This window comes from Clostridium sp. LS3, assembly GCF_055330225.1.
Genome location: NZ_CM143921.1, coordinates 2,943,742 through 3,059,084, shown reverse-complemented (window position 1 = coordinate 3,059,084; position 115,343 = coordinate 2,943,742). Strand labels below are relative to the sequence as shown.

Here is a 115,343-nt window from a genome sequence, read left to right as displayed (position 1 = left end):
TCTAGAAAAAGTAAGAGCTGTAGCAGATTATATGGATGAAGAAGATGCAAGTTTTAGCGTAGCGTGGGTGCCTAAGTATGTAAATAATACAAATCATATATATAACGACGTTTCTCAAGATGAATCTATGATAAATTCAAACTTTATATTTACTCTTGATTATTTATTAAATAAGGGAGGAAATATAGGTTTACATGGATACACTCATCAATATGGGGATAGTAATAGTATTTCAGGATCTGAGTTTGGAGATAAAGGTTATAATAAAGAAAGTGAAATAAGATCACGAGTAGAAAGTGCACTGAAAATTGCAAATAAGCTTAATATTCCTATTAGTTATTGGGAAACACCTCACTATAGAACTAATGTTGAACAACAAAAAATATTTGAAGAATATTTTAAAATAATTTATGAGCCTTCTATAAAAGTGTACAACAAAAAAATAATTACTAGTAAAACAAATGGAGTTACAAAGTATATCCCAACTCCTTTAAGTTATATAGATGATGATAAAGCAAGCACTATGATTGATAGAATAAAAAACAAAAAAAATAATGAAGAATTAAGCTTCTTTTATCATTTAACTATAGAATTAAAAGATATAGATATACATTTAGATAAAAATGGACGTGTTATATGTAATTATAATGAAGATTCTATTTTAAAACAATTAGTTAAGTATATTAATGATTCAGAATACATGTTTGAAGATATTAATAATTTATAGAAATTAAAAGAGTGCGGAATTTTCCACACTCTTTTAATTTAAACTAAATACACTATATTATAGTAATTAATTAGAACTCATAAATCTATCTTTAGCAAAGAAAGATAAAGAGTACACTCCTGATATACCTACTAAAGAATAAATGATTCTGCTAAAAACAGTCATTGTTCCAAATAGTGTGTCAACTAAATTAAATTGGAAAAATCCAATTAATCCCCAGTTTACAGCACCAATTATAACTAATATTAGTGCTATTGAATCTAAAACTTTCATAAAAAACACTCCTTTTGAAATAGGTTTACAATATATAGTCTTACCTAAAGAAATGTTTTTATGTATTTTATTTTAAATAGTTATGTTTCTATCAATAGGTTGCTCTAGAGATATAATAGTATCTGTTCTTTGAATGCCACCAATTGAATTTATTTTATTAAGCAATATGTTTTGAAGATCAGAAATATTTCTACAAACTACTTTAGCAAAAATTGAATAGTTTCCTGTTGTTAGATGTAGTTCAACAACTTCCTTTATTCTAGACAATTCATCAAAAACAGAATCAAAAGATGATGTTTTGTCTACATATATTCCAACAAAACAACATACATCATAACCTAACTTAGGCAAATTTAAAAGTATTCTAGTTCCTTTTATTATTCCTAGCTCTTCCATTTTCTTCATTCTTACATGTATTGTGCCGCCACTTACATGACAAATTCTTGCTATTTCTAAGTAAGGAGTTCGGCAATCTTTTATTAGTAAATCTAATATTTGTAGATCTAATTCGTCTAATTGATAGGCTGGATTTAAACTCATAAAATCACCTCTTATTAACATTTTATAATTTCTTTTTATATTCTATCAAATAATTAATTAAAATAGAAGGGATTTATAATAAATTTAATAAATAAAATAAAAAAAATTAGTATTTTAGCAATAATAAATAACAGAATATAGAAAGTATATACTATTAAGAGTGATTAGTGTAATTTATTGCAAACATTTAAATCGTATAGCTCTTGAAAATAGATAACATTTATTTTAATATAGTAATAGAAGGTTTTAAAGGAGGAATAATACCGTGGGCATATTTTTGAGTATAGTATATTTTGCAGTACTTATTGGATTAATGATAGTGCTATTTACCTTAGGAAGGAAGTATGTATTTTCTAAAGTGAGAATAAATAAATGGATTCCTTTAGCGATATCACTAGTTTTATTTGCATTACAGTTTTTTATTAAGACAGCTAATATTAATATGTGGTTAAATATTTTACTTACTTTAGTAATAGTTTGGTTCTTTTTATGGTTTATGGATATTCAAACTACAGGTGGACCAAAGAAAAAAGAAAAGAAAATAGAAATTAGACCTAAGGCTAAACCAAACAGAGCAAAACATATGCAAAATCAAAATAAATAATTTTGATATGTTGAAGTTAAATATGGCATGCAATTTATGAGAGACATAATATTGTATGCCATATTTATTTTATACTTTTCTTACTTTAAGTTTGCATTGATTTGGAGTGGGGCGACGGAATAAGTAAACTTATATATGTCAACTTTTTTTATGGAGACATATTTGCTGTACTATCATTTATGAATATTGGTGAGCTAAAACCGATTTTATCATTTTCTTCAATAATTTTAATTATATACCATGTCTCATTATTTTCTCTTTTATGTTCATACATATATTTAATACTACTTAAATTAATGTTTTCTATAGTTCTAATAACATATCCTTTATTAGTTATTATTTGAATTTCTTTTATCTTATATTTGATATCCTCTGTAAAAATCATAAATCTAAGTTTATTAGAAGATATAGATATTTCTTCTCCCATAAAATAATCATTAATAGTAAAATAAAGTTTTAAATACCTAGACTCAGTAGAGTAAGTTCTCCTTTCTCTAAAGGCATCTATAATTTCTGATGAAGATAATTCATTACCTATATAGACAGTTAAATTTTCAGAGTCACCAAAATTTATTTTATGATTATCTTGACCATTTATAGCACCTAATTTCCAGCCATCATCTAAAAGGCTAAAGTAATATTTTTCATGTCTTGTATATTTACTAGCAGGATTTCCATTACCAACTTCAATAGAAGTTATTAATTTATTTAGTATAGGACTATAAGGTAAAGCTTTAATATTTTTATGAGGATGATTAATAGCAATAAAAGCATCAGGATTGTTTAACATCCATAATGTAAGCAAATTTAAATCTTTAACTACTCCTGTAAAAAAGGTAGAAGAATTTACTATATTTAAATCACCATAAAGATAAGTTTTACATTCAAATCCAACTAAAGGTAAAAATTCATCATATTTCTTTTTAGTCTTAGAAGCATAAACTTTAGTTCCTTGAAATTTAGAATATTTATCATCTTTAATAGATATTTCATCTGATAAGAAGGAATTATGATCTGTTATAAACATAAAATTTAATCCAGCTTTGTACCCATACTCATAGGCTTCACTAGGAGAGCCTCTTCCAGTAGAAAAGCTAGTATGACAATGTGGAATTCCATAATAAAACTTTAAATTATCTTGATCAAAAGCTTTTAAACTCGTATGTTTTTTTCTTCCCAAAATAAGCTCCTCAAAAATTATTACTTATTCTATATATAGTATTGAATAGTTATAAATAATGACAATAATATTCTCTAATGATAAAATAACTTTATAAAGTAAATTTGCTAGGACTAAGAGGAGGAAACTTAAAATGATAAAAGATTTTAATGGTAAAAAACCTTTAATAGATAAAACTTGCTATATATCAGAGAGTGTTGATATAATAGGAGAAGTTGTTATTGAGAAAAATGCAAATATATGGTTCGGAGCTAGATTAAGAGGAGACATGAATAGAATATATGTAGGAGAAAATACTAATATACAAGAGAATTCTGTTGTTCATGTTGATTTTCACTGTGAAACAAATATAGGAAAAAATGTAACCATAGGTCATGGAGCTATAATTCATGGCTGTACAATTTCTGAAAATGTTTTAGTTGGAATGGGATCAATAATATTAAATGGAGCAAAAATAAGTAGAAATACTATAATAGGAGCAGGTTCATTGATACCTCAAGGTAAAGAGTTTGAAGAAGGAGTTCTTATTCTTGGAAGTCCTGCAAAGGTTATAAGAAAATTAACAGATGAAGAAATTGAAAGTATACAAAAGTCGGTAAATAACTATGTAGAGTTAAGTAAAACATACTTATAAATTTAGGAGGAAAAATGATTAATATAGGACAATATAATGTTTTAGAAGTTAAGAGAGAAAAGGAGTTCGGATTTTACTTAGGTGATGAAGATAAGATTGATGTTCTTTTACCTAAGTCAGCTACAGAAAATAAAAATATACAAATAGGAGATAAGGTAGAAGTATTTGTATATAGAGATTCAAAAGATAGACCAATAGCAACATTTAAAAAGCCTTTAGTAATAGTTGGAGATGTTGCCTATTTAAAGGTAGTATTTCAAACAGAATTTGGTGCTTTCGTTGATTTTGGATTAGATAGAGATATTTTTGTTCCTATAAAAGAGCAAAGATTTAAATTACAAGTAGGAAGTAAGTATTTATTTTATGTTTACTTAGATAAAACAGGAAGATTAGCAGCAACTACAGAGGTAGAGGCGTACTTACAAAATGCAATGGAAGAAGAAAAAGAGTTTAAGGTTGGTGATGAAGTTGTAGCACAGGTTTATTCAAAGACACCAGCAGGAACTATTTACTTAGCAATAGACTCTAAATATAAAGGGTTAATACTTCCAAATGAATATTATACAGATGTTTATCCTGGAACAGAAATGAAATTAAGAGTTAAAAGAATATATGAGGATGGGGTTATAGGATTAACTCCAAGAAAAACAAGGTTAAGTGAAAGAGATCAAATACAAGAGGATATTCTTAAATATATGACTAAGAATGGTGGATTTATGCCTTTTAATGATAAGTCAAAGCCAGAAGATATTAAAGCTACATTTAATACAAGTAAAAATTATTTTAAAATGGCTTTAGGTGGACTTATGAAAAGTGGCAAAATAGTTCAAGAAGAAGAGGGAACTAGATTAAAATAAATACTAAACCAAAATAAATAGTTAAATAAATAAAGAAATTAAAATGAGACTTAAGTAAGTCTCATTTTTTTTGCATATAATTAGAAGTTGAGAGAAAAATAGATACAAAAGGTTTTTTAGTTGAGATATTACATAATAACTATTGAACAAAGCACAATATAAAAGTATTAAATTAAGGATGATATTTATGAAAAATATACTAAATAGAATAAATTACTCTATCCTAGCAGTAGGTCTATTTTTATTAATAAGTTTAGTTACCTTATTCCTATCGCCTGTAATAGGTATGGCAGATAACGGGGATTATTACAGAATTATAAGTCAAAATGATTTATATCATTTATCAAAGGATAATGAAGATATATTCTTTGGATATTTTAATAAAAATTATGGAATATATAAGTATAATAATGAAGCAGAAATAACTCTTATATCTACACAATCTCAATTTATTAAATTAGCACTATTTATAGATAAATTAGTAACAAAAGATTATATTTTCGATATAAGAATACTTGCGCTAATATACGTAATAATACAAGCAGCAGCTATATATTTAATGACTAAGGTATTGGTAGAAGGAGTAGGAAATAACATATATAAATTGATAATTGTAGGTTTAATTACTATTATATTTTCAGATACTGCTTATATAGCTTATTATAACTCTTTTTATGGAGAGGCTGTTAATATATGCTGTTTTTTATATAGTGCAAGCTTGCTTTTATATATGTGTAAATTTAATAAGTTTAATGTAGTGAACCTAGTATTATTTGGACTATCTACATTTTTGTTTTTCGGATCAAAGCAACAATTGGCTCCTATAGGGCTATTAGGAATAATAATGCTAGTAAGAATTTGTTTTTTTAAGAAAGATATAAAGATTAGAACAGTCTCAATATTAATAATGGCAGTATTTTTAATAAGCTCTATATATTTTTATAAATCTATACAAGGAGATTTTGATCATATAAACAGATATCATGCTATGACTAGAGGAGTATTATTAAATGAGCCAAACCCAGAAGAAATTTTAGAGAAATTTGGCATATATAATCAGTATTCTCTTTTGCAAAATGAAATATTCTTTGAAAAAATTCCAATGATAAATCCTGATGATGAAAAGCTTAAGAATGAGTTTTATAGCAAGTATTCAGTATTTACCATACTTACATACTATATAAAAAATCCTAAAAAATTAACTGAAATGACAGATTTAGCGTTTGAAAATTCTTACTCTGTAAGACCTAAAGTTATGGGAAACTATGAAAAGATAGAGGGTAAGCCCTTTGGAAAGCAATCAAATTTCTTCGTGCTTTGGAGTAGCTTTAAGGAAAATATACTACCAAAAGGATTAATAATGTCAGTTGTATATATATTAGTATATTTAATCTTCGCATATAAAAGATATAGAGATTCTATTATGAATAATGATAGAAACATTTTAATTCTTGAAGAAAGTTTAATATATGTATTTCTAGTAGGATTATCCCAAATATTTATATCTATAATAGGTGCAGGAGATGCAGATTTAGCAAAACATGTATTCCTTTATAACTTAAGTTTTGATTTGATGGTTTTATTTACAATAAGTAGTTTCTTAAAAGATAAAAGTAAAAAGGAGAGGTCTTAGTGGTGAAAGAAGATAGCCAAAGAAAAAAAGTAGATATTTATATAAATTTACTAATATCATATTTTTTAGTACTTTCTATAATAATGACATTTATAAATTTTAAAGATAATTTTGAAAATTATATTATGTTAACAATTCTTATGATAATTGCTTTAGTAAGCTACTATTTTAATGTAACTATAGCATTAGTATTAACATTAGCAATAGATTTCATATATGGAACTTATAGTTTATATAAAAATATATCAACTGGTTACACAATAAATAATACTGTATACATTTGGCTTATATTAATTCCAGTTACTTCATTAATTGTTTCACTAGTTTCAAAAAATATATTATTACTTCAAAATGAAGTGAAGAACTTAGAGGTCCTCAATGAAGAACTTGTAATGATAGATCCACTTACTGGAGATAGAAATATCAAGGCTTTTGATAATGAAATGCCAATCTACATAAGTATGAGTAAGAGATATGGAATACCTATTACAATTATGATTGTGAAATTTAAATATAGTGATAGATTAAAAACTATAGTTGGGAAAAATTATTTCAATAAAATATTAGTAAAATCCTCAGAGGTGTTAAGTAAGTCTTTAAGAGTTGAAGACAGAAAATATATTTTAAATGATAATACATTTGTTTACATATTAATTTCTGATAATAAAGGAGCAAAAGTAATAGAGAAGAGATTAAAAAAGAATATATCTAATATAGAAATGAAAAATAGCAAGTTTAAGAAAAATGTAAATATAGAAATTCAAGTTGGATTTTATACATATGATGGAGAAGTAGATGAACCTTTAGAGTTATTAAAAAATGCTGAGAAGGAATTAGAATATGATTTATAAGAGAAATAATATAAAAATATTAATTATATTTTTAGTGATATTTAATATATTTTTCACTAGGGATCATATATGCGCTAAAGAAAATGAAAAAATATACTTAATGCTAGACGAGGTTTATCCATTTGATGATTTAAATCTATTAGTAGAGAAAATAGATTATTTATATGATAAGGGTTATCCTTTTATAATATCTGCTATGCCTGTATTTAATAATACAAATTCAAATGCAATGAGAAGATATGCAGAAGCTTTACGATATGCCCAAGCAAAGGATGGAGCAATAATATTACATTTTCCATATATATATCAAAAGGATAGTGTCAATGCAGGTATAGATGATATATTGAGTAAAATGACAAAAGCTAATAAAAATTTTTTAGATTATTTAGTATATCCAAGTGCAATAGATGTACCAGAGGACTTGCTATATTATAATGAAGCATACAAATATTTAAACACTTCCAATACTATATTTTTAGATACTAAGAAAGAAATAAAAAAAATAGATGTAGATAGCTTTGAGAATATAGATAAAATAGATAACATTATAGAAAAAATACCTATAGAAGATTTTTACTATAAGAATAGTTACTTTAATAATAAAGCAATTACTCTAAAAGGAGATATGGATATAGGAGAATTTAAAAATAATATACAAATGTTAAATAATAAAGACGTTTACTTTGATAATTTTAAATATGTAAATACTTATATTCATTTAGGAGAGAATATTTTAGAGGGACATAATGGCAGTATTAGTTTAAATAATTCTAATGTAACTCCACAAAAATTTATATCAATAGAAGAATTTGAAAATATGGTGGGCAATAAGATAGAAACTAAACCTATAGAAAATAATAGGATAAATTTATCATATGCAAATAAGTGGATTATTTTATTAACTATATTAGTTAGTTTTATATTTATAATTATAGTAATTAGAAATAGTAACTTAGATAGAAAGAAATTCTTAAAATAGGGAGTATAGGTATGAATATATTTGATTATGTAATTTTATATTCTCTTATAGTTATTTGGTTAATAATTTTAATTAATGTGATTCTTGTTATAGGAGGATACTTTTATTATTTAGATATTATGAATACAAAGCTAGATGAAAGTTTAGATGAATACCCATTTGTTTCAGTACTAGTTCCTGCGCATAATGAAGGAAAAGTAATAGAAAAGACTGCAAGATCTTTATTAGAGATTGAGTATCCAAAGAATAGGTATGAAGTAATAATAATAAATGATAATTCAAGTGATAATTCAGCAGAAATATTAGCTAGAGTAAAAAAAGAATATAGTGATAGAAATTTCATAATTATTAATACTGATAAAAATACTGGTGGCAAAGGTAAGTCAACGGCATTAAATATTGGATTTTCAAAAAGTAAAGGAGAAATATTAGCAGTGTATGATGCTGATAACACTCCAGAAAAAGAAGCTTTAAAATATTTGACTCAGACACTAATAAAGGATGATAATCTTGGAGCAGTTATAGGTAAATTTAGATGTAGAAATAAAAATGTAAATATACTTACAAGCTTTATTAATATAGAAACCTTAACATTTCAATGGATGGCACAAGCAGGTAGGTGGAAACTGTTTAAGTTATGTACTATACCAGGAACAAACTTTGTAATAAGAAGAAGTATATTAGAAGAAATAAATGGCTGGGATACAAAGGCAATAACTGAGGATACAGAGCTCAGCTTTAGAATATATAGGATGGGATATAAAATAAAATTTATGCCATCAGCAGTAACATGGGAACAGGAACCACAAACATTAAATGTCTGGTTTAAGCAAAGATCAAGATGGGCTAAGGGAAATACTTATGTGGTAATTAAAAATTTTAAGTATTTATTTGATAAAACAGCAGGAGCCACTAGATTTGATATATTTTATTATATTCTTATTTATTTTTTCTTTTTATCTGCAACTATTGTGTCAGATGCAATATTTGTATTAGGGGCTATTGGACTGGTTCATATAAATATACTAGGTTATAATACGATTCTTTGGATAATGGCTTATTCAGTATTTGTTTTATCTATATTAGTTGCCATATCAACAGAAAAAGGAGAATTAACTATAAAAAATACTTTTGTAGTAATGCTTATGTATTTTACTTATTGTAAGTTATGGGGAATAGTAGCAGCCCTGGGGTTTTATAATTACTTAAAAGATGTGATATTTAAAAGAGAAGCTAAGTGGTATAAAACAGAGAGGTTTTAAAGGAGGAAAACAAATGAAAAACTATAGGGTTAGTTTGAGAAAGGCAATACATATACTAATATTATCCTTTTTGTTAGTATCGATTTTTAATTTAATAACTTTTGCAGCACCTAAGAACTATAGTGTAGGAAAAAAATCATATGTAAAGAAAGAAACTATCAATAATGATGTTATATTTAAAGGAGTTTTTACAAGTCATAGCATTTATTTTAATATAGAAAAATGGTGGAGCGTAGAAAAGATAGAAGCAGTAATTAATTTATCCATAAATCAATTAGTAGACTTAACTAAGGATTCATATATAACTTTTAATATAAATGGAGTACCATTTTATTCTTACAAAATAGTATATAATCCAAATGAAGAAATTCAAAGTTTAAGAGTTAATATTCCGAAAGACAACTTAAAGGAAGGAATTAATGAATTTAAAATTGACGGATATTCTAGAATAACAGATAAACCATGTACTGATGATATTAATAATGCTAATTGGTTAGTAATAAAAAAGCAATCTCAAATAAATATAGCTTATAAGGAAAAACTTGTAGATAATAGTATAATGAATTTCCCATATCCATTTTTAAAATCAAATCAAAATGATTCGCAAATAACTCAAATAGTTATACCAGATGATTATAGTGATAATCATTTAGAAAAAGCTTTGTTAATTTCAACTTATTTAGGAAAAGAAGATAAAAGTAATCTTTACAAAGGAGAATTATTAAAGTATTCAGATCTAAAAAAACAAAATAATGAAAATAATATTATTTTTATTGGGAGTAAGGGATCACTTCCAACTGAAATAAATAATCTATTTAAAAATATTAATAATATAGACCTATCAAATTCAGCATTAATAAAATTAGGGGATTCTCCTTACAAAGGAAATGCTGAAAACTCAAAATTAATGTTAATAATATCAGATAAAGAAGATTATTATTTAAAGGCTATAAAATTTTTAATGAACAAAGAAATTACTACTCAAATAAGTAGTGATACATTTATTATAGATGATAGTATTAAAGAAGAAACACAAGTAAAAGATCTAGAAAATAGGATAACATTTGAAAGTTTAGGATTTACTCATATACAATTTAAAGGACCTTTTAGAAGGACAGGAACAATTTCATATTTTTTACCTAAAAATAAAGCTATTGCAAGTGGAGCAAAAATAAAATTAAATTTTAGATATTCAGAAAACCTAGATTTTAATCGTTCTTTAGTTACCATTTACATAAATGATATACCAATAGGTAGTAAAAAGTTAGAAAAGGAAAATGTAGCTTCAGATGAATTAGAAGTTCAAATACCTACAGATGTTATTAATAGCAATTATATAGAAGTAAGGATAGCTTTTGATTTAGAAACTATTGGATCTTACTGTGAAATAAGGCAAGAAGAAATGCCATGGGCATTAGTAAATGGAAGCTCATATATTAATTTAGAAACTAAAGATTTAACAGGATATTTCTTTAATAAGTATCCTTCACCTTTTATAATAGATGGTAAATTTAATGAACTGCTTTTTTCAGTTCCTGATAGCTTAAGCTCTAATGAACTTATAGCTGTAGGTAGAGTTTTTGCTTTAATAGGTAAGGACATAAGATATAACAATGGAATTTTTGAAGTTTCAAGATATTCTGCTTTAAATGGAAGAGAAAAAAATAAAAATTTAATAGTTTATGGAACTCCAGATTCAAATAAGCTAGTTAAGGATTTAAATGAAAAACTATGGTTTAAATATGAAGATAATTATAAATTTTTTATTGGAAATGAGAAATTATATTTAACCGAACCATTTAAATCTAAAATAGCATCTTTTCAATTAGATTCATCACCTTATAATAATCAAAAGGCAATGCTAGTAGTAACATCTCCTAATAAAGATGTGTTATTAGATTCTTTAGCTTATTTAGGTGACTCTAGTAAAATAGATAAGCTAATAGGAGACTCAGCAATAATAGATGAGTACGGAGATTTAAGAACATTTAAATTTAAGAAGGATGAAGAGAAGCCAGTATATGAAAAAGTAAAAAAATTAGATACTGCTGGAAGGGGCTTACTTGGAATTATAGTCCTAATAATTATATTCTTTACTGCTTCAACAATTATGTACTTTATAAAAAATAAAGAAAAAAAGAATAAGTAGTTTCATAAAGAACATATTTATAAAAAAACTATTATAAGATAAAATACGATAAATAATTTATATAATTATCGTATTTTATCATTGACTTTAACACTTTATTGTGATAAAGTGTTAATATAAGGAAGCGGATTCGGATATAAATATTAAAGGGGGATTTAATAATGAGTTTATTAAAAAAAATATTATCAAGTTCTTTAGTTGTATTAATGGCATTTGGATTAATTTCATGTGAAGGAAAGAAAATAAAAAATTCTATAGATAAAGATGAATTAATTTTGGGGTTTGATGATACTTTTGTTCCAATGGGATTTAAAGATGAAAATGGAGAATACACAGGTTTTGATATAGAACTAGCAAAAGAAGTTGGAGAAAAATTAGGTAAAACAATAAAATTCCAACCTATAGATTGGAGCATGAAAGAAACTGAACTTAATAACGGAAATATAGATTTTATATGGAATGGATATAGTGTAACAGAAGAAAGAAAAGAAAATGTTGAATTTTCAAAAGTATATTTAAATAACAGACAGGTTATTATAACATTAGCTAATTCAAAGATTAACTCAAAAGCAGATTTAAAGGGTGCAACAGTAGGTGCACAAAATCAATCAAGTGCTGTTGATGCAATAGAGGCAGATAAAGATATAGTTAAAAGTTTTAAAGATAGCAAGGTAGTTACATTTGAAACTAATAATGAAGCCTTAATGGATTTAGAAGCAGGTAGATTGGATGCTGTTGTAGCAGATGAAATTTTAATTAAATACTATATAAATCAAAGAGGAGCTGAAAAATATAAAATATTAAATGATGATTTTGGAAAAGAAACTTATGCCGTTGGTATGAGAAAAGATGATAAAGAATTAGTAGACGCATTTAATAAAGCTTTAGATGAAATAATTAAGGAAGGCAAAGCAGGAGAAATATCTAAAAAGTGGTTTGGAGAAGATATAATAGCTAAATAATATTTAAAATGAAATTCTAAAAACTTACTCATATGTAATTACGGAACTATCATATCAACAAAAATGTCTAACAGAGCCTAAGATTAAAGACGTTAATTAAGAAAGAGGTGCTTATTTTGAATTTATTAAATGAAGTCATAGCTCTTATGCCACAAGTATTAGAAGGGTTTAAAGTTACTATAGAAATATTTATAATGACTCTTATACTATCTATTCCACTAGGAGTAATAATAGCTCTAGGTAGAATTTCTAGAATAAAAATTTTAAAATCAATAACAGGAGCATATGTATTAATATTAAGAGGAACACCTTTATTACTACAAATTTTATTTATATTCTTTGGATTACCTTTATTAAATATAAGTATTCCAAGATTCCCAGCAGCAATTTTGGCAATGGTTTTAAATTATGGTGCTTATTTTGGTGAAATATTTAGAGCAGGAATACTTTCTATAGATAAGGGACAATTCGAAGGTGCTGAAGTACTAGGATTAAGTAAAAAAGATACTTTTTTTAGAATCATAATGCCGCAAGCATTAAAAAGAATATTCCCTCCTGTAGCGAATGAAGTTGTTACTTTAGTAAAAGATACAGCATTAGTATATGTAGTTGGGTTGGACGAGCTTTTAAAAGTTGCTAAGATAGCATCTAATAGATTATCTTCCATAATGCCTTTTGTAGTTGTAGGAATTGTTTATCTAATATTTAATGGTTTCTTAACTAAAGCATTAGAAGCTATGGAAAGAAAATTTAATTACTATCAGTAAGAATAATATATAATAGGAGGTGTTTTTATGCTTAAAATTCAGAGCTTGAAAAAAACTTTTGGGAAAACAGAAGTTTTAAAGGGAGTAGATTTAGAAATTAAAAGTGGTGAAGTAGTAGTTATAGTTGGATCTTCAGGAGAGGGAAAAACTACACTACTAAGATGTATAAATGGCTTAGAGTTTTGTGATGAGGGTACAATAGAAATTGATAATAAATTTTTATGTAAAGATGGAAATTATAAAGAGAAGGCAGAATTTAATGAAGCAAGAAGAGAAATAGGATTAGTATTTCAAAATTTTAATTTATTTCCACATATGAGTGTTATAGAAAACTTAATTGAAGCTCCTAAAAGAGTTTTAGGACAATCAGAAGAAACAGCAAATAAAAATGCTTCGAAAATTTTAGAATTTTTAGGATTAAGTGATAAATTAAATAATTATCCTTATGAATTATCAGGAGGTCAAAAACAAAGAGTAGCAATAGGAAGGGCATTAGCATTAAATCCTAAGTTAATGTGTTTTGATGAACCTACATCAGCTTTAGACCCAGGATTAACAGGAGAAGTTGCTAATTTAATAAGAGATCTTGCTAAAGATGGCATGAGCATGCTTATAATAACTCACGATATGGCATTTGCAGAGAAGGTTGCGGATAAAATATATTCAATGAAAAATGGCGTTTTAAGTGAAGGAAACATTTTTTAGAATTGAGATTATAATTAATCATTATAGATAGAAATTAAGTTTAAAATTAGCATGAAACTTTTGATGATAAAGTAAAATAGGGTACATCTAAAGAAGATGACCCTATTTTAATTTTATAGTTAAGCATTCACTATTAATAATTATCTATGAATTTTTTTATCATTCATTCTAAAAAAGATTTTTACTATTTCATTTATTGCAAATGGAATTAAAGATATTAATATTACAATTCCCCAATCTTTAAAGGTTAAGGAGTATACTTTAAAGATATTAGCTGTAAATGGCACTGTAATTATTGTGAATTGTAATAAGATACCAAATAATAAGGAGGCTACTAACCATTTATTTTTAAACACTCCAACTTGGAATAATGACTTAGATTCATTTCTTACAGAGAAGGAATAAAATAATTGAGAAACACTAAGTACAACAAACGCCATAGTCTGTGCATGTCTTAAAGAATCAGGATATAGGTATTCACCTAATACAAAAGCAAATAGCGTTGTTGCCCCTATTAAAACTCCATTTATAATTAGCAATTTACCCATTCTTCCTGAAAATAAGCTTTCTTTTTCGTTTCTCGGTGGAATATCCATAACTCCCTTATCTCCAGGGTCTACTCCTAGTGAAAGGGCAGGGAAACTATCAGTAATTAAATTAACCCAAAGAATGTGTATTGGTAAAAGTGGTGATTCCCAATTAAGTAGTATAGCAAAGAATAAAGCAACTACTTCACCTAAGTTACAACTTAGCAAGAATAAAATAGACTTCTTTATATTATTAAAGATATTTCTTCCTTCTTCTACAGCTTTTACTATTGTGGTAAAGTTATCATCTGTTAAAACCATATCAGCAGCACCTTTTGCAACATCGGTTCCTGTAATGCCCATTGCAACTCCTATATCAGCACTTTTTAATGATGGAGCATCGTTAACGCCATCTCCAGTCATAGAAACAATGTTTCCATGAGCTTTAAATGCTTTTACAATTTTAACTTTATGCTCAGGTGATACACGTGCAAAAACTTTATAGTTATTAACTATCTTAGTGAATTCTTCATCTGAATAAGTATCTATTTCACTACCTGACATAGCTTCTGAAATATCATTAGCTATTCCAAGCTCCTTAGCAATAGCAACAGCAGTATTTTTATGATCACCAGTTATCATTATAGTTCTAATTCCAGCATTTTTACTAACTTGAATAGATCCCTTAACTTCTTCTCTTGGAGGGTCTATCATTCCCATAAGACCTACAAAAATTAAGTCCTTCTCTAGATCATCTATTGCAACATGTTCATTTTCTATAGTTTTATATCCTAAAGCTAAAACTCTTAATGCATCATCAGACATTGAATTTGAAGCCTTAAGAATTTTATCTTTTTCTTCTTTTGTGAACTCTTTAATTTCTCCATTTAATAATATTTTATTTGATATTTTTAAAATGCTATCTATGGCTCCCTTGGTGAAAACATTAAAGCCTTTATCATAAGTATTTACAGTGGTCATAAGTTTCCTATCAGAATCAAATGGAATTTCATTGACTCTCTTGTGGATATTGTTTAGCTCATCTTTAAATATATTAACTTTGTTTCCAACATCAATTAACGCAACTTCTGTAGGATCACCTGTTTGAATTCCATCTTTTGAAGTGGAGTCATTACATAAAACCATACCATCAACTAAAAGTTTACTTTCATTATTATTAATGTCGATATCATCTAAGTTTTTAATTTCATAGTTAACGTAATATTTTTTAACAGTCATTTTGTTTATAGTAAGAGTACCAGTTTTATCAGAACAAATAATAGTTACAGAACCTAATGTTTCGACTGATGGAAGCTTTCTAATTATAGCATTTTCTTTTATCATTCTTTGAACTCCAAGAGCGAGAACGATAGCTACTATTGCAGGTAATCCCTCAGGAATAGCGGCAACTGCTAAGCTAATAGAAGTCATGAACATTTCAATAAAATCTCTGCCTTGAAACATAGAAACTATAAACATAATTATGGAGATACCAACAGCTAAAAATCCTAAATTTTTACCAAGTTGAGCTAATTTTTTTTGAAGAGGAGTTACATTTTCATCTTCGTTATCTAACATTTTAGCTATTTTACCAATTTGAGTATCCATACCTGTAGCTACAACTATGCCAGTTCCTCTACCATAAGTGGCGAGAGTAGACATAAATGCCATATTGTGCTGATCACCAATTGGAACATCTTTTTCTTCTTTTATAACTTGAGAATTTTTTTCAGAAGGAACGGATTCTCCTGTAAAGGCAGATTCCTCAATTTTCAAATTTGCAGACTCTATTAATCTTAAGTCGGCAGGGATATATCTTCCTGCATCTATTATAGCTATATCTCCAACAACAACCTCTTCTGATGGGATTTCTATAATTTCACCATTTCTTTTTACTAAAGCCTTAGGGGTAGACATATTTTTAAGAGCTTCTAAGGCTTTTTCTGCTTTGGATTCCTGAATAACTCCAATTATAGCATTAATGAATATTACGATTAATATTATTATTGCATCACTAATTTCCCCTACTATAGCAGAAATTATTGCTGCAATTAATAAAATATAGATCATAACATCATTAATTTGAGCCAGAAAAAGTTGAAAAGTAGACTTTTTCTTTTTTCCTTGGAGTTTGTTTGGACCATTTTTTTCTAATCTTGTTTTTACTTCTTCTGAAGAAAGACCATTAATCATATTAGATGATAATTCTTTTATTATTTCTTCAGAACTTTTATTAAACCACATTTAAATACCTCCAAACCTTCTAAAATTTGTAAAATTAAATTCCTTATATAAGTATAGCATAATTATTTTCATTAATATTAATACATGGAAAAAAAAGTGATAAAAAAGTGATTGTTAATGATATAATATTCTGTAGAGAAAGGGTGAAGAATATGGAAATAAGTAGAGTAAATAGAAAAAGTCCTATTAAACAAGATAGAAGAGTAGTTGCAGAAAAAAAAGATTTTTCACAAAGTTTTAATCAAGCTAGGGAAAGAAAGTCAGAAGAGCAATTAAAGCAAATGATTGAAGAAATACATAAAAAAGGTAATAGACTAGTAATTACTAAAACATATGGGGATGTTATAGCATATAAAAAGTTAATAAAAGAATATCTAGAGTCTATTTTAAGATTTATGTATGATACTAAAAAAGATATTAGCTTTTGGCAAACTCAATATTTTATAACAGTAGATACAATAGATGGAAAGCTTGAAGATTTAACTAAATCTTTTTTAACTGGAGAAGTAGATAACTTAAACATGGCAGCATCAATAGATGAGATTCAAGGATTAATAGTTGATATATATAGATAATATAAATAATAAAACTATAAATGATAAATCTCTTAAGCATAATATATTTAGTAATAGACAGATAATTTCAAAAATTTAAAGATTACTTGAAAATTATTATCAATAAGGCTATTATATAAATAATACATAGCAATAAAAGGAGGTATTTATGGTAAAAAGATTTATTAGTTATTATAAACCATATAAAAAGTTATTTTTCTTAGATATGTTTGCAGCACTTATAGCAGCAGCATGTGATCTTGTTTATCCTATGATGACAAGAACTTTAGTAAATGATAGTATTCCAAATAGAAATATAAGAATGCTAGTTGTTTTTGGTGTTACTTTATTAGTTATATATATAATAAAAGCAGCTTGTGGTTACTTTATGCAATATTATGGACATGTTATGGGTGTACATATGCAAGGTGATATGAGGAAGGATATGTTTTTACATCTTCAAAAATTGCCTAATACTTATTTTGATAATAACAAAACAGGAGATTTAATGAGTAGGATGATAAATGACCTTATGGAAGTGTCAGAGCTTGCTCATCATGGTCCAGAGGATTTATTTATTTCACTTGTAATGTTAATTGGATCATTTACAGTATTATGTACAATAAATATACCATTAACACTTATAATATTTGCATTTATACCATTTATAGTTTTATTTACATGGAAGCAAAAAAATAAAATGCTAAGTGCTTTTATGGAGACTAGGGTAGAAACATCATCAGTAAATGCTAATTTAGAAAACTCTCTTTCAGGAATAAGGATAACGAAGGCTTTTGTATCACATGATCATGAAATTGATAAGTTCCAAAATGGAAACAACAGATTTAAAAATGCTAGAGCAAGAGCATATAAGGTTATGGCAGAATATTTTGCAGGAGTAGGTTTTGGAATAGACATACTAGATTATGTGGTATTAATAGCAGGTGGTATATTTACATACTTTAATATTATAAACTTAGGGGATTTCTTTGCATATCTTTTATATATAAAATTATTTACTCAACCAATTAAAAAGCTAGTTAATTTTATGGAACAATATCAAAATGGAATGACTGGTTTTAAAAGATTTGTATCAATAGTAGATGAGAATGTTGAAAAGGATGGAAGTTTAGAACTTAAGGATGTTAAGGGAAGTATAAAATTTGAAAATGTACATTTTAGTTATGATGAAAAGAATATTTTAGAAGGCATAGATTTAGAAATAGAGAAGGGCAAGATGTTAGCTTTAGTTGGGCCATCAGGTGGTGGAAAAACAACGTTTTGTAATTTGATTCCTAGATTTTATGATGTAACAGAAGGAAATATTTCTATAGATGGATTAAGTATTTATGATGCTACTTTAGAGTCTTTAAGAAAAAATATAGGAATAGTTCAACAAGATGTATTTTTATTCACAGGTACAATAAAAGATAATATATTATATGGAAAACATGATGCAACTGATGAAGAGATTATAATAGCAGCTAAAAGAGCAAATATACATGAATTTATTATGAATTTACCAGAAGGATATGATACTTATATAGGAGAAAGAGGCGTTAAATTATCAGGAGGACAAAAGCAAAGAATATCAATAGCAAGAGTATTCTTAAAAAATCCACCTATTTTAATATTAGATGAAGCTACATCTGCATTAGATAATACAACAGAATATATGATACAAAAATCTTTAGAAGAGCTTTGCAATGGAAGAACTACTATAGTAGTGGCACATAGATTATCTACAATTAAAAATGCAGATGAAATTTTAGTATTGACAGATCAGGGAATTGAAGAAAAGGGAAGTCATGAAATACTTCTTGAAAAAGGTGGTATTTATAAGGAACTTTATGAATCTCAATTTGCACATTTAAAAAAATAATAAAATATATTAATTGGGGGAAAATAAAAGGGTAAAAGCACCCCTATAACCTATTGACTAAAAATGATAAATTGTGTAAAATTAATTGGAATAATACCCCATATGGGTATGATAGGAGGATAATTTATATGGTTCAACATATATCTGAAGTAGATTTTAATGAAGTGGTATTAAAATATGAAGGAGTTGTTTTAGTTGATTTTTGGGCAACTTGGTGTGGTCCTTGTAAAATGATAGCTCCTGTACTAGAAGAAGTAGCTAATGAAGTAAATAATGCTAAATTTGTAAAAGTGGATGTGGATCAAAATCCTAATTTAGCAAATAAGTATCAAATATCTAGTATCCCAACTTTAATGGTATTTAAAAATGGTGCTCCTGTAGACACTTTGGTTGGGTTTATGCCAAAGGACTCTTTAAAAGCTGCAGTTATTAAGCATCTGTAATTATAAAGAGGTAGAAAAGTGAGCGAAAGATATGATATTGCAATAGTGGGCAGTGGCCCAGCTGGTTTGTCAGCAGCTTTAAATGCAAAAATAAGAAATAAAAAGTTTATTATTTTTGGTTATAGTAATTTAACTAATAAGCTAGTTAAAGCCCCAAAAATTAATAACTATTTAGGCTTTTATGGAATGACTGGGGAACGCATTAAAGAAATCTTTCAAGAACATTTAAATGCTATGGATATTGAGATAACAGAAGAAAGAATTAATAGTATTTATGCAATGGGAGAGTATTTTGCCTTAATGGCTAATGATAAAACCTATGAAGCAAAATCAGTTATTATAGCAACGGGAATAGAATATACAAGGCCTATTGAAGGTGAAGAAAAGTACTTAGGTAAAGGTGTAGGGTACTGTGCAACTTGCGATGCACCTTTATATAAAGGAAAAGTAGTAACAATAATAGGACACAATAAAGAGGCTGAAGAAGAGGCAAACTATGTTTCAGAATTAGCAGGCGAATTATATTATATTCCTATGTATAAGAATAATTATAAATTAAAAAACAATATAAAAATAATTGAAGATAAGCCTAAAGAAGTTGCTGGAGAGTTAAAGGTTAATAGATTAATTTTAAATAATACAGAGTTAGAAACTGATGCTGTATTTATATTAAAAGATTCCATATCTCCAGGGCAATTAGTACCAGGTTTAAAAATAGAAGATAATCACATTGCTGTTGATAGACTTATGAGAACTAATATACCAGGCTGCTTTGCAGCGGGAGATTGCGTAGGTAAGCCATATCAATATATAAAGTCAGCAGGTGAAGGGAATATTGCAGCACTTAGTGCAGTTAAATATTTAGATTCAATCTCTAAAAACAAATAAAGTTAAATTGAGTGTATAGTACTTAAAAAGTGCTATACACTTTTTTTATGTGGAGGAAAGTATAAAAGTTTGAAAATGTGATTATATAAGTTTTTAGTAATTTAATGTAGAAATGTAGATTTATTTTATACTTTCCATACCTTTAGTTTGTATGTGGACATATATGATTAGACTTTTTATAATATGTACAAATTATTAAGTTTAAAGAAATTTAGACAAATAATAAATATTGTCTAAATACATTTTAATTTTAAGAAACTATAATATTAATTAGAAAGACAAACAATCTAGAAGGAAAGTTGAGGGATCATTTTATGAGTAAAAAAACAAAAAAAACTAACATAAATCCCCTATTAGCAGTAGGTGCAATTGCAGGGGCAGCTGCAGTAGCAACAGTAGCAGCTAAAAGATTAAAAAATAATGAAGAAAAAAAATCAGCATTTGTAACTTTTACAGAAAATTTTGATGATAATAAGGAAAGACAAGTATACTTTGTTGGTGGAGGATTAGCATCATTAGCAGGAGCTGCATACTTAGTTAGAGATTGTAATTTTAAAGGCGAAAATATTCATATTATTGAGGGTATGCATATTTTAGGTGGAAGTAATGATGGTGCAGGTGATCCTGTAAATGGTTTTGTATGTCGTGGTGGTAGAATGTTAAATGAAGAAACATATGAGAACTTTTGGGAATTACTTAGAAGTGTACCATCATTAGAGATGCCTAGTATGAGTGTTACTGAAGAAATACTAAATTTTGATCATTTACACCCAACACATGCACAAGCTCGTTTAATTGATAAATTTGGTGTTATACAAGATGTAGAGGGTATGGGATTTAATAATGCTGACCGTATGGCACTTGGTAAATTAATGATTACTAAAGAAGGAAAATTAGATGATTTAACAATTGAAGATTGGTTTAAAGATACACCACATTTCTTTACAACAAATTTCTGGTATATGTGGCAAACAACATTTGCTTTCCAAAAATGGTCTAGTTTATTTGAATTCAAACGTTATATGGAACGTATGATATTTGAATTCTCACGCATAGAAACATTAGAAGGTGTTACTCGTACTCAATATAATCAATACGAATCAGTTATAGTTCCATTAAAAGCATATTTAGATGGATTTGGTGTTGACTTTAGCATAAATGCAACAGTAACTGATTTAGATTTTAAACCAGGTGAAGGAATAACAGTAACAGCTATTCATATAGAAGATGAAGACGGAGAAAAAGTAATTGAACTTAAAGATGGAGATATATGTATTATGACTAATGCTTGCATGACAGATAGTGCAACACTAGGAGATCTTAATACTGCACCTGAGTATAATCCGGACAAACCAATATCAGGGGAACTTTGGTCAAAGGTTGCTAAAAAGAAACCAGGTCTTGGAGATCCTGAGCCATTTTTTGGACATCCAGATGAAACTAATTGGGAAAGTTTTACTGTAACATGTAAGGGAAATAAATTATTAAAACTTATAGAACAATTTTCAGGAAATATACCAGGAAGTGGAGCTTTAATGACATTTAAGGATTCAAATTGGTTAATGAGTATAGTTGTTGCAGCTCAACCTCACTTTAAAAATCAGCCAATGGATACAACTATATTCTGGGGATATGGACTTTATACAGATAAAATTGGAGACTATGTAAAGAAACCAATGAGAGAATGTACTGGTGAAGAATTATTAATTGAACTTTTACATCACCTACATTTCGAAGAGCAAATAGATGAAATTATGGATACAGTAGTAAATGTAATCCCATGTATGATGCCATATATTGATGCTCAATTCCAACCACGTAAAATGGCTGATAGACCACAAGTAGTTCCACAAGGGTCAACTAACTTTTCAATGATAAGTCAATTTGTTGAAATACCAGAAGACATGGTATTTACTGAAGAGTACTCAGTACGTGCAGCTAGAATTGCAGTTTACACATTATTAAATGTGAAGGATAAGAATGTTATTCCAGTAACTCCTTACAAGAAGGATCCAAAAGTATTATTAAAGGCAGTTAAAAAATCTTATAGTTAGAATATTTTTATAAAGATATTAAATTAACTTATAAATAGAAAACAGAAACTTTAAATCCAAAACCACCCTATTAAGTAGATATATAATATTCTTAATAGGGTGATTTTTTATGATAAGAAAAATAAAAATAGTTGAATATAGGCTTAAAGAAATTGCTGAAGAATTAAAGATTAATAGGTTAATTAAAAAAATAAAGAGTTAGAAAGGAATACTGAAACAAGGATTACAGTTTATAAATTATTAAGTGTAAAAGATAAAAAAGTAATTTCAGTAATTCTATAAAAGAAAGATTTAAAAGGTCTATTAAAGTTCCTAAAAAATCTTTATGAAATGCTTTACATTAAAGCTGCTTTAAGGTTTATAATGTTAAAGTAAATTTATAAAATTTTAAAGGAGGAAATTTATATGAAAAAAAGAATTTTATCATTATGCTTAGTAGGAATATTATCATTTGTATCAGTAGGATGTGCTCAAAATAAATCTGAAGGAACTAAGGAAAGAAAACCAGTTGAAATTTATTTAACAAGACATGGTAAAACTATGTTAAATACAACAGATAGAATGCAAGGATGGTGTGATGCTCCACTTACAGAACCAGGTATAGAAGTAGCTGAGTACTTAGGAAAAGGACTTGATGCAGAGGGAATTAAATTCGATGCTGCTTATTCTAGTGATAGTGGACGTGCTATAGAAACTGCTAATATAGTCTTAGATAAAAGTGGACAGCCAGATTTAAAAGTAAATCAAAGTAAAGATTTAAGAGAAGTATCTTTTGGAATTTATGAAGGGGAAAAAACTGAAACTGCATGGGCAGAAGTAGCAAAAGCTAACAATATGACTTTTGAGGAATTTATGGATACTCTCGATATGTCAAGAAATTTAGATATGAATGCAAAAATGCCAGAAAATGATATGGCTGAGAGTTCTGAAGAACTTGTAAATAGAGCAAAACCTGCAATGGATAAAATTGCAAAGGAAACAGAGGATAATGGTGGAGGAAAGGTATTAATTGTATCACATGGTATTACAATAATGAGTTTCTTAGAGCAAATAGCACCAGGAAGTACAGAGGAGCTTATTTCAGGATTAAAAAATGCTAGTGTATGTAAAGTTGTTTATCAAGATGGAAAATACACATTAGAATCAGTAAATGATATGAGCTATGTAGAAAAAGGAAAAAATCAAAAATAGTACTACAAGTTTAGAGTATGTTATAAAACTAGGACTTGATTATAAGTCTTAGTTTTTTTATGCTGTGAAGATTGTTGTAAGATATATAGAAATAATACAGTGGCAGAAGGATAGTCCTTTTGCCACTGTATTTTAGTAATGTAGGTACTTTGTTTTAAACAAAAGTACCTACACTACTATAATATAAATCAAATAATCTCAATCCAAGCCTGAAAATAATCATAAGGGTAATCAGAAGCTAAGTATTGAGCTAAAATTATTCCAGGTTTAGAATTAATTGAATGAATATAATCAAGATGCTTATCTAGAGTTAATTTATCAATAATATCATCTTTAACTGGTAAAAGACAGGTTATGTAAGTATGTGGATTATTGTCATTTTCCCATAGAGCTTTTTTAGAGGTATCAGAACTATTTACTGAAATTGTACCATAATAATTTATACTACACTTGGTAAAGTCTGTTACAAAGGACAAAACATGTTGATTTTGAATGTACTCAAGTACGTTTTCTGTTTCACTTAAACGTAAGTGTACTATTTTATTAAATTTTGGAGTGGAAATTGAATAAGGCCGTTCTTGCAATTCCCTAAATAGTTGAATTTTTTCTAAAGAATAATTTATTTTATTTAAAGTTTTATTTAAATCTTCTATTTTATTTTGAATTTCAGTTTGCGATTCTTTTAATAATTCTTCGTTATCATCAATACCCATCTGCAATATATCTTTTAATCTTTTTATAGGTAGATTTAAGCTTCTATAGAACTTTATATCACAAATTTCAAGTAAATTATCTGTACTATATTCACGATAATCGTTTTCATCATTTCTTATAGAAGATATTAAGCCTTCACTTTCCCAGTATCTTAATGTTGATTTCGGAATACTAAAAAGTTTTGAAATTTTATCAATAGTATATGTTTTACTCATTTTTATCACCATACATTATTTTAACTTTTATGCTTTATATAGTCAATTGAGCTAATAAAAATTAGATATAAAAAATTCAAAAGAAATGCTTTACATTAAAGTGGCTTTAAGGTTTATAATTTAATCAAATAAAGGAGGGAATTATTATGTTTTCAAAATTTCAAAGATTTCTAGAAAAGTTTGTTGGGCCTATTGCCCAAAAGATGTCAGAAAATAAGGTTGTTCAGGCATTGACTAATGGTATGATGTCAGTATTACCAGTATCATTAGGTGTTGCTTTTATAGCTATTGTAGGAAATTTGCCAATAGGTCCATGGCAAACATTATTAGAAAACTTAGGGTTAACGCAAGTAATCCAAGATTTACTTAATATTACTAATGGATTATATGCTATATATATTGTATGCACAATAGCATATGAAACGGCTAAAATTGAAGGTGAAAATCCTATTACTTCTTTAATTTTAAGTTTAGCTTTTTTCTTAGTTTTAGCACCACAAAGTCAAATAGAATTAGCTCCAGGGGAGTATGCAGCATTTCTTAAAACTTCATCTATTGGAAGTGAAGGGATTTTTGTTGCAATGATTGTGGCAATATGTGTTACACGACTATATAGCTATTTAATGAAGAAAAATATAAAAATCAAGCTTCCAGATTCAGTACCACCAATGGTAACAGATTCATTAAGTCCAACTTTTGTTGCTATGATTATTTTTGTACTAGCATTTGCGGTTAAAGCAATATTTATATTTACACCATATGGAAATGCTATGGATTTTGTAAATGCTGTAATTACAAATCCAATTACTAATGTAGGTGTAACTCCATTGTCTATAGTACTAATATTTACTTTTGCTAATATACTATGGTTTTTTGGTGTTCATCCAAGTGCTATAATAAATATTTTTTATGCAGTTGCAGCACCAGTTTTAGTTGCAAATGTAGGAGCATTTTTAGCAGGAGAACCTTTACCATATTTAGAGATGTTATTTATGCTTAGTATACTTATGATTGGAGGTACTGGTAATACATTAGGACTTGCAATTAGTATGTTATTTGCAAAATCAGAGCGTTTTAAATCTATGAGAAAATTAACATTTATACCAAGTATATTTAATATAAATGAACCATTAATTTTTGGTATTCCAATTGTTTTAAACCCAATATTCTTTTTACCTTTAATATTATCAACTGCTTTAGGTGGAGGTATTATTCATATATTTTATAAAATAGGATTTTTAAACTTTTATAATCCAACTATTGAATTACCATGGGTAACACCACCAATTATTGTTGAATGGGTAGAAGGAGGATTCCGTTTTGCTTTTGTTATGGTTATAGTAATAGCAGCTTTAACATTATTATATTTACCATTTTTCAAAATGGCTGATGAAAAGGCTCTTCAAGAAGAGAGAATGCAAGCTCAAGAAGTAGGTGGGCAAGCTCAAGAAATAAGTGGGGAGGCCTAACCAGATGACTTTTCCAAAGAATTTTTTATGGGGAGGAGCTATTTCTGCCAATCAGTGTGAAGGAGCTTATAACGTTGATGGAAAAGGTTTAAGTAGCGCTGATATTGCAACAGTATGTAATCCCGAACATAAAAGAGAATATACAAAAGGAGTAATAGAGGGAAAATATTATCCATCTCATGAAGCTATAGATTTTTATAATAGATATAAAGAAGATATAGCAATGTTTGCAGAAATGGGTTTTAAATGTTTTAGATTTTCAATAAACTGGCCACGTATTTTCCCTAATGGAGATGAACTTGAACCAAATGAAGAAGGGTTAAAATTTTATGATTCTTTACTAGATGAATTAGATAAGTATGGAATAGAACCGATAGTAACAATTTCTCATTATGAGGTTCCTTATAATTTGGTTGAGAAATACCAATCATGGAAAAATAGAAAAATGATAGATTTCTACGTTAATTTTTGTGATACATTATTCAGAAGATATAAAGATAGAGTTAAATATTGGATGACATTCAATGAAATAAACGTAATAGGATACAAATCATTTTTTTCAACAGGAATTAATACAAACAACACTGAGTTAATAATGCAAATGGCTCATCATCAATTTGTAGCTAGTGCTAAGGCAGTATCATTAGCACATAGCATATCTAGTGATATGAAAGTTGGAATGATGCTTATGTATGGACCATCATATCCTCGTACATGTAATCCATTAGATATCATGGAAGCGATAAAAGATGATGATGAAACCTATCATTATTCTGATGTACAAGTTAGAGGCAAGTATTCTAATAAATCAAAAAAATTATTTAAAAGCAATGATATTAAAATAGTAATGGAGCCAGAAGATGAAGATATTCTAATGAAAGGGAAAGTAGATTTCATAGGCTTTAGCTATTATATGTCTTGGACATCTGGGATAGATGTTGAAGAAGTGAACGGAAATATGACTGAAGGTGGAGAAAATCCTTATTTAGAAAAGAGTCAATGGGGATGGCAAATAGATCCTGTTGGATTACGTATAAGTTTAAATAAGTTATATGAACGTTATGAAAAGCCTTTATTCATAGTTGAAAATGGATTAGGTGCAAAAGATGTTCTTACTGAAGATGGTAAAGTACATGACGAATATAGAATAGAATATTTGAGAAGACATATCCAAGAAATGGGACGTGCTATTGATGAAGATGGTGTTGACTTAATAGGATATACTCCTTGGGGATGTATTGACTTAATAAGTGCAAGTACAGGGGAAATGTCTAAGAGATATGGTATGATTTATGTAGATAAAGATGATAAAGGGAATGGAACATTAAAACGATATAAAAAAGATAGTTTTTATTGGTATAAAAAAGTCATTGAAAGTAATGGAAAAATTTTATAATTTAGAAATTTAATTTAATAATAATTAATAAAAAATTTTGATATTATAAGTATAATTGAGGGGAATTAAAAATGTTTAAGAAAAGAAAGATTACGAATATATTAGCTGGTTTAACAATTTGCATTCTTGGTAGTGTGATAACAGGATGCGGCTCAGGAAATAAAAGTACACTTGATACTTCAAATGTAACACTTATAACTAAGGTTAGTCCATATGGTGAAGTCGGATATGCTATGGTTTGTGATTTTGGAGATACAGTTGATTCAAAATATTTAGATCCTAAAAATTTTAGTGTAGAAACAACTGTTGACAATAAAACTGAAACTAGAAATATTACAAGAGTATATACCAATAGTGAAATAGCTATATCAGATGAGTCAAAGGATGGAAAATATGTTGTAATTGAGTTAAATCCAGAAGATGCTAATGCGACAACACTTGGATTTAATGAAGAGGCATTTTTAAATTATAGAAATGAAATTAACTATACAGTAACTTTAAAATCTAATATAAAAACAAAAAATGGCAGTGAATTTAAGGCTACATCTGATAAAGTTAAATATTCCAATATAGTTACTCCTGTTGCAGATGATTTTAAAAAGTTAACGTATAAGGATGCATCTGGAAATACTATTAATTATGGATTATTCGAGCCAAAGAAAGAAGACGGAAAGAAATATCCATTAATATTATTTTTACATGGTTCAGGTGAAAGAGGTAGTGACAATCTTATGCATTTAATTGGAAATCAAGGTGCAACAGCTTGGGCAGAACCTGAACAACAAGCAAAAAATCCAGCATATGTATTAGCCCCACAAGCACTTGCTAAAGAAGAGTTAACAATGTATTGGGTAGAAGAGCCAAATTATACAACAGTATTAAACTTATTAAAAGAAACTATTGATAAGAATGATGTAGATAAAAATAGAATTTATGTTGTTGGAATGTCTAATGGTGGTATTGGAACTTGGAATATAATTGAAAAGAACCCAGACTTATTTGCTGCTGCAGTTCCTATTTGTGGTATTGGAGATGTTAGTAAAATGAATCTTGGGGATGAGTATAAGCCAGTAAGTGATTTTACTAATTTTGAAAAGATAAAGAATATGCCAATTTGGATTTACCATGCAGTTGATGATCCATTAGTCGATGTAAGATATAGTAGAGATGCTAAAAAAGTAATAGAAGAATTAGGTGGTACTAAAGTTAAGTATACAGAATATCCAGAAGGTACTGTATTGCCAATGGGACATTTTTCTTGGGTTCCTGCACTGCAAGATCAAGAAATGATAAATTGGTTATTTAGTCAAACAAAATAGAATTTACCTTTAGATTTTGAATTTTTAGACGAAAAATAGCATTTAGTAAACAATGAATAGATTAAATATAGTAAGGTAATGGAGAGGAGTTTTAAATATGAAAAAGATACTTTTAGTTTGTAACGCAGGTATGTCAACAAGCTTACTAGTAAATAAAATGAAAGAAGCTGTTGCAAAGGAAAGTGAAGAATATCAAATAAATGCACATCCGATTTCTGAAGTTAAAGAGAAGGGAGCAGATTGCGATATTATTTTACTTGGACCACAAGTTAGATTCCAATTAAATAAGGTTAAAGAGATGTTACCAGATAAAAAGATAATGGTAATTGATATGGCAGCTTATGGAACTATGAATGGAGCAAAGGTTGTTGCAGATGCAAAGAAAGAAATGGGGATATAGATAGTATGCAAAGCACAGAATTAATAAGCTTCCAAATTATTTCTGCTGTAGGAACAGCAAGAAGTATGTATATAGAAGCTATACAAGAGGCGAAAAAAGGAAACTTTCAAAAAGCACAAGAGTTAATAGATGAAGGTGAAAAAATATTCAATGAAGGACATCACTGTCATGGTGAGTTAATTCAACAAGAAGCTGCAGGAAATAAAACAGAATTTGAACTGTTATTAATGCATGCTGAGGACCAATTAATGGTTGCAGATGCTTTTAAAACAATTTCTGAAGAGTTTATAGAAGTTCACAAGGCTTTAAAAGGACAATAGATTATTGAAATCAGAAGCTAAAACAATATAGTATTTCATACAGTTAAAAATTTAAATATAAGAGCAACGAGACTCTATATAAGTATAATTTCTATTTATTAAATATTACTGGAAATTTCAATTTCCAGTAATATTTTTATTTAAGCAAGATAATGTATATTTTTTAAGGATAAATCATCGATTTTCTAAATAAGGCTGATACATCATAAATGCATGATTTTCAGATATATACTCATCTTTAAGTTCAGTCCCTTCTAGATTAAAAACTTTTCTATATATAATATTATTTCTAATATAATGCCCAAAAAAGCCAGGTGTTATAGAATGATCTTTTTCATAAATTTCATATTTATAATTGCAAATTTCAGTAGAGCGCCATTCACCTACAAGATTATCTTTAGTAAGATACAGTTTTAGCTGATAAGGCTTATTTGTAGTGTTTTTAATTTCTAAGTCTAAATAGTTAAAGTGGCAAGTGGCACCAGAGCCAAAAGGTTGAGTTCTATTAATATCAGGGAAAACATCATGACTATGTCTATATCTTTCAGTAACAGTTAAAGGTGTATGAAGAGTGATCCAATAAAGTAAGTTAGATAATTGGCAAAGGCCTCCACCAACACCAGGTTTAAAATCTCCATTTGAGCAAAGAATTACACCATCCTTATAACCTTTTCTATAAGTGGGCTTTCCAATAAGTTTCCAGTAAGAAAAATACTCTCCAGGCATAATAACAACGCCATCAATTTTTCTTAATGCAAGCTTCAAGTTCTCAATCTTATTATATTGCAAATACATATCTACATTCTTTAGCTTTCTATAAAGAGGAGTGCTATGTTTAAAAATTATATGATTAAAATGTTCTTTATAAATATTTTTACTATAAGAATTTTTAGAAAACCACCAGTATAAATACTTTCTCATCTTATAGTAAGTTTCTCCTAAGAACAATCTTAATCTACTACGATTAACAGGCTTTCTCTCAACATAGGACATAAATTTCCCTCCTAAAATATAATAAAATATGGTTGTGAAATAATAGAAAATATAAACAAGTAGTCATGTTAAATAATTTAAATCTTCATTTTGTAATCCATAGAAATAAAAATGGAAGTAATTCAGTATACTGAATTACTTCCATTTTTATTTTGTTTTTTATATATTTATTCCTTAATTATTTAGTTTCTTCACCCATTAGTTCACTTATAAGTTCTTTTACAGAAATTATTTTGTCTATTCTATGAGCATTTCCTCCACAGAAAATTAATCCATTATCTAAGTCACCTTTAACAGAATTAATTAAAGCAGAAGTTATGCAATATGGTGTATCAGCAGGATTACAAGGAATTAAACAGTTATAACATTTAGTTATCTTCAGTTTACCAAGGCTAAGTTTATCTAAAAATTTATTTTTAATAGCTCTTCCTGGCATTCCAACTGGACTTACAGTTATTTTAATATCTTCCTTCTTGCAGTTTACATATGCTTCCTTAAAATTAGGATGAGCATCACATTCATGAGTTGCTACAAATCTAGTTGCCATTTGAACTCCACTAGCTCCAAGACTTAAGTATTTAAGCATATCTTCATGAGTGAATACACCACCAGCAACTACAATAGGTATATTTGTGTTAAACTCATTTTCAAATATTTTAACTTCTTTCATTATATTTAAAACATTATTATCGAAGTTTTTAATTTCATCTTGTAGATTGTTAGCTTTAAATCCAAGATGACCTCCAGCCATTGGACCTTCAACGATTATTGCATCAGCAGTTCTATTAAAATGCTTTTTCCAATATCCTAAAATTACTCTTACAGCTTTTGAAGAAGAAACAATAGGAGCTATTTTTATAGAGCTTTCTTTTGTGATTTCAGGTAGATTTAGTGGAAGTCCAGCACCAGATATAATTAAGTCTGCTCCAGCTTCAATTGCTGTTTTAACATGCTCAACGTAATTGTTCATGGCAACCATTAGGTTTACACCTATTATTCCATTTGCGCTTATCTCTTTAGCTCTTTTTATATGTTTTGATAAACCCCTAAGGTTAGCTTTTAATGTATTAGTTTCAAAATCATCTTCCATATAACCTGCATGAGCACCGGAGATAACACCGATGGCACCATTCTTTGCAACATTACCAGCAAGATTTGATAGAGATACTCCAACTCCCATTCCCCCTTGAATTACAGGGACTTTAGCTATTAAATTACCAATGATTAATGGTTTAATATTCATAATTTTACTCCTTTAAATTTACTAAATAATACTTTGATAATCAAAGTATTATTTAATAGTATAATCTAGAAATTTAAAAAATACAATAATTAAAAAAAAGTTACGAATCTTGACAAATTAAAAAAATGGTATTATTATGATGGTATTACTTTGATAGTCAAAATATTTGAGAGGTGATGAAAGAAGCGAAGAGACAAAAATATATATTTCAACCAACTTTTAGTTATTTAATTGGACTTATATTAACATCATATATACAAATATAAATTTAAAAAATAGTAACTTAATATACGAAAAAACTTTGATTATTAAAATATTTGATGAATACAATTTTATGTATTTAAATATCAAATTTTAGAAAGAGGCGTTAAATGAAAGGCGTAAAAGTAGTTGGATTAGGTCACTATTGTCCAGAAAACATTATTAGTAATAAAGATTTAGAGAATATAGTTGATACTACTGATGAATGGATAATAAAAAGAACAGGGATAAAAGAAAGAAGAATATCTACTGGAGAAGGAACTGTTGAATTAGCTTATAAAGCGGCTTTAGAAGCCTTAAAAAACAGCAATTGTAGTAAAGATGATATTGATTTAATAGTAGTAGCAACAACTTCACCAGATAAAATAATGCCATCTACAGCATGTAGTGTGCAAGGTCTTCTAGGTTGCAAAAATGCAGCAGCTTTTGATGTGTCAGCAGCATGTTCAGGATTTGTATATTCCCTAATTGTGGCATCTAGTTTAATTAAAGGTACTGATAAAAAAAGAGCTTTAGTAATTGGATCAGAAGTTTTATCTAGAATAGTAGATTGGACTGATAGGGGAACCTGTATACTATTTGGAGATGGAGCTGGAGCAGCAGTAATTGAAATTTCAAATGATGAAGAAGGTATTATAAGCACCTGTTTTTCATCAGACGGAAATTTAGGAGAGAAAAGTTTAGTTGGAGGCCAATTAGAGCTTAATACACCTTTTGCAAAAGAAAAAAAATCTGAAAAAAGATATATAGAAATGAAAGGTGCAGAAGTTTTTAAATTTGCAGTATCAATATTACCTCAAATAGTGAATGAACTATTAGAAAAGGCAAATGAAGATATAGCAAATATAAAATATATAGTACCTCATCAAGCAAACTTAAGAATAATTGATGAGGCTGCAAGAAGATTAAAATTAGATAAAGATAAGTTTTATGTTAATGTTGATAAATATGGTAATACTTCAGCAGCAAGTATTCCAATAGCATTAAGTGAGCTTCTTGAAAAAGGTCTAATAAATAGAGGAGATAAAATAATTGTAGCTGCCTTTGGTGGAGGATTAACCTGGGCAGGAGCATTAATTAAATTTTAGGAGGATTTTAAAATGGTATTTGAAAAAATTAAAGGCATAGTAGTAGAACAATTAGGAGTTAACGAGGAAGAAGTAAAATTAGAAACTAGTTTCATAGAAGATTTAGGAGCAGATTCATTAGATTTATTCCAAGTTGTAATGGATCTTGAAGATGCATTTGATGTAAAGGTAGAAAATGTTGAAAATATTAAAACTGTAGGAGATGCAGTAAAGTATATAGAGAATGCTATAGAAAAATAGAGTGGAGGAAATCTCATGAACAATAATATTTGCAAATTGTTAAATATTAAATACCCTATTTTTCAAGGGGGAATGGCGTGGGTTTCAGATAGTTCTTTAGCAGCTGCAGTATCCAATGCAGGTGGACTTGGAATAATAGCAGGAGCAAATGCTCCTGCAAGTTTCGTAAGAGAAGAAATTAGAAAGACAAAAGAATTAACTGATAAACCTTTTGGACTTAATATAATGTTACTTTCAGAGAATGCAGGTGAGTTAGCTCAAATTGCAATTGAAGAAGGAGTTAAGGTTATTACAACTGGAGCAGGAAACCCAGGAAAGTACATTGAAAAATGGAAAGAAGCGGGAATAAAAGTTATTCCTGTAGTTGCATCAGTTGCATTAGCTAGAAGAATGGAAAGAGCAGGAGCAGATGCAATAATTGCAGAAGGTTGTGAAGCTGGAGGTCATATAGGAAAGTTAACAACAATGGTTTTAGTTCCTCAAGTTGTAGATGCAGTAAATATTCCTGTTATTGCAGCAGGTGGAATAGGTGATGGAAGAGGAATTGCAGCAGCATTTATATTTGGAGCAGGTGGAGTTCAAGTTGGAACAAGATTTTTAGTTGCAGATGAATGTAATATACATGATAACTATAAAGAAGCTGTAATAAAAGCTAAAGATATAGATACTGTTGTAACAGGTAGAATTACAGGACACCCAGTTCAAGTTATAAAAAATAAACTTGCAAGGGAATACTTAAACCTTGAAGGTAAGAATGCTTCGATAGAGGAATTAGGTGAGTTAGGAAAAGGGGCTCTTAGGAAAGCTGTAAAAGATGGTGATGTAGAAAGAGGATCTCTTATGGCAGGTCAAATTTCAGGAATGATTACAAAAAGACAAAGCGCTAAAGAAATTATAGAAGAAATGTTTATGGAATATGAAAAGATAATAAAGAGCCTTTAAAGAGGAGGAAGTATGAAAACAGCATTTATTTTTGCAGGTCAAGGATCACAGTATATAGGAATGGGAAAAGAGTTATATGAAAACATTCCAAGATGTAAAGAAATTTTTGATAAAGCAAATGATATTTTAGGTTTTGATATAAAGGAATTAATATTTAATGGTAGTAAAGAAGAATTAGATATTACAGAAAATACACAGCCAGCGATTTTATTAACTTCAATTGCTGCTAAAGAAGCCTTTGAAGAAAAGGGCATTAAAGCAGATGTTGTTGCAGGCTTAAGCCTTGGAGAATATTCTGCTTTAGTAGCATCTAAAGCTTTAGATTTTGAAGAAGCTTTAGCTTTAGTTAAAAAGAGAGGAAGATTTATGCAAGAAGCAGTTCCAGTTGGAATTGGTTCAATGGTAGCAGTAATAGGATTATCCTTAGAAAAACTAAAGTCAGTTTTAGAAAAAGCAAGAGAAGAAGGCGTAGTAGAAATTGCAAATTACAATACAAATAATCAAATTGTAATTGGTGGAGAAAAAGAAGCAGTAGAAAAAGCTAAAGAGTTATGCTTAGAAGCAGGGGCTAAAAGGGCTATAGAGTTAAAGGTATCTGGTCCTTTTCATACTTCCTTATTAGAAGAAGCTTCAATAAAACTAAAAAGAGAACTTGAAAATATAAAATTTAATGATCCTAGTATAAAAATTATATCTAATGTTACAGCAGACTTTATAGAGGATAAAAATAATATAAAAGAGTTACTTTTTAATCAAGTTAAATCATCTGTAAGGTGGAGTGAAAGCGTAGAAAAAATGCTTGATATGGGTGTTGATACATTTATAGAATTTGGACCTGGAAGAGTACTAAGTAGTTTTATAAAAGAAATAAGTAGAGAAAAAGGTTCAAAGGTAAGAATTTATAATGTTGAAGATATTAAATCCTTAGAAAAAACATTAGAAGGGATAGGTAGTTAAATGCTTAAAAATAAAAATGCAATAGTTACAGGCGGAACTAGAGGTATAGGAAGAGAGATAGCAAAGACATTAGCTGAAAATGGAGCTAATATTGCAATAAATTATAGAAATTATAATGAAGAAATAGAAAGTCTAATAGAAGAATTAAAAAGCTTTGGAGTAAAGGTAGTAGCAGTTAAATGTGATGTAAGTAATGAAGAAGAAGTTAATAACTTTATAAAAGAAGTTAAAGATAACTTTGAAAGCATAGACATCTTAATTAATAATGCAGGAATAACTAAAGATGGATTAATTATAAGAATGAATGAAAAAGATTTTGATGATGTTATAAACGTAAATTTAAAAGGAACCTTTAACACAACAAAAGCTGTTTCAGCAGTAATGGTTAAGCAAAGATACGGAAAAATAATAAATATATCTTCTGTTGTTGGAGTAACAGGAAATGCAGGACAATGTAATTATGCTGCATCTAAGGCTGGAGTTATAGGTTTTTCAAAATCTGTAGCAAGAGAGCTTGCAGCTAGAAACATAAATGTTAATGTTATTGCTCCAGGATATATAAATACAGATATGACAAAAGTACTACCAGATAGAGTTAAAGAAGAAGTTTTAAAAACTATTCCTATGAAAAAAATAGGAGAGCCTAAAGAAGTAGCTAATTTAGCTTTATTCTTATCATCTAATTTATCTGATTACATTACTGGGCAGGTAATAAATGTAGATGGTGGAATGGTTATGCTTTAAAAGGAGTGAATTTTTATGAAGAGAAGAGTAGTAATCACAGGATTAGGAGCTATAACACCAATAGGTAATTCAATAGAGAGTTTTTGGAATTCTGTTAAAGAAGGAAAAAATGGTATAGATAAAATAACATTTTTTAATACAGAAGACTTTAAGGTTAAAGTAGCAGCAGAGGTTAAAGACTTTAATGCTGAAGATTACTTAGGAAAGAAAGATGCTAAGAGACTAGATAGATATACTCAATTAGCATTAGTAGCTTCTAAAGAATGTATTAAAGATAGTGAGATAGATTTAGATAATGTTGATAAAGAAAGATTTGGAGTAATATTTGGATCAGGAATAGGTGGACTTTCTACAATAGAAAATCAAATAAAAACTTTAGTAGCTAAAGGCCCTAATAGAGTTTCACCTTTAACTATACCAGCATCAATATCTAATATAGCAGCAGGATCTATAGCAATAGAATTTGGTCTTTTAGGAACTTGTTTAAGCGTTACCTCAGCTTGTGCAACTTCAACTCATTGTATTGGGGAAGCATACAGAAGCATAAAGGATGGATATTTAGATAAAGCAATTGTAGGTGGATCAGAAGCATCTATCTGTGAATTTGGAATAGCAGGGTTTCAATCTTTAACAGCTTTAAGTAAAAGTGAAGATATTAATAGAGCATCTATACCTTTTGATAAAGATAGAAATGGCTTTGTAATGGGAGAAGGTGCAGGTGCATTAATTCTAGAAGATTTAGAAGGTGCTATTCAAAGAGGAGCAAAAATTTATGGAGAAGTTGTGGGCTACGGAACAACTTGTGATGCTTACCACATAACTTCACCAACTCTTGATGGAGATGGAGCTTATAGAGCAATGAGAGATGCAATGAAAGATGCCAATTTATCACCAAGTGAAATTGGATATATAAATGCTCATGGTACATCAACAGAAATAAATGATAAAGTTGAAACATTAGCTATAAAAAAAGCTTTTGGTGATTACTCAAAAGATGTCTATGTAAGTTCAACTAAGTCTATGACAGGACACTTACTTGGAGCAGCTGGAGCTGTAGAAGCAATAATTTCTATAAAAGCTTTAGAAAACAGTTTTATACCAGCAAATATAAATTATCTAAATCCAGACGAAGAATGTGACTTAAATTTAGTTGTAAATAATGGTAAGAATGAAGAGATAGAATATGCTATGTCTAATTCACTAGGTTTTGGTGGACATAATGGTACAGTTATATTTAAAAAATGGAGAGGAAGATAATAATGCTAAATTATGAGCAAATAAAAGAGTTAATAAAGTCAATAGATTCATCTTCCCTTAGAGTTTTTGAATTAGAAAGTGAAGGAATTAAATTAAAGCTTAGCAAAAATGAAGAAGGCTTTAAGGAAAGTTCAAAAGAAAACAAAAAAGAAACCCAAAAAGAATTTAAAGCTTCTGAGAATAATTCAATAATAGTAAACAATAAAACTGAAATAAAAGAAGAAGCTAATATAGAGTCTATCAAAGATGAAAACTTAAAAGGAGTTAAATCACCTTTAGTAGGCACATATTATTCATCAGGAACTCCAGGGGGAAAACCTTATGTTGAAGTAGGAACTAAGGTTAAAAAAGGTGATGTTCTTTGCATAGTAGAGGCTATGAAAATAATGAACGAAATTACCTCTGAATATGATGGAGAAATAGTAGAAGTTTTAAGAAGCGATGAAGACATTGTGGAGTTTGGAATGGAATTATTTAAAGTAAAGTAGGTATAGAGATATGGATATAAAAGAAATTATGGAGATAATTCCTCATAGATACCCATTTTTATTATTAGATAGGGTTGAAAGCTTAGAGGATAACAAAATAGTAGCAATAAAAAATGTAACTATGAATGAGTACTTTTTCCAAGGACATTTTCCAGTAGAGCCAGTTATGCCAGGGGTTTTAATTGTAGAAGCACTTGCACAAGCTGGGGCAGTAGCTCTTTTAAAAAGAGAAGAGTTTAAAGGAAAAATTGCATACTTTGGCGGAATAAATAACGCTAAATTTAGAAAAAAAGTTGTGCCTGGAGATACTCTAAAACTAGAAGTGGAGCTTACTAAAATAAGAGGTGCAGCAGGTATAGGAAAAGGAATTGCTTATGTAGATGGTAAAAAGGTCTGTGAAACAGAATTAACCTTTATGGTAGGATAGTAAAGAGGTGTTTTTATGATTAGAAAGGTTTTAATAGCTAATAGAGGAGAGATAGCAGTTAGAATAATAAGAGCTTGCAAAGAGCTTGGAATTAAAACTGTAGCTATTTACTCAGAAGCTGATAAAGATGCTATGCATACACAGCTTGCAGATGAAGCTATTTGTGTTGGAAAGCCTAGATCAAAGGACTCATATTTAAATGAAAGCAATATTATAAGTGCAGCAGTTATAACAAAATGCAATGCAATTCATCCAGGGTTTGGTTTTTTATCTGAAAATGCTGAATTTGCATCTATATGTGAGGAGTGCAATATAAAATTTATTGGACCAAACAGTAAAACTATAGGCATTATGGGAGATAAATCAAGAGCAAGAGAAATTATGAAAAGTGCTAATGTTCCAGTAATCCCAGGAAGTAATGGTATAGTTAAAAGCATTGAGGATGCATATATAGAAGCTAAAGAAATAGGTTATCCAGTAATGATAAAAGCAGCCTTAGGAGGTGGTGGTAAAGGTATTAGAATAGTTCATAAAGAAGAAGAACTTGAAAATGCTTATTTTACTGCCAAATCAGAAGCTAAAACAAATTTTGGTGATGATACAGTATATATTGAAAAATTTATAGAAAATCCAAGACATATAGAATTTCAAATTTTAGGTGATGAATATAGAAATATAATTTACCTAGGAGAAAGAGATTGTACTATACAAAGAAGAAATCAAAAGGTCTTAGAAGAAGCCCCATCATCTATATTAGAAGATAAGCTAAGAGAAGAAATGGGGAAAGTAGCAATTAATGCAGCAAGGGCTGTAAATTATGTAAATGCAGGAACTATAGAGTTTCTAGTAGATAAGCATAGAAACTTTTATTTTATGGAGATGAATACAAGAATTCAAGTAGAACATCCAGTTACAGAAATGATAACATCAGTAGATATTGTAAAAGAACAAATAAAAATTGCAAATGGAGAAGAATTAAGTATTTCTCAAGAGCAAGTAGAAATAAAAGGTCATGCAATAGAATGTAGAATAAATGCAGAAAATCCTAAAAAGGGATTTGCACCTTCTCCAGGGAAAATAGAATTTTTAAATTTACCTGGAGGTAATGGAATAAGAGTAGATACGGCAGTCTATTCAGGATATACAATTCCACCTACTTACGATTCAATGATAGCAAAGTTAATAGCTCATGGTAAAGATAGAGAAGAAGCAATTAATAAGATGCTTAGAGCCTTAGATGAATTTGTAATTGAGGGAATTGATAATAACATAGAATTCCAAATAGAAATTTTAAATAACGAAAAATTTCGCTTAGGGGACTTCGATACTAGTTTCATAAGCAAAGAATATAATTTATAGTTGGTGAAATTATGGGGATTTTTAAAAAGAGAAAGTATGCAGTAATTAATTTAATTAAGGAAGAAGAAAAAGACGTACCAGTAGTTCCAGATGGGACTTGGGTAAAGTGCAATAAGTGCGGAAAAATTTTATATAAAAAGTCTTTAGAAGAAAACCTTAATATATGCAGTAATTGTAGTTATCACTTTAGACTAGGTAGTTATGAAAGAATATCACAAATTTGTGATAAAGGAAGTTTTAAAGAATTTAATAAATACATGGAATCAAAAAATCCAATGAATTTTCCAAATTATGAAGAAAAGTTAAAAGTTAATAAAGAAAAAAGCGAAGTTACTGAAGCTGTGGTAACAGGAGAAGGAGAAATTGGAGGAAATAAAACAATTATTGCAGTTATGGACTCAAACTTTCTAATGGGAAGTATGGGTACTGTAGTAGGAGAAAAAATAACATTAGCAGTAGAGGAAGCAACTAAAAGAAAGCTACCTATTATAATTTTTACAGCTTCTGGAGGAGCTAGAATGCAAGAAGGGATATTTTCCTTAATGCAAATGGCTAAAATAAGTAGTGCACTTGCAAAACATAGTAAAGAAGGACTTCTTTATATAACTGTATTAACAGATCCAACTACAGGTGGAGTTACAGCAAGTTTCGCTATGCTTGGAGACATTATACTTGCAGAACCAAATGCATTAGTAGGTTTTGCTGGAAGAAGAGTAATAGAAGGAACTATAAAAGAGAAATTACCAGAAGATTTTCAAAGTGCTGAGTTTTTATTACAAAATGGATTTATAGATAATATTATAAAAAGAGAAAATTTAAAGAGCACTCTTTCAACTCTTCTTAAATTTCATAAGATTAGGGAGGTGTAGTTATGGTTAAAAAAATTAAGGCTTGGGATAGACTAGTAATTGCAAGAATGGTAGAAAGACCAACTACACTTGATTATATAGATAAAATATTTACAAACTTTTTTGAGTTACATGGTGATAGATGTTTTAAAGATGATAAATCAATAGTAGGTGGAATAGGCCTTTTAGATGGAAATCCAGTTACTATAATAGGAATACAAAAAGGAAAAGACTTAAAAGAAAATATGGAAAGAAACTTTGGATCACCTCATCCTGAAGGCTATAGAAAGGCATTAAGGCTTATGAAACAAGCAGAGAAGTTTAATAGACCTATTATTTGCTTTATAAATACATCAGGAGCTTATTGCGGTATTGGAGCTGAAGAAAGAGGGCAAGGTGAAGCAATAGCGAGAAATTTAATAGAAATAGCTCAAATAAAGGTACCTATAATCTCTATAGTAATAGGAGAAGGTGGAAGTGGCGGAGCTTTAGCCTTAGCTTGTGGAGATAGAGTATGGATGCTTGAAAACTCAGTTTATTCGATTCTTTCACCAGAAGGATTTGCTTCAATACTTTTAAAAGATCCTTCAAAGTCTAAAGAAGTTGCAGAAACTATGGGAATAACTTCTTATGATCTTTTAGAAGGAGGAGTTATTGAAAAAATAATAAAGGAACCTAAAGGTGGAGCACATAAGAATGTAGACTTAGTTGCAAATTCAATTAAGGAAGAATTAATAAATGAAATAAAAGTGCTAGAAAGCAAAGATAGAAATAAGCTTTTAGAAGAAAGATATTTAAGGTTTAGAAATTTCTAATTATCTTTTACTAATGATTAACATTTTAAAACATTAATTGGAGTAATAATGCTTGGTACTATTTTTAGATTATAAGCTAACTTTTTTGTTTAATACAAAGGAGTTAGCTTTATACTTATTTAAAATATGAATTTAAAAGAATATTTTATATATACAAAAAATACAATAAATTATATAGTAATTACATATAAATTTAAATCAATAGAAATCACATCAAATTACAACATGACTTACCAAGTTACCCAAGTAAAAAGGACATAATTTTGAAAACGTATAACATAAGATGTGTAGTTAATGAAAAAATGTATCTCTTAGTATTGGCTTAAATAAATTTAATTTTAAGAAGGTTATTTAAATGAGAAATAAATAAAAAATAAAGGAAGGTAAAAAATGTTAATCAAAAAGAGAAACACATTAAAACCATCAAAATTAATATCAACAATTGTATTAGCTTTAATGTTAGCGATTGGAGGTTTTCTACCTGGAAGTACTTTAATAGCTAAGGCAAATCACTTTACAGAAACAAAGATGTATTCTATTCATCTTTTAAGTACGTATGAAAGAAGTGTAACTTATAATTTAGCTCCAGGAACTGTGATTGTTATGTATCCTAACAGTGATAGAACTGTATTTACGTATTTATGGGCAGATGATTTAGTAAAAAATAATACAGTGCAAACTGTTGTAATGGCAGGCGTTGGAAGTAGTTCATTAGGAACTGCAGCAATGGCAAAACAAATAGCAAATGAATTGGGAGAGCCTGTAGCAGGGATAGTTAGTGGTTGGGGGGACTCTACTATCTGGTATTATGGCTCTCAAGGATATTACGTAGGTAGACCTAACAATATTGATGGGACATACTATAGTAATTCAGCTTCTTATAAATTATATTCTCTATACTTAGATGGCGCTCGTCCACAAAGAGTTATAGGACATAGTAAAGGAAGTATGGATTCAGCAAATGCATTATTCAGACTCAAAAATGAGGGAAAAAATTCTATGTATAGTGAAACAAGTTTTATTTCTTTAGGAATAGGAGTAAATGTACCAGAAGGAGTTTATAATTATAGAGGTTACTTGGGAACAGAGGATTCTTTAGGTGCTACAAATACAACAAATGAGAATGGATTAACAATGCTGAAGGGTAGTGAGCATCATATTAATCCAACCTATTCTAAAAATTTACCAGTAACAGCAGATATGTTAGAGAGATAGTTTGAATTAAAATTATAATGTATATAAATTAGAAAGAATTAATCAAAAGATTCTTTATGAATGTATAAGTTGAATATTGTTAATGTTAGGAGGTATATATAAAAGTACCTCCTTCATATTTTAGGGGGAATTAGTTATTCTAATAATATTTGACTAAGAGCATTCTTAGAGTATAATAATAAAAAAGAATACTAATAAGGGGGAATTTAAGTGAAGAGAAATGATTACATATCATGGGATGAATATTTTATGGGGGTAGCAATACTTGCAGGAAAAAGAAGTAAAGACCCTAGTACTCAAGTTGGAGCTTGTATAGTTGATAATGACAATAAAATATTAAGCCAAGGATATAATGGACTTCCAAGAGGCTGCTCTGATGATGAATTTCCGTGGAGTAGAGAAGGAGATATGTTAGAAACAAAATATCCTTATGTAGTTCATGCTGAGCTTAATGCTATTTTAAATAGTAGAGGAACCGACCTTTATGGATCTAAGATTTATGTTGCCCTATTCCCTTGTAATGAGTGCGCAAAGGCTATAATACAAGCTGGGATAAAGGAAGTTGTTTATTTATCAGATAAATATGCTGATACTGATATTGTCAAAGCTTCTAAAAGATTATTAAATGCAGCTGGAGTAAGAATTACAATGTTAGAGCCTAAGAATAAAAATATAAATATATCTCTAGATATAAATGATATTTAATTAGTAAATATCAAGCACGTAGAAGATGATTTCTCTATTAAATGGGAGTCGTCTTTTTTATTTCTTTATATTGGAATTAATTATATAATGTAGATAAGTTAATAAATTAGAGGAAGAAAAAATGAATATCAAAAATATTATAGAAAAATTTAAGTTGAAAATAAAAGTAGTTTATTTAGCATATAAGCATAAAGATACTCCAATAATTGCAAAAATATTAGCTGGTATAACTGTAGCATATGCTTTATCACCAATAGATTTAATACCAGATTTTATTCCTATCTTAGGATATTTAGACGATTTACTAATACTACCTTTACTAATATACATATCAATAAAACTCATACCGAAAGAAATCATAGGGGAATGTGAAGAAGAATCAAAGGAACTTTGGACAAATGGAAAGCCTAAGATTTGGATATATGGAGTTCCAATAATTATTATTTGGATTATGGTTATCGCTTTAATAATATATAAGCTTTTTATCAAATAAAAGTTATTAATATAAATAATTAAATTAAGAGTAAATATTTAAAGTGTAAACATATAAAAAATTCTATGTTTACACTTTGGAAATAACTCAGTAAAAGGTGTTAACAATTGTGCCTTATAATGAGAAGGAAATAATAATGCTTTGGGAGAGAAATATGAGAGCGAATATATTAATTATAGAAGATGATAAAGATATAAGTGAAATCTTAAGATTTGCTTTAATGAAGGAAGGATATAAAGTAAATTAAAATGGATTAGAAGTAGAATAGGAAATAAAGAACCTTAGTCCAGATTTAATATTACTAGACATAATGTTAAATGATATAGATGGACTTAGTGTTTGTAGAAATGTTTTAAACTTTAGGAAATCTTAAGGCTTTATAAAGTTGAAATTAATAATTAAGTAGTATTATTTATATAAAGTTTTAATTATCGTTAATATACATTTAGCGTAAAACTAAAGAGAGGAAAGAATTACATGAAAATATTAATTTTAACAAGCCGTTTTGGAATGGGGCATTATTGTGCTGCAGAGGCTATTAAGGAAGAATTACTTGAATCTAATACTGATGATATTATTGAAGTTGTAGATATCGTAAAGGTATTGTTCCCTATTATGTATAAACTAGTTTATAGATTCTTTAATCTTTTTATATGTAGATTTTCATGTGTGTACAACTTTATAAATAGTTTTGCTGTGAAGCATGAAAAAACTTGCTTAAAGAGACGAAATTTAAATAAAATAAATTCTCTAATTGAAAAATATAATCCTGATTTAATAGTATCTACATGGTCTGCATGTTCTCGCTTTATTTCAACTTATAAGGAGGAATATGAAGACGATATTCAACTATATACACATATTACGGATATTACAGCTCATGATGGATGGATTGCTAATAAGACTAATATGTATTTTGTAGCAGCGAGAAGCACAATGGAACTCCTTTTATCAAAAGGAGTTCCTGCTGAGAAAATTATTATAAATGGAATACCTGTAAGGAAATCATTTAAAAATGACATGGAAGTGCAATCTATTAATGATAAAAAGAAAATCCTAATAATGGGAGGAGGGCTTGGGTTAATAAGAGGCCTTGATAATATATTAGAACAATTATATGAATCAAGCGAGGTTCATATTACAATTATAACTGGTAAAAATAAAAAACTATTAAAAAAGATTAAAAAAGATTACCCTAAAATAGATGCAGTTGGTTATACAGATGAAGTATATAAATATATGGAAAGGTCAGATTTAATAATCACTAAGCCAGGAGGAATTTCTACTTTTGAAGCTATTTATACTACTACACCTTTATATATTATTAAACCATTTTTATCTCAAGAGGTTGGAAATGCTGAATTTATTGAAAAAATGCTTATAGGAAAAATTGCTTGGGAAAATAACTCTAATATATCTGAAGATATTATATCTTTAATAAGTAACGATAGGCTTTTAGGACAAATGAAATATAATATGCAACATTTGAAGAATGAAATTTCTGAATTTAAACTAAATGAAGTTTACGAAAGGAATGTGAAAAAAGATGTGGATAATTATATTGATAATTATAACGATAATATCTTTAATAATATATGGAGTAATTCCTACAGTAATTTATAGAATATGGAATAAGAAACTAAAAAAGCTTAGGAGAGAAAAAGAAATAGAAAATATATACTTAACATTTGACGATGGCGTTGACAATAAATATACTACAGAAGTTCTTAAAGTCCTAAAGACTTACCAAGTTCAAGCAACGTTCTTTGTTGTAGCGGAATTTGCTAAAAATAATCCTGAAATTATTAAGGAAATAAAAGAAGATGGACATATAATAGGACTACATTCATTAGAACATAAAAATGAAATTTTTCAGACACCATGGAATATAAGAAAAGATTTTTCAAAAAGTATGGATATATTAAAAGAACTTGGTATTAAACCGAAGTTTTTTAGACCTCCTTGGGGGCATTTTAGCTTGGCGGCTATAAAGGAAATAAAGAATTTAAATTTAAAAATTGTTCTTTGGAATGTAATTGTAGGAGATTGGAAGGCAAATATAGATGCAACAACTATAGCAGATAGATTGCTTCGTGAAACAGAAAAAGGAGATATTATCTGTCTTCACGATGGTCGAGGAAAAAATGATGCTCCGAAAAGAACTGTTGAAGCATTAGAGATAGTTCTTCCAATTTGGAAATCACAAGGAATTACCTTTGGAACTTTGGAGGAACTTTATGAACAAATGTAAAAAACTAGTGAATTTATTGAAAAATGGTGGGTTATTTATAATAATTGTTATAGTAACATTCAAAATGATTTTTTTCAATGCTGACTTTAAAGAGATTATAAAAACAGTGTCAGATGTAAACTTAGTATATATTGCTATTGGCATAGCTGCTATGTCTCTTGTGGTTCTTTGTGAGGCTATAAATATAAGGCGTAGTTTAAAGAGTTTTAAAGAAAGGGCAACACTACTTGAATGTGTACAGTATTCATTTACGGGAATTTTTTTCAGTTCTATAACACCGTCAGCCACTGGGGGGCAGCCAATGCAGCTTTATTATATGCATAAAAAAAAGATAGATATTTCTAATGGCATGCTTGCGTTACTAATATGTCTTGCAACATATCAACTTGTTACCGTATCAATGGCAATTATGGGAGTAATAATAAAATTTGAATTTTTAAAAGGAACTCTTGGAAAGTTTGGTATATTACTATTTTTAGGGATTGGGTTAAATGTAATTTTATTAGTATTAATATTGGTATCTATTTTTTCAAAAAAGCTTATTTTTAAAGTTGTGAACTTATGCGTTAAAGTTTTACAACACTTTAATTACCAAAAATCTGTAATATTTAATGAAAAGGCATTAATAGAGATAGAGAAGTATAAAAAGGGTGCAGATTATATTAAAAATGATAAATTTTTTATAATTAAAACTATTCTTACTACCACGGTACAAATTTTAGCATTGCATAGCATCCCGTTTTGGATATATAAATCCATTGGAATGTCATCAGTGTCTTTAATTCAATTCATTTTGATTCAGTCTACCTTATACATTACAGGTGCAGCATTACCGTTGCCAGGTGCGGTAGGAATAGGAGAGAAAGGGTTCTTAATATTTTTTAAGACTTTATTTCCAATTCATCTAATAAGTTCTGCTATGCTACTTAGTAGAGGTATAAGCTTTTATTTAATGGTCTTAATTAGTGGTATAGGAGTTATGGTTTTACAGATAAATTTAAATAAAAATTTAAAAGGTGTAGAACTTTAGCCAATTAAAAGGTTAAGTTAAAATTAATAGAATTTGACTAAGGAATATAATTATGGATGGGAAATGAGAGGTTTATGTAAAAGGATGAAGAAGTTGATGTTAGTATTTTTAATAATTATAGCATTATATGTGTTTGTCGTTTGGCAAAATAATAGTATTACAATTTCTAACTTTAATTACTCAAGCTATGATGTGCCATCTAAATTTAATGACTTTAAAATTGTACATATTTCTGATTTGCATAACAAAATGTTTGGAAAAGAGCAATCAGAAATATTAGAAGAAATAGAAAAGTTATCACCAGATATTATTATAGTTACAGGTGATTTGATAGATAGGCGTAGATATAATTTAGATAAAGCAATGGACTTCATTAATGGTGCAATAGAAATTGCTCCAATTTATTATGTTTCAGGAAATCATGAAGCATGGTCAGGAAAATATTCTGAAATAAAGGATAGCTTAATTGAAGTAGGAGTTAATATAATAGATGATACTAAGTTAGAGATTACAAAAGAGAATAGTACTATATATCTTTTAGGATTATCTGATCCATCTTTTCTTACCTCGAATTATACAGATGGGATCGATATAAGTAATATGGAGGAATATTTAAGTAATTGGTCAAATATTGAAGGCTTTAAGATACTACTTTCACATAGACCAGAGCTTTTTGATTTATATTCTAAAAATAATATGAATTTAGTTTTTTCAGGACATGCTCATGGAGGCCAAGTTAGGATTCCATTTGTAGGAGGAATTATAGCTCCAAATCAAGGGTTTTTCCCTAAATATACTAGTGGAAGTTATAATAGTGATAAAACTACAATGTTTGTTAGTAGGGGATTGGGGAATAGTTTATTTCCAGTAAGAATATTTAATCCACCAGAAATTATATCAGTAACATTAAAAGGATATAATTAAGAAATTACTAATATAGAATATAAATTAAAGAGTTAATTATGCTACTTAAATTAGAATTCATGGAGGAATTATGTATATAGATGCACACACACATTTAGATTTTTTTGAGGAAAATATAGAAAAAGCAATTGAGGATATAAATAAGAATGAAATATTAACTTTAGCTAATAGTATGAATATAGAAAGCTATATAAAAAATAAAGAATATAGTAAAAAGAGTAAATTTATTAATCCATGCTTTGGCATTCATCCATGGAAAGCAGCAGAATATAAAGGGAATTTAGAAGATCTTGTACCTTATATAGAGAAAAGTGAGTTAATAGGGGAGATAGGTTTAGATTTCTTCTGGGTAGAGGATAAAAGTACTTATGAAGCACAAAGAAAGATTTTTAATTTTATATTAAAAGAAAGTATTAAAAGAAATAAGTTTGTAAGTATCCATACAAAAGGAGCTGAAGAAGAAATTTATAATGCTCTAAAAAGGAATAATTATAATAAAGCTATTATACATTGGTATAGTGGTGAAATAAGCACTTTAGAAAAATATATTGAGCTTGGATGCTATTTTACAATAAGTGTAGATATAGGGTATTCAGAAAAAACTAATGAGGTTTTAGATAGAATACCATTAAATAGATTACTTATAGAAACTGATGGGCCAACAGCTTTAGAATGGGTTAATGGAGAATATGGATATCCAAGGGCAATAATAGATGTTGCTAAAAAGGTTTCAAATTATAAGAATATAGAACTGAATGAATTACTAAAAAATATAGAGGGTAATTATATTAGAATAATTAGTTAGGAGAATTTTAACTTTAATGCCTGTAATAAAAATAGCCATAGGAGCTTTAGGGATTGATAGTTGTATTATTTGGAACTAATAAGGGTGAGGGATGAAAAGCACTTAGAGAATTAAGCAAAGTAAATCGTTGAAACTTAACTTAGAAATGGATTGTGTAATATATAATTGTTATACAATTAATAAAATTATTTAGTTGATAAGAATTATTGATTAGCTTGACATTTGGAATGAAAATGAATAAAATGGAACTATAAAAAGTAAATAGATATCTGGGGGGGCGGTGAACTGCCTGAGATAAAGTTGATACTATTTTGACCCATGAACCTGATTTGGATAATGCCAACGTAGGGAGATTATTTGTTATTGAATTTTAATATACAAATTGAACTATAATACAGTATTTCTAATCAGAGATACTGTATTTTTTTACTATATGGACATATAAATAAAATCAAATTTGTTTACTTTTAAATATATTTAGAGGAGGAAAAGACTATGTCAGTTTGTAATGTAAGTCTTCAAGTAATACCAACAGTTAGTGAGGATAGAATTTATCCTGTTGTGGACAAGGTTATAGAATATATAGCATCCACTGGAGTTAAGTATGAAGTTGGAGCTATGGAAACCACAATGGAGGGAGAATTAGGTGAATTACTAGAAATAGTAAAAAGGGCTCAAGAAATTTGTACTGAAGAAGGTGCATCAAGAGTAGTATCTATGGTTAAAATAGATTATAAAAAAGAAGGCGTGACAATGGATGAAAAAATTAAAAAATATAGGGAATAAGATAGCACCTATAGTATTTATTATAATTTTATTAGTTTTATGGCAGTGCATAGTAACTATTGGGGGCATAGAAAAGTATATAATGCCAGCACCAACAGATGTTATGCAAACATTAGTTAAGGATTTTAAAGTTATGATACCTCATACTTTAACTACATTATATGAAGGTATGATAGGGTTTTTAATAGCAATAGGATTATCTATAATACTAGCAATAATTATGGATATGATTCCACTAGTAAAAAGAGCTTTATATCCAGTACTAGTTATATCTCAAACTATACCGACAGTTGCTCTTGCGCCATTATTTATAATTTGGTTTGGATTTGGTTCACTTCCAAAGATAATAGTGGTTGTGCTAGTATGCTTTTTCCCAATAGTAATTAGCATAGTTGACGGGTTAGAAGGTGTAGATAAGGATTTAATCAATCATTTTAAATTAATGGGGGCATCTAAGCTTAATGTTTTTATGCATTTAAAGTTACCTTATGGAATGATAAACTTCTTTTCAGGTATGAGAATTGCAGCAACTTATAGTATTATGGGAGCTGTAATTGGAGAATGGCTTGGAGGAGAAAAAGGTCTTGGGGTATATATGACAAGAGCCAGAAGTGCTTATGCATTAGATAAAATGTTTGCATCAATAGTAATAATAGTAGTTATAAGCATGGCAATATTTTTTATAGTTACTTTGATGGAAAGAGTATGTACTCCATGGAATAATAAAAAATTAAAGATAAAGGAATAAAATACAAAATAATAGATTTTGAGGTGAAATAATAATGTTAAAGAAAAAAATTATATCAGTAGTATTAGCATCTGTAACAGCATTCACACTATTAGCTGGATGTAGTAAAAAAGAAGAAGCAAAAACTTCAGAAGGATTACAAAAGGTTACCGTAATATTAGATTGGACACCAAATACAAATCATACAGGATTATATGTAGCTCAGGAAAAAGGGTATTATAAAGATCTTGGATTAGATGTTGAAATAATTCAGCCATCAGAAGGATCATCCCTGCAACTTCTAGCTGCTGGCAAAGGAGATTTTGCAGTAAGTTATCAAGAAGATTTAACATATGCAAGAACATCAGATAGTCCACTTCCAGTTAAAGCTATAGCAACAGTTATACAACATAATACGTCAGGATTTGCTTCACCAAAGGAAAAGGGAATAGAAACAGTTAAGGATTTTGAAAATAAAGTTTATGGTGGATGGGGAAGTCCATCAGAGCAAGCTATATTAAAAGCTGTTATGGAGAAAAATGGAGCAGATTTTAGTAAATTAAAAATAGTTGATGTAGGAACAGAAGATTTCTTTATAGCAACAAAGAATAACTTAGATTTTGAGTGGACATTTGAAGCTTGGACTAATATGGAAGCTAAGCTAAGAGGGTTTGATATAAACTATATACCAGTTAAAGATTTAGATCCAGCATTAGATTATTACACACCAATTATTGCAGCTACTGAAGATACTATTAATAATAAAAAAGATTTAGCTAAGAAATTTATGGAAGCAACAACTAAGGGATATGAGTTCGCTATGAAAAATCCAGAAGAAAGTGCAAAATTATTAGTAAGTAAAGTTCCTGAAATAGGAGAAGAACTTGCAATAGAAAGCCAAAAATATCTTGCGGATAAATATAAAGATGATGCAGCTGTTTGGGGAGAAATGAAGGATAGCGTATGGGATAATTATACTAAATTTCTATTAGATAATAAGCTTATAAATAAAGATATGAAAGCAAGTGAGGCTTATACAAATGAATTCTTATCAAAATAAGATTTTACTTGAAAATGTATCAAAGTCCTTTGATGAAATGGAGATATTAAAGGATATTAGTATAAAAGTTAATGAAGGTGAGCTAGTATCAATTTTAGGTCCATCAGGCAGTGGAAAAAGTACAATATTTAATATATTAACTAATATTATAAAGTGTGATAGTGGTGAATTAAAAATAAATGGCGATTTAAGCTATATGTATCAAAAAGATATGATGGTCCCTTGGAAAAAAGTTATTGATAATATAGGAATTCCACTTGTATTTAAAGGTAATAATAAAAAAGAAGCTAGAGAAAAGGTTAAAAAGCATATAAATGAATTTGGACTTAGTGGATTTGAATATAAGTATCCATCACAACTGTCAGGTGGTATGAAACAAAGAGCCAATTTCTTAAAGACATATTTAACATCAAGAGATATTATGCTTTTAGATGAACCCTTTGGTGCTTTAGATTCAATAACTAGAAGAAAGATGCAAAAGTGGCTTTTAGATTTAACTAAAGAAATGAATTCAACTATACTATTCATAACTCATGATATAGAAGAGGCAATATTACTTTCTAATAGAATATATGTAATATCAGAAAAGCCAGCAGTTATAAATGGTGAAATAAAGGTTAACCTACCTAAGGAAAGAAATGAAGATATAGTTACCAGTGATGAATTTGTAGCTATAAAAAAAGAAATATTAAAGCTTATGTAACTATAAGCGAATTAATATTTAGCAATAGAACTTATACAAGTAGACTTTTCTATTAATGTCTATTTTATAAGTTCTATTTTATTTACTCTATAGAGAATTATAAAAAAGTTTATTCTGTCGATAACTTTTGATAATTTCTTTCCTTCAGTTTTCAAGTGGACATATGTAAGTTTGCATTGACTTGGAGCGAAGTGACGGAATAAGCAAACTCACATATGTCCACTTTTTTATTATAAATACTTTTTAGTTATTGTTTAAACTGAAAGTTACTAATAATTTAAACAAATATGAATATATAGACTTGAGAAATTATATAACTATACCATATATAGTGATTTTTGAAATATAAATACCATATATGGTATAAAAATAAAAAGTCAAGACTTGAAAGTAAATTTTAAATTATGTAATATAGAGAAAGACAAAAAGTAAAGGATAGGTGAAGCATGTTGATAGTTGTTGGTGGGATGATTGGGCTTGGGAAAAGTTCTGTAGCAGAGATTTTAGGGGAGCACTTTAAATCAGATGTATTTTATGAAAGTGTAGATGACAACCCTATATTACCTTTATTCTATAGTGAGAGTGAGGAAGAAATTCAAAAAAAGAGATATCCATTTTTATTACAACTTTATTTCTTAAATACTAGGTTCAAAAGTATAAAAGAAGCATTAGTTCATGATGATAATGTCTTAGATAGATCAATTTATGAAGATTGGTATTTTGCTAAGAAAAATATGGAGCTTGGTAGAATAAATGACTTAGAGATGAAAATATATGAAGATCTTTTAAATAATATGCTTGAGGAGTTAGAAGAGCTTCCTAAGAAAGCTCCAGATGTAATGGTGTATTTAAAAGGATCCTTCGAAACTGTTTTAAATAGAATAGCATTAAGAGGAAGAGATTTTGAAATTGATGAAAGCTTAAAAGAATATTACCGCTTTCTATGGAAAGATTACGATGAATGGGTAGAAAATTGTTATAATGCATCAGAGGTTTTAATAATAGATATGGATAAGATGGATGTTGTAAATAATGAAGCAGATAAAGAAAAACTTATAGAGCTAGTAGAAGAAAAGCTTAGAGAAGTTAGAGATATTGAAGAAATTGCATAAGAAGAGTTATTTTTATAATAATAGAGCAAACAATTTAGTTTGCTCTATTTTTTAAATTCAGAATAATATAGTCTAATATAAAGAGAACGTATAATGGTTATTCCTAAGAGAGTATATCTTCTATTATTAAAGGTATAGAAGATATATTATCATTCCCATTTGAGAATATATTATAATCGTAAATATAATCATCAAGAGATATTTCTGTTTTATGTTTATTTTGGGTTTCTGTTAAATTACTTTCATAATTTAATCTAGTAATATGAATTGATGTAGTTTTACCAATGGATTTTAGACAATCTATTTCTTTAGGAAATCTAGCATCAGGAATTAAGGCTACATCAAAATCATCTCTAACTAGTGATAATATTTTTAGTAATTCGTTTATTAAAAACATTTCATCTACCTCTCTCATTTTATCGCCTAAATGTTGAAGTAAGGTTCTACCATTATTATCTTTTAATTCATTCCAACCATAAACTTGTGTTGCAACCATTTTTAAATAGTCGGCATAGTGAATAATAAATACTTTTTTACCCTTTCCCTCTAGTATTTCTTTTAACTTCAAAGCTAAAGTATCTTTTCCATGTCCTGCTCTCCCAGAAATTGAAACACACTTCATTAAGGAACCTCCTTCTTATGTTTAATATATATTATATAGATTTTGGAAGAATTAAATTATTATTTTTATATTATAACAATATTAGTTTTATTTTAAATAGTATTATTCAAATAATTCTTTAGCTTTTAGTGCTATGTTCTCCAAATATTGAAAACATGGGTTTACTTTGTGAAAAGTTTTCATCTAATGCAGCAGCATCTAAATGAATACAGCTTACTATCTAGTAAAAAGATATCATCTACATTGTTTAAATCCAATACACCAACTTCAATTGTAGTTACTTTTTTTATGACTTCAGTAACTACATTATTTATTTCTTTTGTATGTCCAGTTTTACTAAAATATTAAATTGATATTTTCGCTATATCTCCAATATAAATTTAAAAATTATTATTATATAGATATTATAGAAGTTTATAAACTTATATACAAATCATAAAATTTTAGTATGTATGAGGAAGGGTTAAATAATATAAATTGTTGAGTAAATTTAGTATAAATATATTAATTTTATTATTTGCATATTATAATTATTTGTAATCAGAAAATATTTAAAACACGATTATATATAATTTATTAAATAACTAAAATTAATAATGAAGGAGTGAGTATTTAGTGATAGATTTTTTAATTAAAGCTCTTTCACTAAGATAATATATGGAAAATTTAGATGAAATAAAAGAAATAGTAAGTAAAGAGGTCAGTCATATAATTGACAGGGAAATAGATAAATCCTTATTAAAATATTTAATGGAAAATATTTTAGAAAATTATAAAGTTTTTGATAAGGGACATGGCATAAAACATATAGCAACAGTAATAGATTCATCAATTAAACTGTCAAAATATTTCCCAGTAAATAAAAATATGGTATTAACTATTGCAGTATATCATGATTTAGGAATGAGTATTGATAGAAAACTTCATCAAATACATTCAAGAGATATGCTGATAAATGATAGAGAATTAGAGAAATTGTTTACAAAAGAAGAGTTAACTTTAATGGGAGAAGCATGTGAGGATCATAGAGCATCCAATTCTCATGAGCCAAGAAGTATATACGGATATATAGCTTCAGATGCTGATAGAACAACAGATATATATGATATGATAGAAAGATGTTATAACTTTTCAAAGAAAAACTATAAGGATTTAAATGAAGAGGAAACTTATAACAGAGTTTATAATCATTTAGTAGAAAAATATGGAGAAGGTGGATATGCTAAGTTTTATTTAGAGGAAAGTAAAGATGTAATAATGAAACCTTACATAGAAGCTCAAGAAATACTTAAGGATGAAGAGCATTTCAAAGTTTTTTATAAAAAAATTATAGCTGATTAGAATTTTGATGAAAATATACAAAATTTAAAGATAATTTTGCAAGAATGACGTAGGAGGAATCCTACGTTTTTCTATATGTATTTTCAATTTTTAAAACTAGGAGTATTATATAATGATAGAATACAAAAGATAGACTAGGAGATGGACAATATGAAGATAAAAAAAGAGTGGGCAATATTATTAACGGTGTTACCTATGACCTTTATGACTACCCTTGATAGTAGTATAGTAAACGTAGCTTTGCCAACTATGGCTAGGGAACTTGGAACAACAATGGCTGGAATAGAATGGGTAGTTACAAGTTATTTAATAACTATATGTGCAACTATTTTATTATTTGGTAGATTTGGAGATATAATTGGTAAAAGTAAAGTATTTAAAATTGGAATTGGGGTTTTTACTTTAGGATCTCTTCTTTGTGGGATATCTAATAGCCTCTCAATGCTTATATTATCTAGAATAGTTCAAGCAATAGGTGCAGGAGCCGCAATGGCAACTAATCAAGGAATAATTACAGAAACATTTCCTCCTAATGAAAGAGGTAGAGCCCTTGGAATGACTGGAACCGCAGTGGCTTTAGGAACTATGGTAGGACCTACATTAGGAGGTCTTATAGTATCAGTGGCACCATGGAAATATATATTTTTAATAAATATACCAATAGGAATTTTAGTTTATAGTGGAGTAATTAAGGTATTAAACTTTAAAAAGGTTAAAGAAAAAGTTCCATTTGATATAAAAGGAACTATATTATTTATGATTTCAGTTATATTACTGTTTACCTCTATAAACTTTGGGCAAAGTATAGGATATACAAATCCTATAATTATAGGAGCTTTTATTATTTCATGTTTATTACTATTTATATTTATAAAGATAGAGAAAAAAATAGAAAATCCTATGTTAGATATAAGTATATTTAAAAATAGATTATTTTCATTAAGTATATTTTGTGGATTCACTTCTTTTGTTTCTATAGGAGCAATAAATATAATTTTACCATTTTATTATCAAGATGTATTAAAGCTTACTCCAAGTGCAGCTGGACTTATGATGACAGTTTCCCCTATTATATTAGCTATAGTTGCACCTTTAAGTGGATATCTTTCAGATAAAATTGGGAGCGAAAGAATATCCTTTTTAGGGTTGTCTATATTGACGTTTGGTATATTCTCATTGACTATACTTACAGAAAACACTTCATTATTAGTAGTGGCTATAGTAGTCGGACTACTTTCATTAGGAAGTGGAATATTCCAATCACCAAATAATTCATTAATAATGTCAACAGTTGATAAAACAAAGCTAGGTATAGCTGGAAGTATAAATGGGTTAGTTAGAAATCTAGGAACAACAACAGGGATAGCACTTTCAACAAGTCTTTTATACAGCATGATGAGTAGCAAAATGGGATATCATGTCGTAGGGTATATAGAAGGTAGAGCAGATGTATTTATATATGCAATGAGATTTGTATTTACTGGTATAGGATTTATATGTTTAATTGGTGCAATTTTAACTTTACTAAGAGTTATAAATAGAAAATCTAGAATAGAAAATGAATAAATATAAAAGCTTTTATAAAAACTACGTAAAAGCTTCAGTATAAAGAATTAACTTAAAATAATAGGATAAATCATTATATTATCTTATTATTTTAAGTTAATTTTTTTTATTTTAGTCACTTAACAAAAGTATAAATAAGAGAAAATATATAAAATCTTTTTTATCTCGTTATTTTTAATTTTCATATGATCTCCTTAAGTATTTTAAAATATATTATCAACAAGTATAAGATAATGTGAGTGGAATAATTTGGATGATAATGATATAATCTAATATTATATAATTTACAAGGAGAAAATATCATATGAAACAATATGAATATAAAATCGAACAAATACAAATAGAATTAAAAAGCATAATTAAGACTGATAAAAGTAAATATAACAACGAAATTTCAAAAAAATTAAACTTACTTGGAAATGATGGCTGGGAATTAGCCGGTGTAGATGGTACTTGGTTTTATTTTAAAAGAGAGCTTAATAGTACAAAGTAATTTACCTTAAAACTAATAAATTCAGTAGCAATTTTAATGTACTAAATTCAGGAGATGAGAGAAATGAGTAAGTGGGAGAGTAGTGGTAAATATAAAAATATTAATAAAATACTCGATATTATAGGAATTATATTAATTTTAGCTTTAGTCATAATCACCTTTATGTATTGGTTAAATGCACCAGATATTGTACCAACTCACTATAATGTGCGAGGAGAAATAGATGGATACGGCTCTAAAAATACAATATTTTTTCTATTGTCTATAGTAATAATATTATATATAGGATTGTATTTTTTAGCAAAATATCCACAAATATATAACTATGCAGTAAAAATAACCCCAGTAAACAAAGAGAAGCAATATAATATGGCAACTACTTTTATGAGAGTGCTTAATGTTGAATTAGTATTAATATTTTTTTATATTCAATTAAAACAAGTTACGTCTATTATCGGAAATAATAAAAATCTATCTATGGCTTTTTTACCAATAGAATTAATGGTTTTATTTGGATCCATTGCTTTTTATATTTACAAATCAATTAAAAATAAGTAGATAAGGTTGTGGAGTATAAATTTTTTATTGCAAACACTTTCTGAAAGAAAAGGGTATATAAAATATAAATAATTTAAGATAGTATTAGGAGAATATATTAAAAATGAATATAGAATTTAGAGTAATAGATAGAAGTAATTATAATCAATGTATAGAATTAAAAATAAGTGAAGAACAAAAAAGATTTGTTGCATCAAATATTTTTTCTTTAGTTCAATCAGCATACGAGCCAAATTTGTATCCATTAGGAATTTATAAAAATAATGAGATGGTTGGTTTTATTTTATATGATTTCGATGATGAAATTAATGGTTGGTCAATGAGTAGATTTATGATAGATGAAAAGTTTCAAAATCAAGGAATTGGAAAAGTAGCGTTACAAAAGTTTATAGAGTTTTTTATTGAAAAATATGGACATATAAAACTTTATACAAGTGCTGAAGTTGATAACACTATTGCAATTGACTTGTATGAAAAGAATGGATTTAAAAAAATAGAAGTATTTGAATATGAATTTGGCGGAGAAACTTACAAAGAATTTAGAATGCTTGTTCAACTATAAGAGAGTGCTTACAAAGTACTCTCTATTTCTTTACAAAGATTATATAATAAAAATAAATATATATACAAAATATTCCAATAGCCTATATCTTAAGTTACTATATAAAGTAAGATATAGGCTTTGTTTTATAAAAAAATAGTTCGAGATTTCTGCTACCTTTAATTTTCATTGAAAAAATATATTAACTGAATTTAGATTTAATATGGTGTGGACATTATGACTTTAATAATAAGTCTAAAAGGGTTAATGAAGATGAGAGTATTTGTGTAAAAGTAAAATATAATATAGATTAATGGAATATTTAAATTAAATTTAAAGTCAATAAAGCTAAAGGAATGCTTTTATTGGCTTTTTTATGTTATTAGAGCAATTTAAACTTTATAATAAATAGTAAGTAAAAAAATAAAAATATTTTTTAGATAAATTGATAGAAATTATAAATTTTAAGCTAAGTAATAAGTGTAAGGACTTACAGAAGGGAGAATTTTATGAGGGTGAATGAAAAGAACTTTATAAAGTGTTTAAATAAGAAAAATGAAAAAGCTTTAGATTATTTAATTGACACTTATGGTGGATTAATAAAATCTATAGTAAATAAACATCTGTATAATCTCACAGATTATCATGATGAATGTATAAATGATATATTATTAGCTATTTGGAATGGTATTGATAAATATGATGATACCAAGGGGGAGTTTAAAAACTGGTTGGCAGCAGTATCGAAATATAAATGCATTGCCTACCAAAGAAAATATTTAAACATAACTTTAAATCAAGAGGATATAGAAAACCTAGAGTTTAAAGGTGAGGACAATATCCAAGAGAGTTTAGAGAAAAGGGAGCTAAAAAAGGAAGTAGAGTCATTACTAAGTGTATTAAAGCCTAAGGATAAAGAAATTTTCATTAGATATTATATAAATCAAGAAAAGATAAAAGACATTGCAGAAAATTATTCTGTAAAGGAAGAAGTAATTTATAATAGGATTTCTAGAGGAAAGAAAAAAATAAAATCAATCTTTGGAAATAGAGTTGGGGAGGGAAAAGCATGAAAGATCCGTTAGAATATTTAAATGATGTAAAAATAGATTTAAGTGAATATGATGAGACTCAATTAAATGATATAGAAAAACAAAGAATTAAATCAAGGATAAGGAAAACTATAGCTAAAAATGGTGGAAGTAAGAAGCCTTTAAAATTAGTTGCAAAAGTAAGTGGACTTATTGCAGTGTTAACAGTATGTACATTAACTTTTGGAGTATTTTTCCCAACGTATGCAGAAAAGATTCCAGGCTTGAGAGAGGTTATATCCTTTTTAAATAGAAATAATGAAATAGATGGATATGAAGAAGTTTCTACACCAATTATGAGAAATGTAAAAAGTGAGGGCTATGATTTAAATATAGAAAGTGTTTATTATAATGGAAAAGAATTAACTATTTTTTATAATGTTATAGGTAAAGAAAAATTAAATCAAAATGAAAAGTATTGGTTTGATGCAGATGTGGATTTAGATATTGAGGCTGGTTATTTGTTTGACTTAGAAAATAGTGAATTTATAGATGAATATACCTTTGCTGGAATGGTAACTCTGTATATTTCACCTAATAATGAACGGTTATCACCAGAAAAATTAAATTGTACACTTAATTTTACAAGGCTTTATATAGGGGATTTTGCAAGGCTTTCTCCATGGAATTCATGTGATAACTTTGTAGAATTGGAAGGGGAACCGCTAGAGTTATCATTAGATAGTAGTAATATAGAAGTTAAGGAATATGAAATTAATAAAAAGGTAGTATTTAATGATAGAAGAATGGATATAATTAAGGCTAAAGAATATCCTACAGAAATATTTATTGAACTTAAGAATTATAATAGTAAATTTGGTAAAAGTATATCTTATATTATTTGGGATAGTAATAAAGGACAATTGAGTGAAGTAATAGGTAGTGATACTGAAGAAGGAAATGTATCATGGAAATATAGATTACCAGCTGAAAATAGTGAAGTTTATTTTATTCCATATGGTTCAGGAGAGATTATAGAGCCAGAGAGATATTTAATAACTTTAGAAAAAAGTTATTATGATTTAGATGAAAATGGAACCTTGGAAATATTAGATATTTATGATGAAGATAATAAAACCTTTATGAGGGTAAGAGCAACAGGAATGCAAGCAACTTCATTTTTTGGTATAAGAGGTGATAATAAAGAAGATTATTATTCTCCACTTTATTCAAAAGATAAAAATATACTAGGGCTTTTAGATATGGAAGTAACATATGTATTTAATAAATTAGACAGGGAAAAGAATTATTATCTTCAAAAAGCTTCATGGGAAGTCATTTTATTAGAAGATCAAATTATTAAAATTAAATAGGTATTTAAGCATTTAAATAGATAGACTCCAATAGTAGTTGCAAAATTAAGTGATAGAAAAAAGGTTTATTTCTGTCAAATTTTTTAGCATTAGAGATACTTATATTAAAATATTGATATAAATAGGAATAGCTAATCAGGTAACTGGGTACTCATTAGCTATTCCTATTTTTTAAATTATAGGGGATTTTACACTAAATCCAACGTAATCTATTAACTATAGATGTCATATTTACTAAAAGTCATAAGGATAAACAATATAATGTAACAAGATAAGAAAGAGACTTGTGTCTGTAGTATTATGGGTAAAGATGGAGAACTACTATGTAAAGTAAGATATAGGCTTTGTTTTATAAAAAATAGTTTTAGATTTCTGTTACCTTTAAATTTCATTGAAAAAAATATATTAAGAGTTTCTGTATTTAAATTAAAAGAAATTGGATTAGCAGATGAGTTGATACAAATAGGAGTAGATTAAAATAATAGGATAAAAAATCAAGATTTATTTAATACGATATTGAAAATATAGTTAAATTAGTTAGGTTAAAGTATAATAGTATTATATTTCTATCTAGTAAATTAATTAAAATGGGTAAGGGATTAAAAGTATTGAGCATTATTAAAAAAATGAGGTATAACTATAAAAATGGTATAGAAAAGTTAGATGATGAGAAGAATTATAGTCTAGAGAAATTCAGATAAATATTACTCATTTCAATTATAAATAAGAAATTATTTATATTTTAAGGAGGATAACAAAACATAATGATGGATATTAAAATGAGGATGGCAAATGAAAATGACGCAGAAGAAATATTAAGAGTATATGCACCATATATAAAGGATACAGTTATAACTTTTGAATATGAAATACCAACAATCAATGAATTCAAAAATCGTATTAGAAAAATATCATTAGATTATCCTTATCTAGTTTGCACTTTAGATGAAAAGATAATTGGATATGCTTATTCATATAGACATAAGGAAAGAGCTGCATATCAATGGAATGTTGAACTATCAGTTTATATTGATAATTCATATTTACATTGTGGAATGGGGAAAGCTCTTTATAGTGCTCTTATTGAAATATCTAAACTACAAAATATTCAAAATATATATGGAGGAGTTACATATCCAAATAAAAATAGTGAGAAATTACATGAGTATTTTAGTTTTAAGAAACTAGGAGTATATCATAATACTGGTTATAAATTTGGAAAGTGGCATGATGTTACTTGGTTCGAGAAAAGTGTTGATGAATATTATGGTGAACCCAAACCATTACTTTCAATTAAAGATATTGACGAAGAATTGCTTGACGAAATTATGGCTAAGAGTTGTAAGATGATAAAAATATAATGAAAAATCATTTATAGAGGCTATTTATTTTAAATAAATCAGATGGACAAGAAGTAATTACAAATAGAAATCTGTATGGATACGGGATTTGTTATTGAAGATATTGATGGAAGATGGATAGGCTTTGGGATAAAGGAACATTAAATATATTTTAAGGAGTGACAGTATTGGTAAAAATTAAGCTACAAGATTTAGTAAAAGTATTAAGTGAAGATGTATTAAAAAATAATTCTTGTATTGAAATTAACTTTTGTATTGATAATGATGTAGAATATGAAGATTGTTGGATGGGGAAAGTGCCAGATAAGAATAATGTGAATAAAGAAATTTACTGGTATGGATTAGTTGAAGATGGTTCACAAGGCTATGATTATGATTGCTTAGAGGACTTTTTAAATGCAAAAGTATTTAAGAATAAAAGCATATGTGATATTTGGGAAAATATTACTTTGTACTCATTAAACGGGTGTGATGTAGAAGAAATGATTCAATATTAAATTTTTTATAATTTAAATACACAATATCAATATATTATGGGTAATCTTATTATAGAAGAAATGAGGGGGAAATAGTGAGAAAGATATACTTGATAAAAAATATCTACAAATAGATTTTAATGCAAAATCAGGAAATCCAAATAGAAAAGCATTTGAAGAAGGTAACAACAAGGTTAATAAGTAATTTGAGGAGCGGATTATTATGAGAAATTGTATTGAATGCAATCATAGATTCACTTTTTATGATAGATTGAAAAGCATATTAAATTTGAAAGGATATTTGAAGTGTCAACAATGTAACTCTATTTATAAACCTAAACCCAATATATATATGGGAATATATACTGGATTAGTTGTTTTTATATCCTCTATTGGATTTGATTACGTTACTTTGAGTAATTTTAAATTAAAACTCATATTGCATATTTTTATTTTAATTCTAGTCTTATCTTTGTTTTATGTTTTACCTCATAGATGGCACAAATATACAAAGATTAATTAAATATTAAATTAATGAAAAACCGTATTATTCAAAAATGAATATGCGGTATTTTTTATATTTAATTTATAAATGAGTGTACTAGATAAGTAATCCGTTCTATATAAGAACGTTTAATTTGAGATTATTGCGAACTAGCTAATAGAATATGATCTTTGAAAATTTAATAATGGGGTATTGAATAAATTATTCTAGATTAATATATCTAATGAATTTTGGGAAAGATAATTTTGCAACAATAATTAGATATAATCAGGAGGTAATTATGAAAAAATATTTAAGTTGTTTTTTAATTTTATGTACTGTAATTACAGTGCAGTTATTTGGGGTAAGTGAAGTAAGTGCTAAATCTGTTGTTGAATTTTCTAATACTTATTTAAGTGCTGAGAATAATAGAGAATTCGATATTCCACAGCTTGTAAGACTACAGCAGATTTCACCTAATCAAATTCAAATAAGCTATGATATGGATGTGGATATGGATCTAGGAACAAAAGCGACTAATTACTGGGTTCAAGACACAAATAATGTTAAACCAGAACATATAGCTACTCTTGGTAAAAATGATAAGGTTAATGAAAATAATTCGCTTACTGACAAATTAGTTAAAATTAATTCAAAAGATGGTTCAGCAAAAACATTTGTATTAACCTTTAGTCAAGATATACCTAAAGGAGAAGAATATAAACTAATAATTTGTTATGTAACTGTTAAAGGAGCTCCGCCTTATAATGGAGATAATGGATCAGCTACGTTTGTTGGAATGTAAAGATAACTACATTTTTTTGGAAAAAGATAAATATTAGACTTAATTATATAGAATATTAATTAAAATACCGTATTATTCAAAAATGAATATGCGGTATTTTTTATATTTAAACAATAAATGAGAGGTCTACATAAGTAATATATCCTATATAATAATGTTTAATTTAAAGTTATTGTGAATTAGATAATTAAACATGATATTTAAGAATCAAATAGTACAATATCAATAAATATATGTAATTTAATGGTTTATTAGTTTATAATTGTATTATGCTATTTGGATAATACAATTTTAGGAGAGAATTTAAAATGAGGTACATGGGAAATAAGGAATTTTGGGATGATAAATTTGCAAATAGAAGTGATAATCCATTAAATCCAGAACAATCATTAGTTGAAAACATTATATATTTTAAAAGGGGTTCTGCTCTTGATATAGCATGTGGTGATGGAAGAAATGCTTTGTTTTTACTTAAAAATGACTTTAAAGTAACAGGAGTTGATTTTAGTAGTGAGGCACTTGAGCGTTTAAGTAGGTTTGCTAAAAGAAATAATTATTTAATAAACACAAAACAAATTGATTTAAGTGTAGCGGATTCATTAAATGATATAGGTATATTTGATAATATATTAATTAATCACTATAGATTAAACAAGAAGCAATTTAAAAATATAGAAAATCATATAACTGAGAATGGAATTTTATTTGTTTGTGGTTTTGGGCATAATCATAAAGTTGACTCTAGAATTAGAAAAGAAGATTTAATTCAACCAACTGATTTTGAATATATAAAGAAGTCATTTGATTTAATTAAGTATATAGAAAATGAATATGATAGAGGGTTTTTTGTTACTTATATTTTTAGTAAGAGAAAAAATTAATTATAACTTGAACTTATTGAAACTTAATTAATAAAACTTAATATTAGAGTATTTCATTATAATATAAACTTTTTAAGGAGTAGTGAAAATCTTATGAATCTTAGTGATTATTTTCAAATAGTATTGCTTTGTGCTTTAATTCTTATAGCATTAATTGGACAACAGTATTATTTGATTAAGGCTTCAATTAATAGAATATATCGTGCTTTTATGTGGATAGCATCAGTTTCTATATTAGTAACTAATTTTTTAAAACATACAGACACTCATGAATTAATATATGGAATAATATATACAGCTTTATTTTTAGTGTTATCATTTATGCGTAAAGGAATTACTCAAAAAGGCTTATCAGGTATTAAAGGTGATTCATGTAAATGGAGTAAAATTAATAGTGTTAAGTTATTAAAGCATAATAATAAAATTAAATTAGTATATCTTCATTCTAGGGGAGAAAGCTATATGTACTTTGATTATAGTGACTATAATAAGTTAATAAAAATTTTAAGGCAGTTCCTTAGTTATGATAAGATTAATGTCTATGTCAGAACTTAGTTATTAATTGTTATATGTGATTTTTTTTACATTATTAAATTTTATATCATAACAGTATAAATTTGCTTAGGTTTCAATTTTAGTATTAGGACTAGCTAGAACTATATATAAAATTAATAAATATGGAAAGATTGATAGATAATCAGAGGGAGGAGAATTTTGGATAAGTTATCTAAAATACAAAGAAGAATACTTTGTTATTTAGGATTAGCAATAATGTTTGTGTTAATGGGAAATAGCAATAATGTACCAGAAATATTTGCTGAAAGAATATTTAAACCTATTAGGGGTAATGGTTGGGGAATTTATTATGCTGGGTTAATAGTTATGGTGGGAATATATTATTGTTTAAAACAACTTAATGAAATAGAAGAAAACTCTCTAATTAAGACAACGTTTAGAAGAGTTATTGTAACAGTAGCATTAATGAGTATTTTCCCTGTAATGTGGGTTTATTGTATTCAATTTTATAAAGGATTTTCTAAGGATTTAAATTCGATATATCTTGATAGAGAGAAAACTTTAGTGAACTTTAATGGAAATAAGGATAAACTCACTATAAATGGAAGAATAGATATAGTAAATTGTAGCAATGATACACAAAAGTTGCACATAAAAATTAAGGCACCATCCTTATTAAAGGAGTATGTAAAGGAAGAGTATATTACTTTAGAAAATGAATTTAAAGCACATCCAAAAGAAGAAAAAACTTTATTTATAAGTGAAGAGTTAAATTTTAATAGAGAAACTCAATATTCGGGATATAGCGCAAAAGCCTTTGAATATATATTGTTTAATGATAAAGGTGAAGTTGTGTTTAAAGGAACATTAGGAGAATATCAAACAAATGATTGGAGTTTAGAAACTTAATTTTTTGGATAGAGAGTAAAAATCAATGAGCAAGTATCTTATAATATGAAATAAACATAATTAACAAATTAAAAGGTGGACCTTATAATGGACATTCGTAAATGTGAAATGAAAGATGCAGATAACATGTTAAAAATATTATTAGCATTAGATAAAGAAACAAATTATATGTTATTTGAACTTGATGAAAGACCTAAAGATGTTAAGATAATAATATGAGAAAGTGGATTTCAGGTAGAAGGAATTAAAAAAATTCTATATATCGTGATGGTAAGTATCTTGATGAATAATATGGCTAAGTTATACTAACAATTTAATGGATATTTTTCAGTAAGTATTTATTACACAATGAAAGAGAGGTTAAGATGAATAGTTTTGAATTTATAAATGGGAGTATAGAGCTACTTGATTTAGTACAACCTTTATGGGAAAAATTAAATAAACATCATGAAGGCAACTCAACCTATTTTTATGATATATTCAAAAATTTCAAATTTGAAGATAGAAAAAATAAGTTTATAAAGAATAATAATTTAGAGGTTAAAATAGATTTAATTAAAGACTTAGAAAAAGGCATATATATTGGCTATTGCATAAGCACAATAGATAAAGAATTAATCGGAGAGGTTGATTCTCTTTTTATTGAGAAAGAGTATCGTAAATATGGTTTAGGAGATAAATTAATGAATATGTCATTAGAATGGCTAGATAGCAAACAAGCAAAAACAAAAATAATCGGAGTAGCAGAAGGTAATGAAAATGTATTAGAATTTTATAAAAAGTATGGTTTTTACAAAAGAAGAGTGATTCTAGAACAGATAAATGAATAGATTCTAATGTATAATACTATATTTAATGATTATATTGTGAACTAAATTTTATTATAATTTAAGGTATTCATTAAAACATCTGTTTCTTAGAAAAAAAGTTTAGTATGATAAATTTATCTTATCATACTAAACTACGAGCAATATACTTAAACATTAATTATACTGATATGATTCTTGTTTTAATTTTATGCCTAATAAAATTTTGGATATTAAAAATAATACTGGTAATTCTATCAGTGGTCCGATTATAAGAGCTAATGAAATTAAGGGCTTATCCGGAAATGACGCAACAGCAATTGCTAATGCTATAGGAGAGTTCCTAGCGAGAGTAGTTAAACTTAAAGAAACACTATCTTGGTAATTCAGTTTAATAGCCTTACCTACTAATCTTCCAACTATAAAGTTAAGTATAAAGAATACCAATATTGGTACTAATAAAATAAATAATACTTGATAATTTTCCAGCAAGACTTTTCCCTGCGAAGCAAACATAGCTATAATGGCTATATTTAAAAAATATCCTTGATAATCACATGCTTTAGGAAGTAGTTTATCTTCAAATACACGATCATCTATTTTATTTATAATAAGTTTTCTAGCGACTATTGAGCACAATAGAGGGATCATTAAACTAGAGACAACTCCTTTACCCAAGCTTATAACATTTATATCTACACTAGTTCCAGCTATCAATAATATATACACGGGTAATAAAAGTAATTGAAGTATTATATTTAAAGGAAGGATAGAAGAACCTAAAGCTACATTTCCCTTAGCAATTCCAGTAAATATTAAATACCAATCTGTGCAGGGAGTTACCATAAGCATAATAAACCCTATTAAAAGTTCTGGATGATTATTTAAAAATAATCTACCTAAGATAAATACTATTATTGGTGTCCACACAAAATTTATGATAATTGATGTTAATGTAAACTTTATATTTTTAAATGAATTTCCTATTTCCTTTAAAGGCACTTGTATAAATACTAAAAATAACATTATTGTTAATGATGGCATTATTAAATATTCTGAATAAGTTTGTATCAGACTTATTTGACCTAGTAGAATTCCTAATAAAACCATCGCAAAAATAGTAAAACTTTGAAACTTATTTATACTTTCCATTAATAATCTCCTTTGATTTAAAGTGATAGTAATTGAATATGGTTATCATTTGGTGAATTAAATTATATTATATAGTAAATGATATTACAAGTTTCAATACTATAAATTTTTGTCTAGGAAAGTCAGAATATGTTTATTAAATAATTTTATATTGCAAAATAAATTCCAATTTGTTTAAGAAATTAGATAGAATTTAATAGAAGGAATCTTAAAATATTACATAAATAAAAATATTTATTTAAATAATTACTGAAATATATTCTTTGAAAATTGAATAATATGGTGTTGGGAAAATATGTTATAATAAATTAATAATAGTAATATATTGTGTATTGAACAGAAAGGAAGATTTAATAATGGATAAATGGCAAAAAGGAATATTAGATATAGCAATCGCATCATTCTTAATTTTTGTATTTTTATCGTTAGCAAATCCTAAGAAAAGCGTTAATTGGATAAAATGGTACCTTTTACTTCAAGAAAAAGAGAAGAAAAACTATAATCCTGAGATAGCACTAAATAATATAAAAAGAATATTACTATTGGTTGGAGTTATTGGTGTTGTTGGATTAATTTTATCTATTTTTATAAATAAACTATTTGCAATACCAACATTTATATTAATACTATTAGTATTTATTGTATTTATTAAATATACTGGACCTAAAAGTAGCTTAATTATTAAAAAATGAATTAAGTGAAAGTACCGTATCATTCAAAAAAATGAATATGCGGTATTTTTTATTTTGCAATTCTAATAATACTGAAAGGAGAGTCTTTATGAAAGAGATAAAAATAGAGAAATGTCCATATTGTGAATCTACAGATTTTGCTAGAGGTTATCAGTTGGCACAAGGAAGTGTTTATCCACAGTCATTTGGATTTAAAATGGGGAGTTCTATTGAGCATATTATTTGCAAAGATTGTGGTAGCATAATTCATTCAAAAGTAATAAAGTTAGAAAGATTTAAATAAGCTAACTTAAAGAAAATATTAGTTGATGCAAAACTCATTTTAAAGTTATAAGCAAAAAGCAAAATCACATTATGCGGAGGCCTGCATTATTACAAGGTGTTAGAGTTTCATAATTGAGTGTTTTAAATTTTCGTTAAGAATTACCATTGTCTGAGCGAATGCGAGTTATGGTAATTTAGGAGATTTAAATAAGCTCAACTATATAGATGTGGATTGACGCAAAACTCAGTTTATATAAGAAATAAAGATATTGCATGGAAAGTAGTATTATCATGAACTGTTAGAGTTTTATAATTCTATGTTTCAAAATGCCGTTAAGAATTACTATTGTCTGAGCGAATGCGAGTTATAGTAATTTAGGTATTTTGAATAAATAGAATTATAAAAACTCCCAGTGAAATGATACTGACTACTTGGAATACAATATCTTTATTTTATTTAAAAGAGTTAAAAGAAGCATCAGAAGGCATTCTCCAATCACCACGAGGACTCAATGATATACTACCAACCTTAGGTCCATCTGGAAGAGCACTTCTCTTAAATTGTTGAGTAAAGAATCTATATATAAATTTATCAAGCCATTTTTTTATTTCTTCAGAAGTATAATCATCTTTAAATGCTTGTTCTGCAAGCAGTTGGATTCTTTCTTTTGAAGATCCATTTTTAATAAAGTGATATAAGAAGAAGTCATGTAATTCATAAGGTCCAACTATGTCCTCAGTTTTTTGAGTTATTTCACCTTTTTCACTCTTAGGTAAAAGCTCAGGACTAACTGGAGTATCTAATATATCTAAAAGAGTATCTGAAACCTGAGAATTAGATTCCTTTTCAGCAACATATCTAACTAAATATCTAACAAGAGTTTTTGGTATTGATGGATTAACTGAATACATACTCATATGATCTCCATTATAAGTACACCAACCAAGAGCTAATTCAGAAAGGTCTCCTGTACCAATTAATAAACCACTTTCTTTATTAGCTAAATCCATAAGAATTTGAGTTCTTTCTCTTGCTTGAACATTTTCATATGTAACATCATGAATATTTTTATCATGACCTATATCTTCAAAATGTTGCAGAGAAGCCTTAACTATATTTATTTCTCTTAAATCACAACCTAGTTCATTGCATAAAGTTAAGGCATTGTTATAAGTTCTATCAGTAGTACCAAATCCAGGCATAGTTATTGTAACAATATTTTTATTATCTAACCCTAATAATTCAAAGGTTTTAACGACTACTAATAAAGCTAAAGTAGAGTCTAGACCTCCAGAAATACCTATAACTGCTTTCTTTAGACCAGTATGTTCCATTCTTTTTGCAAGAGCAGAAGCTTGGATATTAAATATTTCTTTACATCTTTCTTCTCTAACTTTTGAATTAGAAGGAACAAAAGGATGCTTATCCACAAATCTATCAAAGCTAGATAGTTTAGTGTCTTTATAATTAAAGTTAATATTTTCAGCTTCAAATGGAAGTATTCTTGAAGCATCTCTATAGCTTATATTTTTAAGTCTTTCACTATTTAGTTTAAATACATCTATACATGAATATATTACTTCATTATCTCTTTGGAATCTTTCATTTTCTTTAAGTAAAGTTCCATTTTCAGAAATTATCATATGACCACTAAATAATAAGTCAGTAGTTGATTCATGTACTCCAGCAGAAGAATAAATATAAGCTGACATACATCTAGCACTTTGATTAGAAATAAGCGCTTCTCTATAATCTTTCTTACTTACAAGCTCATTGGAAGCAGAAAGGTTTCCTATTATATTTGCACCAAGAAGGGAAAGGTAAGAGCTAGGGGGAATTGTAACCCAAAGATCTTCACAAACTTCAAAGGCAAATCTAAAGTTTCCAGAAGTAAATATTAAGTTAGTTCCAAAAGGAACATCTTTTTGAAAAGAAAAATCTACTTTTTCATCAATTATTCCAAGACCTTCACTAAACCAACGTTTTTCATAAAATTCGCTGTAGTTTGGTATATATGATTTAGGAACTATTCCAAGAAGCTTTCCATCAAAAATTATGTAAGCACAATTGAATAAAGCATTTTTAAAGTTTAAAGGAGCTCCAACTGCAATTAGCATATCTAAGCCTTTACTTTTTTCAATAAGCTTTTCTATGGCAGAAGTAGCTTTATCTAACAAACTAAATTGCATAAATAAATCACTGCAGGTATAGGAGGTGATACATAATTCAGGAAAAACTATTGACTTGGCGCCATTCTTATGTGCCTCATCTAAACAAATAAATATATTTTCTAAGTTATAATTAACATCAGCTACACGGGTTACTGGACATGCTGCTGCAACCTTTATAAAATCCATAAAATCTCTCCAATCTATATTAAACTAATAATAATCTTGTATATAAGTTATTTTAACTCTTTTTCCTTTTTAAATTCATTTGGTTAAAAATAGTTTAGGCATTTTAATTAAATTTTACATATATAAATAATAATAAAAGGAAAACTATAGAAAATCAATGATAATAGAAGGAAGATGAATTTAAAGTTAAAATAAGTTATAAAATACTATATAAAAAGATTTAAAAGACATTGTAAAGGAGTGAGCAGTATAGTATAATCAATTCATAAGTTAACAAAATTTTAATTTTTGTTAAAATATGTTATAATGCTATTAGAAATAAAGGAGGGGGAAATAATGAATGCAGTAATTTTTTGGATTATAGTTGCTGCTGCAGTAATTGCTATAGATATAGCAACTAGTAATTTCTTGTTTGCTTGGTTTGCAGTTGGAGCATTTGCAGCTATGATAGCAGATTTATTAGGAGTATCTTTTGGGGTGCAAGCAGTACTTTTCTTAGTTGTAAACTTAATAACTGTATCTGTAGGTTATCCATGGGCAAAACGAAAGTTTAAGGTTGGAGTTAAACGTACACCTTTAATGGAAGAGAACTATATAGGAAGAGTTATGAAAGCAAAAGAAGACATTAAAGACAGAGCCAAAATAAAAGTTGACGGAATATACTGGACTGTACAAAACTCAGGAGAAGAAATAAAGCAAAATGAAAGTTTTAAGATTATAGGAATAGAAGGTATTAAATTAATGATAAAAAAAGAGGAGGAAATTTAGATGGGTTTAATAGGACTAATAATTACAGGGGTAGTAATACTTTTTGTACTAATAGTGATTTTATCAACAATTAAAATTGTTAACACAGGATACTTATATGTAGTAGAAAGATTTGGTCAATATCATAAGACTTTAGAACCAGGATGGCATTTCTTAATTCCTTTTGCAGATTTTGTTAGAAAGAAAGTTTCAACAAAACAACAAATTTTAGATGTACCACCTCAATCAGTTATTACAAAGGATAATGTTAAAATATCAGTAGATAATGTTATATTCTACAAATTATTAAATGCTAGAGATGCTGTATATAATATTGAAGACTTTAGATCAGGTATAGTTTATTCAGCAACAACTAATATGAGAAATATTCTTGGTAATATGAGTTTAGATGAAATATTATCTGGAAGAGATAAAATAAATCAAGATCTTTTAAGTATAATTGATGAAGTTACTGATGCATATGGTATTAAGATACTTTCAGTTGAAATTAAAAATATAATTCCACCAACTGAAATTCAAGAAGCAATGGAAAAGCAAATGAAAGCAGAAAGAAATAAAAGAGCTATGATTCTTGAAGCTGAAGGTTTAAGACAATCTCAAATTGAGAAAGCTGAAGGGGAAAAGAGAGGTAAAATCCTTGCAGCAGAAGCTGAAAAAGAAGCTAATATTAGAAGAGCTGAAGGTTTAAAGGAATCTCAATTACTTGAAGCAGAAGGTAAAGCTAAAGCTATAGAAGAAATATCAATTGCAGAAGCAGAAGCTATAAGAAAAGTAAACCAAGCAATTATAGAATCAGGTACTAATGAAACAGTTATAGCTTTAAAGCAAGTTGAAGCCCTTAAAGAAATGGCTAATAACCCAGCTAATAAGCTTATATTACCAAATGAGACTTTATCTTCACTTGGAAGCATTGCAGCTATAGGTGAAATGTTAAAGAAAGATAATTAGTATTAGAAATTAAAAAGTTAATATATTAAATTATGATAAGGTACTATAAATAAGATAGTACCTTATTTTGCTATATAAATTAATAAGAAATATATAATAAATTTAATTTTATTTCAAAGACTATATATTGAAGTTTAAATTAGTTTGGAGAAATAAAATATGAAAATGTTTATAAAAAAAAGAATAAAACTAATAATTATATTAGTTTTATTAATACTAGAAACTTTTAAAATTAGTACGGATGCAAGTTCATTAGGAACTGGAAGTAAAAATATTAATTATAATAGGGAAGCAGCTAGAGAATATGCTTTAAAATGGGCCACATCATCAAATAGTAAATATTATAACTACGTTAATGAAGGGGGAGATTGTACTAATTTTGTATCACAGGTTTTAAGAGCTGGTGGTTTAGAGTTTGTAGGTTCTAAAGCAAATGCCACTAGTATTAAATCCTGGTTTTATTATTCTCAAAACCTTCCTAATAGAACATCTACATGGACAGCAGCCCAGCCCTTTGCTTTACATTTTGGTAAAGAATACGAAAGAGCTTATGCCTTTAAAGAATATAAGCTAATAGATGCACTAGAAAATTGGGATACTATATATGAAAGTCTATTACCAGGTGACATAGTTCAGTATGCAAGGCAAAATAATATAGCTTTCCATTCTCAAGCTATTACAGACTTAATAGAAAAAAATAGAACTATATATTTTTGTCAGCATTCAAATTCTATGGAGTATTTCAGGAAAAATGGTAATTTAAGATATTATCTAATGGGAAAGCCAAATGATTACAACTTTTATATATATAATATAAAAGAAGATAGTGTTAATAGATCAGAAAATTTAGAAATTAAAAGTAGTAATAATTTAGATAATAGTAAAACAGAAGAGGACTATAGAAAAGAACTAATAGAAGCTTTAGATATAATAAAACTAAGCTTAGAGGATACAAGAATTGAAAATGAAAAAAACTATGATGAAAAAACAAAAATATTTATAGACAAAATGGATAAAAGAATAGAAGAAGTAGAATTTCATATAGATAAAAGGGGAAAATCCTCAAAAGAATTATTAGATATACTATTAGAAAGAACAAGCTTAGATTAAAAAAATAATAAAAATTTATAAACAGAGATTATTATAAAATTTAGAATAGAAAGAAATAAATATGATAAGAATAATAATAACCCAATAGGGTTACGTAGGTTTCTTTGCCGGTGGTTAAAACTGCCGGTATTTTTTTATTTTTAATAAATTAAAATTATTTTAAAAAAAGAGTAGCTTTTTTAAAATAACTATGTTATTATAAATGAGTAGTCAATAAGACTAACAATATTTTGTTTAAAGATTTTGAAAGATAATGACATTCTCCGTTATAGAGATTAGTAGTTACTTGAATAGTCTTTAGAATGGAGGATTTAAAATGGAAGATAAGAAATTAGTATGTAAAGATTGTGGTTCAGAATTCGTATTCACAGTAGGAGAACAAGAATTCTACAAAGAAAAAGGATTCGATAACGAGCCAGTAAGATGCATGGATTGCAGAAGAGCAAGAAAAGCACAAAACAACAGAAGATAGTTATCTGTAATTTAAGCTATAGGTTTTCCTATAGCTTTTATTTTTATGTGAAGATACATATAAAATAAACATAATATAATATGCTGAAAAATATTAATATATATCGAAAAATGAATGTTAAATTATTAATTAATATATTAAAAACCACTAGAAAAAATAATAGATGTATGATAAAATATTATAGTAAGTCGTAAGACTAAGAAATATTTGTTTAAAGATTAAATAGAAATTAGCTTTCTCCATTGTAGAGATTGGTTGATATTATATTGGTCTTTAGAATGGAGGATTTAAAATGGAAGATAAGAAAATAATGTGTAAAGACTGCGGTAAGGAATTCGTATTCACAGTAGGAGAGCAAGAATTCTACAAAGAAAAAGGATTCGACAACGAGCCAGTAAGATGTATGGATTGCAGAAGAGCAAGAAAAAATCAAAACAACAGAAGATAATTAGCAAAGACTGTAGGTTTTCCTACAGTCTTTTTAATTTATGCTCTAAATCTTTGATTTAGTTATTAAAACTTACACCCCAGAAGGTATGTGAAGAGGTGTTTCCAAATTTGCTACTATAAATATTCTATTTAATTAGTAGAATTTGAATTTCTATTCTCAATCTTTAAACCCATAAGTTGAAGTTCTAGTTGCATGTAGAGCTTCATTAACATTAGATAAAGTATCTTGAATAAGTTGTTTATTATCATATTTTTCAACAGATTTAATAGCATCATGCAATAATTTTTGAGCATGAGTAACGTCAGAAAGAGCAAATTTCAATTCATTTTTTGCATTTGGTTTATGTCCCATAAAATCATCTCCTCCTAATCCTTAAATTTGTTTAAAGTGTTTTGTGCAGAATCTATAGCACTGTCAATAGACTTAAGTGCAGTATGAATTTCATTTCTATTATGATCATTTTCTGCGTGTAAATAAGCAGTATTTAGATGGGTTTGACATGAACAAAGCTCATCTAAAGCTATTTCTAAATTTTCTTTGGAATTACCTTTCATAATTAACACCACCTTAAATTAAATCTCTATTAGTTTGTGTAAAAAAAATATTTCAATAACATTTATTAATAAAATTAATTAAAGAATTAATAGCTAAAATGTTATTAATTAGCTTTAAAATGCGCTATGTTCAAACATTAAAGCTTATTAATGCAATATTTACTACAGAAAGAATTAGATTCTAAAAGTTCGCTTATATTTTTTATGCAACTATCATATCAACGAAAATACCTAACAGATCCTAAAATTCTAACGGAATAACTGAGGAATATATACGAATATTTTTTAAAAATACTAATCATATAATTCGATATATAACGAATCATAAAAAGAAATATTGATATAAAGTTGACAAAAATATATCTGAATGATAACCTTAAAATATAAATACGAAATATTTTTTTGTAATGTAAATAAATATTCGTGTATGCTATTTGGGAATCAACTAAGCTTTGGAGGTATGAGAGTTGAAGGTGAGATGTATATTTGTAGAAAAAAAGAAAGATTTCGATGTTGAAGGAAAAAGTTTATTTGAAGACTTTAAAAATAATTTAGCAATCAATTCTTTAGAAGAAGTTAGGCTTATAAATAAGTATACTTTAGGTAAATTAAATGAAGAATACTATAAAAAAGCTCTTTATACAATATTTTCAGAAAGAACAGTAGATAATGTTTATGAAAATAAATTTGAAGTAAAGGATAAAGAAATTGCCTTTGGAGTTGAGTATTTACCAGGACAATATGATCAAAGAGCAGATTCAGCTTCAGAATGTTATCAATTATTAACTTCAGAAGAAAAATTAGAAGTTAAGTGGACAAAGATAATAATTTTAAAAGGTGATTTATCAAAGAATGAAATAGAAAAAATTAAAAATTATTATATAAATCCAGTAGATTCTAGAGAGGTAAAAATAGACAACATAGAATTATCATCAAAACTTCCAGAGCCAGAGGATATAAAAATATTAAATGGATTCATTGAAAAAAGCGATGAAGAAATAAAGGAGTTACATAGCAAAATGGGGCTTGCTATGAGCTTAGAGGATATAAAGCTTATAAGAGATTATTTTAGAAATGAAAATAGAGATCCAAGTATTACAGAGATAAAAGTTATAGACACATATTGGTCAGATCACTGTAGACACACAACTTTTTCAACAGCAATAGAAAAAGTAAATATAGAAGAGGGGCTTTATACAAGAGCTTTAGTTAAATCATATGAAGCATATCTAAAGTCAAGAGAATTTGTTTATGGTGAAACAAATAGAGATGAAACCTTAATGGATATAGCTGTTATAACAATGAAGGAAATGCGAAAAAGAGGGTTATTAGAAGACTTAGATGTATCTGATGAAATAAATGCTTGTTCAATTAAGGTAAATATAGAAACTAACAATGGAACTGAAGAATATCTAGTAATGTTTAAAAATGAAACACATAATCATCCAACTGAAATAGAACCTTTTGGTGGAGCAGCTACATGTCTTGGTGGGGCTATTAGGGACCCATTATCAGGCAGAACTTATGTATATCAAGCTATGAGAGTTACAGGGGCAGCAGATCCAACAGTTAGCATAGAAGAAACATTAAAAGGAAAACTTCCACAAAGAACTATAACTTTAGGGGCAGCACATGGATATAGCTCCTATGGAAATCAAATAGGACTTGCAACAGGACAAGTCTCAGAAATATATCATCCTAATTATGTTGCAAAGAGAATGGAAATTGGAGCAGTTATAGCAGCAGCACCTAAGAAAAATATAGTTAGAGAGGAACCTAAGCCAGGAGATGTTGTAATACTTTTAGGTGGAAGAACAGGAAGAGATGGATTAGGTGGAGCAACAGGATCATCTAAAGAACATACAGAAGATTCAATCAATGAATGTGGAGCAGAAGTTCAAAAGGGAAATCCACCAACAGAAAGGAAAATTCAAAGATTATTTAGAAATTCAGAAGTTTCAACAATGATAAAAAGGTGTAATGACTTTGGGGCAGGTGGAGTTTCAGTTGCAATTGGGGAATTAACAAGAGGGCTAGATATAGATTTAGATAAAGTTCCAAAGAAGTATGAGGGATTAGATGGAACAGAAATTGCTATTTCAGAATCTCAAGAAAGAATGGCTGTTGTAGTTAATAAAGAAGATGAAGAAAAATTTATAAGTTTAGCAGCAAAAGAGAATTTAGAAGCAGTAAGGGTAGCTAAAGTAACAGATACAGAAAGACTTAGAATGTTCTGGAGAAAAGAAAAAATAGTAGATTTAAAAAGAGAATTTTTAGATACAAATGGGGCAAGGCAAACAACAGAAGTAGAAGTACAATTACCAAAGGATTATCCATTCAATGTAGCAGATGTAGATGTAAAAGAAGAATGGATTAACAATTTAAGAAAATTAAATGTAGCATCACAAAAGGGATTAGTTGAGAGATTTGATGCAACTATAGGGGCAGGGACAGTACTTATGCCTTTTGGTGGTAAATATCAAACAACACCAGCAGAAGGAATGGCAGCAAAGATACCAGTTTTAAATGGGGAAAGTAAAGATGCTACATTAATGACATATGGATTTAATCCTGAAATTGGAATGTGGAGTCCATATCATATGGCATATTATTCAGTGATTGAGGCAATAACAAAACTTTCAGCTATGGGTGGTAATTATAAAAAAGCAAGACTTACATTACAAGAGTATTTTGAGAGATTAGGTAAAGATAAAAATAAATGGGGCAAACCTTTTTCAGCATTATTAGGGGCATATCAAGCACAAATGGATTTAGGAATACCTGCAATTGGAGGTAAAGATTCAATGTCAGGAACCTTTGGTGATTTAGATGTACCTCCATCATTAGTAGCCTTTGCTGTTGGGGTTATCAAAGCAAAGGATGTTATATCACCAGAATTTAAAAATAAAGATTCAAAAATTGTACTTTTAATAGCAGAAAAAAATGAGGATATGACTTTAAAAGTAGATGAGTATAAAAAGAATTTAGAAAGATTACATAAGCTTATTTTAGATGGAAAAGTAATTTCAGCATCATCAATAAAATTTGGTGGCTTAGCAGAAGCTTTAACTAAAATGAGTTTAGGAAATCGTATTGGGGTGGAATTTGAAGGCGTAAATAAAGAAGAATTATTTGGCCTTAACTATGGAAGCTTAGTTTTAGAAGTTAAAAATGAAGTTGAAATAGAAAAAGAATTCAATGGTTGCGCTTATAAAGTAATAGGTAATACAACAGAAAATAGGGCTATAGTTTCAAAGGAATATAATATTAATTTTTATATAGAATTTTTAGAAAAGATACTAGAAGAGAAATTATCAAAGGTATTTAAGATTAAAACAGAAGATAAAAATGAAAAAGTTGAAGCAATTTTATATAAAAGTAAGGATATTAAAACTCCAACAATAAAAATTGCAAAGCCAAAAGTATTTATTCCAGTTTTCCCAGGGACAAACTGTGAATATGATTGTGCAAAAGCTTTTAACAATGAAGGTGCAGAAGTTTCAGAACTTGTTTTAAATAATATAAACAAAGAATTATTAAATGAATCAATACTTAAAATGGAAAAAAGCATAAGAAAAAGTCAAATAATTATGCTACCAGGAGGATTCTCTGCTGGAGATGAACCAGATGGATCAGGTAAGTTTATAGCAACAGTATTTAGAAATGAAAGAATTAAAGATGCTGTAATGGACTTATTAAAAAATAGAGATGGCTTGATCCTTGGTATATGCAATGGCTTCCAAGCACTAATAAAATTAGGATTAGTACCTTATGGTGAAATTGTAGATATAGAAGAAGATATGGCGACACTAACTTACAATGAAATCAACAGACATATGAGCTCAATAGTTAGAACTAAAATAACTTCAAATAAATCACCTTGGTTTAATGAAGTAAATTTAGGCGATATTCATTCAGTTGCAATTTCTCATGGTGAAGGAAGATTTGTAGCACCAAAGGCTTTATTAGATAAGTTAAGAGAAAATGGACAAATAGCAACGCAATATGTTGACTTAAATGGTGAAATATCTATGGACATGCCTTTTAATCCAAATGGATCAATGTTAGGTATAGAAGGTATAACAAGTCCAGATGGAAGAATCCTTGGTAAAATGGGGCACTCAGAAAGAATAGGAGAAAACCTATATAAAAATATTCATGGAGACTTTGATCAAAAGATATTTAAAGCAGGCGTGAAATATTTTAAGTGATGAAAAATGCTAATAAATTGAGAATATAAGGGCTGTGATAAATAGATATGTTCCATAAGCTAAATAGCCGTGCAAAGAAGTATTAGGCTTATTTCACATATTCTATTTATCTTCGCCAACTTATATTTCGCCACTTTTATAAATTAAAAATATTTTTGGAGGGAATTAAATGAAGGTAGCTATATTTTTTGGAAGTAAATCTGATACTGATGTTATGAAGGGAGCTGCTAATTGCTTAAGGGAGTTTGGAGTTGAATTTAAAGCGTATGTGTTATCAGCTCATAGAGTTCCTGAAAAGTTAATGGAAACTTTAAAGGAAGCTGAGGAAAATGGATGTGAAGTTGTTATTGCAGGAGCTGGACTTGCAGCTCATTTACCTGGAGTTATAGCTTCTCAAACTACTATGCCTGTAATAGGAGTTCCAATAAAAGGAGCAGTTGAGGGGTTAGATGCTTTATTTTCAATAGTTCAAATGCCAAAGTCAATTCCTGTTGCAACTGTTGGAATTAACAACAGTTATAATGCTGGAATGCTTGCAGTTCAAATGCTTGCTATTAAAGATAGTACTTTAAGAGAAAAATTAAATAAATTTAGAATAGATATGAAAAATAAATTTATAGAAGAAAATGGAGAAGGAGTAGATCTATAATGGAAAAGTTAGAAATGATGTATGAAGGAAAAGCAAAAAAAATATACGCTACAGATAAGACTGATGAAGTAATAGTTTATTACAAAGATGATGCAACAGCATTTAATGGAGAAAAGAAGGGTTCAATTGAAGATAAGGGTGCTTTAAATAATGCAATAACATCAATGATTTTTGAAATGCTAAAGGAAAATGGAATCAAAACTCACTTTATAGAAAAGCTAAATGAAAGAGAGCAGCTTTGTAAAAAGGTTGAAATAGTACCACTAGAAGTAATAGTCAGAAATGTAGCAGCTGGATCAATGGCTAAGAGATTAGGTTTAAATGAAGGTTTTGAACTTAAAACTACAGTGTTTGAATTATCATACAAAGACGATTCACTAGGAGATCCATTAATAAATGATTACCACGCAGTAGGAATTGGAGCAACTACCTTTGAAGAATTAGATAAGATTTATGAAATGACAGCTAAAATAAATGATTTATTAAAAGAATTCTTTATAAAACAAAATATAAGATTAATAGATTTTAAATTAGAGTTCGGAAGATATAATGGAGAAATCCTATTAGCAGATGAAATTTCACCAGATACATGTAGGTTCTGGGATGCAACAACAGGAGAAAAGCTAGATAAAGATAGATTTAGAAGAGACCTTGGAAATGTTAAAGATGCATATGTGGAGATATTAAACAGAATAAAGAAATAATAAATTAATGGATAATTGAAGATGGATGCTAGAGAATGTCGATTGTAAATTATCCATTTTCAATTATCAATCAAATAATTTATTTAAGTAATTCAGTTTGTATGAATTACTTAAGCAATTGTTAATTATCAATTACTAACTGTGAATTAATTATAGGGGGTATTGTTTTGAGCTTAGATTTAATTTTAGATCCAAGTAATGATAAATTTAAGGATGAATGTGGTGTTTTTGGTGTTTATGTAAATAAGCCTATGGATGTTGCTTCTATGACTTACTATGGTTTATATGCACTTCAACATAGAGGACAAGAAAGTGCAGGAATAGCTGTAGCAAATGGAGAAACAGTTGATATTCATAAAGGTATGGGGCTTATAACAGAAGCATTTTCTAAAACAGATTTAGATAAACTTAAAGGTTTTGCAGCAATAGGACATGTTAGGTATTCAACATCTGGAGATACTAGAATTGAAAATGCACAGCCATTACTTAGTAAGACTAAACTTGGGTCAATAGCTATGGCTCATAATGGTACTTTAGTTAATGCAGATGTAATAAGAGAGCTTTTAGAAGATGGAGGACATGTTTTCCATACATCAATAGATTCTGAAGTTATAGCAAACCTTATAGCAAGAGGAGCTAAAAAAGGAATTGAAAGAGCTATATTTGATGCAATTCAAGCAATAAGAGGATCTTTTGCAATGGTAATCTTAACAGAAAATAAGCTTATAGGAGTTAGAGATCCGCATGGAATTAGACCTTTATGTCTTGGAAAAACAGAAGAAGGATATGTATTATCATCAGAAAGCTGTGCTTTAGATGCAATAGGAGCAGAAGTAGTTAGGGATATTGAGCCAGGAGAAATAATTGTTATAGATGAAAAAGGAATTAAATCTTATAAATACTCAGAAAATACCCAATGTCAAACCTGTGCCTTTGAGTATATATATTTTGCAAGACCAGACTCAACTATTGATGGGTTAGATGTTCATGAATCAAGAGTTAGAGCTGGAGAACAGTTATTTAAAGAGCATAAAATAGAAGCTGATGTGGTAGTTGCAGTTCCAGACTCAGGAATACCAGCAGCTATAGGTTATTCAAAAGCTTCAGGAATACCTTATGATACAGGTTTTATAAAAAATAGATATGTAGGTAGAACCTTTATAACACCCTCTCAAGAAATCAGAGAAAAAGCTGTAACTGTTAAATTAAGTCCACTTAAAGTAAATGTAAATGGTAAAAGAGTTGTACTGATTGATGATTCAATAGTTAGGGGAACTACATCAAAATATTTAGTAGATTCCTTAAGAAGAGCAGGAGCAAAAGAAGTACATTTTTTAGTAGCTTCACCAATAGTTAAATTTCCTTGCTACTTTGGAATAGATACTCCATATAGAAGTGAGCTTATAGGATCTAAAAAATCAATTGAAGAAATAAGAGAAGCAATAGGCTCAGATAGTTTAGGATATTTAAGTATAAAAGGTATGTATAGTTGCTTTAAAGAAAACTGTGGATATTGCGTTGGTTGCTTTAATGGAATATATCCAGTAGCAACACCTATAGAAAAAGCAAAATAAAAGCTGAAAGGTAGTGTGTTAAATGATAACTTATAAAGAAGCTGGAGTTAATATAGAAGAAGGATATAAATCAGTAAAGCTTATAAAAGAATATGCAAGCAGAACAATGAGTGAATATGTACTAAATGGACTTGGAAGCTTTGCTGGCATGGTTGAACTTCCAGAAGGATACAAAAAGCCAGTTTTAGTTTCAGGTACAGATGGAGTTGGAACTAAGCTTGATATAGCTTTTAAAATTAAAAAATACGATACTGTTGGAATTGATTGTGTTGCAATGTGTGTTAATGATATTTTATGCCATGGAGCAAAGCCACTATTTTTCTTAGATTATATAGCTTGTGGAAAATTAGAATCTGAAGTTGCTTCTGATTTAGTAAAAGGAGTATCAGAAGGATGCCTTCAAGGAGATTGTGCTTTAGTTGGAGGAGAAACTGCTGAAATGCCAGGATTTTATAGAGATGGTGAATACGATATGGCAGGTTTTGCAGTAGGGATTGTAGATAAAGATAAAATAATAAATGGTAAAGATATAAAGGATGGAGACAAACTAATAGGTATTGCATCTTCAGGGTTGCACTCTAATGGTTATTCATTAATTAGAAAAATATTTGAAGATTTAAATGAAGATTTAGGTGGAAAAGAAGCTTGGAAAACTTTAATAACTCCAACAAAAATTTATGTAAAACCAATTTTAAAACTACTTGAAAGCTTTGAAATAAAGGGAATGGCACACATAACAGGTGGTGGATTTATAGAAAATGTACCAAGGATGTTTAATGGAGGAAACTTTACAGCAGTTATTAAAAAAGATAGTTATCCATTACCATTAGTATTTGAAAAGATAATAGAAAAAGGTGTAGATAAAGATCATATGTATAATACCTTCAATATGGGAATTGGGTTTGTACTATGTGTTAATGAATCAGATGCTAAGCCTATTATAAAAGCTTTAATTGAAATGGGGGAAAAGGCTTATGAAATAGGTTATGTAACATCTGGAGGTGAAGGTGTTTGTTTAAAATAGCAGTACTTGCATCTGGTGGAGGAACAAACCTTCAATCAATAATAGATTCAATAGAAAATGGAAAATTAAATTGCAAAATAGAAATGGTTATAGGAAGTAAAGAGGGGATATTTGCTTTAGAGCGAGCTGAGAAAAAAGGAATAAAGACTTATGTAGTATCTAAAAAAGAATATACGGATACTACATCAGATAAGATATTAGAATTAACTAAGGGAAAAGTTGATTTAATAGTCCTTGCTGGATATCTTTCCATATTACAAGGAGATATCCTAAAAGAATTTAAAGATAAGATAATAAACATCCATCCATCATTAATACCAAGCTTTTGTGGGCCAAGAATGTACGGGTTAAAGGTTCATGAAGCTGTTATAAATTCAGGAGTAAAATATTCAGGTTGTACAGTACACTTTGTAAATGAAGAAGTAGATGGTGGAGCAATAATACTACAAGAAGTATTACCAGTTTACTTTGAAGATACAAAAGAGGAATTACAAAAAAGAGTGTTAGAAAAAGAACATATAGCATTGCCTAAAGCAATTGATTTAATAAGTAAAGATAAAGTAAAAATTATAAATGGAAAAAGCCAGATTATATAATGGACAAGTTATAGGATAAATTAAAAAAAGGTTTAACTAATATCCATATATTAATTGTTAAATATTAATTTATAGTAAAGGGGTTTTTAAGTTGATTAAAAGAGCATTAGTTAGTGTTTTTGATAAAGAAGGTATTTTAGAGTTCTCTAATTTTTTACAAGATAAAGGTGTTGAAATAATATCTACAGGTGGTACTTATAAACATCTTAAGGATAATGGAGTTAATGTTATTGAAGTTAACGAAGTTACTAATTTTCCAGAGATGTTAGACGGAAGGGTTAAAACTCTTCATCCTATTATCCATGCAGGAATACTTGCTATAAGAGATAATGAAGAACATATGAATACTATTAAAGAAAGAAATATTGAAACTATAGATATGGTTATAGTTAATTTATATCCATTCTTTCAAAAGGTTAGAGAAGATTTAAGCTTTGATGAAAAGGTTGAATTTATAGATATTGGTGGACCTACAATGCTTAGAGCAGCAGCTAAGAATTTTAAAGATGTAGTAGTTATTTCAGATAAAGAGGATTATAAGGCTGTTATGGAAGAAATATCTGAAAGTGGAGATGTTTCAGTAGCTTTAAGAAAAAAATTAGCAGGAAAAGTATTTAATTTAATGAGTGCATATGATGCAGCAATATCAAACTTTTTATTAGAAGATGAAGAATATCCAGAATACCTTTCAATATCCTACAAGAAAAAGCAAACCTTAAGATATGGAGAAAACCCACACCAAAGTGCAGCTTACTACAGCTCAACAGAATTTGATGGAGCTATGAATAGTTTTGAAATATTAAATGGTAAAGAGTTATCTTACAACAATATTAAAGACTTAGATATAGCTTGGAAAGTTGCCTCTGAATTTGAGGAAGTAGCTTGCTGTGGACTTAAACATAATACCCCTTGTGGAGTAGCTATTGGAGAAACTCCTTTTGAAGTTTATAAAAAAGCACATGATGCAGATCCGAGATCAATATTTGGTGGAATAGTAGCAATAAATAGAAAAATAGATAAAGCTACAGCAGAAGAAATGGTAAAAATATTCTTAGAAGTAGTAGCAGCACCAGATTTTGATGAAGATGCTTTAGAAGTATTAAAAACTAAAAAGAACTTAAGAGTAATTAAATGCAACAATACTCCAAAAGATAAAAAATATATGGTAACAGTTGACGGTGGAATACTAGTTCAAGAAGAAGATAAAAAATTAATAGATGAATTAAAAGTAGTAACACAAAAAGTACCGACTGAAGAAGAAATGACAGATTTATTATTTGGTATGAAAGTAGTTAAATACGTTAAATCTAATGCAATAGTTGCTATAAAAGATAAAGTAGCAGTTGGAATAGGTGGAGGACAAGTTAATAGAATCTGGGCAACGGAGGAAGCACTACAAAGAGGAAAAGGTGCAATAGTTTTAGCTTCAGATGCCTTCTTCCCATTTAGAGATGTAGTAGATGAGTGTGCTAAAAATGGTATTAAAGCAATAATACAGCCGGGTGGATCAGTAAGGGATCAAGAGTCAATTGATGCTTGCAATGAGCATGGGATTGCTATGGTATTTACGGGAGTTAGACATTTTAAGCATTAGAACTGTGGAAGATTAGAAATATTGCTTCAGGCGATTAACACAATTTCGCAAAGTATTTCTATTGTTGATTTCAGCAAAATTGCTAAATTTCAGTAACTCGTATTCGCTCAGACAACTGAAATTCTTAACGCAATTATGCCTCAAACAACAATGAAATACTAATAGCTCATTGTGATATCGCCTTCCTCAATATTTCTAATCTTCCAGTGCTAATGTGACTAAAATAGTAGTTAGGATAATAGAGAAATTATTGCTACAGGATATTATATAATTTTGCAGAGGATTTCTTGAAGACTTCAAAGAATATTGAAATACTTACTGCTCATTTCAATATATACCTCCGCAAAAATTTCTCTGTTTCCTAGACGTTAAATTAGTTCTTAGGCGTTTTTAGGTAAATAACATAGTGGGAATAGCTTTTGGATTATAGAGAATAAATAGTACTGCTTGGAGGGAATTTGTTATGAAGATTTTATTAATTGGATCTGGTGGAAGGGAGCATGCTTTGAGTTGGAAGCTTGCTAAGAATGATAGGGTTAAGAAGATATTTGTTGCTCCTGGTAATGGGGGAACTGCTAGGGAAAATAAGTGTGAAAATATAGATATAACTGATATAGATGAGCTTTTAGAGTTTGCTTTGGAGAATTGTATTGATTTAACTGTTGTTGGGCCTGAGGATCCTTTAACTAAGGGGATTGTTGATAAATTTAAGATGGAAGGTCTTAAGATTTTTGGACCTAGTGAAAAGGCTGCAAGACTTGAAGGTAGTAAGAGTTTTTCTAAGGATTTTATGAAAAAGTATGGTGTTAAAACTGCTGAGTATGAAGTTTTTTATGATGTGGATAAAGCTTTAAGTTATTTAGAAATTTGTCATTATCCTACAGTAGTTAAGGCTGATGGATTAGCAGCTGGAAAGGGAGTTGCTATTTGTGAAAATAAAGAGGAGGCTGTAAATGCAGTAAAGTCTTTTATGGTTGATGATATATTCAATGGAGCAGGACAAAAAATAGTTATAGAAGAATTTTTAGATGGAGTAGAAGCTTCAATACTTTCAATAACAGATGGAAAAACTATAATTCCATTTATATCAGCAAAGGATCATAAGCAAATCTTTGATGGTGGAAAAGGGCCAAACACTGGAGGAATGGGAGTCTTAGCACCTAATCCATATGTAACAGAAGAAGTTTTAAAAGATTTTGAAGAAAACATAATGAATAAAACTTTAGTTGGAATAAGAGAAGAAGGCTTTGATTATAAGGGGATAATATTCTTTGGTCTTATGATAACTAAAAAAGGATCATATCTTTTAGAATACAATGTTAGAATGGGAGATCCAGAAACTCAATCAGTACTTAATTTAATGGAAAGTGACTTATTAGAGATTATAGAAGCTGCATTAATAGAAGATTTAAAAAACACAAAAATTAAATGGAAAAATGGAGCTTGTGTTAATGTAGTTTTAGCATCAAAAGGATATCCAGGAAGCTTTCCTAAAGGATATGAAATAACTATAAAGGATGAAATAAAGGATAAAGTATTTCTAGCAGGAGCAAAGCTTGAAGATGAAATTTTAAAAACTAATGGAGGAAGAGTTCTTTCAGTAGTTGGAATTGGGGAAACTGTTGAGGAAGCTAGAAAAGATGCTTATAAGGCGATAGAAAAAGTTGATTTTAAGGATAAGTATTTTAGAGGAGATATAGGATTAGTATAATTGATCTAGCTTTCACAAATAATATAAAAGAAAATATTATTTGGAGGAATACCATGAATAAAGAAACTGAAAATCAAGTTTATGAAAAAGCAAAGCAAATGATAATAGCAGGTGAGTCTTGGGATAAAATAATGGAAGAAACAAGACTAAGACAAAAGGATTTAAAAAGAATACAGATGGAAGAAATAAATCCTAAATTCTAGAAAGATTAGAAGGGGATTTAGCTGAAATTCTAGATAAAGATTAAAGTGGATTTTTTATGATCCACTTTTTTTGCACAAATTAGTATGGAGGCTCTATATGCCTCGCCCCTACCATGAAAACCTCGATAATACAGGAATATGTTGACAAGGGTATTATTTTTAGAATCAAAAATAAAGAACCATATAGTAAATAAATGAGGCTTTTATGAAATATAGATATATAATTAAAAAATAACTTATTTTTAATTATATATACTAGAGTTGGATAAGGATGAGTTAAGTAGTGTAATTGAGGTAAAATTACAAAAAGGTTATAATATAATTATATATTTATTATAGGGGGATTTTATGAATAAAGGATTGTTAGGTAAATATACATATACATCCATGACGAAAATTGACATATTAGAACATAAAGACATGGATATAAAGATTACTGCAGTACATGAGTATATACACTCATATTTAGTTAGAACAACATTATATGGTAATTTTATGATGAGTTTAGAACAGGCGAATTTTTTGGATGATAGATATAAAGGTATTATTAATGATTTATATGAAAATGAAGAAATCCTACAGGAGTCTACAGCAACTTTGATTGAAATTATATATATATGGTATAAGAAGGGAGAGGCAGTAGCTAAAAAAAATTTAAAAGATCTCCCTGAACAATATAAAAGATATATAAGAAATTATCAACATATTTTTGATAAAGATTATATAGTAAATATTTATAGACAATATCTAAGTTTTATAGATGATAATATTGAGAAATATAAAGAAGATAAAGAATTCTGTGAAAGTTTAAAATGGTATTGTGAATCTATAAGTGAGGAAACAGAAGAAAAGTCTGCTTTGAATTTATTATTATATTTAATTCTAAAGTCAGCAGATTTAGCACTTGCAATAGACATGAGTACAATAGATAAAAGTTATTGGAATAACAAAAAGAAGATAAAGAGGTATATATGCAATCAATTTTCAAAAGAATATTATCCTAATGTACGTTTCAGAGTATGTATGAAATATATTTTCCCAAAATTAAAAGAAGAGAAAAGTAAATTTAATTTATTTGAAGTTATAAAGCTTCCTGAGAAAATATATGAAGGACTAAATAGAGAAATTGATGAGTATGTTTTAATGAGATATCAAGAAGTAGATTCAAAAGATAGGTATAAAATAGAAAACAAACTAGAAGAATATATTTATAAACAAATGCCTTCGATCAATACTATAGAAGAGTTAGAAGAAGAATCAATACTATATGCTTCTCCATACCCATTAAATTCTGAAACTGCTAAAAAAATGTTTAAAGGTGATTCATTAATAACAAAAGCAAGTATAAGTCAAAGTACAATAGAAAAATTGTTATCTAAAATAGAGATTTTACATATACATCCTTCTACAGGAGTGGATGAAAAATATGAATATATAGTAGCACTAAGCACTATTCTTAATCATAATGTATTAAAAAATAATTCAAGTGTAGACGGTGATATAGAAGCTAGTTTTACTATTAAATCTAAGGAACAGTTATTTAGATTAATTGATGAGTATGATAATACTTTATATTTTACAGGATGTCAAAGAACGGAACATATATTAAAAGAAATAAAAAATAAAAAAATTTCTAATAATATATTTATTAATTCAGCTGCTAGCTTAAGTACAAGTATAGATTTTGTGAATAAGTTTTTTAAAAATGTTAATGCAGAAATTGTTAGTACAGAGTATGGGGATGTTTTATATATGAAAAAAGGTAGGATGTTATTTATTCAATGTATTTTGCCAGATAGTTATAATATTATTAATAAGTCAATCAATACTGGACGAATACGATTAAAATCTTTAACTAAAACAGAAATATATAAGAGTAAGATATTAAATAAAAGTGATTGGAGAAATATAGACTTAGTTTTAGAAATGTATTTTAAAGGTGGAGCTACATATATGGTTAATTAAATATAGAAGTCTTATGATAATTTTACTAAGGATAGATGTGATTAGGAAAATATATTTATATTGAGAACTAAAAATAATACAATATTAATAATTTTTAGTAGAAATAAAATTAAGTATAAAGTACACAGGAATGATGAAAAAATTAAGTATAATATGTAGAAAGATAGTATAAAAAAATTCATTTAACCAATGAGAACACTTAGATAATGTGGTAATTTTATGAGATAGAAATGGCTTAGAATAAGTAATGAAGAGTTGGCAGTAAAGATAACTAATAAGCACATTATATAGTTAAATAATAGTACTATAATTTTAATGTTTTATTTGATAATAATATAGAGCTAAAAAGTATAAGTGCTTAAATGAATAATTATCTAAGCAATAAAAGTTATTTGAGTTTGACTATATAATTAAATATGATATGTAACAGAATAAAAAAATAAATAAAAGCTACCATATTTACTTGATGGTAGCTTTTATGTTATTTAGACCAAATCTGCTTGAAGATATTATACAAATCTATAGATCTTTGATCAATGTTTGGCTTTTTCCATTCGAATTTATTCCCTAAGGCTTGATTTTCTGGAATATCACTTTCTAAATATGAAGACTTCTTAATAGAAAAATCACTATTTTTGATTTTTGAGTTTATACGATTTAACAATACAGTCATATTACCAATTTTACGGGTTAAAATGTATCTTTCTTCTTCATGTTGAAAATCAACTAACCATTGGCTATTTTCATCGGGTGCTTTTGGTAGTATGTGTTCTAAATTAACATCTCTTGAATTAGCATTTATTATAATTTCGTCATGCTGACTATTATAAATTTCTTTTAGAATAAAACGTATAATTGATTCATCTTTACGAGATTCAATTATTTTGTTATTAAAATGTTCATAGAGCTGTGTATCGGTAATCATTATATCACTTATTTGAGAAATAATATCTGAAATATTGGCAATTTTTTTTGTGTAAATTTTCTTCGCTAGTGATGGATAAAATTGCTCTAAAGTATTTGCTTTATTATTAGCAATAAATATATTTCTAAGTTGGAGTGCTATTATTTTTTCTAAAGCTAAATTTATTTCAGAAATACAAAAACCTCTTAATCCCATAGCTAATATTACAGGTTTGTATTGATTAGCACTTAATAATTCTAAGTTATTTATGTGCTGTAGATATTTAGTATTTTGTTCTTGTGGACCATCAGTTCTTTGAGCAGGATTTTCTATTTTCATAAATAATTCAGCTGTTTCTTTCAATTCATTGAGAAAAGATCTAGCAATTTGAGGGTTGTCTAAGTTCCTTAATGAAGAAATTCTATTGTATAAATCTGATGAAGGCGTTTTACCATTTATTACATTTACATAGGCATGTAAGAATTTATTTTTATTTATTCGATCAGTATTCATTTCTATGGAAGACCAAATAGGTTTTACAGTAGCCTCATCTAATGTCCTAATAAGTGAGTTTTTTAGTATGTAGAAATCTTCAATCTGTAAGCCTGTACTATTTAGAGTTTCAAACATTTCTTCTGCAATATTTTCATAAGAAGTTTCAATAATGATTACTAAAATACGTTCTAAAAGTACATCTATAAAGTTTACAATATCTTCTTTTTGCGGATTATCTCCAAATCTTTCATGTATTAAGCATTTAATATAATTGTAGTTTTCAAAAAGTGCTTTATCATAATCGCTAAACTTATGATTTTCAGGTATATTTTTACCTTCGAAAATATGTTTATGAAGCATAAAATTTGAGATACAACTATCAAATTCTATTTTAAAATTTGTTGCAGAAGCATCTTTCCAATGTGTTGTATATAAATATAAACTTGTTAATTTATTTGCCGAGTCTATAGCACTAGGATCCATATTTTTGAGTTCGCTTATTAGTGCTGAAAGTATAAGCAATGATGTAACACTTCGTTGTTGTCCATCATAAAGGTACTTTTTATTTTCATCATCTTCATCAAGCTTGATTGTTATAAAATTTAAAATATGAGTACTGGTAGTATCATTATTTGTGTAAATTGAATAAAAATCGTTAAATAGCCTAAGTACTTGTTCAAATTTCCATTCGTATGGGCGTTGGCTATAAGGTATGTATAAAGTTCCATATGATAAATTTAATAGGTATTCTAATTTTTTAGTATCTGCTTCAAGCAGTTTCATATTAAAACCTCTCTTCTAAATTATTATATAAATAAATTATATAATAATTTAGAACTTTATGAAAGAAAAGACATTATTGTTTTTAAAAGTAATAGAGTTTGTTTGTTAAACGTTATAATATTTCTGATGAATCATTGAGGTTCTGGATGAAAAATTAGAGTATTATCTAAATATTTATGTTATAAATGCGGTTTATATAATAGATTTATAAGTTAATTATGTATATTAAATAGGTATAGATAATTATTAAAAGTACGTAACATCAACATATGGCAGAATTTGAATTATTAGGCACGATTAGAAGCGGTTGAAGCATATCAAATTTGACATAAATTGTTTAAGAAAAAAACCTCACTTTAAGTATTTACGGAGACCATTAACACAAATAAATGCAAAAACTAGATTTAACAATTGAAATTACTATGTTGAGTCTAGTTCCATAAGTAAAAATGCCATATCATATACGTAGCAGATTGGGCTAATTAAATAATATAATGATAAAGTATATGAAAAAGCAAATGATGATAGAAGGTGAGTCTTGGGATAAAATAATGGAAGAAACAAGACTAATACAAAAGGATTTAAAAAGAATACAGGTGGAAGAGAGAAGTCCTAAATTCTAAAGATATCAGAAGAGGATTTTTCAGAAGTTTATATATAGTATGAAATTATTTTCTTTAAAATCAACTTTGAATGAAGTATGAAAGTATATTGTTTTAATGTAACAGTATGGAGGTTATATATGCCGCTACTCCACCATGAATCCAACTACCACACTTTATTAGAGTGTTGTTGTTGGCTTTTATAATGAAAAAAAATAGATAATATGATGAAATATTTAACAAAATATGATATATTTAGTTAGAAAATATTTATATTTTAGACATAATAAATAAGATTGAATAATCTTAAATAAATAACCAATAGTTACGAAATAAATTAAGATTATTAGTATATAGAGGTTAAAATAATTTATAGGAGGGAGAAAAGAGTGTGTCATTAGAAAAAGAGGAAATAGTGAAATTTACTCGTAGTAGAGAGTATATATTTGAAAAATTTATAGGACAAGGTGGAACAGGAAGAACAGTACTTATAAAAGATGATATATTAGATACATATTTTGTTTGTAAAAAATATGAACCGGTTGAAGGGAATAATAAAGATGAGTGTTTCAAGCGTTTTATTGAAGAGATAAAAATTTTATATACATTATATCATATTAACATAGTGAGAGTTTATAATTATTATCTTTATCCAAAAAATCTGACTGGTTTTATTATAATGGAACATATTGATGGACAAAATATAGAGGATTATTTGTTATGGGAAAATGTAGAAAAGTTTGAAAGTATATTTATTCAATTAATAGAGGGATTTTTATATTTAGAAAAGCATTCTATTATTCACAGAGATATTAAGCCAGACAACATATTAGTAACAAAGGAGGGAGTAGTAAAAATTATAGATTTTGGGTTTGGAAAAAAGATGAGAGCTGAGAGTGATAGTGAAGCAAGTGTTTTGCTAAATTGGCCTGTAAGCGAATTTCCTGAAGAAATTAAAGAATGGTATTATGATAAAAAAACAGATATATATTTTTTAGGAAAAATGTTTAATAAGTTATTAGAAGATAATGGAGTTAATAATTTTAAATATCAATATATTATAGATAAAATGACTATTACTAATCCAAACAAAAGAATAGATTCATTCAAAAATATATTTTCTTTGATGTCAAATAATGTTTTGGAAAAAATAAAATTTACAGACAGTGAAAGAAAAATATACATTGATTTTGCTGATGCTATTTGCGAGAAAATATCCAAATATACAAAGGAAATTCCGGAGTTTAATTTCAGTGTAGATATGGTAATTTCTAAACTAGAAGTTTTAATAGAATCTAGTTCACTTGAAGATTACATTCAAGATAATACTAAATTGATAGAATGTTTTATTAAGGGAGAATACAGGTATTATAGTCAAAAAGATATTAAGATATCATGTGTAATTGATTTCTATAAATTTTTAACATCAAAATCCAGTAATTTGCAGAAGATAATAATTGAAAATATATACACAAGATTAAAAACTATAAAAGTAGAATATTATGAGGAGTTACCATTCTAAATATTAAATTTACAATATTAATTAATAATCGTGGATTTTAAAGGTTACGTTTCGCCTCCACCATGAAACCCACGAAAATCTAAATTTTAGATTTTCGTGGGTTATTTTAGTTTGCAAGTATTTGATAGAAAGAAGTTATATTTATAACTACTATAAAGAAATGTATTAAAAACAGTAATAGAAAACCATTTTAGAATTGTCTAAGGTAAATCAGATACAAAGTTTCGATTAGTTTATATTTTTTTAATACCTAGGAAAGTATAAAAGTTTAAAGTTTTGAAAATGTGATTATATAATGCTTTTAGTAATTAAATTTGGAAATGTAAATTTAATTTATACTTTCCTTACCTTCACTTTTTTATAGAATTGAATGTACAAATATAGGAAGAATAATCACCGATTAAGTGTTAAAATAATGACAGATATCGGAAAACTTAAGAATGGTGATTTTTTTGTATTTTGAATATGACAATAATGAGATAAACTACTTAAAAAGTAAGGATAAAGCACTTGGAGTGGTTATTGATAAAATAGGTCATATTAATAGAGAAGTAGATATTGATTTATTTTCATCAGTGGTACATCACATCATAGGACAACAGATTTCGACTACAGCACAAGCAACTATATGGAAAAGAATGAATGAGGCTCTGGATGAGATTACAGTAGAAACTATTTGTGGCACTGATATTAATAAACTTCAAAGGTTTGGAATTACTTTTAAGAAAGCAGAATATATCAAAGACTTTGCGGAAAGGGTACAGTCTGGTGAATTCAATATAGAAGAAATGTAGTTACTTTAAAGGGAAATAAGGTAACTACAAATATAAGGTACCAAGTTTTCAAGCAATAGGGAAAGAATATCAAATTCACAAAAAACGTATTATCTAATGTAATACGTTTTTTTAGTTTATAAATAGGGGATGCATTGATTATACTACTTATGGACATGATTGCATTAGGCTTATAAATTCATTAGAGTAATAGAGAATAAACATGTAAGACTTTACTCATTAAGAAAATTTATTGTCATATTTTTATATATTGATGTACAATAAAGAGGAATAAAATAAATTTAAAGGGAGGAAGAAATAGTGTTTAAACTAAGCAGATTTCTTAAACCCTATATAAAAGAAACGGTAATAGGCTCAGGAGCTAAATTATTTGAGGCGGGTTTGGAGCTACTATTACCTATTTTTATGGGGAAAATAATAGACATTGGAATAGTAAATAAAGATATGTATTATATAGGGAAAATGGCTGCAATAATGTTCTTGATAATAAGTATAGGATTAGCATCAGCTACTTTATGTCAATACTATGCTTCTTATACATGTCAAAATGTTGGTAATGATATTAGAAAAGAACTATTAAGAAAAATATCTTTATTTTCTTATACAGATATAGATAAGTTTGGTAATTCCACATTGATTAATAGAATGACTAATGATGTAAATCAGGTGGTTTGGGCAGTTGCTCTGTTAATTAGACTCGTAAGTAGAGCTCCTTTTTTATGTGTTGGTGCTATGGTAATGTCAATATACATAGATCCTAAAATGTCTTTAATATTTGCAGTTTTAATTCCTATATTTGTTTTAGTAATAGCTATAATCATGATAAAAACTTTACCATTATATAAAAATGCTCAAGGAAGAATGGACAACCTAGGTCATGTTCTTAGAGAAAATTTAACTGGTGTTCGTGTAATTAGGGCTTTTGCAAGACATGAAAATGAGAGTATTCGTATGAAAGAGGCAACAGAAGATGTATCAAAAGCTTATATTAGAGTTACAAATTTATCTGCATTAATGAATCCTATAACTTCTCTTATAATGAATATGGGAATTATAGTCTTACTTTATGTTGGAGGAATTAATGTAAATATAGGAAGCTTAACTCAAGGTGATATTGTTATTTTGATAAATTATATAACACAAGTTTTATTAACTTTAATAATAGTTGCAAACTTATTAGTTACTTTTACTAAGGCATCAGCTTCTTCCGCTAGAATAAATGAAGTTCTAGAATGTGAACCAAGTATTAGAGATGAGGAAAGTTTAGATAGTATTTCAGAAGAAATATTAAGTGTTAAGGAGATTGTAGCTTTTGATAATGTATCTTTTAGATATAATACTGAAGAAGTCTTATCAGATTTATCTTTTTCAATTAAAAAGGGAGAAGTTTTTGGAGTTGTCGGAACAACAGGTAGTGGTAAATCTACTGTAGCCAATTTAATACCAAGATTTTATGATACAACAGAAGGTAAAGTATTATTTAAAGGAAAAGATGTAAGAAAGTTATCTCAGAGTTTTTTACACGAAGAAATTGGTGTAGTTCCTCAAAAATCAGTATTATTTACAGGTACTATAAGTGAAAATATTAGGTGGGGAAAAGAAGATGCTACTGATGAAGAGGTAATAGAGGCTTTAAAAGCTGCTCAGGCTTATGACTTTGTTAGTAAAATGAAAGATAATATTGATTCTGTTATATATGAGGGGGGAAAGAATTTTTCAGGAGGACAAAAGCAACGTTTAGCTATTGCAAGAGCATTAGTTAAAAAACCTACATTAATTATTTTAGATGATAGTTTAAGTGCTTTAGACTATGAAACAGATAAAAAGCTTCGCCAATCTTTAAGAGAAAATTTAAAAGATACTACTACCATAATAATTTCTCAAAGAATTAGTTCTATTATTTCAGCAGATAAAATTTTAGTTTTAGATGATGGAATGTGTATGGGACTTGGAACTCATGAAGAGTTATTAAAAAATTGTCCTACCTATAGAGAAATATATGAATCTCAAGTTAAGTAAAGGGGGAGAGTGTTTTGAATAATTTTAAAAGAGTATTAAGATATGTAAAGGGATATAAAGTTCAAGTTATACTAGCAGTTTTCTGCGCATTTATCACTAATATTGGGGTAGTTGTTGCAACATATTTAAGTGGATTAGCAATAGATAATATTGGTGGAATAAATAATGTAAATTTTAAAAATTTAGTAGTAATACTAATATACCTAGGGTTTATATACTTAATTTCATCGTTATTTCAGTGGCTTATATCACTATATGCAAATAAAGTCTCATATTTAATAGTTAGGGATATGAGAAGAGATACTTTTGAAAGCTTAAATAAACAACCATTAGCTTACTATGATCATCATCCACATGGAGATATAATTAGTCGTTTTACTAACGATTTAGACAATGTTAGTGATGCTTTAGCTGTATCAATTACTAATGTATTTTCTGGAGTAGTTACTGTAATTACAGCGCTTATATGCATGTTATATTTAAATGTTAAAATTACAATAGCTATATTAGTAGTAACACCTATATGTTTTTTTATTGCTTCAATAATAAGTAAATTTAGTCAAAAGTCATTTTTAAGACAACAACAATCAGTTGGAGAGTTATCTTCTTTTGTAGCAGAAATAGTTGGTAATCAAAAAATAGTAAAAGCCTTTGATAGAGAAAAAACAGCAATGGAACAATTTGAAAAAATTTCAGATGACCTTTCTAAAACAGCTATAAAAGCTATGTTTGCTTCAGCGCTTATAAATCCAAGTACAAGATTTATAAACAATATATCTTATATAGCTGTTGGGTTTGTTGGGGGAATTTTAGCTATAAAAGAAGGCGTTTCTGTTGGGATAGTTTCAAGCTTTTTAATATATTCAGCTCAATTTGCAAAACCTTTTAATGAGATTTCTGGAATAACAGCTCAAATTCAAACAGCTTTTGCTTCTTTAACTCGTATATTTAATATAATAGATGAGAAGCCAGAAGAGCCAGATAAAAATGATGCTATAGAGTTAAATAACTGCAAAGGTAATGTTAAAATTGAAAATGTATATTTTTCTTATGATAAAAGTATTTCATTAATACAAGATTTTTCTTTTGAAGCTAAAGCTGGTGAAACAATAGCGATTGTTGGTCCAACTGGCTGTGGAAAGACTACATTAGTTAATTTATTAATGAGATTCTATGATATAGATAAGGGTGCAATATATATAGACGATATCAATGTTAAAAGCCTAACAAGAGATAGTTTAAGAAAAAACTTTGGAATGGTACTTCAAGACCCATGGCTTTTTAATAGTACAGTAAAAGAAAATATTGCTTATGGTAAGGAAAATGCAACAGATGAAGAAATAATTAATGCAGCAAAGGCTGCCCATGCACATTCTTTTATTAAAAGATTAAAAAATGGATATAATACCATAATAAATGATGAAGATTTATCAGCAGGTCAAAGACAGTTATTAACTATAGCTAGAGTAATGCTTGCAGAGCCTAAAATTCTTATACTAGATGAGGCAACAAGTTCTATTGATACCTTAACAGAAGTTAGAATACAAAAGGCATTTTCAAAGCTTATGGAAGGAAGAACCAGCTTTGTCATTGCTCATAGACTTTCAACTATTGTTAATGCTGATAAAATATTAGTTATGAATAAGGGAAATATAATAGAACAAGGAAATCATAAGGAATTGCTAGAAAAACGAGGATTATATTATGATTTATATAATAGTCAGTTTTCATATTAATAATTATTCTTTCAGAACTTAGTTGATTTTATATGTTTTTTAATTAAGGAAGGACTAATTTCTGATCATGATTGTGGAGATTTACACAAAATTATTGACAGACTTTAAAAAAAGAAAAGTTATGACTTATATTAAATTATAGTCATAACTTTTAATTTTATTTAAATGTATTTTGGTTACGCTAATAAAAACTATAACGCTCGCTATACTTATAATAAACCTTTTTAAGTTCAATCAAATTTCAATTAATTTATATTTCCCTACAATTAATAACATGGTTTGCAAATCTGCCACCAGTAGATACTATGCATTTACATAATACATTATCTATTTTAATAATAGGCTCTGATATTTCTTATAGTTCAGTTATTTTTATTGCATAAACTAATACTCCTGTAAGGTCATAATAGTAACTTATTTCAGCTTTATTTAAAACACCATTCATTTTAACTATAGCTGGTAAATCTTTTTCAATATAGTCTAATGAAATATTACTAGTACTACAGTGTCTTTCTAGAATTTGAAAAAACTCTTCCTTTGTTTTGGGTTTGCTTTTTAAATCTATTGCCAATGTTCTATTTTTAAATGATGTAACACCATTTAACTCTTTGGCAACTTTACTAAGGGATATATAATCAATAAGCCAAAGAATAATTATCACCATTATATTTACTAATACTATACAACGAATATATGCTGGGATAAAACTTGCTAAAAATTCTAATACAGCACAAATTAAAAAAAGCCAATAAACTGATTCTATTCCTTTTGTACCATTAATATTTTTTCTAGGTGGCAAGTTATGAAGATATTGAATAGCTATTCCAATTAGAATATAGATAATTAAAATAGGTATAAAATATTGAAATGCTTTTAATGTATTTTCAATATCATTAGTAAACCTTAGGGCTAAAATTGAGCTTATAAGCAAGGTAAAACCAATACTAGTTCCTTTAACTATATTTTCCCTCATCATATTATAAACCTCCCTTTATACGATTTCTTACTTCTTTTAAATATTTTCTTGAAATATAAGCTGTTTCTGAATTTATTAATTTAGCTTCCATTAGCCCATTAAGTAACGGACTATACATTGATACTTTTTCCAAGTTTAATATAGTTGACTTTGAAATTCTTATAAACTTAGGTGGTAGTATTTTTTCTAATTCGTAAAGTCGATTTTTTGATTCATAAGTTTGGTTATTTGTATGAATTAATAAAGTATCTTTATTTGTTTCAACATAAAATATATCATTACTTTGTATCTTAAAAAGCTGATCATTTTTATAACATGATAATTTGATGCTTTTGTAATCCTCATTTTCTATATAATCAATAAGTGTATTAATTGAGTTAGTTCTTTCATATATATATATAGATGCAAATTCCTCTTTATCATGTCCTATCTCTTCAACTGATACTTTCATAATATCCTCCTAGGTCTGTATTTAAAATAACGTGCGTTTATTTTAATTAGTTATTTCTTTAATATAATAATATGATACTATTCATTTATTTTCCATATTTAACAGGTAAGTGGTAGGTGTTGTTAGGTAAGTGGCATTTCTAGAGTTATTAAAAATCTATTAATTGGTTATTATAAGATGCATTTAGGAATCAAGTTGAGTTTACTAGAAAAAGGAAGATTCCTAGACTTGATAAATAAAAGTTAAACTTATTTATCTTTTATATGTAATAATTCATTTAAGTTTTACAAATAATATAAAAGAAAATATTATTTGGAGGACCTACCATGAGTAAAGAAACTAAAAATCAAGTTTATGAAAAGGCAAAGCAAATGATAATAGCAGGTGAGTCTTGGGATAAAATAATGGAAGAAACAAGATTAAGACAAAAGGATTTACGAAGAATACAGATGGAAGAGATAGATCATAAATTCTAAAAATATTAGAAGGGATTTAATCGAAATTCTAGATAAGGTTTGAAAGTGGGTTTCTATAATCCGCTTTTTTGTTTTAGTATAAAAGAATATTGTTTTAATATAAACTAGTATGGAGGTTCTATATGGTTCACCTCCACCAAATAAGAACTATAATTTTGATACATATAGAAAGCTGTTGATTTCAAGGGCTTTTAGTGTTTTTGAAGGAAAGTGAGTGGGGAATTTTAAGATTTGTAGCTTAGAATTATTGATTTTTACATTGTACATGCAACTTAAAGAATAAAAAAATTTTATAGATGATCCCTTGGAATTTATAGTCAATGGAGTATTATATAATTATACTGACTCATATAGTTAAACTAAAGTGGTTATGGTGGTGTTACTATGAATGAAAAATTTTTTGAGTTACCAATAGAGAAGCAAAGGAGCATTATTAATGCAGGTTTTAAAGTGTTTTCTCAGAATGATTATAAAAGATCATCTACTGAAGATATTGCAAGTTATGCAGGTATATCTAAGGGATTGTTATTTTATTATTTTCATAATAAAAAAACTCTATATATGTTTTTATATGAATATGCAACAAAATTAATTACAGAAAATGTAGTAGAATCTAATTTTGCAGATATAACTGATTTCTTTGAGTTAATTCAGTATGCAGGAGGCAGAAAAGTCCAATTGTTAAAGGAAAGTCCATTTATAGCTGAATTTATAGTTAAATGTTTTTATTCTCAAAAGGAAGATGTTTCTGAGGATTTAAATAATAAGATTGTAGATGTTACAAGTATGATTTATAAGCAGTACTTTACTAATATAGATTTAACAAAGTTTAAGGACGATGTTAATCCTAAAGATATATTGCAAATGCTTTCTTGGATGGCAGATGGATATTTACATGAGCTTAATCGTAGAAATTCACCTGTAGATTATGATGAGTTTAATAAGGAATATAAAATGTGGTGTAGTATGTTAAAAAAAGTTTCATATAAGGAGGATTTATAATATGGATATTATAATCGAAACTAAAAATCTTACTAAAAGTTATGGGGAATCAAGGGGGATAATTGATGTCAATTTAACTGTGGAGCAGGGCGAAATATTTGGTTTTATTGGACCTAATGGAGCAGGTAAGTCTACCACCATTAGAACGCTACTTTCCTTAATAAACAAAACAAGTGGTGAAGCTAAAATTTTTGGACTTGACTGTGAAAAAGATAAAGTGAATATTCTTAAGGAAGTTGGATATTTACCATCAGAAGTATTCTACTATGATAATATGAAAGCTAAGGATTTACTAAATTATTCTGCTAGCTTTTATGGTAAAGATTGCTCTGCAAGAATAAAGGAATTATCAGAAGCCCTTGAATTAGACTTAAATAAAAAGATTGAAGATATGAGCTTAGGCAATAAGAAGAAAGTAGGGATTGTACAAGGTTTATTACATTCACCTAAATTAATAATACTAGATGAACCTACATCAGGGTTAGATCCTTTAATGCAAAAGAAATTCTTCGAAATTATAAAAAAAGAAAATGAGAGAGGAGCTACAGTGTTATTTTCATCACACATATTAAGTGAAGTTCAAAGGATTTGTGACAGAGTAGCTATTATAAAAGATGGAAGAATTATAAAAACTGAAAAAATAAGTGATTTAAAGCAAAGTGCATATAAAAAAGTAACTTTTAATATAACTGATGAAACACCTAAGAAGTTAAATATACCTGGATCTAAAAATGTTGAAATTAATGGTCAAAATATTTCATTCCTTTATAAAGGTAATATTAACTCACTATTAGAGGAAATAGGAAAATTTAAATTAACAAACATAGATATAACTGAGCCTTCGCTAGAGGAAGTATTTATGCACTATTATGAAGCATAAGGAGGTACAAGACATTGAATATATTTAAATTTGAATTGAAGTCAGCCTTAAAAAATTCAATTATCTGGCTAGTAGTTTTGTTAGTATTAATTTTAGTATTTATGAAAGCTATGTATCCTCTTTATATTGATGGAGCAAAAGATATAGAGTCAGTAGTAGCTAATTTTCCACCGGAATTTACTGCAGCTTTTGGATTTAACATAAAAGAAATATTTCAATATGGGGGATTTTACTCTTTCTGTTCTAATTATATAGTTTTATGTGGAGCAATAATGGCAGTATATTTAGGTGTATCAACTTTTGCTAGAGAGAAAAAAGTTAAGACTATGGATTTTCTTTTTACAAAACCGATATCCAGAGAAAAAATATTTGCATGTAAATTATTAGCTAATATTTCTATTCTATTAGTTACTAATATTGTTTTTATTACTTCAGCTTATTTTATATATGAAAGCAGTGGAGATACTACTACAACAATTGAAAAAATCTTATTAGCTACAAGTGGTTTGTTTTTTACTCAATTAGTATTTTTATCCTTGGGAATTATATTCGCAATATTTGTAAAGAAAGTAAGAAGTATAGCTGGTATAGCAATAGCTTTTGGGTTTGGTGGTTTTATAATATCAGCAGTAGTTAACATTATAGATGAAGAGATATTAAATTATATAGCACCAATGAAATATTTTGCTCCAAATTCTGTTTTTAGTAATGGAGCTTTCGAAGTGAAATATGTTATTACAGCAATAGTTGTAATAGTAGTTTGTATAGGTGCTGCTTTTATTAAATACAAAAACAGCGATATACAAGCTGTCTAGGAGGTGAATGTAATGAATATATTAAAAAAGGAATTGAAAACAGGATTAAAACCTTTTATATTTTGGACAATAGGTCTATTTTTTCTAGTATTTGCTGGAGTAGTAAAATTTACTGGCATAGGTGGAGAAGGAGGAGCCTCAGTTAAGGAATTATTTGATAAGTTTCCTAAGATAATTCTTGCCCTTTTTGGTATGTCAGGGTTAGATGCTACATCTATAGATGGTTATTATGGTATTTTAGTATTTTATGTATTGATATGTGGGATGATATATGGGGTATCTCTTGGAACTAACATTATTAATAGAGAAGTAGTTGATAAGACATTTGAATTTATTTTTACAAAGCCAAGAAATAGAAGTTATATAGTAAATATGAAGTTTGTAAGTGCTACTATATATTTAGCAGCTTTTAGTCTTGTAAATTATATCTTTTCTATAGTAGCTATAAGAACTTTAGATTTAGAAAAAAACATAGATAAAGAGATATTATTATTTTCTTTAACTATATTTATAATTAGTATGTTGTATTGTGTTATAGGTATATTTATTGCAACTGTAGTGAAAAATCATGAAAAGGGGAACTTATACGGAAACTTATTTTTCTTTGTAACATTCATCTTAAGTATAGTATATGATGTCGTAGGGAATGGAAGAGTAATTAGGATATTTACACCATTTAAATATTTCTTGCCTACAGATATTGTTGATGGAAAGTTTGAAATAGTACCTCTTATTGCATCAATAGTTATAATTGTAGTTCTATATATAATTTCACTTGGAATTTTTGAAAAAAAAGAACTGAATAATTAGCAAGCTCAGGGCAAGCCCTTACGCAAGGCTCCCCTGGCACGAACAAGATTTAGATATTGTTGCAACAGGTTACGAAGGTGAAGGTATAGCAAAGCTTGAAGTCTACCCATGACTTACGGACAGTTATTAGGTATAAATTTATTAATATTCATAGTCCCCGAGAGGGGATTTTTTTATGGGTTTACTAAACTTCTAACTCTTAGAAGCTAATGATATTACATAGTCTCTAAACTTTTTTGTTGTAGGAGACATGTAGGAATTCTTTAGCCAGCCCATATAAATAGTTTTATATCCAATATCTTCTTTTATTTTTATAATAGAGAGAGCATTTGTATTAATAAGAGGAGCGTTAGCAACTATAGTAATACCAGCACCAGCAGATACTAATCCTCCAAGCATACTAACTTCGTTAGGTTGTATAGAAATTTTAGGAGTATAGCCAATAACTTCAGAATAAGAAAGAATCATATCTTTATTTCCTTCAGAAGATACAATAAATGATTCGTCTTTTAAGTCTTTTAAAGAAACTTCCGCTTGATTTGAAAGAGGATGATTTTTTGGAACAATCAAAACGTACTCTTCTTTTTTTATTGGTATTGATTTGATTTCAGTATGTTTATGAACATCATCAATGTTGTCATAAACCCCTAAATCTATTTTACCATCTTTTAAATCATTTAATATTTCAGGTGTAGATCCATGACTAAATTGAAATCTAATACAGGGATAGCTGTTTAAAAAATCACTAATTATAAAAGGCATAAAATATGTACCAATGCAATAAGTAGACGCAATAGAAATAATTCCTTTATCAGGGTTTGCCATGTCCTGTAATTCACGAAATCCTTTTTCAACTTCTAGAAGAGCTATATTGGCATGTTTTAAAAATGCCTCTCCAAAAGAGGTAAGTTTAACATTACGGCCATTTCTTTCAAATAAAGGTACATTTAATTCTGCCTCTAATTTAGAAATTGCTTTGCTTAAAGCAGGTTGAGTTACCGATACTAAAGCTGCAGCGGTGGTAAAATTTTGGGTTTCAGCTACTTTTTTAAAATACTTTAATTGCTGTAAATTCATGTGCATACTCCTTTTATTTGAAAATAGTGTGAATCTATAACTTTTGGTTATATGAGTATGAATATTAGTAATTAGTCATAATTAATAAAATCATGATATAATCCTAATATATCAGAAAATATATAAATAATTTAATAGGTTTATTATAAATTTTATTTATATATAAGTCAAAAGTATATTAAATAGAACCTATAAGGAGTAGAGTATATTATGATGAATGTAAATACTGAAAAGTGTATTGGCTGTGGACTATGTGTTAAGGATTGCTTTCCAAGAGACATTGAAATAGTTGATGGTAAAGCCAAGATTAATAATGAAACTTGTATTAAATGTGGGCATTGTATAGCTATATGTCCTAAAGAAGCAATATCAACAGATGAATACAACATGGAAGATGTGAAACAGTATAGTAAAGATGAGTTTTTAGTTGATGCTGATAACCTGCTAAATTTCATTAAATTCAGAAGAACTATAAGACAATTTAAAGATAAGGAAGTAGAAGAAGAGAAGATTTCTAAAATTATAGAAGCTGGTAGGTATACTCAAACTGGTGGCAACCTACAAGAGGTGTCTTATATAGTAGTAAGAGAAGGAATACAAGAACTAAAAGCTTTAGCAATAGAAAGTTCAAAGAAATTGGGAGAAGATGTACTAGCCAATCTGACTCCACAGACTATAAAACTTAAAAAATATGCAGAGATGTGGATAAAAATGTATGAAGAATATAATGCAAATCCTAATAAAAATGATAGGATGTTCTTTAATGCACCGGTAGTAATAATAGTTACAGCTAATTCAGAGGTAAATGGTGCATTAGCTTCTTCAAATATGGAGCTTATGACAAATGCTTTAGGTCTCGGAACAGTATTTAGCGGATTTTTAGTAAGAGCTGCACAAGATAACAAAAAGATTATGAATTTTCTTGGAGTAAAGGAAGGTAAAAAGATTGTAACATGCATGGTAATTGGATATCCTGATGTGAAATATTCTAGAACTGCTCCAAGAAAAGAAGCAGATATAAGTTGGAAATAAACTCATTTAATTATGAGTATTAGTATCACCTTTCTATAAAAACGCATGTGGAGACAGTTGTGAAGATAGTACGCAAATAAGCTGATATCGAAGGATTTGAGGAATTTATAAATACCTTATCAGAGGACGGTGAGTTAATGCTTATCGTCCTTTCTTCTTTTGCACAGGAAGAAAGTAAAAATGTGAGTGACAATCTTAAAGAATGAAAACTACAAAGGAGATGTGGGAATAAGTTCAAGAAGAAATTAAAAGAAGAATTAATGAATAATAAAATATGTATAATATGAAACTTTTAAAATAAAACTATAACATTATTAAAACAATTTTATAATATAATTATGGTTATTTAGTAAATTATTTACAAATAAGAAGAGCTATACTATGATTAATGTATTAGATGATTATATAGCAAACCAATTGCAAACTTATAATATGAATAATTAGATGGAAAACGAAGTAAACTTCATTTCATTAATTAAATAAAATAGCTTTAACAATATAAAATAATTAGATAATAGAAGGGGTAATTAAAAATGAGTAATATTATATTAGTGGCGGAAACTGGGTCAGATATTCCGAAAGATATTACAGAACAAATGGGAATTTTCCTTGTCCCAATGCATGTTACTATGGGGAATGAAACTTTTGATGATGGAACTTTTCCAGTTGAAAAAATTTGTCAGTATTACAACAATACAAATAAAATACCAAAGACAAGTGGAAGCTCACCAGAGGATTTTATAAGAGTATTTGATGAAATTCACAGATTATATCCGGATAAACAGATATTGCATTTAGCATATTCGTCAGTAACAACTTGCTCCTATCAGAGTGCTTTGATAGCAGCAGAGGATAGAGAATATGTTACGAGTATTGATACTAAGCAGGTATCTATTGGTCAGGGGGCAATTGTAATTCAAACAGCAAGATATTTAAAAGCAAACCCTAATGTTACTATGAAAGAATTGATAAAAGAAGTAAGCAGACTATGTGATATTTGCCAAATGTGTTTTATTCCTAATAAATTAGAGTATCTTAGAGCTGGAGGGCGTGTGAGTAATGCAGTCTTTATAGGTGGAAAAATACTTAATATACATCCATCAATTGAAATTGAAAATGGATATTTAGTAGCTAAGAAAAAGTATCGTGGAAAAATGGAAAGGATAGTCACAAAGCTAATAGAAGAATATAGCGATACGAAAAATTTGGATAAAAAAGAAGTGTGGCTATTGTGGTCAATAGGATTGTCTGATACAGTTCGTAGAGCAGCTGAAGATAAAGTAAAGGAAATAGGCTTTGAAAATATTAGATGGATGCAGACCGGATGTGTAATTACTACTCATGGAGGACCAGGTTCATTTGGAATTGTAGGATTTTCTAAAGCGGTTTAGGAGTGGCAATCTCAGTCGCTAACGCCTTCAAAAGGTTCCCCAGCAGGCGGTGAGAAAATTAATAAATTTTTAATATTCCTTCTGAAAATGCGGTAAAATAGGCATAAATAATTTAGAATTATAACTGAACAATTTGAGGGGGAATATCTTGAACAAGGACCAGAGATATGGCGTGTAGCTATTAAAAAGAAATAAAATTGATATAACTTTGACCTAATTTCTAAATAAATAAAAGGCATATATAGTATTTATAATAAAGCAGAAATTATATCAAAGACAATTAAAAAATATACCTTATAAGAATAAAACGGAACCTATAAATATAAACTTATGATTAAAGTGATATTTATATAGGTTCTTTTTTGTGCAATAATATAAAGCTCAGAGCAAATCCTTGTAGCATTATCATATCTTGCCTTGCTACTACATTGACGTAAGAATGGTGCATATGGGTTCCTGGAAGATTAAAGGTCACGAAGTGACCTTCTTGTAAAATTTTAAGGATGAAAAGCAATAATATGATTTATAATTCTAACTATTTCCTTAGGAGATTCATTTAAATCATTTTCTAGCCAAGTTTGAACAACTGAAACAACTCCTCCTACAGAATATTTTATAAAATAATCTAAAAATACAGCATCAACCTTTGAACTACTAACTAGCTTATCAATTTCAGCTCTACTTGCTACGTAAATAATACGATCCATGATGTTATTTTCCATTTGTTTGCTGAATAATATTTTGCATAACTCTTTATTTTCCTCAATTAATTCAAGGGCTTTAAGTAATAAAACATCTTTATAATCTTCAGCGGGGGTCTCCTCAATATATTCTGAGATTTGATTAAAGAGTTCATCTTCTATGGAATTAAGCAAATCATAGGCATCTTTATAATGGGTGTAAAAAGTTCCTCTATTGATATCTGATTTTTTGCAGATATCAGTAACAGTAACTTCGTGAATTTTCTTATGCTTAAGCAAATCAATTAAACTTTCTTTTATTATTTTTTTAGTATATAAAGTTCTTCTATTTCCTTTAACTCCTGCCATTTAACTCATCCTTTTTAAGTAATTAAAAAATTTTAATTATATGTTATTAAATAAACAAAAATAACTCAAATGTATATTTAATAACATTATAAAAATATGTGCTTATTGTAACTAGCTTATGTATTATTTATACTTAGTATTATAGCATTAACCAAACAAGGTGTCTATTTAATAACATTGAGTATTTAAGGCATCTGAAAATTATTTTTTAAGATGCCTTAAAGTAGATACAGATAAAGGAGAACGAGATGTCATATATAGAAATAAGAGATGAATATAAAAGATACAAGGTTGGAGAAAACATTGTTGTAGCAAATAATGGTATTGATTTTTCAATAGAAAAGGGAGAATTCGTTATTATTTTAGGTCCAAGTGGAGCTGGTAAAACAACTGTGTTAAATATACTTGGCGGGATGGAGACTTGTGATGAAGGAAAGATAATTATTGATGATGTTGATATATCTAAATTTAATAATAAACAACTTACAAGTTACAGAAGATATGATGTAGGATTTGTATTTCAGTTTTATAATTTAGTTCAAAATTTAACTGCAAAAGAAAATGTGGAACTAGCTACTCAAATTTCAAAAAATGCTTTAGATGTTGATAAAACTCTTGAATTAGTTGGACTTGCTCATAGAAAAGGTAATTTTCCATCTCAATTATCAGGAGGAGAACAGCAAAGAGTAGCTATAGCAAGAGCTATTGCTAAAAATCCTAAATTGCTTTTATGTGATGAGCCAACAGGTGCTCTTGACTATAAAACAGGAAAACAGATTTTAAAGACATTACAAGATACATGTAAAAATACAGGGACAACAGTAATTGTTATAACACATAATTCAGCACTTGCACCAATTGCAGATAGAGTTATAAAACTCAAGGATGCAAAGGTTAAAAGTATAGAAGTAAATGAAAATCCTGTTTTAGTTGATTCTATAGAGTGGTAGAGGATAAAAGATGAAAAATAGAGCATATAAAAAATCAATAACAAGAGAAATATTATCTTCAAAAGCAAGGTTTATTTCTATATTAGCCATAATATTTTTAGGAGTTGCCTTTTACTCTGGAATCAAATCAAGTGGACCAGATTTAAAAGAGTCTATAAATCAATTTTTTAATGAACAAAATTTAATGGATAGCAAGATAGTCTCTACTATAGGCCTTAATGACAATGATTTAAAGTTACTTGAAAATAACGATAAAATCTTAGATTACTATGGAGCACATAGTGTAGATGTAAATTTAACTAATACAAATAATGTTGTTAATTTTATGGAGTATAATCCAAATGATTCTACTAATATAAATAAGCTTATTGTTACAGAAGGTAGGTTACCTGAAAATAGTGGAGAGATAGCTTTAGATGAAAATGCTTTAAAGGAAAATGAAAACTTAAAAATAGGTGATGATTATACCATAGAATCTGATATAGATTTAGATAAGTATTTTACTAAGAAAACTTTTAAGATTGTTGGATTTGTACAAAGTCCTATGTATATAGAAAATATATCTAGAGGAACGACTACTGTTGGAAAAGGAAGTGTAGACTACTTTGCAATATTAAATAGTAGTGACATATCAATGGATGTCTATACTGAGATATATGTGCGATTTAAAAATGTAGAGGGTCTTGGCTCATATAGCGATGAATATAAAGAAAGAATGGAAGAAAATAATAAGTATCTTGAAGACTTATATTCAAATAGAGCTATAGAAAGAATTGAAGAAATAAAATTAGATGCACAAAAAGAGTTTGATAAAGCTTATAAAGAAATAGAAGATGGTGAAAGAAAGCTTGAAGAAGCACAAAAAGAAATAGATGATGGTAAGATTCAGCTTCTTGATGGTAAAAATCAATATGAAGAATTTGCTAATAAGTATCAGCAAGAAATTAAAGATGGAGAATTAAAACTAATTGAAGGTGAAAAGCAATTAGATAATGGACAAAAGGAACTAGATAAGCAAAAAGAGCAATTTTTAGATGGTGAAAAACAGCTTCAGGCAGCTAAAGTTGAACTTGATAATGCAAAGCAAGAATTCTTAAATCAAGGAATTGATCCTAATCAAAGTACAAAAGAATATGAAAATCAAATAGATAGTTTAAATATGTTAATTACAACATACAATACACTTTCCAATGATATAAAAGAAACAGCAAACAACCTTAAAGAAGGAGACAAAATTCCAAATGAAAAAATTCAATATTTGAAGGGGATTATATCTAACCCTAGTTTAGGATTAAATGGTTTAAGTGATTTAGTAAATAGTTTAGAAAAAGATCCAATAAATATTTATTTAGCACTTAATATCTCAAATGGTATAGAAGGTGCTAGTAAAACTTTAAGTGAAAATAAGTCTAAATTAGAAACTTTAGTAGTTGGAATAACCCAATATCAACAAGGTACGACTGCTTATGAAGAGCAAGTTCACAGCTTTAATGAAGGAAAGATAAAACTTGAAGAAGCTCAAAAGGAATTAGATAAAGGAAAAGAAGAGGTTATAAAAGGGAAAGCAGATCTTGAAGAAGGTAAAAAACAAGGTCAGTTAGAACTTGATAAGGCTAAGAAAGAACTTGATGATTCAGAGCAAAAACTTCTTGATGGAGAAAAAGAAATCAAGGAAAATAGAGAAAAACTAATAGATGGACGAAAAGAGATAGATAAAGAAAAAGAGAAATTAAATGATTTAGATGATAGTAAATATTATTTCTTTGATAGGGAGGATAATCCTGGTTACTCAACTTACAAAGGTTCAATTGATAGTTTAGATAAAATAGCATCAGTATTTCCTGTATTTTTCTTCCTAGTTGCAGCACTTATATGCTTAACTACAATGACGAGAATGGTAGAAGAAAATAGAGTAGAAATAGGAACACTAAAAGCTTTAGGATATAGAGATTTAGAAATAGCTAGCAAATTTGTAGTTTATGCAGCATTAGCTAGTATTGTAGGATGTGTAATTGGTATATTAGTTGGAAGTAGTATTCTTCCATATATAATTAATCAAGCTTATGCATTTGCATTTACTTTACCAGATGTAAAGATACACTATTATTCATCCTATATAATTCAATCTTTATTAGCTTCAATACTTTGTACAGTAGGAGCAGCCTTAATTGTATTAAAAGGAGAATTAAGAGAAAACCCTTCTAATTTAATGAGAGCAAAGGCTCCAAAGCTTGGTAAGAAGATATTATTAGAAAGAATTACTCCTTTATGGGAAAGATTAAACTTTAATCAAAAAGTTACATTTAGAAATCTTTTTAGATATAAGCAAAGGATGTTAATGACAATCCTTGGTATATCAGGATGTATGGCTATGCTTGTTGCAGGGATGGCTCTTGAAAAATCTAATTCTTCAGTTATGGATATTCAATTTGACAAATTATTAAAGTATGATGCTATGGTGGTATTTGATGATAATAGTACTGAAAAAGCAGATGAAGAATACAATGAGTCTTTAAATAACTTAAAGGGATATGAAAGTAGCTTAAATATTCATCAAGAGTCAGTTACTTTTAGTAAAGAAGGTATAAGCAAGCAAACTGCTACTATGTATGTACCAGAAAATACAAATGAGTTAAGTAAATATATATTACTAAATGATAGAAAAAGCGGTACTGAATACAAACTATCTGATAATGGTGTAATTATAAATGAAAAACTTGCGAAAATTTTAGATGCATCTGTAGGTGATGAGATAATTGTAACAGATTCAGATAATAATTCTCATAAAGTCAAGGTAGATAATATAGTAGAAAATTATGCTGGACATTATATATATTTATCACCATCATATTATAAAGAGATATTTAATAGTGAGCCAATATATAATGCACAATTACTTAATTTAAATTCGGACAGAGAAGATGATAACAAAATATCCTCTACTCTTATGGACAATGATAAGGTAATAAATGTTACTCTTGCTTCAAAGATAAGAAGTTTAAGTGAATCTGCTGACTTAGGATTAGTTATGATAGTAATAATAGTGGCTTCAGGAAGTTTAGCATTTGTTGTGCTATACAACTTAATAAATATAAATGTATCTGAACGTATAAGAGAGATATCTACAATAAAGGTGCTAGGTTTTTATGATAATGAAGTTGCAATGTATATATTTAGAGAAAACATAATACTAACAATACTAGGAATACTTTTAGGCTCATTTATGGGTAAGATATTATATGTATTTTTAGTAAGCACAGCAGAAATGGATAATATGATGATGATACCAACTGTAGACATGAGCAGTTATGTAATCTCTGGCTTAATTACAATGATTTTTGCAATATTGGTTATGATAATGATGCACATAAAATTAAAAAAAGTAAATATGGTAGATGCTTTAAAATCCATAGAGTAAAATTAAAGGGGGTCGCGAAAGGCGACTCCCTTTAATTTTTAATCAATATGTTAATTTACTATGATACTGATGTTAGTATAAAAAGTATATCTATTCTTTTATACTAACACCAGTTTTAAGTAGGAAAGAGATAGGTACAAGAATAACTGTTTTTATGCCTAAAAGACAGTAGAATATATCATTGGTATTTTTTCTGTTTTTCAAGGACCTAATGAAACGTTAGCCCCTTCAAAATCCTTGATTTTACTAAGTTTATCAAGAGTTTCAGTAGATAAAAAATATCTATCTACTATTTAAATATGCAGAAAACCATAACTTTTAAAAATTTCTAATAAAAAGCTTGTTATTAATAATAAATATAATAAAATTTATAAGAATTTATAATATCATAAAAATGAATGTATAAAAAATAGAAATGGAAAAATATTTTTAGGATTAATAGGGGAAAATCGTATTATAAATAAGTGCTATTTTTAGCCTTAGGCATTGATATATATTGCCTAAGGCTGTTTTTGAAATTGAAAATACCGTATCATAAATAATATTATATTTACAAAATATGCTATAATTAAATGGGAAAAATAATCTTTAAGTGTAAGACAAATAGGGATTTATCGTAGAGATAACCTCAAAACTATCTATAGTATGTAATGTAATAATTTTGATAAAAATTAAATGAAAAAGGATTTTTTCATACATTTTATGAATATTGCAAATTCAAGTTGCGGATTTGCAATTGTAGGTTGGTGTTATTTTAGTGTAAAACTTATTATAATTTACACATAATAACAAAGAAGAGAGGTAGAAAATCATGGGTTTTGCAGATAATTTAAAATCAATTAGGAAAGAAAGGAATATTTCACAGGAAGAGTTAGCAGAAATAATTGGAGTAAGCCGTCAAGCAGTTTCTAAATGGGAACAGGGAAGTGGCTATCCAGAGATGGAAAAATTGCTTGTGTTATCTAAAGAGCTTAATATATCTTTAGATTATTTGATGTTAGGTGAGATAAAATCCACTGAAAACAACCAAAAGTTATCCAATAATATAATTATACCAACTGGGAAAATTACTATTAAATCATATGATGGAAAAGCAATTGTTAATTGCTATAAAGTTTTAGCATCACATGTAATGTATAAAGCAAAAAGCGATGAACCAAAATATTGGTTGATTGGTGTTAATAGCGGAGCGTTTTGGGGAGAAAAATCAATTGTACTTGGTTGGTATGCTGATGAAGAAAAAATAAAAAAGGAAATGGATGAAATTGCAGAATCAATTAATAATGGTGTACCAGCATATGAATTAAAATATGCAGTAAAAGTTAAGAATAAAATGTTAAGAGTAAAAATAGATGAAGAGTAACTTAATTTATTATATAATAGATGAGAATAAGTTAGAGTTTAACAAATTCCAATTTGTGACCAAATTAAATAAATTTTAATTTATATGTTAGTAAAAAATTTTTATATAAAATAATATTAGATGCTTATTTTTTATAAAAATTTGATATAATATAACAGTAATAATTTTTGAAATTAATTGTGAAAGGTGGGCTTAATACAAAGGTAGTTAAAACTAATTAAGAAATTTTATAACTATGAAGACTTAGAAATAAGTCTGTTAGAGTAGAAATTTTTAGGTATATTAATTAGTATAACTATTTTTACCAAGTCCATTTAATTACAAGCTAAATATATAATTATTTGTAAGTAGTTAAGTTGTAGGTGAATTAGTTTGCCTGCAACTTTTTTGTTTATATGAATTTATTAAATAGTAATTACAATTAATATACTCTAATCGTTTCTAACTTGTAATTAGAGAGGAGTAATAAGAAATGGAAATCAAATTTTTAAAACAGGAAGATAAAGAAAGATATATTAAGTTTAATAAATTAGTTTTTAAAGGTGGCAGAATTGAAGAAGAAATAGATAAATTACTATTTAGAAATCCATTTAGCAAAATAGAAGAAGATTGTTTTTATATAGAAGAAAATAATGAGATTATTTCTTCTTTAGTATTAACTAAAAAAGTGCAAAAGATAGGGAATAATATTGTAAAGGTTGGAGAATTCGATTTAGTAGGAACTCATCTAGAATATAGACATAAGGGTTATTGCAGTAAGTTGATGGAGTATTCTTTTAAGAAGATGAAAGAAGAGAAAATATTTTTATGTAGATTGATAGGT

General features: G+C 27.9%; 113 protein-coding genes and 1 riboswitch (2 of these 114 only partly in view). Of the genes, 96 read left to right on the top strand and 17 right to left on the bottom strand.

All coding sequences use genetic code 11. From position 1 onward, the window contains the following. A protein-coding gene (locus tag ACZJV1_RS14350) for a DUF2334 domain-containing protein (RefSeq protein WP_460286901.1) crosses the window boundary here: on the top strand, nucleotides 1–727 show its 3' portion. The gene continues 617 nt to the left of window position 1, outside the view; 727 of the gene's 1,344 nt are visible here — the last part of the coding sequence; the start codon falls outside the window, past its left edge; its stop codon occupies nucleotides 725–727. A 66-nt stretch (nucleotides 728–793) separates the two neighbouring features. On the opposite strand, the gene ACZJV1_RS14345 is transcribed toward ACZJV1_RS14350, so the two are convergent. Then, nucleotides 794–1,000 (bottom strand): DUF378 domain-containing protein, encoded by a 207-nt coding sequence (locus tag ACZJV1_RS14345; RefSeq protein ID WP_411168567.1) that lies wholly within the window; start codon nucleotides 998–1,000, stop codon nucleotides 794–796. 72 nt (nucleotides 1,001–1,072) lie between these two features. Next, nucleotides 1,073–1,540, bottom strand: coding sequence for an Lrp/AsnC ligand binding domain-containing protein (locus ACZJV1_RS14340; protein ID WP_411168566.1), 468 nt, complete (start codon nucleotides 1,538–1,540; stop codon nucleotides 1,073–1,075). Between the two features lie 265 nt (nucleotides 1,541–1,805). On the opposite strand from ACZJV1_RS14340, the gene ACZJV1_RS14335 reads away from it, so the two are divergent. Beyond that, the gene (locus tag ACZJV1_RS14335; protein ID WP_460286902.1) at nucleotides 1,806–2,144 is read left to right on the top strand and encodes a hypothetical protein; all 339 of its coding nucleotides are present in this window, start codon (nucleotides 1,806–1,808) and stop codon (nucleotides 2,142–2,144) included. A 148-nt stretch (nucleotides 2,145–2,292) separates the two neighbouring features. Here ACZJV1_RS14335 and ACZJV1_RS14330 read toward each other — a convergent pair whose 3' ends face one another. Next, on the bottom strand, nucleotides 2,293–3,324 hold the full coding sequence (locus ACZJV1_RS14330) for a CehA/McbA family metallohydrolase (protein WP_460286903.1): 1,032 nt from the start codon (nucleotides 3,322–3,324) through the stop codon (nucleotides 2,293–2,295). Between the two features lie 133 nt (nucleotides 3,325–3,457). On the opposite strand from ACZJV1_RS14330, the gene ACZJV1_RS14325 reads away from it, so the two are divergent. The 10 genes from ACZJV1_RS14325 (at nucleotide 3,458) to ACZJV1_RS14280 (ending at nucleotide 14,123) form a co-directional block, all read left to right on the top strand. Further along, entirely contained in the window at nucleotides 3,458–3,958 is a 501-nt protein-coding gene (locus ACZJV1_RS14325; protein WP_460286904.1) for a gamma carbonic anhydrase family protein, read from the top strand. Between the two features lie 14 nt (nucleotides 3,959–3,972). Continuing rightward, on the top strand, nucleotides 3,973–4,815 hold the full coding sequence (locus ACZJV1_RS14320; protein WP_460286905.1) for a CvfB family protein: 843 nt from the start codon (nucleotides 3,973–3,975) through the stop codon (nucleotides 4,813–4,815). 187 nt (nucleotides 4,816–5,002) lie between these two features. Continuing rightward, the gene (wsfD, locus tag ACZJV1_RS14315) at nucleotides 5,003–6,448 is read left to right on the top strand and encodes a glycan biosynthesis hexose transferase WsfD (protein ID WP_460286906.1); all 1,446 of its coding nucleotides are present in this window, start codon (nucleotides 5,003–5,005) and stop codon (nucleotides 6,446–6,448) included. After that, nucleotides 6,448–7,299: a GGDEF domain-containing protein gene (locus ACZJV1_RS14310; protein WP_460286907.1), complete on the top strand. Its 852-nt coding sequence runs from the start codon at nucleotides 6,448–6,450 to the stop codon at nucleotides 7,297–7,299. Before wsfD ends, ACZJV1_RS14310 begins: the two co-directional genes overlap by 1 nt. Next, nucleotides 7,289–8,278: a DUF2334 domain-containing protein gene (locus tag ACZJV1_RS14305; protein ID WP_463650577.1), complete on the top strand. Its 990-nt coding sequence runs from the start codon at nucleotides 7,289–7,291 to the stop codon at nucleotides 8,276–8,278. Before ACZJV1_RS14310 ends, ACZJV1_RS14305 begins: the two co-directional genes overlap by 11 nt. A gap of 11 nt (nucleotides 8,279–8,289) precedes the next feature. After that, nucleotides 8,290–9,540 carry a glycosyltransferase family 2 protein gene (locus ACZJV1_RS14300; RefSeq protein ID WP_460286909.1) on the top strand — a complete coding sequence of 417 codons (1,251 nt, stop codon included), beginning with the start codon at nucleotides 8,290–8,292 and terminating at the stop codon, nucleotides 9,538–9,540. Nucleotides 9,541–9,553: 13 nt separating this feature from the next. Continuing rightward, nucleotides 9,554–11,689 (top strand): cellulose biosynthesis cyclic di-GMP-binding regulatory protein BcsB, encoded by a 2,136-nt coding sequence (locus ACZJV1_RS14295; protein ID WP_463650576.1) that lies wholly within the window; start codon nucleotides 9,554–9,556, stop codon nucleotides 11,687–11,689. Between the two features lie 206 nt (nucleotides 11,690–11,895). After that, nucleotides 11,896–12,651 carry an amino acid ABC transporter substrate-binding protein gene (locus tag ACZJV1_RS14290; RefSeq protein ID WP_463652168.1) on the top strand — a complete coding sequence of 252 codons (756 nt, stop codon included), beginning with the start codon at nucleotides 11,896–11,898 and terminating at the stop codon, nucleotides 12,649–12,651. 146 nt (nucleotides 12,652–12,797) lie between these two features. Further along, nucleotides 12,798–13,418 carry an amino acid ABC transporter permease gene (locus ACZJV1_RS14285; protein ID WP_463652167.1) on the top strand — a complete coding sequence of 207 codons (621 nt, stop codon included), beginning with the start codon at nucleotides 12,798–12,800 and terminating at the stop codon, nucleotides 13,416–13,418. Nucleotides 13,419–13,445: 27 nt separating this feature from the next. Then, the gene (locus tag ACZJV1_RS14280; RefSeq protein WP_463650575.1) at nucleotides 13,446–14,123 is read left to right on the top strand and encodes an amino acid ABC transporter ATP-binding protein; all 678 of its coding nucleotides are present in this window, start codon (nucleotides 13,446–13,448) and stop codon (nucleotides 14,121–14,123) included. Between the two features lie 140 nt (nucleotides 14,124–14,263). Here the strand turns inward: ACZJV1_RS14280 and ACZJV1_RS14275 are convergent, their stop codons facing one another. Next, the gene (locus tag ACZJV1_RS14275; protein WP_463650574.1) at nucleotides 14,264–16,894 is read right to left on the bottom strand and encodes a calcium-translocating P-type ATPase, PMCA-type; all 2,631 of its coding nucleotides are present in this window, start codon (nucleotides 16,892–16,894) and stop codon (nucleotides 14,264–14,266) included. 152 nt (nucleotides 16,895–17,046) lie between these two features. Here ACZJV1_RS14275 and ACZJV1_RS14270 point away from each other — a divergent pair, with 152 nt between their 5' ends. The 6 genes from ACZJV1_RS14270 to ACZJV1_RS14245 all read left to right on the top strand — a co-directional run bounded on the left by ACZJV1_RS14270 (nucleotide 17,047) and on the right by ACZJV1_RS14245 (nucleotide 23,906). Beyond that, nucleotides 17,047–17,469: a YaaR family protein gene (locus ACZJV1_RS14270; protein WP_463650573.1), complete on the top strand. Its 423-nt coding sequence runs from the start codon at nucleotides 17,047–17,049 to the stop codon at nucleotides 17,467–17,469. A 148-nt stretch (nucleotides 17,470–17,617) separates the two neighbouring features. Continuing rightward, complete coding sequence (locus ACZJV1_RS14265) at nucleotides 17,618–19,330, top strand: ABC transporter ATP-binding protein (protein WP_463650572.1); 1,713 nt, start codon at nucleotides 17,618–17,620, stop codon at nucleotides 19,328–19,330. Nucleotides 19,331–19,458: 128 nt separating this feature from the next. Further along, the gene (trxA, locus tag ACZJV1_RS14260; protein WP_460286914.1) at nucleotides 19,459–19,773 is read left to right on the top strand and encodes a thioredoxin; all 315 of its coding nucleotides are present in this window, start codon (nucleotides 19,459–19,461) and stop codon (nucleotides 19,771–19,773) included. A gap of 18 nt (nucleotides 19,774–19,791) precedes the next feature. Continuing rightward, nucleotides 19,792–20,661 carry an NAD(P)/FAD-dependent oxidoreductase gene (locus tag ACZJV1_RS14255; protein ID WP_411168554.1) on the top strand — a complete coding sequence of 290 codons (870 nt, stop codon included), beginning with the start codon at nucleotides 19,792–19,794 and terminating at the stop codon, nucleotides 20,659–20,661. Nucleotides 20,662–20,975: 314 nt separating this feature from the next. Next, on the top strand, nucleotides 20,976–22,715 hold the full coding sequence (locus tag ACZJV1_RS14250; RefSeq protein ID WP_463650571.1) for an oleate hydratase: 1,740 nt from the start codon (nucleotides 20,976–20,978) through the stop codon (nucleotides 22,713–22,715). Nucleotides 22,716–23,120: 405 nt separating this feature from the next. Next, a complete protein-coding gene (locus ACZJV1_RS14245) occupies nucleotides 23,121–23,906 on the top strand; it encodes a histidine phosphatase family protein (RefSeq protein ID WP_463650570.1) in 786 nt (261 codons plus the stop codon). Nucleotides 23,907–24,094: 188 nt separating this feature from the next. On the opposite strand, the gene ACZJV1_RS14240 is transcribed toward ACZJV1_RS14245, so the two are convergent. Further along, complete coding sequence (locus ACZJV1_RS14240) at nucleotides 24,095–24,835, bottom strand: MerR family transcriptional regulator (protein WP_463650569.1); 741 nt, start codon at nucleotides 24,833–24,835, stop codon at nucleotides 24,095–24,097. 146 nt (nucleotides 24,836–24,981) lie between these two features. Between ACZJV1_RS14240 and ACZJV1_RS14235 the strand changes: the two genes are divergently transcribed. From ACZJV1_RS14235 to ACZJV1_RS14215, 5 genes are all read left to right on the top strand, one after another. Next, nucleotides 24,982–26,304: a PTS sugar transporter subunit IIC gene (locus ACZJV1_RS14235; RefSeq protein ID WP_463650568.1), complete on the top strand. Its 1,323-nt coding sequence runs from the start codon at nucleotides 24,982–24,984 to the stop codon at nucleotides 26,302–26,304. A gap of 4 nt (nucleotides 26,305–26,308) precedes the next feature. After that, the gene (locus ACZJV1_RS14230) at nucleotides 26,309–27,700 is read left to right on the top strand and encodes a glycoside hydrolase family 1 protein (RefSeq protein WP_463650567.1); all 1,392 of its coding nucleotides are present in this window, start codon (nucleotides 26,309–26,311) and stop codon (nucleotides 27,698–27,700) included. Nucleotides 27,701–27,771: 71 nt separating this feature from the next. Next, a complete protein-coding gene (locus tag ACZJV1_RS14225) occupies nucleotides 27,772–29,019 on the top strand; it encodes a prolyl oligopeptidase family serine peptidase (RefSeq protein WP_463650566.1) in 1,248 nt (415 codons plus the stop codon). A gap of 97 nt (nucleotides 29,020–29,116) precedes the next feature. Next, complete coding sequence (locus ACZJV1_RS14220) at nucleotides 29,117–29,419, top strand: PTS sugar transporter subunit IIB (protein WP_463650565.1); 303 nt, start codon at nucleotides 29,117–29,119, stop codon at nucleotides 29,417–29,419. Nucleotides 29,420–29,424: 5 nt separating this feature from the next. Further along, the gene (locus ACZJV1_RS14215) at nucleotides 29,425–29,739 is read left to right on the top strand and encodes a PTS lactose/cellobiose transporter subunit IIA (protein ID WP_411168546.1); all 315 of its coding nucleotides are present in this window, start codon (nucleotides 29,425–29,427) and stop codon (nucleotides 29,737–29,739) included. Between the two features lie 174 nt (nucleotides 29,740–29,913). Here ACZJV1_RS14215 and ACZJV1_RS14210 read toward each other — a convergent pair whose 3' ends face one another. Then, a complete protein-coding gene (locus ACZJV1_RS14210) occupies nucleotides 29,914–30,732 on the bottom strand; it encodes a VanW family protein (RefSeq protein ID WP_463650564.1) in 819 nt (272 codons plus the stop codon). A 178-nt stretch (nucleotides 30,733–30,910) separates the two neighbouring features. Continuing rightward, nucleotides 30,911–31,975 carry an NAD(P)H-dependent flavin oxidoreductase gene (locus tag ACZJV1_RS14205; RefSeq protein WP_463650563.1) on the bottom strand — a complete coding sequence of 355 codons (1,065 nt, stop codon included), beginning with the start codon at nucleotides 31,973–31,975 and terminating at the stop codon, nucleotides 30,911–30,913. 371 nt (nucleotides 31,976–32,346) lie between these two features. On the opposite strand from ACZJV1_RS14205, the gene ACZJV1_RS14200 reads away from it, so the two are divergent. The 24 genes from ACZJV1_RS14200 to ACZJV1_RS14085 all read left to right on the top strand — a co-directional run bounded on the left by ACZJV1_RS14200 (nucleotide 32,347) and on the right by ACZJV1_RS14085 (nucleotide 53,212). Continuing rightward, entirely contained in the window at nucleotides 32,347–33,324 is a 978-nt protein-coding gene (locus ACZJV1_RS14200; RefSeq protein WP_460286930.1) for a beta-ketoacyl-ACP synthase III, read from the top strand. A gap of 12 nt (nucleotides 33,325–33,336) precedes the next feature. Further along, nucleotides 33,337–33,564 carry an acyl carrier protein gene (gene acpP / locus ACZJV1_RS14195; RefSeq protein ID WP_322458835.1) on the top strand — a complete coding sequence of 76 codons (228 nt, stop codon included), beginning with the start codon at nucleotides 33,337–33,339 and terminating at the stop codon, nucleotides 33,562–33,564. Between the two features lie 15 nt (nucleotides 33,565–33,579). Next, nucleotides 33,580–34,506, top strand: a complete 927-nt coding sequence (gene fabK / locus ACZJV1_RS14190) for an enoyl-[acyl-carrier-protein] reductase FabK (RefSeq protein ID WP_463650562.1) — start codon at nucleotides 33,580–33,582, stop codon at nucleotides 34,504–34,506. Nucleotides 34,507–34,518: 12 nt separating this feature from the next. Beyond that, nucleotides 34,519–35,463 (top strand): ACP S-malonyltransferase, encoded by a 945-nt coding sequence (gene fabD / locus ACZJV1_RS14185; RefSeq protein ID WP_463650561.1) that lies wholly within the window; start codon nucleotides 34,519–34,521, stop codon nucleotides 35,461–35,463. After that, on the top strand, nucleotides 35,464–36,207 hold the full coding sequence (fabG, locus tag ACZJV1_RS14180) for a 3-oxoacyl-[acyl-carrier-protein] reductase (RefSeq protein WP_463650560.1): 744 nt from the start codon (nucleotides 35,464–35,466) through the stop codon (nucleotides 36,205–36,207). A 15-nt stretch (nucleotides 36,208–36,222) separates the two neighbouring features. After that, nucleotides 36,223–37,464, top strand: coding sequence for a beta-ketoacyl-ACP synthase II (gene fabF / locus ACZJV1_RS14175; RefSeq protein ID WP_460286934.1), 1,242 nt, complete (start codon nucleotides 36,223–36,225; stop codon nucleotides 37,462–37,464). A gap of 2 nt (nucleotides 37,465–37,466) precedes the next feature. Next, nucleotides 37,467–37,952, top strand: coding sequence for an acetyl-CoA carboxylase biotin carboxyl carrier protein (gene accB / locus ACZJV1_RS14170; protein WP_463650559.1), 486 nt, complete (start codon nucleotides 37,467–37,469; stop codon nucleotides 37,950–37,952). Nucleotides 37,953–37,962: 10 nt separating this feature from the next. Further along, nucleotides 37,963–38,379, top strand: coding sequence for a 3-hydroxyacyl-ACP dehydratase FabZ (fabZ, locus tag ACZJV1_RS14165; protein ID WP_411168537.1), 417 nt, complete (start codon nucleotides 37,963–37,965; stop codon nucleotides 38,377–38,379). Nucleotides 38,380–38,394: 15 nt separating this feature from the next. Then, nucleotides 38,395–39,738 carry an acetyl-CoA carboxylase biotin carboxylase subunit gene (locus tag ACZJV1_RS14160; protein ID WP_463650558.1) on the top strand — a complete coding sequence of 448 codons (1,344 nt, stop codon included), beginning with the start codon at nucleotides 38,395–38,397 and terminating at the stop codon, nucleotides 39,736–39,738. A gap of 11 nt (nucleotides 39,739–39,749) precedes the next feature. Beyond that, complete coding sequence (accD, locus tag ACZJV1_RS14155; protein ID WP_463650557.1) at nucleotides 39,750–40,607, top strand: acetyl-CoA carboxylase, carboxyltransferase subunit beta; 858 nt, start codon at nucleotides 39,750–39,752, stop codon at nucleotides 40,605–40,607. A gap of 2 nt (nucleotides 40,608–40,609) precedes the next feature. Next, nucleotides 40,610–41,401, top strand: coding sequence for an acetyl-CoA carboxylase carboxyltransferase subunit alpha (locus ACZJV1_RS14150; protein WP_463650556.1), 792 nt, complete (start codon nucleotides 40,610–40,612; stop codon nucleotides 41,399–41,401). Between the two features lie 390 nt (nucleotides 41,402–41,791). Beyond that, nucleotides 41,792–42,616, top strand: coding sequence for a hypothetical protein (locus ACZJV1_RS14145; RefSeq protein WP_463650555.1), 825 nt, complete (start codon nucleotides 41,792–41,794; stop codon nucleotides 42,614–42,616). 249 nt (nucleotides 42,617–42,865) lie between these two features. Further along, nucleotides 42,866–43,321 (top strand): deoxycytidylate deaminase, encoded by a 456-nt coding sequence (locus ACZJV1_RS14140; RefSeq protein WP_463652166.1) that lies wholly within the window; start codon nucleotides 42,866–42,868, stop codon nucleotides 43,319–43,321. Between the two features lie 121 nt (nucleotides 43,322–43,442). After that, a complete protein-coding gene (locus ACZJV1_RS14135) occupies nucleotides 43,443–43,814 on the top strand; it encodes a YkvA family protein (RefSeq protein ID WP_463650554.1) in 372 nt (123 codons plus the stop codon). A 477-nt stretch (nucleotides 43,815–44,291) separates the two neighbouring features. Next, the gene (locus ACZJV1_RS14130) at nucleotides 44,292–45,437 is read left to right on the top strand and encodes an MGDG synthase family glycosyltransferase (protein WP_460286945.1); all 1,146 of its coding nucleotides are present in this window, start codon (nucleotides 44,292–44,294) and stop codon (nucleotides 45,435–45,437) included. After that, nucleotides 45,376–46,065, top strand: coding sequence for a polysaccharide deacetylase family protein (locus tag ACZJV1_RS14125; protein WP_463650553.1), 690 nt, complete (start codon nucleotides 45,376–45,378; stop codon nucleotides 46,063–46,065). Before ACZJV1_RS14130 ends, ACZJV1_RS14125 begins: the two co-directional genes overlap by 62 nt. After that, nucleotides 46,052–47,095, top strand: a complete 1,044-nt coding sequence (locus tag ACZJV1_RS14120) for a lysylphosphatidylglycerol synthase transmembrane domain-containing protein (protein WP_463650552.1) — start codon at nucleotides 46,052–46,054, stop codon at nucleotides 47,093–47,095. The genes ACZJV1_RS14125 and ACZJV1_RS14120 overlap by 14 nt, the downstream gene beginning before the upstream one ends. A gap of 84 nt (nucleotides 47,096–47,179) precedes the next feature. Further along, entirely contained in the window at nucleotides 47,180–48,019 is an 840-nt protein-coding gene (locus ACZJV1_RS14115; protein ID WP_463650551.1) for a metallophosphoesterase, read from the top strand. 70 nt (nucleotides 48,020–48,089) lie between these two features. Then, nucleotides 48,090–48,824: a TatD family hydrolase gene (locus ACZJV1_RS14110; protein WP_463650550.1), complete on the top strand. Its 735-nt coding sequence runs from the start codon at nucleotides 48,090–48,092 to the stop codon at nucleotides 48,822–48,824. Between the two features lie 260 nt (nucleotides 48,825–49,084). Beyond that, a riboswitch (TPP riboswitch) is annotated at nucleotides 49,085–49,192 on the top strand. Nucleotides 49,193–49,319: 127 nt separating this feature from the next. Beyond that, nucleotides 49,320–49,610 carry a thiamine-binding protein gene (locus tag ACZJV1_RS14105; protein ID WP_463650549.1) on the top strand — a complete coding sequence of 97 codons (291 nt, stop codon included), beginning with the start codon at nucleotides 49,320–49,322 and terminating at the stop codon, nucleotides 49,608–49,610. Continuing rightward, nucleotides 49,582–50,358, top strand: a complete 777-nt coding sequence (locus ACZJV1_RS14100; protein WP_460286953.1) for an ABC transporter permease — start codon at nucleotides 49,582–49,584, stop codon at nucleotides 50,356–50,358. Before ACZJV1_RS14105 ends, ACZJV1_RS14100 begins: the two co-directional genes overlap by 29 nt. Before the next feature lie 34 nt (nucleotides 50,359–50,392). Then, on the top strand, nucleotides 50,393–51,397 hold the full coding sequence (locus ACZJV1_RS14095) for an ABC transporter substrate-binding protein (RefSeq protein ID WP_463650548.1): 1,005 nt from the start codon (nucleotides 50,393–50,395) through the stop codon (nucleotides 51,395–51,397). Beyond that, nucleotides 51,378–52,100, top strand: a complete 723-nt coding sequence (locus ACZJV1_RS14090) for an ABC transporter ATP-binding protein (RefSeq protein ID WP_463650547.1) — start codon at nucleotides 51,378–51,380, stop codon at nucleotides 52,098–52,100. The genes ACZJV1_RS14095 and ACZJV1_RS14090 overlap by 20 nt, the downstream gene beginning before the upstream one ends. Nucleotides 52,101–52,546: 446 nt before the next feature. After that, complete coding sequence (locus ACZJV1_RS14085; protein ID WP_463650546.1) at nucleotides 52,547–53,212, top strand: deoxynucleoside kinase; 666 nt, start codon at nucleotides 52,547–52,549, stop codon at nucleotides 53,210–53,212. A 103-nt stretch (nucleotides 53,213–53,315) separates the two neighbouring features. On the opposite strand, the gene ACZJV1_RS14080 is transcribed toward ACZJV1_RS14085, so the two are convergent. Then, nucleotides 53,316–53,834: a hypothetical protein gene (locus ACZJV1_RS14080; protein ID WP_463650545.1), complete on the bottom strand. Its 519-nt coding sequence runs from the start codon at nucleotides 53,832–53,834 to the stop codon at nucleotides 53,316–53,318. 168 nt (nucleotides 53,835–54,002) lie between these two features. Between ACZJV1_RS14080 and ACZJV1_RS14075 the strand changes: the two genes are divergently transcribed. The 17 genes from ACZJV1_RS14075 to ACZJV1_RS13995 all read left to right on the top strand — a co-directional run bounded on the left by ACZJV1_RS14075 (nucleotide 54,003) and on the right by ACZJV1_RS13995 (nucleotide 66,999). Then, the gene (locus tag ACZJV1_RS14075; protein ID WP_460286960.1) at nucleotides 54,003–54,182 is read left to right on the top strand and encodes a hypothetical protein; all 180 of its coding nucleotides are present in this window, start codon (nucleotides 54,003–54,005) and stop codon (nucleotides 54,180–54,182) included. Between the two features lie 309 nt (nucleotides 54,183–54,491). After that, entirely contained in the window at nucleotides 54,492–55,175 is a 684-nt protein-coding gene (locus ACZJV1_RS14070; RefSeq protein ID WP_463650544.1) for an HD domain-containing protein, read from the top strand. A gap of 150 nt (nucleotides 55,176–55,325) precedes the next feature. Continuing rightward, complete coding sequence (locus tag ACZJV1_RS14065) at nucleotides 55,326–56,741, top strand: MFS transporter (protein ID WP_463650543.1); 1,416 nt, start codon at nucleotides 55,326–55,328, stop codon at nucleotides 56,739–56,741. Between the two features lie 304 nt (nucleotides 56,742–57,045). Then, nucleotides 57,046–57,234 carry a hypothetical protein gene (locus ACZJV1_RS14060; RefSeq protein ID WP_460286964.1) on the top strand — a complete coding sequence of 63 codons (189 nt, stop codon included), beginning with the start codon at nucleotides 57,046–57,048 and terminating at the stop codon, nucleotides 57,232–57,234. 63 nt (nucleotides 57,235–57,297) lie between these two features. After that, nucleotides 57,298–57,792, top strand: coding sequence for a DUF1648 domain-containing protein (locus tag ACZJV1_RS14055; RefSeq protein ID WP_463650542.1), 495 nt, complete (start codon nucleotides 57,298–57,300; stop codon nucleotides 57,790–57,792). A 103-nt stretch (nucleotides 57,793–57,895) separates the two neighbouring features. Continuing rightward, a complete protein-coding gene (locus ACZJV1_RS14050) occupies nucleotides 57,896–58,354 on the top strand; it encodes a GNAT family N-acetyltransferase (protein WP_463650541.1) in 459 nt (152 codons plus the stop codon). Between the two features lie 488 nt (nucleotides 58,355–58,842). Further along, nucleotides 58,843–59,406, top strand: a complete 564-nt coding sequence (locus ACZJV1_RS14045) for a sigma-70 family RNA polymerase sigma factor (protein WP_463650540.1) — start codon at nucleotides 58,843–58,845, stop codon at nucleotides 59,404–59,406. Beyond that, nucleotides 59,403–60,737 (top strand): DUF4179 domain-containing protein, encoded by a 1,335-nt coding sequence (locus tag ACZJV1_RS14040; RefSeq protein ID WP_463650539.1) that lies wholly within the window; start codon nucleotides 59,403–59,405, stop codon nucleotides 60,735–60,737. The genes ACZJV1_RS14045 and ACZJV1_RS14040 overlap by 4 nt, the downstream gene beginning before the upstream one ends. A 300-nt stretch (nucleotides 60,738–61,037) precedes the next feature. Next, the gene (locus tag ACZJV1_RS14035) at nucleotides 61,038–61,214 is read left to right on the top strand and encodes a hypothetical protein (RefSeq protein ID WP_463650538.1); all 177 of its coding nucleotides are present in this window, start codon (nucleotides 61,038–61,040) and stop codon (nucleotides 61,212–61,214) included. A 287-nt stretch (nucleotides 61,215–61,501) separates the two neighbouring features. Then, nucleotides 61,502–62,098 carry a GNAT family N-acetyltransferase gene (locus ACZJV1_RS14030; protein ID WP_463650537.1) on the top strand — a complete coding sequence of 199 codons (597 nt, stop codon included), beginning with the start codon at nucleotides 61,502–61,504 and terminating at the stop codon, nucleotides 62,096–62,098. Between the two features lie 167 nt (nucleotides 62,099–62,265). Then, entirely contained in the window at nucleotides 62,266–62,595 is a 330-nt protein-coding gene (locus ACZJV1_RS14025) for a hypothetical protein (protein WP_463650536.1), read from the top strand. A 764-nt stretch (nucleotides 62,596–63,359) separates the two neighbouring features. Next, nucleotides 63,360–63,863 (top strand): hypothetical protein, encoded by a 504-nt coding sequence (locus ACZJV1_RS14020; RefSeq protein ID WP_463650535.1) that lies wholly within the window; start codon nucleotides 63,360–63,362, stop codon nucleotides 63,861–63,863. 308 nt (nucleotides 63,864–64,171) lie between these two features. Continuing rightward, entirely contained in the window at nucleotides 64,172–64,744 is a 573-nt protein-coding gene (locus ACZJV1_RS14015) for a class I SAM-dependent methyltransferase (RefSeq protein ID WP_463650534.1), read from the top strand. Nucleotides 64,745–64,837: 93 nt separating this feature from the next. Continuing rightward, entirely contained in the window at nucleotides 64,838–65,299 is a 462-nt protein-coding gene (locus tag ACZJV1_RS14010; RefSeq protein WP_463650533.1) for a hypothetical protein, read from the top strand. Nucleotides 65,300–65,458: 159 nt separating this feature from the next. Further along, on the top strand, nucleotides 65,459–66,169 hold the full coding sequence (locus ACZJV1_RS14005) for a hypothetical protein (RefSeq protein WP_463650532.1): 711 nt from the start codon (nucleotides 65,459–65,461) through the stop codon (nucleotides 66,167–66,169). A gap of 87 nt (nucleotides 66,170–66,256) precedes the next feature. Continuing rightward, entirely contained in the window at nucleotides 66,257–66,388 is a 132-nt protein-coding gene (locus ACZJV1_RS14000; protein ID WP_460286979.1) for a hypothetical protein, read from the top strand. Nucleotides 66,389–66,534: 146 nt separating this feature from the next. Then, nucleotides 66,535–66,999, top strand: a complete 465-nt coding sequence (locus tag ACZJV1_RS13995) for a GNAT family N-acetyltransferase (RefSeq protein WP_463650531.1) — start codon at nucleotides 66,535–66,537, stop codon at nucleotides 66,997–66,999. A gap of 153 nt (nucleotides 67,000–67,152) precedes the next feature. Here the strand turns inward: ACZJV1_RS13995 and ACZJV1_RS13990 are convergent, their stop codons facing one another. Next, complete coding sequence (locus ACZJV1_RS13990) at nucleotides 67,153–68,127, bottom strand: arsenic resistance protein (protein WP_463650530.1); 975 nt, start codon at nucleotides 68,125–68,127, stop codon at nucleotides 67,153–67,155. A gap of 356 nt (nucleotides 68,128–68,483) precedes the next feature. Here ACZJV1_RS13990 and ACZJV1_RS13985 point away from each other — a divergent pair, with 356 nt between their 5' ends. Both ACZJV1_RS13985 and ACZJV1_RS13980 read left to right on the top strand, forming a co-directional pair. Beyond that, nucleotides 68,484–68,819 carry a hypothetical protein gene (locus tag ACZJV1_RS13985; protein ID WP_463650529.1) on the top strand — a complete coding sequence of 112 codons (336 nt, stop codon included), beginning with the start codon at nucleotides 68,484–68,486 and terminating at the stop codon, nucleotides 68,817–68,819. A gap of 88 nt (nucleotides 68,820–68,907) precedes the next feature. Next, a complete protein-coding gene (locus ACZJV1_RS13980) occupies nucleotides 68,908–69,102 on the top strand; it encodes a hypothetical protein (protein ID WP_463650528.1) in 195 nt (64 codons plus the stop codon). A gap of 434 nt (nucleotides 69,103–69,536) precedes the next feature. Here the strand turns inward: ACZJV1_RS13980 and ACZJV1_RS13975 are convergent, their stop codons facing one another. After that, on the bottom strand, nucleotides 69,537–71,441 hold the full coding sequence (locus ACZJV1_RS13975) for an NAD(+) synthase (protein ID WP_463650527.1): 1,905 nt from the start codon (nucleotides 71,439–71,441) through the stop codon (nucleotides 69,537–69,539). Nucleotides 71,442–71,777: 336 nt separating this feature from the next. Here ACZJV1_RS13975 and ACZJV1_RS13970 point away from each other — a divergent pair, with 336 nt between their 5' ends. The 5 genes from ACZJV1_RS13970 to ACZJV1_RS13950 all read left to right on the top strand — a co-directional run bounded on the left by ACZJV1_RS13970 (nucleotide 71,778) and on the right by ACZJV1_RS13950 (nucleotide 75,187). Further along, nucleotides 71,778–72,209 carry an NfeD family protein gene (locus ACZJV1_RS13970; protein WP_463650526.1) on the top strand — a complete coding sequence of 144 codons (432 nt, stop codon included), beginning with the start codon at nucleotides 71,778–71,780 and terminating at the stop codon, nucleotides 72,207–72,209. Further along, entirely contained in the window at nucleotides 72,210–73,157 is a 948-nt protein-coding gene (locus ACZJV1_RS13965) for an SPFH domain-containing protein (RefSeq protein WP_411168496.1), read from the top strand. It begins immediately after the preceding gene. Nucleotides 73,158–73,316: 159 nt separating this feature from the next. Further along, nucleotides 73,317–74,267: an amidase domain-containing protein gene (locus ACZJV1_RS13960; protein WP_463650525.1), complete on the top strand. Its 951-nt coding sequence runs from the start codon at nucleotides 73,317–73,319 to the stop codon at nucleotides 74,265–74,267. A 316-nt stretch (nucleotides 74,268–74,583) separates the two neighbouring features. Next, entirely contained in the window at nucleotides 74,584–74,739 is a 156-nt protein-coding gene (locus ACZJV1_RS13955) for a zinc-ribbon domain-containing protein (RefSeq protein ID WP_195263398.1), read from the top strand. Between the two features lie 292 nt (nucleotides 74,740–75,031). Then, nucleotides 75,032–75,187, top strand: a complete 156-nt coding sequence (locus ACZJV1_RS13950) for a zinc-ribbon domain-containing protein (protein WP_411168494.1) — start codon at nucleotides 75,032–75,034, stop codon at nucleotides 75,185–75,187. A gap of 159 nt (nucleotides 75,188–75,346) precedes the next feature. On the opposite strand, the gene ACZJV1_RS13945 is transcribed toward ACZJV1_RS13950, so the two are convergent. Together ACZJV1_RS13945 and ACZJV1_RS13940 are read right to left on the bottom strand one after the other, a co-directional pair. Further along, nucleotides 75,347–75,541: a hypothetical protein gene (locus ACZJV1_RS13945; protein WP_463650524.1), complete on the bottom strand. Its 195-nt coding sequence runs from the start codon at nucleotides 75,539–75,541 to the stop codon at nucleotides 75,347–75,349. Nucleotides 75,542–75,555: 14 nt separating this feature from the next. Next, nucleotides 75,556–75,744, bottom strand: a complete 189-nt coding sequence (locus ACZJV1_RS13940) for a hypothetical protein (protein WP_322459218.1) — start codon at nucleotides 75,742–75,744, stop codon at nucleotides 75,556–75,558. A gap of 467 nt (nucleotides 75,745–76,211) precedes the next feature. Here ACZJV1_RS13940 and ACZJV1_RS13935 point away from each other — a divergent pair, with 467 nt between their 5' ends. From ACZJV1_RS13935 to ACZJV1_RS13890, 10 genes are all read left to right on the top strand, one after another. Beyond that, nucleotides 76,212–79,955, top strand: a complete 3,744-nt coding sequence (locus ACZJV1_RS13935) for a phosphoribosylformylglycinamidine synthase (RefSeq protein ID WP_463650523.1) — start codon at nucleotides 76,212–76,214, stop codon at nucleotides 79,953–79,955. Between the two features lie 169 nt (nucleotides 79,956–80,124). Next, complete coding sequence (gene purE / locus ACZJV1_RS13930) at nucleotides 80,125–80,604, top strand: 5-(carboxyamino)imidazole ribonucleotide mutase (RefSeq protein ID WP_463650522.1); 480 nt, start codon at nucleotides 80,125–80,127, stop codon at nucleotides 80,602–80,604. Further along, a complete protein-coding gene (gene purC, locus ACZJV1_RS13925) occupies nucleotides 80,604–81,308 on the top strand; it encodes a phosphoribosylaminoimidazolesuccinocarboxamide synthase (RefSeq protein ID WP_463650521.1) in 705 nt (234 codons plus the stop codon). The genes purE and purC overlap by 1 nt, the downstream gene beginning before the upstream one ends. Before the next feature lie 167 nt (nucleotides 81,309–81,475). Beyond that, nucleotides 81,476–82,882 (top strand): amidophosphoribosyltransferase, encoded by a 1,407-nt coding sequence (gene purF, locus ACZJV1_RS13920; RefSeq protein ID WP_463650520.1) that lies wholly within the window; start codon nucleotides 81,476–81,478, stop codon nucleotides 82,880–82,882. Nucleotides 82,883–82,904: 22 nt separating this feature from the next. After that, on the top strand, nucleotides 82,905–83,906 hold the full coding sequence (gene purM, locus ACZJV1_RS13915; RefSeq protein WP_463650519.1) for a phosphoribosylformylglycinamidine cyclo-ligase: 1,002 nt from the start codon (nucleotides 82,905–82,907) through the stop codon (nucleotides 83,904–83,906). Continuing rightward, nucleotides 83,894–84,502, top strand: a complete 609-nt coding sequence (gene purN / locus ACZJV1_RS13910; protein ID WP_463650518.1) for a phosphoribosylglycinamide formyltransferase — start codon at nucleotides 83,894–83,896, stop codon at nucleotides 84,500–84,502. Before purM ends, purN begins: the two co-directional genes overlap by 13 nt. 91 nt (nucleotides 84,503–84,593) lie before the next feature. Then, nucleotides 84,594–86,096, top strand: a complete 1,503-nt coding sequence (gene purH, locus ACZJV1_RS13905) for a bifunctional phosphoribosylaminoimidazolecarboxamide formyltransferase/IMP cyclohydrolase (protein ID WP_463650517.1) — start codon at nucleotides 84,594–84,596, stop codon at nucleotides 86,094–86,096. Between the two features lie 463 nt (nucleotides 86,097–86,559). After that, entirely contained in the window at nucleotides 86,560–87,807 is a 1,248-nt protein-coding gene (gene purD / locus ACZJV1_RS13900) for a phosphoribosylamine--glycine ligase (RefSeq protein ID WP_463650516.1), read from the top strand. A 53-nt stretch (nucleotides 87,808–87,860) separates the two neighbouring features. Further along, nucleotides 87,861–88,010 carry a hypothetical protein gene (locus ACZJV1_RS13895; RefSeq protein ID WP_463650515.1) on the top strand — a complete coding sequence of 50 codons (150 nt, stop codon included), beginning with the start codon at nucleotides 87,861–87,863 and terminating at the stop codon, nucleotides 88,008–88,010. 348 nt (nucleotides 88,011–88,358) lie between these two features. Next, the gene (locus ACZJV1_RS13890) at nucleotides 88,359–89,975 is read left to right on the top strand and encodes a hypothetical protein (protein WP_463650514.1); all 1,617 of its coding nucleotides are present in this window, start codon (nucleotides 88,359–88,361) and stop codon (nucleotides 89,973–89,975) included. Between the two features lie 481 nt (nucleotides 89,976–90,456). Here ACZJV1_RS13890 and ACZJV1_RS13885 read toward each other — a convergent pair whose 3' ends face one another. Beyond that, a complete protein-coding gene (locus ACZJV1_RS13885; protein WP_463650513.1) occupies nucleotides 90,457–92,157 on the bottom strand; it encodes a DUF262 domain-containing protein in 1,701 nt (566 codons plus the stop codon). Nucleotides 92,158–93,150: 993 nt separating this feature from the next. Here ACZJV1_RS13885 and ACZJV1_RS13880 point away from each other — a divergent pair. The 4 genes from ACZJV1_RS13880 to ACZJV1_RS13865 all read left to right on the top strand — a co-directional run bounded on the left by ACZJV1_RS13880 (nucleotide 93,151) and on the right by ACZJV1_RS13865 (nucleotide 98,830). Next, nucleotides 93,151–94,281, top strand: a complete 1,131-nt coding sequence (locus ACZJV1_RS13880) for a protein kinase domain-containing protein (RefSeq protein ID WP_463650512.1) — start codon at nucleotides 93,151–93,153, stop codon at nucleotides 94,279–94,281. A 452-nt stretch (nucleotides 94,282–94,733) separates the two neighbouring features. Then, a complete protein-coding gene (locus ACZJV1_RS13875; RefSeq protein WP_463650511.1) occupies nucleotides 94,734–95,075 on the top strand; it encodes a DNA glycosylase family protein in 342 nt (113 codons plus the stop codon). 300 nt (nucleotides 95,076–95,375) lie between these two features. Beyond that, entirely contained in the window at nucleotides 95,376–97,094 is a 1,719-nt protein-coding gene (locus tag ACZJV1_RS13870) for an ABC transporter ATP-binding protein (RefSeq protein ID WP_463650510.1), read from the top strand. A gap of 14 nt (nucleotides 97,095–97,108) precedes the next feature. Then, nucleotides 97,109–98,830: an ABC transporter ATP-binding protein gene (locus ACZJV1_RS13865; protein WP_463650509.1), complete on the top strand. Its 1,722-nt coding sequence runs from the start codon at nucleotides 97,109–97,111 to the stop codon at nucleotides 98,828–98,830. A 355-nt stretch (nucleotides 98,831–99,185) separates the two neighbouring features. Here the strand turns inward: ACZJV1_RS13865 and ACZJV1_RS13860 are convergent, their stop codons facing one another. After that, on the bottom strand, nucleotides 99,186–99,806 hold the full coding sequence (locus ACZJV1_RS13860; RefSeq protein ID WP_463650508.1) for a DUF4318 domain-containing protein: 621 nt from the start codon (nucleotides 99,804–99,806) through the stop codon (nucleotides 99,186–99,188). 1 nt (nucleotide 99,807) lies between these two features. Then, entirely contained in the window at nucleotides 99,808–100,257 is a 450-nt protein-coding gene (locus ACZJV1_RS13855; RefSeq protein WP_463650507.1) for a LytTR family DNA-binding domain-containing protein, read from the bottom strand. A gap of 326 nt (nucleotides 100,258–100,583) precedes the next feature. Between ACZJV1_RS13855 and ACZJV1_RS13850 the strand changes: the two genes are divergently transcribed. The 5 genes from ACZJV1_RS13850 to ACZJV1_RS13830 all read left to right on the top strand — a co-directional run bounded on the left by ACZJV1_RS13850 (nucleotide 100,584) and on the right by ACZJV1_RS13830 (nucleotide 104,240). Continuing rightward, the gene (locus ACZJV1_RS13850; RefSeq protein WP_463650506.1) at nucleotides 100,584–100,733 is read left to right on the top strand and encodes a hypothetical protein; all 150 of its coding nucleotides are present in this window, start codon (nucleotides 100,584–100,586) and stop codon (nucleotides 100,731–100,733) included. Nucleotides 100,734–101,117: 384 nt separating this feature from the next. Beyond that, nucleotides 101,118–101,735, top strand: coding sequence for a TetR/AcrR family transcriptional regulator (locus ACZJV1_RS13845; RefSeq protein WP_463650505.1), 618 nt, complete (start codon nucleotides 101,118–101,120; stop codon nucleotides 101,733–101,735). A gap of 1 nt (nucleotide 101,736) precedes the next feature. Further along, nucleotides 101,737–102,615 (top strand): ABC transporter ATP-binding protein, encoded by an 879-nt coding sequence (locus tag ACZJV1_RS13840; RefSeq protein ID WP_463650504.1) that lies wholly within the window; start codon nucleotides 101,737–101,739, stop codon nucleotides 102,613–102,615. A gap of 14 nt (nucleotides 102,616–102,629) precedes the next feature. After that, nucleotides 102,630–103,430 (top strand): ABC transporter permease, encoded by an 801-nt coding sequence (locus ACZJV1_RS13835; RefSeq protein WP_411168471.1) that lies wholly within the window; start codon nucleotides 102,630–102,632, stop codon nucleotides 103,428–103,430. 12 nt (nucleotides 103,431–103,442) lie between these two features. Further along, entirely contained in the window at nucleotides 103,443–104,240 is a 798-nt protein-coding gene (locus ACZJV1_RS13830) for an ABC transporter permease subunit (protein WP_411168470.1), read from the top strand. Between the two features lie 192 nt (nucleotides 104,241–104,432). Here ACZJV1_RS13830 and ACZJV1_RS13825 read toward each other — a convergent pair whose 3' ends face one another. Further along, on the bottom strand, nucleotides 104,433–105,317 hold the full coding sequence (locus ACZJV1_RS13825; RefSeq protein ID WP_463650503.1) for a LysR family transcriptional regulator: 885 nt from the start codon (nucleotides 105,315–105,317) through the stop codon (nucleotides 104,433–104,435). Between the two features lie 210 nt (nucleotides 105,318–105,527). On the opposite strand from ACZJV1_RS13825, the gene ACZJV1_RS13820 reads away from it, so the two are divergent. Both ACZJV1_RS13820 and ACZJV1_RS13815 read left to right on the top strand, forming a co-directional pair. Next, nucleotides 105,528–106,349 carry a nitroreductase family protein gene (locus ACZJV1_RS13820; protein WP_460287032.1) on the top strand — a complete coding sequence of 274 codons (822 nt, stop codon included), beginning with the start codon at nucleotides 105,528–105,530 and terminating at the stop codon, nucleotides 106,347–106,349. 533 nt (nucleotides 106,350–106,882) lie between these two features. Further along, nucleotides 106,883–107,740 (top strand): DegV family protein, encoded by an 858-nt coding sequence (locus tag ACZJV1_RS13815; RefSeq protein WP_411168467.1) that lies wholly within the window; start codon nucleotides 106,883–106,885, stop codon nucleotides 107,738–107,740. 497 nt (nucleotides 107,741–108,237) lie between these two features. Here the strand turns inward: ACZJV1_RS13815 and ACZJV1_RS13810 are convergent, their stop codons facing one another. Continuing rightward, nucleotides 108,238–108,789, bottom strand: a complete 552-nt coding sequence (locus ACZJV1_RS13810; protein ID WP_463650502.1) for a TetR/AcrR family transcriptional regulator — start codon at nucleotides 108,787–108,789, stop codon at nucleotides 108,238–108,240. A gap of 248 nt (nucleotides 108,790–109,037) precedes the next feature. On the opposite strand from ACZJV1_RS13810, the gene ACZJV1_RS13805 reads away from it, so the two are divergent. From ACZJV1_RS13805 to ACZJV1_RS13790, 4 genes are all read left to right on the top strand, one after another. Continuing rightward, nucleotides 109,038–109,739, top strand: a complete 702-nt coding sequence (locus ACZJV1_RS13805; RefSeq protein WP_463650501.1) for an ABC transporter ATP-binding protein — start codon at nucleotides 109,038–109,040, stop codon at nucleotides 109,737–109,739. A gap of 10 nt (nucleotides 109,740–109,749) precedes the next feature. Beyond that, on the top strand, nucleotides 109,750–113,157 hold the full coding sequence (locus tag ACZJV1_RS13800; protein WP_463650500.1) for an FtsX-like permease family protein: 3,408 nt from the start codon (nucleotides 109,750–109,752) through the stop codon (nucleotides 113,155–113,157). Between the two features lie 811 nt (nucleotides 113,158–113,968). After that, nucleotides 113,969–114,520 (top strand): helix-turn-helix domain-containing protein, encoded by a 552-nt coding sequence (locus ACZJV1_RS13795; protein WP_322389812.1) that lies wholly within the window; start codon nucleotides 113,969–113,971, stop codon nucleotides 114,518–114,520. 472 nt (nucleotides 114,521–114,992) lie between these two features. Then, nucleotides 114,993–115,343 carry the beginning of a GNAT family N-acetyltransferase gene (locus ACZJV1_RS13790; RefSeq protein ID WP_463650499.1) on the top strand. The gene runs 900 nt beyond the window's last position, so 351 of the gene's 1,251 nt are visible here — the first part of the coding sequence; it begins with the start codon at nucleotides 114,993–114,995; its stop codon lies off the right edge, out of view.

Coding starts and splice junctions, on each gene's coding strand:
- ACZJV1_RS13820 (WP_460287032.1), top strand. CDS start 105,528: ATGATGAATGTAAATACTGAAAAGTGTATTGGCTGTGGACTATGTGTT.
- ACZJV1_RS14325 (WP_460286904.1), top strand. CDS start 3,458: ATGATAAAAGATTTTAATGGTAAAAAACCTTTAATAGATAAAACTTGC.
- ACZJV1_RS13825 (WP_463650503.1), bottom strand. CDS start 105,317: ATGAATTTACAGCAATTAAAGTATTTTAAAAAAGTAGCTGAAACCCAA.
- ACZJV1_RS13830 (WP_411168470.1), top strand. CDS start 103,443: ATGAATATATTAAAAAAGGAATTGAAAACAGGATTAAAACCTTTTATA.
- accD (WP_463650557.1), top strand. CDS start 39,750: ATGGGGATTTTTAAAAAGAGAAAGTATGCAGTAATTAATTTAATTAAG.
- fabD (WP_463650561.1), top strand. CDS start 34,519: ATGAAAACAGCATTTATTTTTGCAGGTCAAGGATCACAGTATATAGGA.
- ACZJV1_RS13970 (WP_463650526.1), top strand. CDS start 71,778: ATGAATGCAGTAATTTTTTGGATTATAGTTGCTGCTGCAGTAATTGCT.
- ACZJV1_RS14045 (WP_463650540.1), top strand. CDS start 58,843: ATGAGGGTGAATGAAAAGAACTTTATAAAGTGTTTAAATAAGAAAAAT.
- ACZJV1_RS14240 (WP_463650569.1), bottom strand. CDS start 24,835: ATGAGTAAAACATATACTATTGATAAAATTTCAAAACTTTTTAGTATT.
- ACZJV1_RS14060 (WP_460286964.1), top strand. CDS start 57,046: ATGAAACAATATGAATATAAAATCGAACAAATACAAATAGAATTAAAA.
- ACZJV1_RS13995 (WP_463650531.1), top strand. CDS start 66,535: ATGAATAGTTTTGAATTTATAAATGGGAGTATAGAGCTACTTGATTTA.
- ACZJV1_RS13840 (WP_463650504.1), top strand. CDS start 101,737: ATGGATATTATAATCGAAACTAAAAATCTTACTAAAAGTTATGGGGAA.
- ACZJV1_RS13810 (WP_463650502.1), bottom strand. CDS start 108,789: ATGGCAGGAGTTAAAGGAAATAGAAGAACTTTATATACTAAAAAAATA.
- ACZJV1_RS13960 (WP_463650525.1), top strand. CDS start 73,317: ATGAAAATGTTTATAAAAAAAAGAATAAAACTAATAATTATATTAGTT.
- ACZJV1_RS13940 (WP_322459218.1), bottom strand. CDS start 75,744: ATGAAAGGTAATTCCAAAGAAAATTTAGAAATAGCTTTAGATGAGCTT.
- ACZJV1_RS14150 (WP_463650556.1), top strand. CDS start 40,610: ATGGTTAAAAAAATTAAGGCTTGGGATAGACTAGTAATTGCAAGAATG.
- ACZJV1_RS14030 (WP_463650537.1), top strand. CDS start 61,502: ATGATGGATATTAAAATGAGGATGGCAAATGAAAATGACGCAGAAGAA.
- ACZJV1_RS13860 (WP_463650508.1), bottom strand. CDS start 99,806: ATGATGAGGGAAAATATAGTTAAAGGAACTAGTATTGGTTTTACCTTG.
- ACZJV1_RS14080 (WP_463650545.1), bottom strand. CDS start 53,834: ATGAAGTGTGTTTCAATTTCTGGGAGAGCAGGACATGGAAAAGATACT.
- ACZJV1_RS14090 (WP_463650547.1), top strand. CDS start 51,378: ATGAATTCTTATCAAAATAAGATTTTACTTGAAAATGTATCAAAGTCC.
- ACZJV1_RS14340 (WP_411168566.1), bottom strand. CDS start 1,540: ATGAGTTTAAATCCAGCCTATCAATTAGACGAATTAGATCTACAAATA.
- ACZJV1_RS14220 (WP_463650565.1), top strand. CDS start 29,117: ATGAAAAAGATACTTTTAGTTTGTAACGCAGGTATGTCAACAAGCTTA.
- ACZJV1_RS14035 (WP_463650538.1), top strand. CDS start 61,038: ATGGGTAAAGATGGAGAACTACTATGTAAAGTAAGATATAGGCTTTGT.
- ACZJV1_RS13855 (WP_463650507.1), bottom strand. CDS start 100,257: ATGAAAGTATCAGTTGAAGAGATAGGACATGATAAAGAGGAATTTGCA.
- wsfD (WP_460286906.1), top strand. CDS start 5,003: ATGAAAAATATACTAAATAGAATAAATTACTCTATCCTAGCAGTAGGT.
- ACZJV1_RS14345 (WP_411168567.1), bottom strand. CDS start 1,000: ATGAAAGTTTTAGATTCAATAGCACTAATATTAGTTATAATTGGTGCT.
- ACZJV1_RS14210 (WP_463650564.1), bottom strand. CDS start 30,732: ATGTCCTATGTTGAGAGAAAGCCTGTTAATCGTAGTAGATTAAGATTG.
- ACZJV1_RS14070 (WP_463650544.1), top strand. CDS start 54,492: ATGGAAAATTTAGATGAAATAAAAGAAATAGTAAGTAAAGAGGTCAGT.
- ACZJV1_RS14225 (WP_463650566.1), top strand. CDS start 27,772: ATGTTTAAGAAAAGAAAGATTACGAATATATTAGCTGGTTTAACAATT.
- ACZJV1_RS14015 (WP_463650534.1), top strand. CDS start 64,172: ATGAGGTACATGGGAAATAAGGAATTTTGGGATGATAAATTTGCAAAT.
- ACZJV1_RS14065 (WP_463650543.1), top strand. CDS start 55,326: ATGAAGATAAAAAAAGAGTGGGCAATATTATTAACGGTGTTACCTATG.
- purE (WP_463650522.1), top strand. CDS start 80,125: ATGAAGGTAGCTATATTTTTTGGAAGTAAATCTGATACTGATGTTATG.
- ACZJV1_RS14200 (WP_460286930.1), top strand. CDS start 32,347: ATGAAAGGCGTAAAAGTAGTTGGATTAGGTCACTATTGTCCAGAAAAC.
- ACZJV1_RS13815 (WP_411168467.1), top strand. CDS start 106,883: ATGAGTAATATTATATTAGTGGCGGAAACTGGGTCAGATATTCCGAAA.
- purC (WP_463650521.1), top strand. CDS start 80,604: ATGGAAAAGTTAGAAATGATGTATGAAGGAAAAGCAAAAAAAATATAC.
- ACZJV1_RS14085 (WP_463650546.1), top strand. CDS start 52,547: ATGTTGATAGTTGTTGGTGGGATGATTGGGCTTGGGAAAAGTTCTGTA.
- ACZJV1_RS14250 (WP_463650571.1), top strand. CDS start 20,976: ATGAGTAAAAAAACAAAAAAAACTAACATAAATCCCCTATTAGCAGTA.
- ACZJV1_RS14230 (WP_463650567.1), top strand. CDS start 26,309: ATGACTTTTCCAAAGAATTTTTTATGGGGAGGAGCTATTTCTGCCAAT.
- ACZJV1_RS13950 (WP_411168494.1), top strand. CDS start 75,032: ATGGAAGATAAGAAAATAATGTGTAAAGACTGCGGTAAGGAATTCGTA.
- ACZJV1_RS14000 (WP_460286979.1), top strand. CDS start 66,257: ATGGACATTCGTAAATGTGAAATGAAAGATGCAGATAACATGTTAAAA.
- fabF (WP_460286934.1), top strand. CDS start 36,223: ATGAAGAGAAGAGTAGTAATCACAGGATTAGGAGCTATAACACCAATA.
- ACZJV1_RS13895 (WP_463650515.1), top strand. CDS start 87,861: ATGAATAAAGAAACTGAAAATCAAGTTTATGAAAAAGCAAAGCAAATG.
- ACZJV1_RS14105 (WP_463650549.1), top strand. CDS start 49,320: ATGTCAGTTTGTAATGTAAGTCTTCAAGTAATACCAACAGTTAGTGAG.
- ACZJV1_RS14205 (WP_463650563.1), bottom strand. CDS start 31,975: ATGAATATTAAACCATTAATCATTGGTAATTTAATAGCTAAAGTCCCT.
- ACZJV1_RS14115 (WP_463650551.1), top strand. CDS start 47,180: ATGAAGAAGTTGATGTTAGTATTTTTAATAATTATAGCATTATATGTG.
- ACZJV1_RS14040 (WP_463650539.1), top strand. CDS start 59,403: ATGAAAGATCCGTTAGAATATTTAAATGATGTAAAAATAGATTTAAGT.
- fabZ (WP_411168537.1), top strand. CDS start 37,963: ATGGATATAAAAGAAATTATGGAGATAATTCCTCATAGATACCCATTT.
- purM (WP_463650519.1), top strand. CDS start 82,905: ATGATAACTTATAAAGAAGCTGGAGTTAATATAGAAGAAGGATATAAA.
- fabG (WP_463650560.1), top strand. CDS start 35,464: ATGCTTAAAAATAAAAATGCAATAGTTACAGGCGGAACTAGAGGTATA.
- ACZJV1_RS14020 (WP_463650535.1), top strand. CDS start 63,360: ATGAAAAAATATTTAAGTTGTTTTTTAATTTTATGTACTGTAATTACA.
- ACZJV1_RS13795 (WP_322389812.1), top strand. CDS start 113,969: ATGGGTTTTGCAGATAATTTAAAATCAATTAGGAAAGAAAGGAATATT.
- ACZJV1_RS14215 (WP_411168546.1), top strand. CDS start 29,425: ATGCAAAGCACAGAATTAATAAGCTTCCAAATTATTTCTGCTGTAGGA.
- ACZJV1_RS13990 (WP_463650530.1), bottom strand. CDS start 68,127: ATGGAAAGTATAAATAAGTTTCAAAGTTTTACTATTTTTGCGATGGTT.
- ACZJV1_RS13975 (WP_463650527.1), bottom strand. CDS start 71,441: ATGGATTTTATAAAGGTTGCAGCAGCATGTCCAGTAACCCGTGTAGCT.
- ACZJV1_RS13945 (WP_463650524.1), bottom strand. CDS start 75,541: ATGGGACATAAACCAAATGCAAAAAATGAATTGAAATTTGCTCTTTCT.
- ACZJV1_RS14140 (WP_463652166.1), top strand. CDS start 42,866: ATGGGGGTAGCAATACTTGCAGGAAAAAGAAGTAAAGACCCTAGTACT.
- ACZJV1_RS14055 (WP_463650542.1), top strand. CDS start 57,298: ATGAGTAAGTGGGAGAGTAGTGGTAAATATAAAAATATTAATAAAATA.
- ACZJV1_RS14245 (WP_463650570.1), top strand. CDS start 23,121: ATGAAAAAAAGAATTTTATCATTATGCTTAGTAGGAATATTATCATTT.
- ACZJV1_RS14095 (WP_463650548.1), top strand. CDS start 50,393: ATGTTAAAGAAAAAAATTATATCAGTAGTATTAGCATCTGTAACAGCA.
- acpP (WP_322458835.1), top strand. CDS start 33,337: ATGGTATTTGAAAAAATTAAAGGCATAGTAGTAGAACAATTAGGAGTT.
- ACZJV1_RS13850 (WP_463650506.1), top strand. CDS start 100,584: ATGAGTAAAGAAACTAAAAATCAAGTTTATGAAAAGGCAAAGCAAATG.
- ACZJV1_RS14275 (WP_463650574.1), bottom strand. CDS start 16,894: ATGTGGTTTAATAAAAGTTCTGAAGAAATAATAAAAGAATTATCATCT.
- ACZJV1_RS14295 (WP_463650576.1), top strand. CDS start 9,554: ATGAAAAACTATAGGGTTAGTTTGAGAAAGGCAATACATATACTAATA.
- ACZJV1_RS14290 (WP_463652168.1), top strand. CDS start 11,896: ATGGCATTTGGATTAATTTCATGTGAAGGAAAGAAAATAAAAAATTCT.
- accB (WP_463650559.1), top strand. CDS start 37,467: ATGCTAAATTATGAGCAAATAAAAGAGTTAATAAAGTCAATAGATTCA.
- ACZJV1_RS14130 (WP_460286945.1), top strand. CDS start 44,292: ATGAAAATATTAATTTTAACAAGCCGTTTTGGAATGGGGCATTATTGT.
- ACZJV1_RS14010 (WP_463650533.1), top strand. CDS start 64,838: ATGAATCTTAGTGATTATTTTCAAATAGTATTGCTTTGTGCTTTAATT.
- ACZJV1_RS14110 (WP_463650550.1), top strand. CDS start 48,090: ATGTATATAGATGCACACACACATTTAGATTTTTTTGAGGAAAATATA.
- ACZJV1_RS14235 (WP_463650568.1), top strand. CDS start 24,982: ATGTTTTCAAAATTTCAAAGATTTCTAGAAAAGTTTGTTGGGCCTATT.
- ACZJV1_RS14320 (WP_460286905.1), top strand. CDS start 3,973: ATGATTAATATAGGACAATATAATGTTTTAGAAGTTAAGAGAGAAAAG.
- ACZJV1_RS14300 (WP_460286909.1), top strand. CDS start 8,290: ATGAATATATTTGATTATGTAATTTTATATTCTCTTATAGTTATTTGG.
- ACZJV1_RS13965 (WP_411168496.1), top strand. CDS start 72,210: ATGGGTTTAATAGGACTAATAATTACAGGGGTAGTAATACTTTTTGTA.
- ACZJV1_RS14305 (WP_463650577.1), top strand. CDS start 7,289: ATGATTTATAAGAGAAATAATATAAAAATATTAATTATATTTTTAGTG.
- ACZJV1_RS14160 (WP_463650558.1), top strand. CDS start 38,395: ATGATTAGAAAGGTTTTAATAGCTAATAGAGGAGAGATAGCAGTTAGA.
- ACZJV1_RS14135 (WP_463650554.1), top strand. CDS start 43,443: ATGAATATCAAAAATATTATAGAAAAATTTAAGTTGAAAATAAAAGTA.
- ACZJV1_RS13805 (WP_463650501.1), top strand. CDS start 109,038: ATGTCATATATAGAAATAAGAGATGAATATAAAAGATACAAGGTTGGA.
- ACZJV1_RS14120 (WP_463650552.1), top strand. CDS start 46,052: ATGAACAAATGTAAAAAACTAGTGAATTTATTGAAAAATGGTGGGTTA.
- ACZJV1_RS14270 (WP_463650573.1), top strand. CDS start 17,047: ATGGAAATAAGTAGAGTAAATAGAAAAAGTCCTATTAAACAAGATAGA.
- ACZJV1_RS14285 (WP_463652167.1), top strand. CDS start 12,798: ATGCCACAAGTATTAGAAGGGTTTAAAGTTACTATAGAAATATTTATA.
- ACZJV1_RS13845 (WP_463650505.1), top strand. CDS start 101,118: ATGAATGAAAAATTTTTTGAGTTACCAATAGAGAAGCAAAGGAGCATT.
- trxA (WP_460286914.1), top strand. CDS start 19,459: ATGGTTCAACATATATCTGAAGTAGATTTTAATGAAGTGGTATTAAAA.
- ACZJV1_RS14050 (WP_463650541.1), top strand. CDS start 57,896: ATGAATATAGAATTTAGAGTAATAGATAGAAGTAATTATAATCAATGT.
- ACZJV1_RS14280 (WP_463650575.1), top strand. CDS start 13,446: ATGCTTAAAATTCAGAGCTTGAAAAAAACTTTTGGGAAAACAGAAGTT.
- ACZJV1_RS13985 (WP_463650529.1), top strand. CDS start 68,484: ATGGATAAATGGCAAAAAGGAATATTAGATATAGCAATCGCATCATTC.
- ACZJV1_RS13955 (WP_195263398.1), top strand. CDS start 74,584: ATGGAAGATAAGAAATTAGTATGTAAAGATTGTGGTTCAGAATTCGTA.
- fabK (WP_463650562.1), top strand. CDS start 33,580: ATGAACAATAATATTTGCAAATTGTTAAATATTAAATACCCTATTTTT.
- purD (WP_463650516.1), top strand. CDS start 86,560: ATGAAGATTTTATTAATTGGATCTGGTGGAAGGGAGCATGCTTTGAGT.
- ACZJV1_RS14145 (WP_463650555.1), top strand. CDS start 41,792: ATGTTAATCAAAAAGAGAAACACATTAAAACCATCAAAATTAATATCA.
- ACZJV1_RS13890 (WP_463650514.1), top strand. CDS start 88,359: ATGAATAAAGGATTGTTAGGTAAATATACATATACATCCATGACGAAA.
- ACZJV1_RS13885 (WP_463650513.1), bottom strand. CDS start 92,157: ATGAAACTGCTTGAAGCAGATACTAAAAAATTAGAATACCTATTAAAT.
- ACZJV1_RS13800 (WP_463650500.1), top strand. CDS start 109,750: ATGAAAAATAGAGCATATAAAAAATCAATAACAAGAGAAATATTATCT.
- ACZJV1_RS14100 (WP_460286953.1), top strand. CDS start 49,582: ATGAAAAAATTAAAAAATATAGGGAATAAGATAGCACCTATAGTATTT.
- ACZJV1_RS13980 (WP_463650528.1), top strand. CDS start 68,908: ATGAAAGAGATAAAAATAGAGAAATGTCCATATTGTGAATCTACAGAT.
- ACZJV1_RS14265 (WP_463650572.1), top strand. CDS start 17,618: ATGGTAAAAAGATTTATTAGTTATTATAAACCATATAAAAAGTTATTT.